The sequence below is a fragment of the Streptomyces akebiae genome (assembly GCF_019599145.1).
Lineage (GTDB): Bacteria > Actinomycetota > Actinomycetes > Streptomycetales > Streptomycetaceae > Streptomyces > Streptomyces akebiae.
The window spans coordinates 8085946-8200701 of record NZ_CP080647.1 but is presented as its reverse complement, the minus strand read 5'-3'; the positions used below and the strand labels follow the sequence as shown (position 1 = coordinate 8200701).

Genomic DNA, 114756 nt, shown 5'->3' with positions numbered 1-114756 from the left:
AGTCCTCGTCCCGCCGGGTGCGGGACGAGGCCGACGAACGCCCCGTCGAGCGCCGGGAAGTGCGAAAGGACATCGCGCGCACCTGGTGGCCGGACGGCTGAGCCCGCGCGCTCCCGCCGCGAGCCCGCACGCACGTACGCGCGTCCACCCACTCCAGCAACCCCGCCCCGACGCCCCGACCAGGGGCGTCGGGGCGGACGGCCCCGTGGGCGTCGACGGGCCCGGTCAGGCCCCTGAGCGCAGGGTGCGGTCCAGCAGGTCCAGCAGGGCCGTCCAGTGGCGTTCCGTCGCCTCGGCGTCGTACGCGGCGGTGTCGGCCTGGGTGTAGCCGTGCGAGGCGCCCGTGTAGACCTCGGTACGGTGGCGGACCCCGGCCTCGGTGAGCGTCTTGTCGAGCAGGTCGATCTGCTCCGGGGGCAGGGACGGGTCCTCGTCCGCGTGACCCAAGTACACCTCGCCGGTGATCCGGTCCACCGCCAGATGCGGGCTGTCCGGCTCGTCGGTCGCCAGACGTCCCCCGTGGAAGCCGGCCGCGGCGGCGACCCGTTCGGGAAAGGCACCGGCGGTGTGCAGGGCCAGCCGGGCGCCCATGCAGTACCCGGTGATCCCTACGGGCCCCTCGGCTGCCCGCGGGTCGTCGGCGAGCCATCCCAGATACGCCGCCGCGTCCCGTAGCGCGAGGTCCGGCGTCAGCGCCAGCATGACCGGCAGGATCTGGTCCCATATCTCCGGGCGCGCGGCCGGATCGATGAACTCGGGCAGGTCGAACACCGGGGTCCGCCCCGACCGGTGGAAGACGTTGGGCACGAGGACCGCGTACCCGGCGCCGGCCAGCCGGTCGGCCATCGCCCTCAGATGCGGCCGCAGCCCGAACGCGTCCATGTAGAACAGGACCGCCGGATGCGCGGCGTCGTCGTCGGGGTGGACGAAGTAGGCGTCGACGGTGCCGTCCTCGGTGGCGATGTCCACGGATGTTCCACGTACGGCGCTCATGCGCGGGTTCCCTTCTCTACGACTCTCCACGACGGATACGAACGGCCCCAGTGTCACGCACCGAGGTAAGAACCGGATCTTCGAACAGGATTCCCGACAGGCTTCCCAACAGCCTTTCCTGAGCCCTCGGTTAGCCCATCCTTAACGCCACCATAAGGATCCTCCGCACCCGCCCTCAGCAGGCGATTCCGCCGTTCCTCGGGGCTAGTTTGCTGATCGCCCCCGGCGCTCGGGACCCACCCGGGAACCGTTCAGGACCGTCGCGAGGAGTGTTTCGCCATGCCCGCTGCCCGCCGCAGGACCACCGCGTCCGCCACCGCACGTGTCGTCGGTGCGATGAGCGCGGTCGGTGCGCTGGGGGCGATCGGTGTCGCCCCGCTCGCCCTGACGGTGTCCGCCGCCGGGCCGGCCGTGGCGCACGGTTCGCTGGGCGACCCGGTGAGCCGGGTGGCGCAGTGCTACGCGGAGGGCCCCGAGAACCCGAGGTCGGCGGCCTGTGGGGCGGCGGTCGCGGCCGGCGGCACCCAGGCGCTCTACGACTGGAACGGCGTACGGATCGGCGACGCGGCCGGCCGTCACCGGGAGCTGATCCCGGACGGCGAGCTGTGCAGCGCGGGCGACGAGACGTTCCAGGGCCTCGATCTGGCCCGCGCCGACTGGCCGGCGACGAGCGTGCGCGCCGGGTCGTACGCCTTCGCGTACCGGGTGACGGCCCCGCACAAGGGGACGTTCCGGGTGTACGTCACCAAGAGCGGCTACGACCCGTCCCGGCCGCTCGCCTGGGACGACCTCGACCTGGCGGACCCGGTGGCGACGGCCACCGACGCGGCCGCGTCCGGCGGCTTCTACAGGTTCTCCGGCACGCTCCCGCAGCGCTCCGGCAGGCATCTGCTGTACGCGGTCTGGCAGCGCTCGGACAGCCCGGAGGCGTTCTACTCCTGCTCGGACGTCTCGTTCGGAAGCGGCGGTGCCGACGGGGACAGCGCGTCCGCGCCCTCCGAGGAGCAGATCGAGGAGGGCGCGGATGAGTCGACCGTCGAGCACGGCGGCCACGGCGACGACGACGCGAGCACGACGACGGACCCGACGCCCAGGGCCTCGGCGCAGGCGACGGAGAAGCCGTCGGCCCAGGGGGCCGCGAAGGCCGTCTCCGACGACGCGTCACCGACCGCCAAGTCGACGACCGACGACGGGGCGGCCGCGGAAGCCGCCTCCGCCGGTCTCGCGGAACCCGCCGGCGGCAAGGACGGCCTCGCCGACACCGGTGGCGACGGCATGACCCCGTATCTGGCCCTCGGCGGCGCGGCCGTCCTGGCGCTCGGTTCCTCCCTCCTCTTCGCCGCGGCCCGCCGCCGCGCGACGACGGGTGGCCGGCACGGCCGCTGACGACTTCCGGGGCCTGTCGGGCGGCTCAGGCCGGACAGGCCCCGGCGGAACGCACCGGCACGTGTCAGCCGACGACCGAGAGGCAGGTCGTCGGGGTGGCGTGGGCCGGGTCCAGGGCGTTGACGACCTCGTGGAACGCGATCCGGTCGAGGAGCCCGATCGCCGCGTGCTCGGAGAGGTCGAGCGCGCAGAGGTCCTGGATGACGATGTTGCGTACGTTCGGCCCGTCGAGGAACTGGGACCGGTAGGGCGTGACCACCTCGTCGTACCGGGTGGCGAGGACCGTGTAGGTCACGCCGGGGACGGTGTCGCCGCCCGCGTTGAGCTTGGTCATGAAGGGGGATCCGACCACCTGGTCGGCGAGGGCCGGGGTGGCGCTGGAGAGGAGGTCACCGGCGCCGGGGAAGTGGTCGAGGAGCTGGGTGAGGCCGTTCAGGGTGGTGCCGTGGTTGGAGGGCGCGATGCCGACGAGTGCGTTCACCTCGGCGGCTCCGCCGAGGAACTTGAGGTAGTAGCGGGGCATCATGCCGCCCTGCGAGTGGCCGACGAGGTCGGCCTCGGCGGCGCCGGTCGCGGCGAGCACCCGGTCGACGAAGGCGTCGAGTTGCTCCGCCGACTTCTCGATGGGGCCCAGCCCGTGGAAGAACGCGACGCCGGGGAGCTGGCCGTAGTCGAGGGAGTAGACGCAGTAGCCGCGGTTCACGAGGTACGGCGCGAGGCCCAGCCAGTTGTCGACGGAGTTCGCGAACGTCCCGTGGACGAGGACGACGGGGCGCGGGTGGGCGCTGGAGGGTTTGCAGGTGTAGTCGTTCCAGCCACGGCTGGTCGCGGCGGCCGAGTCGGCGGCCTCCGCGGCGGTGACGGGCACGAGGGTCGCCGCGGCGGCCAGGCACAGGGCGGCCAACGGTCTGATCAGGCGATTCCAGGGCAGCATCGGGTGATCTCCTTGCGGCTCAAGGGACGTGCGACGACGTTCGCCCTGTGATCCGGATCACGAGGATGCTGTTCTTATTCGCCAAGTTACGGGCGAGTAGAAAAAGTGGGAAGTTACGCGTCAGTAAAAACTTCAAGTGATGATCGGGGCCACTGACACGTGACGTCGGACCGTCACCGGACGGGACCGACGGGGGCGGCTCACGCGGCCAGCGTCCCCGGGATCACCGCGTGCGGGCCGAACTTGGCGCGGGCGCGGTCGGCGACCTCCTCGATGCGGCGGAGCTTCTCGTCGACGGGGTCGAAGGCAAGCTGGTGCGAGGCCTGGTCGGCGGGGGTGAGGCCCTCGGCGCGCAGGGCGACCGCGCGGACGCGGGCGCGCTGGAGGCCGAGGGCGTCGTACAGGGCGTAGGCGGTCGCGGTCAGCGCCGGGGAGTGGGCGGTCGGCTCCACGAGCGTGCGGGTGCGGGTCGTCGAAGAGCGGTCGGCGTAGCGGACGGTGAGGGTCAGGGTGCGGCAGACCTTCTCCAGGGCGCGCAGTCGGGAGCCCAGTTCCTCGGTGCCGGCGAGCAGGGCGCGGCGGTGCCGGTCGGGGTTCAACTCGTCGTACGGGAAGGTCTGTTCGGCGGCGAGAGAGCGGGCGACGGCGTTCGGTACGACCCGTCCCCGGTCGATGCCGTTGGCCTTCTCGTGCAGGTCACGTCCGGTTCGCGCGCCGACCAGCCGCTGCAGCGTGGACAGGGGCGCGCAGGCGACCCCGCCGATGGTCTCGAGGCCGTACTCGCGCAGGGTGCGGGCGGTCGCGGTGCCGATGCCGGGCAGCGCGCCGACGGGCAGTTCGGCGAGGAAGTCCACGACGAGGTCCTCGGGCACCGCGCACGGCGACCCGGGCGCCGCCGCCCCCAGCGCCAGCCGTGCCGTCAGCGGTCCGGGCCCGGCGCCGATCAGGCAGTCGACGCCGTACAGCGCGAGGGCGCGGACCCGGATCAGCCGGGCCAGTTCCTCGGAGTCCCGGCCGAAGTACCGTTCGGCGCCGCGCAGATCGGCCAGCGCGCCGTCCGGCGGCAGCGCCTCCACGACCGGGGTGAAGTCCTCGACCAGGCCGAGGAGACCGGGCAGAGCGGCCTCGTACCCCGACGGCAGCTGGAAACGTACACAGAGGATGGTCATCCCGCACTCCCTGGGCTCTGGTGCCACAACTTCCGTATCCGAGCAGGACCTTGTGAGGGCTCTTCGCCCGCGGGCCGCAGATCGGCCCATGGATGCATCTCGTATCCGGTGGGCATCCGGATCCGCCGCCCGGTGTCGCCGCGTGGCCCCTCGCCGTCCCCGGTCGCACGGTCGCCGTCGCGGTCGCCGCGGTCGCCGTCCGGCTCGCCCCCGGTGTTCCCGGTGTCCACCGGCTCCGCCAGCCGCGGTGCCACCGCGTCGAGCCCGCCCTCGCGCCGCAGCTCCACCAGTTCGGCGAGGTTCCAGGCGGCGGAGCCCACCACGCTGAGGCTGCGCGGCCCACGCCGCTGCACCACTCCGCGCACCAGCAGCAGCCAGGAGTGGAAGACGGTGTGGGCGCAGGTGTCGTGGGAGTCGTCGAAGAAGGCGAGGTCGACCAGGCCGGTGCCGTCGTCGAGGGTGGTGAAGACGACCCGCTTGCCGGAGCGGATCGGCGGGGTCTGGGTGGCCGCCTTGGCCCCCGCGACCAGCACTGTCTCACCGTGCCGCGCCTCGCGCAGCCGCCGGGCCGACACCACGCCCAGCTCGTCGAGGAACACCTGGTGGTCGTCCATCAGATTGCGCGAGACGTCCATCGACAGCACGCCCAGTTCGGCGCTGAGCCGCTCGGCGGAGGACAGGTCCGGCAGACCGGCCGAGGCGGTCCGTCGCCCGCCGGACAACGGGAGTTGTCCTCCGCCCGCGCCCCGGCCCGCCCGGTGCAGTTCGGTCAGGTGCAGTTGCAGATCACGCCGGTTGGCGCCGAACGCGTCCAACGCGCCGACCTGGGCGAGCCTTTGGGCAAGCGGCCTGCTCGGCCGCGCCCGATCCCAGAAGTCCAGCAGCGAGGCGTACGGCTGCCCGTCCGCGATCCGCGCCGCCTCGGCCTCACTGATCCCGTGCACATCGGAGAGCGCGAGCCGGATCCCCCACACCTTCTCCTCGCCCGACCCCCTCGGCCTCCTTGCCTCCCTCGCCTTCCCCGACCCCTTTGATTCAGACACCAGTTCGATACGGTGAGCGACCGCGGACCGGTTCACGTCCACCGGCAGGATCGGCACCCCGCGCCGCCGCGCGTCCGCCAGCAGCAGGCGCTTCGGGTACATCCCGGGATCGTGCGTGAGCAGCCCGGCGTAGAAGGCCGCCGGATGATGCGTCTTCAGCCACGCCGACTGGTACGTCGGCACCGCGAAGGCCACCGCGTGCGCCTTGCAGAAGCCGTACGACCCGAAGGCCTCGACGATCTCCCAGGTCCGTGCGACCGTCTCGGCGTCGTACCCCTTCGCCGCCGCGTGCTGCGCGAACCAGACCCGGATCCGCCCCTGCGACTCGGGGTCGGACAGCCCGCGCCGCACCCGGTCGGCCTCGTCCCGGCCGCAGCCGGTCATGCGGTGCACGATGTCGATGATCTGCTCGTGGAAGACGACCACGCCGTACGTCTCCCGCAGCGGCTCCGCCAGATCCTCGTGCGGGTAGCGCACCGGCGCCCGCCCGTGCCGGGCGGCGATGAACGGCCGCACCATGTCGGCGGCGACCGGACCGGGCCGGAACAGCGAGATGTCCACCACGAGGTCGTGGAAGGTGGCCGGCTGGAGCCGCCCCACCAGGTCCCGCTGCCCCGGCGACTCGATCTGGAAGCAGCCCAGCGTCTCGGTGGAGCGGATGAGTTCGTACGTCGCCGGATCGCCCTCGCCCCGCTCGAAGTCGAGCGCGTCCAGGTCGACCCGCTCCCCCGTCGCCCGCGCCACCTCCGCCACCGCGTGCGCCATCGCCGACTGCATCCGCACACCCAGCACGTCGAGCTTGAGCAGCCCGAGGTCCTCGACGTCGTCCTTGTCGAACTGGGACATGGGCAGCCCCTCGCCGCTGGTCGGCATCACCGGCGTACGGCTCAGCAGGGACGCGTCGGAGAGGAGCACCCCGCACGGGTGCATGGCGACCCCGCGCGGGAGGGCGTCCAGCGCCTCGACCAGCTCCCACAGCCGGCCGTACCTCTGCTTCTCCCCCGCCAACTGCCGCAGCTCGGGCAGCTCTTCGAGCGCCGCCCGCGCGTCCCTCGCCCTGATGTGCGGGAAGGACTTGGCGATCCGGTCGATGTCAGCGGGGTCCAGGGAGAGGGCCGCGCCCACGTCCCGGACGGCGTGGCGGACGCGGTACGTCTCGGGCATCGCGACGGTCGCGACCCGCTCGGTGCCGAAGCGGTCGATGATCGCGCGGTAGACCTCCAGCCGCCGCGCGGACTCCACGTCGATGTCGATGTCGGGCAGCGCGACCCGCCGTTTGGACAGGAACCGCTCCATCAGCAGACCGTGTTCGACGGGGTCGGCGTGCGCGATGTCCAGGAGGTGGTTCACCAGGGAGCCGGCGCCGGAGCCGCGCGCGGCGACCCGGATCCCCATCTTCCGTACGTCGTCGACGACCTGGGCGACCGTCAGGAAGTAGGAGGCGAAGCCGTGGTGGGCGATGACGTCCAGCTCCCGGTGCATCCGCTCCCAGTACGCGCGCCGGGCGGCGTAGCCGTGCCGCATCATCCCGGCCGCCGCCCGTGAGGCCAGCACCCGCTGGGCGGTGCGGCGGTCCGCGCCGACGAGACGCGGCTCGGGGAAGTGGACGGTGCCGAGGCCGAGGTCGTCCTCCGGGTCGACCAGACACTCGGCGGCCGTGGCCCGGGTCTGCTCCAGCAGCCGGTGGGCGGTGTCACGGCGGTACCCGGCGGCCTCGACGACCCGCTCGGCGACGCCCAGCATGGCGTCCGCGCCCTTGAGCCAGGCCTCCCCGGAGTCCAGTTCCCCCCGGGGGTCGACGGGGACGAGCCGCCGGGCCGCGTCCAGGACGTCGGCGACCGGGCCCATGCCGGGGTCGGCGTACCGGACGGCGTTGCTGAGCACGGGCCGTATCCGCTGCTCGGCGGCGAAGCCGACGGTCCGGGCGGCCAGCCGCAGCGAACCGGGGCCGGTGCCCTCACGGCCGTGCCACATCGCTTCGAGGCGCAGGGCGTCGCCGTACCTCTCCCGCCAGGGCAGCAGCAGCTTCGCGGCCCGGTCGGGGCGCCCGGCGGCCAGGGCGCGCCCGACGTCGGAGGCGGGGCCGAGGAGCACGGTCAGCCCCTCGGCGGCACACTCCGACCAGGGCAGCAGCGGCGGAACCTCGCTCCTGTTCCTGTCCGGGCCGCCACCCGCATGCGCCGCCGAAACGATTCTGCACAGCTCGGCCCAGCCCTTGGCGCCTTCCCGGGCGAGGAACGTCACCCGAGGGGTCGACTCGTCGAGGAAGGCGCCACCGCGCACGGGAGCGCGCCGCCGCGCCTGCCGTACGGAAGGCTCGGGCGCCCCCACCGCCAGCTCCACCCCGAACAGCGGGCGGACCCCGGCCCCGGCACACGCCTTGGCGAACCGGACGGCGCCCGCGAGGGTGTCCCGATCGGTGAGCGCGAGGGCGTCCATGCCCCGCTCGGAGGCGCGCTCGGCCAGCCGCTCCGGGTGCGAGGCCCCGTACCGCAAGGAGAACCCGGAGACGGTGTGCAGATGCGTGAACCCCGGCACACGCACCTCCCGCACTCGACCCACCAGTCGCTCAGTCACTCGATCAGTCACTCGTTCAGTCACTCGTTCAGCCACCCGGCTCGAACATCAGTTCACAGCCTCCTCGCCTCCACCATAGACCACTTTTCGAACTTCTGTACGACAACCATTCGGCCCCGTCCCACCTGCGCAAACGCCACCCGACTCCGACCGTGGGGACATGACACAGACGGCCGGGCCCGCCCCCAGGTCCCTCCTCGACGAGCTCAAGGACGGGGTCACCCCACGGGCCACCCTGCTCGTCGTCGGGGTGCTCGCCCTGCAGCTGCTCTTCATCGCCTCGTACGTGGGGGCGCTGCACCACCCGAAGCTCAGGGACGTGGCGTTCGGTGTGGTCGCGCCGCGGCCCGCGGCGGCCGAGCAGGCGGTGACCCGACTGGAGGGCCTGCCGGGCGAGCCGCTGGACCCGCGCACGGTGACCGACCGGGCGGCGGCGCGCGAGCAGATCATGGACCGGGAGATCGACGGCGCCCTGCTGATCGACCCGGCCGGTACCACCGACACCCTGCTGGTCGCCTCCGGCGGCGGTCGCACCCTGGCCAACGCGCTCACCACCCTCGTCAGCGCGCTGGAGCGGTCCGAGGGGCGCACGGTGCGGACGGTGGACGTGGCCCCGGCCGACATCGGGGACGCCAACGGGCTCACGTCCTTCTATCTGGTCGTGGGCTGGTGCGTGGGCGGCTATCTGTGCGCGTCGGCGCTGGCGATGAGCGCGGGGGCGCGGCCCACCAACATCCGGCGCGGGATCATCCGCCTCGGCGCCCTCGCGCTGTTCGCGATCCTCGGCGGACTCGGCGGCGCGGTCATCGCCGGCCCTGTCCTGGGCGCCCTGCCGGGCGGCGTGGCGGCGCTGTGGGGGCTGGGGGCGCTGGTCGTCTTCGCGGTGGGCGCGGCCACGCTGGCGCTCCAGTGCGTCTTCGGGATCGCCGGCATCGGCGTGGCCGTCCTGCTGGTGGTGATCGCGGGCAATCCGAGCGCGGGCGGGGCGCTGCCGCCGCCGCTGCTCCCGCCGTTCTGGGCGGCGATCGGCCCGGCACTGCCACCGGGCGCGGGCGTCTGGGTGGCCCGCTCCCTCGCCTACTTCGAGGGCAACGACATCACCGGCCCGCTGCTCGTGCTCTCCGCCTGGGCAGTGGCGGGGCCGCCATCACCGTGGTGATGGCGGCCCTGAGGAAGAAGCCGGCGGAGCGGCCGGCCGGCTGACCGGCTGTCAGCCGATCTGCGTGCCGGTCGCCGACAGCGCCTCGGTGACGGGCTGGAAGAACGTCTCACCACCCGAGGTGCAGTCGCCGCTGCCGCCGGAGGTGAGGCCGATGGCCTTGTCACCCGAGAAGAGCGAGCCGCCGCTGTCGCCCGGCTCGGCGCAGACGTCGGTCTGGACGAGGCCGTTGACGATGTCGCCGTTGCCGTAGTTCACGGTGGCGTCGAGGCCGGTGACCGTGCCGCTGTGGACCTGGGTGGTCGAACCGCTGCGGGTGACCTTCATGCCCACGGTCGCCTCGGCGGCCCCGGAGATGGCCTGCGTGGAGCCGTTGTAGAGGTTGACCTCGCTGGGGTGGTCGACGTCGGCGGTGTACTTCACCAGGCCGTAGTCGTCGCCGGGGAAGCTGGAGTCCGCGTTCTCGCCGATGACCTGGCCGCCGGCCGACCACGTGGAGATGCCCTCGGTGCAGTGACCGGCCGTCAGGAAGAACGGCTCGCCGCCCTTGACCACGTTGAAGCCGAGGGAGCAGCGGCCGCTGCCGCCGGTGATGGCGTCTCCGCCCGCGACGAAGGGCTTGTACTCGCCCTTGGTGCGCTTGAGTTCGGCCTTGGCCCCGAGGCCGTCCACGACCTTGGTGAGTCTCGCCAGCTCGGCCTCGGAGACGGTGCGGTCCGCGGTGACGACGACCTTGTTGGTGGTCGGGTCGGTGGCCCAGGCGGTACCGGGGATGGTGGCGTCCGCCTTGAGGGTCGTCCGGGCGCTCTTCAGCTCGGCGAGGGAGTTCTCCACGATGCGGGCCTTGGCGCCGGCCGCCTCGACGGTCTCGGCGGCGGCCTCGTCCAGCACGTTCACGACGAGGAGCTTGCTCTTCGCGTCGTAGTACGTTCCCGCCGCGTCGGCGCCGAGGTCGGCGTCGAGGGTCAGGGCGAGCTTTCCGGCCGCCGTGATGGAGAGCGCTTTCGGCTCGGGGGCCGGCGCGGTCTCACTCGCGTTCGCAGTCTGGAAGGTCACTCCCGCGGCGACCAGTGCGGCGATGCCCGCACCCGTCACGACGGCACGGCGCCCGGGTATGCGTCGATGCTTCAACTCGCGTCCTCCTGTGGGGGGGTTGGCCGAGAGGGCGTGGGGGCCCCGTTCGACCGGAAGGCGTTCGGGCAAGGAGGCGACAGGCTGTAAAAACGCCGCGTCCATGCCAACTGTGCGGCGACAACTATTCCTAGGCGCACAGGGAGCACACAAGGTCGACTTCAGGCCGAGCACACAACGAGGGTGCGCGCCCCCTATGTCATTACCGTCTGGTAACGCCCCACCTGACGGTCACAGGAATTCGCACTGCAAACACGGGAAGCAATGACCTCGTCAGCAACGGGTGAGGTCTAGTCCTGTCTGAAAAACGCTCTAGACGGTCCGGATACAAACGGGCCTCGCGGGGCTGGAGTTGCTTCCGCATCGACTCTCGGGCCCGCACCCCTTCGACCCTCAGCCCGGGTCCGCGAGGCCGGTGGGCCGCGAGGCCGGTGAGCCGCGAGGCCGGTGAGCCGGTGAGCCGGTGGGGCTTCTCGCGCAGTTCCCCGCGCCCCTGAAGGCGCCTACGGCCCTTCGTGAACAGGGCCACGGATCGCCCCCCCGTTGACGCCCCTTCGCCGGAACGAGGGCGAGCCCCCGCACACATGGTGTGCGGGGGCTCGCCTGTCGCCTGCTGCGGCCGGGTGGTGAGTCGGCCCCGGGGGAAGTACGCCGACTCCCACTCGACCTGTCGATCTGTAGATCTGCAGATCGGCCGACCTGTAGATCCGCCGGCCTGTCGATCCGCCGACCTAGTAGACCGAGACGCCGTACGCGCTCAGGGCCTCGGTGACCGGCTGGAAGAAGGTCGTGCCACCGGAGGTGCAGTTGCCGCTGCCGCCGGAGGTGAGACCGTACGCGACGCCGTTGCTGCCGTAGAGCGGGCCGCCGGAGTCGCCGGGCTCGGCGCAGACCGTGGTCTGGATCATGCCGTAGACGATGTCGCCGCCACCGTAGTTCACGGTCGCGTTGAGAGCGGTCACACGTCCGGTACGGGTACCGGTGGTGGAGCCGGTGCGGATGACGTTGGTGCCCACGCTCGGGGTGGCCGCGCTGGTGATGTCCACGCTGCCCGCGGTGCCGTCCTTGGCGATGGACGTGTTGCTGTAGCGCACGAGGCCGTAGTCGTTGGTCGGGAAGCTCGACCCGGCGGTCGGGCCGAGGACCGTGGTGCGGCCGGAGTTGGAGTACCAGGTGCCCGCGCCGTCGGTGCAGTGACCGGCCGTCACGAAGTAGTACGTGCTCCCGCTGCGGACGTTGAAGCCCAGGGAACAGCGCCAGCTACTCGCATAGATGGCGTCGCCGCCCTTGATCAGCTTGTTGAACTTGCCCGGGGTCCGCTTGATCGTCAGGGCGCCGGCGTTCTCGCCCGCCGCCTCCTTGATCTGCGCGAGCTCGCCCTGGGAGACGGTGCTGTCGATGGTGACGACAACCTTGTCCGTCGCCGGGTCGATCGCCCAGGCGGTACCCGGGATGTCAGCCTTGAGCACCGATGAGCTGGCGCTCTTGAGCTCGGAGGCGCTGAACGTCTGGGTGCCTGCCGCGTTGGCGGTGGGGACCGTGACGGCGGCTGCGGCCGCGAGTCCGGCGGTCACGGCGATCAGCCGGGTCCGTCTCGCTATGCCGCTGCGGGGGGTGGTGCGCTTGATCCTCACTGTTCGTTCCCTCCAAAGGGAAGTCGGGGGCCCGCGTGGGGTCGGGGCCCGTGAGGCGCAGATCAGGGGCGTCGGTCCGGATTCCGGACACGCCGTGTCCCTGACAAGGCGCTGGGGGGAAGTATTCGGCCGTACCGCCGACCCACGCAAGGGTGCCTTTCGGCCTCTCGGAATCCAACTGGCGCGCCCTCCATGCCAGTTGATCCCACCAGGCCATATGTGCGGGTTCTGTGTGAATCCTTATCGGCTCCCGGAGGGATCGGCTGACGGGTCGTCGGAGCAGGCCGCAGGGCCCGGAAGCTACGATCACCACTATCGTCGGCCGCGGTGGAGGCCACCGCCCGAGGCGCCCGGTCGGAGTACCAGGGTCCACCGCCCGGGGGTGTCCGGAAATGATGCGTTGGGCCGTTCGGCCGTTCGGTTCCGCCACCCGGGGTCTTGGAAGGCCTCGAGCACGGCCCGTACTTGGCAAGCCGCTCCCGTGCGGCGGTGTGTCATGACGCTCCCCCTGTCACGACGGGCCGGTGGGCGGGCCGGTCGAGGCCCAGGTGCTCGCGGAGCGTGCTGCCCGGGTAGAAGGTGCGGAACAGTCCCCGGTGCTGGAGCAGCGCCACCGTCCCGTTGACGAGTCGCTCCAGGTCACGGCGCGGCTCGACGGGGACTCGAGTTCGGCGTCAAGATGGCCGAGCGCGAAGACGACGAGGTCCGCGTCCAGCGGACGGGGGCGCCCCTCCAGCCACACCTGCTGACGCCCTTCGGGCAGACCGGTCACCCGTAGCGCCCGCCGCGGATGATGGTGGACGGTGACCTCCTCGGGCAGGTCGGCCACCGCGCTCTCGTGCACCCAGCGCAGATACTCGCCCTGGGTCCGCCGGTCCGGGAAGACCCGCCCGTCGAGGCCCGCCCACTCATGCAGGGTGGACCCCTCCCGTACGGGCCCCGCCATGCTCACCGTCTCGTCGGTGAACATCGTGACGTCCTCGGCCCACGAGTTCATCCACGGCAACGGCGACTGCTCCGCACGCCAGATACGCCCGGCGCCCGGCGGATGGGGATCGACGAGATGGATGCCGAAGCCCGCGCCCGCGTAGAGCGCACCGGCGTTGGCGGCGATCCGCTCGACCAGCCCGGTGCCGCGGGGCCCGGCCCCGACGATCACCAGGGACGGGCGCAAGAAGGACAGGGAGGGATGAGAGGGGTGAGAGGGGTGGGAGGAAGAGGCAGACGGCATGCGAAAGGCTCCGTGAATCCGAGTCGAACACGGGTGCCTTCACACGAGCGCGTCCGGTGACACGGACGCGGGCGACCGAGCCCCTCAGCAGCGGTCTGCGCCGAGAGTACGGCGGCCTTTCCCCTTCACTGTCAAGGGTGTCCGAACTATGAGCCCCACGTCTCAAGTCGGTTGACGCGTCTTCGGATGCCTGTTCCACTTGGCCCATGCATCCGCAGCAGTGGCTGGTCAAGCGCTCCCACATCGACTTCGGTCGAGTGTGGTCCTCCTCCTGTTGAGCTGAGCCCCACTGCGCGCCCCGGTTCCGAGGGGCGCCGTTCGCGTTTTTCCCTCGGCCTTCGCACACGCGCCCCTCCCCTCGCGTTCCCCTGTTGCCCGGTCCCGCGCGGCTGTCCTCTCAGCAGTCACAGCCACAGCACTCGCATGCGTCGCAGCAGTCGCAGTCCCGGCAGATGCCCTCGCGCTTCTTCCGGGACCAGGGGCCCTCGTACTCCTTCGCGCAACACATCTGACAGGTGCAGCACAGCAGCGTGAACATCCCGCACCCCGCCCAGAACCCGCGCCGCCGCGGCGGCTGCGGCGCGGGCGCCCCACCGAAACCACCGCCCCCGCCACCGCCGTAGCCCGCGCCACCACCACCGAACGGATTCCCTCCACCGCCGACGTACGGATTCCCCCCGCCCCCGGCGTACGGGTCACCGGCGCCGCCCGCGTACGGATTGCCCGGCATCGGCGCCCCGCCCTGCTGATGCGCCCCGCCCTGCTGATGCGCCGAGCACACCGGCACGGTTCCGAACGCGCGCTCCACCGACCTGCGCAGTTCGTGGACGAGAAGCAGATGGGCCAGCTTGCCGTCCACGAAATCGGCCTCGCGCAGGGCGAGGCGGATGCCGTGCAGGGCGTCGTCGGCAAGCCGTCGGGCCTCGGTGAGGGAGGTGCCCGTGGCGGTCAGCGGGTTCCACGCGCCGGCGGCGGCGTCGGCGGCCCGGTCCTCCACCGCGTCCAGCAGATGGGCGAGCCGCCCGAAGAGGCGTCCCGCCTCGGCGAGCGGTTCGGCGTTGCCCGGCCGACCGGCCAGGATCGCGGTGTGCGCGAACGCCGCCGCGGTCGCCGTCTCGGTCGGTTCGGTGACCGTCAGCAGCGGGGTGCCGGGACCGGCGAGCGCCTCGATACCGAGCTGGCGGTCCACGGCGTCGACCAGCACCGCCGTGTCGAACCCGATGTCCGATCCCGTACGCGCCCCCGCGCGCCCCCAGTTCGTCGCGATCCGGCGCGCGGCGTGCGCCACCGGCTTGCGCGCGAGCAGTCCATCCCCATCGGCGACATGGTCACGCACCTTGGCAGAGGCGAGCACCAGGGAGACGGCGGCGGCGAGCCGCGCGCCCTCGCCCTGTGCGACGGAGGCGGTACGCATCCCGCGCAGCGGACAGGGCCCGGCGGTACGCCGCCAGTCGGTGCCGCGCTCGGCCTGAGCCTCCGTCAGAACCGAGACCAGCAAACCGTCATAATTGGTGACGATTCGAGCGAACTGCCCGTGATCTCCGCGCAGCGCGAGACAGAGCCCGCACAGATGCGCCATCCACTGCGTCCGCAGCCCCTCGCCCAGCCGATGGCTACAGGGCCTCACTATTCCGAACACGACACTCCCCCGTGTCTCCCGGTGCCTCCGCACGCCTGTCGGCGTCGCCGCATCGTAGCTGCCGGAACGTTCACCCGGACGCAGTAGGACTCACCCAAACGCCGTGAACAATATTATTTCACTCCCTGTCAGCGAGTGTGTACAGCGGAGCCCTTGGGGCACATGGACTCTCGACGAATTCGTTCTGCACCAGTACCGTCACGAAACCCCCGTGCGGCGTCTATCCACTTGGCGAGACATCCGCATCATGGACGACGATAGGGATGCGGAAAGCACGAAAGACCGCTGCGAGAGGAGGCGTCCATGGGATCGGTGCGCAAGGCGAGTGCCTGGCTTGGCCTCGTCGACGACAACGATGACGAGCGTTACTACGACGACGACTACGCCGATGAGCGGGAGTCCGGCTCCGGCGAGGCCTGGGTCACCGACCCTCGTGTCAAGGTCGCGTCCGAGTCTGCGCATGAGCACGGCCGCCGGATCGGCACGGTCACGCCGGACAGCTTCCGTGACGCCCGGCACATCGGCGAGCTCTTCCGGGACGGCGTCCCGGTGATCATGAACCTCACGAACATGGAGCCCGCCGACGCCAAGCGTGTCGTCGACTTCGCGGCCGGTCTGATCTTCGGTCTGCGCGGATCGATCGAGCGCGTGTCGAACCGCGTGTTCCTGCTGACCCCCGCCGACACGGAGATCGTCAGCGGCGAGGTCGCGAGCCGTCCGGTGGACGGCTTCTTCAACCAGAGCTGAGGCAGGGCCGCTCGCCGGCCCGTCCTTGCGGTGTCCGGGTCACCCGACGCGGCTCACCGGAAGGCGTCAAGACCGGTGAGCGCCTTGCCCAGCACCAGTTGGTGCATCTCGACGGTGCCCTCGTAGGTGAGCACGGACTCCAGGTTCGTCGCGTGCCGCATCACCGGGTACTCCAGGGAGATCCCGTTCGCGCCGAGAATCGTGCGGGCGGTACGGCAGATCTCGATCGCCTCACGGACGTTGTTCAGCTTGCCGAAGCTGATCTGCTCGGGACGGAGCCGTCCCGCGTCCATCCGCCGCCCCAGATGGTGGGCGAGCAGAATCCCCTTGTGCAACTCGACCGCCATGTCGGCGAGTTTGGCCTGGGTGAGCTGGAATGCCCCGATCGGCTTCCCGAACTGCTCCCGTGTCTTCGCGTATTCGACGGCCGCCTCGAAACAGGTCCGCGCGGCACCCATCGAGCCCCACACGATTCCGTAGCGGGCGTGCGAAAGACAACTCAGCGGGCCTTTCAGCCCGGTTACGTCCGGCAGTACGGCGTCGGCGGGCAACCGCACGTCGTCCAGGACGAGTTCACTGGTGACGGAGGCACGCAGGGACCACTTGTGCTTGATCTCCGGCGCGGAGAAACCGTCCGTGTCGGTGGGCACGACGAAGCCCCGCACCCCCTCCTCGGTCTGCGCCCACACCACGGCGACCCCGGCGACGGACCCGTTGGTGATCCACATCTTCCGCCCGGTGAGGACCCAGTCGGAGCCGTCCCTCTTGGCGAACGTACGCATCGACGCCGGGTCGGACCCGTGGTCGGGTTCGGTCAGCCCGAAGCATCCGATGACCTCACCGGAGGCCATGCGCGGCAGCCAGGTCTGCCGCTGCTCCTCGCTGCCGAACCGGTGGATCGCGTACATCGCGAGCGACCCCTGCACGGACACGAGCGACCGGATCCCCGAGTCCGCGGCCTCCAGCTCCAGACAGGCGAGCCCGTACTGCACCGCGCCGGCACCCGCGCACCCGTATCCCCGCAGCGACATCCCGAGGGCCCCGATCGCCCCCAACTCGCGCGCCAGCTCACGGATCTGGGACAGTTCCCCCCGCTCGTACCATTCGGCCACATACGGCAGCACCCGGTCCCTCGCCCAACTGCGCACGGTGTCCCGCACGGCGAGATCCTCGGGGTCGAGCAGATCGTCGAGACCGAGGAGATCGGTGGGGTCGAAGCTCATGGGGTGCACCTCCGGCTCACAAAACTAGCGACGCTAACCACCGTACCCACTCGTCGCACGGGGCCCAGCCCCTCGGCACAGCCGAGCGCGGCTCAGCGCAGCGACTCCGCGCGCGCCGGCGTCGCCCCGGAAGCCTCCCGCGGTCCCGGCACCTCCGCCGGGCCCGAGCACTCCATGCCCCGGGGCAGCCGCAGGGCCATCACCGCGCCGAGGACGAGCAGCGCCGCGCTCACCAGCAGCGTCACGTGCAGCCCGTGGACGAAGGAGTCGCGGGCGGCCTGCCGCAGGGCCTCACCCGAGGAGCCACCCAACCGGTCGGCGACCTCGTACGCCTCGCCCAGCGAGTGCCCTGCGGCCTGGGAGGCCGAACCGGGCACCCCCGGCACCGACGACAACCCGGGCGCGTACGCCGCGTTCATCACACTGCCGAGGAGCGCGATCCCGATGCCGGCGCCGAGCTGGTAGGAGGTCTCACCGATCGCCGCCGCCCCGCCCGCCGACGACGCGGGCGCCTCGCTCAGCATCGACTCGTACGCCCCGAACAGGGTCGTCTCCAGGCCGAAGCCCAGCAGCACGAACCCGGCGAGCAGCAGCCCCGCGTTGTCGTGGCGTCCCATCGCGGTCAGCAGCACGACCGCGAAGGCGGTGAGGCAGAAGCCGAGGGACACCATGCGGCGCGGCCCGAAGCGGTGCAGCAGGTGGGAGCCGACGAGTCCGGCGGCCATCGCGGCGACGGTCAGCGGCAGCAGTCGCAGCCCCGTCTCCAGCGGGGACAGACCGAGGACCAGTTGCAGATACTGCGCGGCGATCAGTTCGAGCCCCACCAGCGCGAGCATCGCGAGGACGATGCAGCCGACGGAGGTGCTGAAGGCGGGCCGCGCGAACATCCGCAGGTCGACCAGTGGATGCTTCCGGCGCCGCTGGCGTCGTACGAACGCGATCAGCAGGGCGCCGCCGCCGAGGAGCGCGAGCGCGGTGCCCGGGTCGAGCGGCGGGTGGCCGCCGCCGAGCCGCTTGACACCGAAGACGACGCCGAAGAGACCGACCGCGGCCATCAGGGCACCCACCACGTCCCAGGGGCCGTCGCGGTCGCCCGTCGACTCGGGGAGCAGCAGACGTCCGATCGGCAGGCTGACCAGCATCAGCGGGATGTTGACGAGGAAGACCGAGCCCCACCAGAAGTGCTCCAGCAGGAACCCGCCGAGGAGGGGTCCGACGGCCGCGCCCACGGCGGCGACCGCGCTCCAGATGCCGATGGCGAGCGCCCGTTCGCGGCGGTCGGGAAAGACCTGCCGCAGGATCGACAGCGTGGCGGGCATGATCATCGCGCCGCCGACGCCGAGCAGGGCGCGGGCGGCGATCAGCACCTGGGGACTGTCGGCGCAGGCGGCGAGGGCGGAGGCGACGCCGAAGAGGGCGTAGCCGAGGAGGAGGATCCGTCTGCGGCCGACCCGGTCGCCGAGCGTGCCGAAGAGGATCAGCAGGGAGGCGCAGACCAGCGGGTAGACGTCGACGATCCAGAGCAGCTCCATGGCGCTCGGCTTGATGTCCTCGGTGACGGCGGGCACCGCCACGTGCAGCACGGTGGCGTCGACGGCGACGAGCAGCAGGCTGACGCAGAGGACCACGAGGACGACCCAGCGGTGTGCACCGGCCCCGGCGTCCCGACGGCGCGGTGCGGCGGCCGTGGGCGTCCCGGACATGTACGTACCTCCCAGAATTCTCTCGCGTCCGGCGGAACCGGCGGGATGGGGAGTCCCCGGCGGTCACGGCCCGGGAGGAGCGGTGTCCCGGGCCCGCGCAACGAAAGGCGAGCGAGCCGTCAGCGTACGCGAGTTCCCGCCAGTGGAACGTGGTGGGTGTCTCATGGAACCCTCATGTGACGTGTGGCATACGCCACGCGCCGGGCCGTCCACCGGTCCTTCATGGCTCCTTCATCACTCGTCCGTGGTTCCTCGGTCACGGTCCATCACGGAGCACCACGTGATGGCGTCCCGGCCGGTTCCTGGCGCCGTCGATAATCGAGCGCGTGACCGATCTCGCCACGCGCCCGGCGGCGCCCCTCCTGAGGCGGGCCGCCCCCGCGCTCCTCGGGTACGCGGCCGTGCGCGTCCTCGGCCTCGTCGTCCTCGCCGTGTGGAGCGCGGCGCGCGACACGAGTGCCCTGACGCTGCTGTCGGCCCGCTGGGACTCGCTCTGGTACACCCGGGTCGCCGAGCTCGGCTACGGCTACGAGGTGCGGCTGCCGAACGGCGACATCCACTCGAACCTGGCCTTCTTCCCGCTGCTGCCCTGGTTGGAGCGGGCGGTGTCCGCGGTGACCCCGCTGTCGTACGCCCACGCCGGTCTCGTCGTCGGCACCCTCGCCTCGCTCGCGGCGGCCTGGGGGATCTTCGCGGTCGCGGACCGGGTGTACGGGCGCCGGGTCGGGGTGTGCGCGGTGCTGTTGTGGGCCGTGCTGCCGGTCGGGGTCGTGCAGTCGATGGCGTACACGGAGTCCCTGTTCACCGCGCTGGCCGCGTGGTCGCTGTACGCCGTCCTCACCGGCCGCTGGGTGGCCGCGGGCCTCCTCGCGGCGCTCGCCGGGCTGACCCGGCCCGTGGGGCTCGCGGTGGTGGCGGCGGTGTGGGCGGCGGCGATCGTGTCGTACGTACGGGAGCGGCGGTCCGCCCTCCCGCGCACCGGAGTCGCCACCCCCCGTCCCCCGTTCGTACGAAACCGGAGTGCGGAGTCATGGGGCGGCGCTCGTTCGTGGCCGCGCGCGCTCGGGATGCTCCTCGCGCCTCTGGGTGCCGTCGGCTATGTCCTGTGGGTCGGCGGTCGCACGGGCAGGGGCCCGCTCGGCTATCTCGACGTCCAGGCGGGGTGGCGCAACGGCTTCGACGGCGGCTACGCCTTCGCGCGATTCGTCGCCGACAAGTTCACGTCGTTCCCGTCGGCCCTGGCGGGTGTCGGGCTGATCATCGCAGTGGCGTCGATCATTTGGCTGTACGCGGTCTGTCTACGTCAGGGACAGCCGCTCCCGCTGCTGGTCTACGCGGGGGTCGTCACCGCGCTGGCGCTGTGCGCGTCGAGCTACTTCGGCTCGAAGCCCCGGCTGCTGATGCCGGCCTTCCCCCTGCTGCTGCCTCTCGCGCGCACTCTCGCCGACACGCGTACGCCCAGGTCAGCCACGGTTCTCGGCGGTGTCGCGGTGGTGTCGGCGGTCTACGGGGCGTTCTGGCTGAATGGTTCCGGTCCGCCGTGACCGGCGGCGACGGACAGCGAGCGGCGGGGCAATTCCGTGCGAGCAATGGGTGAACGAATTCAAAAGGGCCACAAAACGACTGCTCAGTATTGGGCCATGGAATTGAAGGCCGAGTGGCGCAACGATTCATCATTCAGCAGAAATAAACATCATTCTGAGATGAATCCCACATCACGGCGTCATCACAAAGCCGGTGATTCACGCCGCGTCGGAGCTCACTCGCTGTAACGTCGATTGAGTGCGTACCGAACTAAAGCCGACCCGTCTGGACCGGGTCTTCTCAAGGCTGGACCGTGAGCCGGAACGGCCGACCCACATCGATGTACCGGTGATGACCCGCCACCGGGTGGTGCTGTTCGCCTCCACCCTGGCCTTCTACGTCGCCATCGTGTGGGCCGTCGTCATCACGTCCTGGCTGGTCCGGCTCGACTGGCAGATCATGTTCTTCCGGCCGTACCAGCAGTGGCAGCAGATCCACGCCTTCCTGGACTACTACGTCGTCCTGGGCCAGCGCGGCCCCACCGCCGTGATGGTCGCCGCCTGGCTGGGCTGGCGCTCCTGGAGACAGCACACCCTGCGACCGATGCTCGCCCTCGGCGTGTCGCTGCTGCTGCTGAACATCACCGTCGGCGCCGCCAAGCTCGGCATGGGCCGGCTCGGTCCCCACTACGCCACCGAGATCGGCTCCAACGAGATGTGGCTGGGCGGCGACATATTCCCTTCGGGACACACCGCCAACGCCGTGGTGACCTGGGGCATCCTGGCCTATCTGGCGTCGACGCCGAGGGCCAGGCGCTGGCTGTCCGCACTGTCCGCCGTGATCTCGCTCGGCGTCGGTCTCACCACGGTCTACCTCGGTACGCACTGGTTGAGCGACGTCCTGCTGGGCTGGGCCGCCGGCCTGCTGATCATGCTGGCGCTGCCCTGGTTCGAGCCGCTGATCGCCCGCGCGGAGGTCGGGCTGTTCTCGCTGCGGGACGCCTGGCGCGACCGTCGTACGGCGCCCACGCCGGTATCCGCGCCGACGCCCGCCGTGGGCACGGCCCCGCTGCGCGCGCCCGACGAGGAGCCCGCGAGCGCCCGGGAGACCGGCATCGCGGCCCGCGCCGCCCACCCCCCGATCGTGCCGCTGCACCTGGCCCCCGGCCCGCATCTGACCAGGTCGGAGCGGACCCCGGTGACCCCGCTCGGCACCCGTAGGCCGCCCCACGCGGACCGGGTGGCGCGCAACGCGACCTCGGCCCGACCGGTCGGAGGCGGCTGACACGAGACAGCGGGGCCCGGTACGCACAGCCCATGCCCCGCACGGCGAAGGCCCGGCTCCCTTCGGAGCCGGGCCTTCGCCGTCCTCGACCGCCGGCGCTCGGGTTCAGCCCTTCCAGGCTCGTTTCACCCGGCCGTCCTCGACCTCCAGATTCAGCCGGCCGAAGCGGTACTCCATGGTGATGATCGCGCCCGGCGGCAGCTTTCTGACCGTGGACCAGCCGCGTTCCGCGGCGCGGCGCTCGGCCTGCTGCGCCTCCAGACCGACGTAGGCGTCGGGGTCGTCCCGGGGCTCTTCGGAAGGGGTGGGAAAGGGTGCCATGACCGCCACGGTAGGCGGACGGAGGCCCCGCTGTCCCCCCGCAGTCACGCTTCTGTCACAGAACCACGACACCCGTTTCGGCCCAACCCAGTCACACGTACGAGCGGTTCCTTACGCCTTCCGCGTGCTGGTGAACGTAATTCCCGACCGCTTCGACACCATCGCGAATAGCCCGTCGGAAAGCATGTCCGGGGCCGTGTGCGTCCGGCGCGTGTCCGGCCTTTTCCCACCGATTCCCGGACGGCTCCCGGAAGCCCCGACTCATGGGAAATGCACGGTTCCCACACACTTCCCCCGTACGCCCCCTGTCGGAGCGAGCCGGGGACACGAGCATCATGGCGTGCGTGCATCACGGGCCCAGGACGCGGCAGCGAAGGGGCGAGCGATGGGGACCGAGGCCGTACAGGCACCGGCACGACCCGTACGGACCAGGAAACCGGGACGCGTGGTGGTCGACTGGCTGACCACGACCGACCACAAGAAGATCGGCCATCTGTACCTGGTCACGTCCTTCCTGTTCTTCCTGGCCGCCGGTCTGATGGCGCTGGTGATGCGCGCCGAGCTGGCCCGACCTGGCACCCAGATCGTGGACAACACGCAGTTCAACCAGTTGTTCACCCTGCACGGCACGATCATGCTGCTGCTCTTCGCGACACCGACCTTCGCCGGGTTCGCCAACGAGATCATGCCGCTCCAGATCGGCGCGCCCGATGTCGCCTTCCCCCGGCTGAACATGCTGTCGTACTGGCTGTTCCTGTTCGGCGGACTGATCGTGATGGGCTCGCTGCTGGTGCCTTCGGGGCCCGCCGACTTCGGGTGGTTCGCCTACGCGCCGCTGAACAGTCTGGAACGGTCGCCGGGGATCGGAGCCGACATGTGGATCATGGGCCTGGCGCTGGCCGGGTTCGGCACGATCCTCGGCGCGGTGAACTTCCTGACCACCATCATCGGGATGCGTGCCCCCGGCATGACGATGTTCCGGATGCCGATCTTCACCTGGAACACGCTGTTCACGTCGATCCTGATCCTGATGGCGTTCCCGGTGCTCGCCGCGGCGCTGCTGGTCCTGGAGGCGGACCGACGGTTCGGCTCGCAGGTCTTCGACGCGGCCAACGGCGGCGCGCTGCTGTGGCAGCACCTGTTCTGGTTCTTCGGCCACCCGGAGGTCTACATCATCGCCCTGCCCTTCTTCGGGATCATCACGGAGATCATCCCGGTCTTCAGCCGCAAGCCGATCTTCGGCTATCTGACACTGGTCGGGGCCACGATGGCGATCACCGGGCTCTCGGTCGTGGTGTGGGCGCACCACATGTTCGCCACAGGCGCGGTGCTGCTGCCGTTCTTCTCGTTCATGAGCTTCCTGATCGCCGTGCCGACGGGGGTGAAGTTCTTCAACTGGACCGGGACGATGCTGAAGGGCTCACTGTCGTTCGAGACACCGATGCTGTGGGCGACCGGCTTCCTGGTGTCGTTCCTCCTCGGCGGGCTCACCGGGGTCATCCTGGCCTCGCCGCCCATGGACTTCCACGTCACCGACTCCTACTTCGTGGTCGCGCACTTCCACTACGTCGTCTTCGGCACGGTCGTCTTCGCGACCTTCGCCGGGTTCTCCTTCTGGTGGCCGAAGTTCACCGGGAAGATGCTCGACGAACGGCTCGGCAAGATCCACTTCTGGACGCTCTTCGTCGGGTTCCACACCACGTTCCTGGTGCAGCACTGGCTGGGCGCCGAGGGCATGCCCCGGCGGTACGCGGACTATCTGGCCGCCGACGGGTTCACCGCCCTCAACACGGTCTCGACGATCGGCTCCTTCCTGCTGGGGTTGTCCACGCTGCCGTTCCTCTACAACGTCTGGAAGACCTCCCGGTACGGCGTGCGGGTCGACGTCGACGACCCGTGGGGCTACGGCCGGTCGCTGGAGTGGGCGACCTCGTGCCCGCCGCCGCGCCACAACTTCGTGACGCTGCCCCGGGTGCGCTCGGAGTCCCCGGCCTTCGACCTGCACCACCCGAGGTTCGCGGCGATCACACCGCCGCAGACCCGGAAGGGCCAGGAGCGGACACCGCACCCACGGTTCGGTCAGGAGCGGCCGACAGGCGGTCCCGAAGGGTCCTGATCGTCCCGGTCAGCCCCTCCGGTTCGACCCGACTCGACCCGCGCGGCGTCCCGGCGGGCGTTCGCGGGCGCGGCGGGCAGCGGCGGTCGAGGACAGGGTGTGTCCTCGACCGCCGAGGAGGGCGGCGACCGAAGGCGTTCGGTGTCCGGCGTCTGGTGGCCGGTGTCCGGCTTTCGGCGTCCGGGTCCGCCGTCCGGCTCAGTCGACGGCGACCACCGTGACGGACAGGTCGTTGTGGGCCGTGTAGTACGGCTCACCCTCCACCGGGCCGTGCCCGGACTCGGCCCGGCTCCGGGGGTAGACGAAGACCGGGTGCTTGTCGACGACGTCGTCGAGCAGCCGAGCGATCCGCACCTGCGGGCCGCTCTCGCCCCGGGGCCGCAGCCACAGGTCCCAGTGGCCGGGCCGCAGCTCGCCGTAGGCCACGGTGAAGCGGACCTCGCCCCCGTCGTCGTGCGCGGTGAGGTCGGTCCGTACGGCGTTCAGCACCCCGTTCTGGTCGGTGAGTTCGACGTAGGCGCCGGACGTGGGCTCGGTGCCGTACAGCCGGGCGGTCACCTCCAGCCGGCCGTCGCCGATGTGGAGTTCGCCGGCCTCGGCGTGCGGGGAGCGCTCCCAACTGCGGATGGTGAGGTTGCCGTGCTTGGTGCCGTACGGGATGCGGACGACGATCCGCTCGGAGGACGCGGCGGGGACACGGTCGACGAGGGAGCGCAGGTCGTTGACGCCCGGGGACAGGCGTCGCGGCTCGCCCTCGGCCGTCTGGAGGTACACGTCCCAGAAGCCCTCGGGGACGTCCACGCTGCTCGGCAGCGCGGCCCTCAGAAGGCCGTCGCCGGCCGGGGTGAGCGGCAGACGCACCTTCTGGTCGCCGTCGCGGAGGACGAGGAGCAGGTGGGCGGGGCCGGACTCGCCGCGGTCGGGCACCTCGAAGGTCAGGCCGCCCGCGAAGTCGGCGACGCAGTCGGTGCGGGGAGTCGTGGTCCTGTCCTCCTGGTCGTCGCGGTGCGTGGGCTGCCGCGGAGCCAGCGTCATCATGCGGTGCGCCCCTTCTTGAAGGCGGAACGTCCGGCATCCCGAACGGCGTACGCGCTGCCGAGCAGGGCGCCACGGGTGCGGTGCAGTGAGCCGCGCATCCGGCCCACCGAGGAGGCGCCGCCGCGGGCGACCAGGTCGCCGAAGAGCGTCTCGTAGCGCTCGGCGATGCGGGACGGGTCGAAGCGCTCGGAGTCCTTGAGCGCGGCCGCCGCCATCTGCTGACGCCTGTCGTCGTCGTTGATGAGTTCCAGGAGACCGTCGGCGATCGCCTTGACGCTGCCGACCTTGACCAGGCGGCCGTCGACGCCGTCGTCGATGATCTCGCCGGGGCCGTGCGGGCAGTTGGTGGAGACCACGGGAAGACCGCAGCGCATGGCCTCGACGATCGTCATGCCGAACGACTCCAGGCTGGAGGTGACGGCGGCGAGGGAGCCCTTGGCCCACTCGGGCTCGATGGGGTTGGCGGGGCCCATCAGATAGACGTGGTTGTAGAGACCCAACTTGTCGACGAGGGCGCGGAGTTTGTCCTTCTGTTTGCCGCCGCCGTAGATCCGCAGGCGCCAGTCGGGCCGCTCCTCGCGCACCTTGTCGAAGGCCTTGATGAGCAGGTCGTACCGCTTGACGGGGGCGAGTCGCCCGGCGGCGACGACCCATTTGCCGGTGCCGTCCGCCGGGTCGATGCCCGGGGCGGGCACCGGGTTCGGCACGGCCTGGAGGTGGACGCCGGGCAACCGCATCTTCGAGCCGTACGCGCGCGCGTCGGCCTCGGTGGTCGTGGTGAGGGCGTCGAGCCTCGGGTAGACGCCGCGCAGGGTGGCGCGCAGGGCCGGGGAGTGGCTGTCGAGCGTGAGGTGCTCCTGGCCGACGCGGATCGGGCCGCGGCGGGTCTGCCGGGCCATGTGCACGTTCAGTCCGGGCCGGGTGCCGACCAGGACGTCGGCGTCGACCGAGGCGAGGTGCTCGGCGATGCGCCGGTCGGTCATGACGCTGTACTGACCGTAGCGGCCCTCGGCGCGCGGGAAGACCTTGGCGGGGCGCTCCAGGTCGGCGTGACCCTTGTCGGCGCCGCCCTCCCGGATGTCGACGAGGCCGCGCAGCCGGACCCTCGGATCGATGTGGAAGACCGGCTCGTCACGGTGGCGGAAGACGGAGACGATCTCCACGTCGTGCTGTTCGGCCAGAGCGTTCGCAAGGTTGTACGTCGTCCGGATCGTTCCCCCGATCCCGTACGCGTTGTGTATGAGGAATGAAATCTGCATGCGTCCCCCGAGCCCTCTGGTTTTTCCTGGTCATCCGTCAATGGCGCTGCTGGTCCAGCGCCATACGGTGAGACCCGGCATCCCGGGGAATGGTTGGACTTCATCATCAACTTGTTTTTGAACGGTTGTCCGATCGATAGCCGGACGAGGCAACCTGTTCGCCTCGCGACGCATCAGGGCCTGTAGGGCAGTTGCGGAACGTGGAAGCAGGTGTCGTTCATGTCGCCCTGGCTCACCCACCCCTTCCCGTCCCGCCAACGGGCCACCGACACACAGGTCCGGCGCGTCTTCGGCGGCTCGGCGAGTCGCTCGAAGCGGACGGGGACGAGCAGTCCGTCGGCGCTGTAGGGCTCGTCGCGGTTCATGAACCGGTCGACGCACGCGCGCGTGACGCCCTCCGCGCTCCCCACGCACGATCTCGCCGCGTCCGTGAACCACATCGCGGCCGCCCAGCCCTCCAACTGCCACTGGGAGTGCGTCTTCAGGCTCTTCGTCGCGTCCCGGAACTCCCGTACGGCCGCGTCGCCGACGTCCGCGTGGTTGCGGCTGGAGCCGGTGGCCCACAGGGCGTTGCGGCAGCGTGGGGCGTCCTCGTAGTCCTCGGCGACCGTGGAGCTCCAGTTCTGGACGTTGGTGACCTTGGCGGTGACGTCGGCGCCCACGTCGTCCATCGCCTGGCAGAGCCGGGCGTTGCCGTGGCCGTCGATGGCGTCGAAGACCAGATCGGCGCCCTGCTCCTTGATGTCGGCGGCGGCCGCGCGGAAGTTGGGCAGCGCGAAGTCGACCTGCTCGGTGACCACTTCGTATCCCTCGGCCCTCAACCCCTGGACCACCAGGCGGGCGTACGCGGCCGACGCCGACTGGTTGTACGAGACCACGGCGGCGGTACGGGCTCCATGCTCGCGCTTGAAGTAGCGGTAGACCTCGGTGCCGCCGTACTGCTTCCCGTCCCAGCCTGTCGTGCCGTCCCGGGGCGCGAGGCTGCCGTAGACGCTGTACAGATACGGGTACGTGTCGTACGCCGGACCGATGGGCTGGCCCCCGATGTCGGGCACGCGCGCGCGTGCGACCCGGGCGGCGCCCGCGTAGTCGAGGGCGGTGGTGGCGACCAGCGCCACCACGCCGTCCTCCTCGACGAGCCGGTGCACGCACTCGTTGTTGCCGACACCGCTGCCCCCGTCGTCGCACTCCCGCACCTCGACGCGACGGCCGTCGACGCCGCCACGGGCGTTGAGCGCGGCGAAGTAGGCCTTCGCGCCGTCGCGCGGCCCGGTGAACGCCGTGCCGCCGACCGGGCTGGTGACGCTGGTGATGATCCCGACGCGCAGCGGCTCACGGCTCGGCGGGGCGGGCGTGGCACCGCCCCGCTCGAAGTCGCTCTCCGGGAGCCGGCTGCCGCAGGCCGTGACCAGCAGGAGCAGCAGGCCCGCGGCGGCCGTCTCAGCAGCCCGGGCCCGGTGTCGCATCGCCGCTCAGCGCGACCAGCCCGCACAGGGTCTTGACGGACACCTTCCAGGTGCCGTCCTGCTCGACGGCCGTGCCCGCCGCGTCCGGCAGTGCCGTGGCGCCCTCCAGGAGCAGGGTGTACGTGACGTCGGCGCCGGTCGCGGAGGTGAACTCGACCTTCCGGACCTCCGCCTCGACCTGCCCGCCGCGCTCGTCACCGCTGAACGCCGCGAGGACCGGTCCCATCTCGTCGCCGTTCTCCAGAACGGCCTGTTTCTCCTCGGTGGAGGTGGCCGGGTCGAAGAACGCCTTCCAGTTCTTCTTGATCTCCTCCTCGGCCGCCGCCGTGTCCGCGGGCGCGCTCGCGGTGTCCTCGGCGGGTTCGCTCGTCGTCCGTTCCACGGAGGGGGTGGGCGGGGGGCTGTCGCCGCCGCCACCGCTGTCGTCGCTGCACGCCGCGAGGGCCGGGGCGAGGAGGAGGACCAGGGCGGCCGCCAGGGCCGTTCCCCGTCCCGCCGCCCCGGACCCGCGTCCGTTCGCCCGCCTGAGGTCGCTCCCGAGAACCATCTGGCTCACCACCGGGTGTCGGTCCGGGCGGCATGCGCCCGGTTCTTTCAGGGTCAGCTTGCAGAAGGCATAGTGCAAGCCATCGGCTGTGATGGACAGACACACGACGTGTGGGGAGCCCCGGATGCCCCGGATGCGGACAGCCCGACCGCGGACCGCGCACCCCGTCCTCTGGGCCGGCTGGGCCGCGCTCGCCGGCGGCGCGGTGCTGTGCGTCGTCGGCTGGTACGGCGTCTCCGGCGAGCGCTTCGCCGAACGACAGCTCCCCTACCTGGCCTCCTGCACGATCCCCGGTGCCGCGCTGATCGTCGCGGGCGCGGTCCTCCTCGCCCACGGCAGGAACGCCCTGGCCGCCTCGCGGGTCGAGGCGTTGTACGGCCTCCTGGTCGCCGCCGAGCCCGCCGACGACGCGGCGTCCGCGCAGGCGCCGGCCGGACCCCTCGCCACCAGCGGCACCCTGCTGATGGTGCCCGGCGGCACCCTCTGGCACCGCGCCGACTGTCCGCTGGTGGCCGGGAAGGCGGAAGCGGTGCCGGTGGACTCCCGGGTGCTCGACAGCGGCGAACTGCGACCGTGCCCGATCTGTGAGGCCCCCTCCCGAGGCGACCTCACGGAGGGCTGATGGCGTCGCTGACGTACGACCTCACGCTGGCCGGGCTGTCGGTCGGCAGCGCGGCGGCCCTCACCGGAATCGGCCTGATCGTGACCTACCGCGCGACCGGCGTGCTGAACTTCGCACACGGGGCGATCGCCGTGGTGTGCGCGTATCTGCTGCGCCAGTTCACCGTGGAGTGGGGGTGGCCCCTCTGGCCGGGTGCGGTGGTGACCCTGCTGGTGGTGGCCCCCTCGATCGGCCTGGTCCTGGAACGCTTCGTCTTCCGCCCGCTCGCCGTGCTCGGCGGTGACCCGGCACAGACCCTCGTCGCCTCCATCGGCGTCTTCGTCCTCCTCGTCGGCGGGACCGCGCTGCTGTGGGGGCAGGGGGCGCGGGACGACGCCCCGACACTGCTCGCCGCCGATCCGTGGGGCCAGCTGGCCGTGGTCGTGGCCGTCGCGGTCGCCGTGGGCGCGGTCACGCGCTGGACGCGCTTCGGCCGGGAGCTGCGCGCCGTCGTCGACGACCGCTCCCTCGCCGTGCTCGGCGGCATCGACGCGGACCGGGTCGCCGCCGCGGGCTGGGCGTTCGGCTCGTTCACGGCGGGCCTCACCGGCGTCCTGCTGGCCCCGTACGTACGCCTCGACCCGTACGGCATGCCGCTGCTGGTGATGGAGGTCGTGGCCGTGGCGGTCGCCGCCCGGATGCGGAGCCTTCCGGTGGCCGTGCTGGTCGCCCTGGGCGTCGCGGTCGCGCAGAGTCAGCTGACCCGGCTCCACCCGTCGGGCTGGGCGGAACCGTTGCTCCAGGCCGTGGGCGCCAACCTCTTCGTGGTCGCCCTTCTCGTGGCGGCCCTGGTCCTGCCGGGTGTGGGCGACCGCGACGCGCTGCCCCGCACGGCGACCGCGCGGGTCGGCACACCCGCCGGCGCGTGGACCGTGGCCCTCCTGCTGTTCCTGATCCCGCTGGGCTTCGCGGGCCAGGACCTGCACACGGCCGTGCAGGTGCCGGCGCTGGGCGTGGTCCTGCTCTCCCTGGTGGTGGTGACGGGCAGAGGCGGGCAGATCTCCCTGGGCCAGGCCGCCTACGCGGGTCTGGGCGCCCTGTTCACGGCCCTCCTGGCGGCGGGCCGCTTCCCGCTCCTCCCCGACCTCCCCGCCCCGGCCGCCCTCCTGGTGGCCGTCCTCCTGGTGGCCCCCCTCGGCCTGCTCACCGGCTGGCCCGCCATCCACCGCCACGGCCTGGCACTGGCGCTGGCCACGTTCGCCGTGGGTGTCGGCGTGAGCCGATTCGTCTTCGCCCAGCCGTACGCGACCTCCGGCCTCAGCCTCTCGCGTCCGCCGGGCTTCGAGGGCGACCGGGCGTACTACATCCTGGAGTTGGGACTGCTGTGCCTGGCGCTCCTGGCCACCCACGCACTGCGCCGGGGCCGCACGGGCAGAGCGCTCGCCGCCGTGCGGGACCACGAGTCGGGGGCGTCGGCGGCGGGCGTGCGGGTCCCGTCGCTGAAACTCGCGGCGTTCGTCACGGGTGCCGCCCTCGCCGCGCTCGGCGGCGGCATGCTCGCGATGGGTGTCCGCGCCTTCGATCCCGCCGCCTACGACCCCGTCCGCAGCCTCCTCTGGTTCGCCGCGATCGTCGTCCTCGGCGCCGACAGCTCCCTCGGCGCCCTCGCGGCGGCCGCCCTGCTGGTGGGCCTGGACGCGGGTACCGAGGGCGGCGTGGCCACCGTGGTCGTCGGCGTCCTGGCGGTCCTGGTCGGCCGCTTCCCCGGCGGCCCCTACGAGGCGGTGCGGACGGGGTTCGCACGGCTGCTGCACGGGGCCCGACACGAGCTGACACCGGCGGGGGCACGCGCCCGGGAACGGGTGCGGGCGGGGGCGTCGGCCGACGTGGGGCGGAGGGGGCCGGTGGGTGCGCGCGGAGGGGCCCGGAAGCCGGGGACAAGGGTCGGGACGAGCGTGCGGGAGGTACCGGGCAGGGGAACCACGAGAACCCAAACGGGCGGACACGAGCCGGACGCCGGGAGGGGCACGCCCGCGAAGGCCACGCCCCAGCCGCTCGGGCCCGACACGGACGCCCACGTCGCCGGCGACACCGATGCCCGCACCGGCACGGGCACGGGCACGGGCACGGGCACGGGCACCGGCACCGCTACCGGCACAGGCACAGGCACAGGCACAGGCACAGGCACAGGCAAAGGCGTCACCGTCGGCACCGCCACCGCCACCGCCCCCTCCCTCCGAGCCCGCCGCCTCCGGCTCCGCTACGGCGAGTTCACCGCCCTCGACGATGTCGACCTCGACGTCCTGCCGGGACGGGTCAGCGCGGTCGTGGGCCCCAACGGCGCCGGGAAGAGCACCCTCTTCCACTGTCTCGCCGGAACGCTGCGGCCCGACGCCGGGCAGGTGCGCCTCGGCGAGCGGGACATCACCCGGTTGCCCGCGCACGCCCGTACCCGGCTCGGCATCGCACGGACGTTCCAACAGCTGGCGGTCTTCCCGTCGATGAGCGTGGCGGACAACGTGCGCGTCGGCGCCGAGCAGGGACGGGTCGCCGATCCCGGGGCCGTGGAGCGGGCATTGCGGCTGTTCGCGCTGGACGGGGCCGTGCGGAGCGCACCGGCGGCCGGGCTGCCGACCGGGACGCTGCGGCGGGTCGAGCTGGCGCGGGCGCTCGCGGGCAGCCCCCGCGTACTGCTGCTCGACGAGCCCTCCGCCGGTCTCGACTCGGCCGAGGTGGCCGCCCTCACCCGCGTGTTGCGCGCACTCGCCGACGACGGCACGGCCCTGCTCGTCGTCGAGCACGACCTCGACCTCGTCGCGGAACTCGCCGACGTCGTCCACGTCATGGCCGCGGGCCGCATCGTCACCTCCGGCCCTGCCGACCACGTCCTCGGCCCGGAGGCCGGACGATGACTCTCATCTCCCTGCGCCGCGCCCGCGTCCGCTACGGCCCCCTGGAGGCCCTGCACGGCCTCACCCTCGCGGCCCCCGGCCCCGGCCTCACCGTGCTGCTGGGCCGCAACGGCTCCGGTCGCACGACCGCGCTGCGGGCCCTCGCCGGCACGGTCCCGCTCCACGGGGGCGCCGTGGTGTGGGACGGGGCGGACATCACCAGGACGCCCGCGTACGAGCGCGCCCGGCGGGGCCTGGTCCTCGTACCGGAACGACGGGCCGTCTTCGGCGCCCTCACCGTGCGCGAGAACCTCGAACTCGCCACCTCCGACCTCTCCCGCGCCCTGGACGCCTATCCGGCGCTCGAACCCCTGCTCCCCCGCCGCGCGGGCACCCTCTCCGGCGGCGAGCAGCGGATGCTCGCCCTGTCCAGGGTCCTGTCGGCCCGGTCGCGTGTCGTGCTCGTCGACGAACCCGCCCAGGGCATGTCGCCCGCGGTCGCGGCCCGCACGTACGAACTGCTGGGCGGCCTCGACGCCTGCGTGGTCGTCGCCGAGCAGCGCCTGCCGCCGGGGTTGCGCGGGGTACCGGGTGTCCTCGTGTACGAACTCCGGCGCGGGGCACTGGTGTTCGGCGGGGAGGCGGTCGAGCTCGCCTGACGCCGCACGGCGCGGGTCCCACCCGGCCGATGTGCCGGGTGGGACCTCGCCGCCGGAGCCGCGGGCACGGCGGTCAGCGGGCAGGGCGCACGGGTCAGAGGTCGAGACGCTGCCCGGGGACGATCAGGTCGGGGTCGCCGCCGATCACGTCCTTGTTGGCGGCGTAGACCTGACGCCAGGTGGTCCCGTGCCGGGCGGCGATGCCACTCAGGGAGTCACCCTGCCGGACGGTGTAGTCGCCGCGGGAGGCGCTGCGGTCCGGGTGACCGGCGGAGCGCGACGGCGCCTTCGGGGGCGCCGACTTGGCGGACTTCCCGGCCCCGGAAGCCGTGGCAGATCCGGTGGACCCGGCGGACCCGGCGGAGGCCGATCCGGTGGAGGGCGCGGCGGGCGCGCTGCCGGACGCTCCGGCGCGTCCGGAGCAGATGGGCCACGCTCCCCAGCCCTGGGCGCGCTGGACCTTCGTGGCGATCGCGATCTGCTGGGCCCTGGAGGCCTTGTCGGCGGTGGCCGCGTAGGCGGTGCCACCGTAGGCACGCCAGGTCGAGGCGGCGAACTGCAGACCGCCGTAGTAGCCGTTGCCGGTGTTGATGTGCCAGTTGCCGCCGCTCTCGCACTTGGCGATGCGGTCCCACACTCCGCTGTCGGCCGCCGAGGCGCTACCGGTGACGGCCAGGAGCCCGAGCGGGGCGAGCAGTGCCGCCCCGGCGAGAACCGCCGTCGTACGCGTCTTCAGGGCGCTGCCGCGCGTGGTATCGGCACATTCGGACATGAAGATCCCTCTCCACGGACCCGGGGTCCCCCCGAGCGGGGCGCTTCCCGCGCATGGACGCGGGTGTCGCGCTCCGCCCCGTCCGTCGGAGTGGTGCTGCGCGCTGTCTGGCTCTGCGCGGCCGGCGGACGTACCCGAGCGGTGCTCGTTGCACACGGCCGGGAATGTAGGGAGGTTGACGGGGTGTCAGCAAGCAATCGCCTGTCGTGCGAGGCCAGTTCACCGTTACCCGGGGTAGCAACCAATTCAGGCCACCCATTTCATTCCCTGATTTCCTGATATGTCGGCCGGTGACCTCGACGGCCTGTGACCCACTTCACCGGGCCAACTTCGCCGGACCCTCGGGAAGTTGGCGCGGAGTAACCGATTCCGCCCAGGGATTCACCCTGCGCTTCGGTTGGTTCGATTCCGTTCGTCCTCGGGCGTGACTCCGGCCACAGATCCTCCGTTGTCTTCTGCATGAGCCGGAACCTCCGTGCTCATGGGCCGGGCGCCACCCGGCACCGACACGCACCGCATCCCGAGGAGCCACCCGTGCCGCGCATGCTCGAGGTCAGCGACGAGGTACGCGCCGAGATCGGCGACGAAGAGGCCGACCGGCTGCTCGCCGGAGAGAACGCCCCCGGCGGCTACGACTGCACGTCGTGCCGCACCCCCGGCGACTCCGAGCAGGAGCGCACCAGCACCGTCCTCTTCGTCGGCGACGAGACAGCCGTACTCGCCTTCGCCCACGCCACCTGTCTGCCCTCCCAGGTCGTCCAGGTCACCGAGGAGCAACTGCAGGGCGCCGCCCGTTCCATCGCCGGGGACAGCCAGGCCCAGGCCGCGCCCGAGCAGGCCGTGCTCGGGGTCACCAGCGGACTGATCCTGCTCAGCGGCGAGCTGCACCCGGCGCTGGTCGTCGAACCGACCGCCCCCATCGCACGCCCGGGCACGACCGGCGCGGGCGACGACTTCCTGCCGCTGCTCATCGAGCAGGGCTTCATGCCGCTCCCCCAGATCGACTCCGTGCCTCCCGTGCTGCACGGGTGGTCCGTGCTGCTCGCCATGGGGCAGCTGCACGCCATCCTGCAGCCGGGCACCTCCGGTGGTTCGCCGGTCGCGTGGTGGCAGGCCCATCAGGCGCTGCAGGTCGCCGACGCCTGGCGGGCGGCCGCGAACAAGCATCAGCAGGTGCTGATGTTCGCGGCCCCGGTGGGCTCGATCGGGCGGCAGCCGCGGGAGGATCTGCTGCGGGACGCGCTCGACAAGGCGGCGGCGAACGGGAAGTTGGTGGCGGCCACGCTGCCGCTGGCCGGCACCTGATCGCTCCGGTCGGCGAGCCGTGCCAACCCGGGCCGGAGGCTGAATGGTTGAGGGAGCGCATCTCTTCCGCTGTGGGGTCGTTGGCACAGACGTGCACGCATACGACGCTCCTCGCCGCCAGTCCTATCAGCCGATCCCGTCCATGCGGCCGAATCAGGATCCGTCGGGCGGGCCATCGGCCACGCCCATCTACGACTCGCTCTACGCGGAGTGGGTCAGGACCTATCGCACCCTGCCGGGCGACCGGCACGGGGAGGAGGACCTGGGGTTCACAGGTTTCGGGAGCCTGTCGCACGGCGCCGGCGGACAGCGCGCCACCGGGTCGTTCGCCACCGGGTCGTTCGCCACCGGGTCGTTCGCATCCGGCTCGTACGGCTCCCGGCACGCGGCGGGACACCTGGCCACCCAGCGCGAGAGCCAGCCCGGTCACACGACCACGACGACGGCCGTGTGGCAGCCGGTGGGGCGGATCCCCACCGGGCACACGGGGATGCACCACATCCCGTCCCCGCTGCCCCCGGGTCCACGCAGAGGTCATTGAAGCGGAGCGCAGCACACGAGGAGGCGGCCACCCGGAACCGGGTGGCCGCCTCCTCGTGTCGTGGGAGCGTCGCCTACTTCTTCTTGCCGCGCTTCTCGCGCACCCGCACCGAGATGTGGATCGGGGTGCCCTCGAAACCGAACTCCTCGCGCAGCCGGCGCTCGATGAAGCGGCGGTAGCCCGCCTCGATGAAGCCGGAGGCGAAGAGGACGAAACGCGGCGGCTTGGTGCCGGCCTGGGTGCCGAAGAGGATGCGGGGCTGCTTGCCGCCCCGGATCGGGTGCGGGTGGGCGGCGACCAGCTCACCGAGGAAGGCGTTCAGCCTGCCGGTCGGAACCCGGGTCTCCCAGCCCGCGAGGGCCGTCTCGATCGCGGGGACCAGCTTCTCCATGTGGCGGCCGGTGCGTGCCGAGACATTGACCCGGGGCGCCCAGGCCACCTGACCGAACTCGGTCTCGATCTCCCGCTCCAGGTAGTAGCGGCGCTCCTCGTCGAGGGTGTCCCACTTGTTGTAGGCGATGACCATCGCACGGCCGGCCTCCACGGCCATCGTCACGATGCGCTGGTCCTGCACGGAGATGGACTCGGAGGCGTCGATGAGGATGACCGCCACCTCCGCCTTCTCGACGGCCGCCGCGGTGCGCAGCGAGGCGTAGTAGTCGGCGCCCTGCTGGAGGTGGACGCGCTTGCGGATGCCCGCCGTGTCGACGAACTTCCAGACGACACCGCCGAGTTCGATCAGCTCGTCGACCGGGTCACGGGTGGTGCCCGCGAGTTCGTTGACGACGACGCGCTCCTCGTTCGCCACCTTGTTCAGGAGGGAGGACTTGCCGACGTTCGGGCGGCCGATCAGGGCGATACGGCGCGGGCCGCCGACCGCCGTGCCGAAGGTCTGCTCGGGCGCCTCCGGAAGGGCCTCCAGTACGGCGTCCAGCATGTCGCCGGTGCCGCGGCCGTGCAGGGAGGAGACCGGGTGCGGCTCGCCGATGCCGAGGGACCACAGAGCGGTCGCGTCGGCCTCGCCGCTCGGGCCGTCGACCTTGTTGGCGCAGAGCACCACGGGCTTGTTGGCCTTGCGGAGCAGCCGGACGACCGCCTCGTCGGTGTCGGTGACGCCGACCTTGGCGTCGACGACGAAGACGACGGCGTCGGCGGCCTCGATGGCGTACTCGGCCTGGGCGGCGACGGAGGCGTCGATGCCGAGGACGTCCTGCTCCCAGCCGCCGGTGTCGACGACCTTGAAACGGCGGCCCGCCCACTCGGCCTCGTAGGTGACACGGTCGCGGGTGACGCCGGGCTTGTCCTCGACGACCGCCTCGCGGCGGCCGATGATGCGGTTCACGAGGGTCGACTTGCCCACGTTCGGGCGGCCGACGACGGCGAGGACGGGCAGCGGGCCGTGGCCCGCCTCCTCGATCGCGCCCTCGACGTCCTCGATGTCGAAGCCCTCTTCCGCGGCGAGCTCCATGAACTCCGCGTACTCGGCGTCGCCAAGCTCTCCGTGCTCGTGCTCGGAGGGAAACTGGTCGTTCATGAAGTCCGTACCTCGTAGTTCATCGTGGTGATCGGTGGAGCGTCCGGCTCGTCGGCCGGCTGGTCCACTACTCAGTGTCGCCCAGCGCCCGATCGGACGCCCGGCGTTTTACCGACGGCCGGTGAGCCGCCGGGCATGCTCCAGGTGTGCGCCGAGTTGCTGCTGGATGCGCACGGTCGCCTCGTCCAGCGCTTTGCGGGTCCGCCGCCCGCTGCCGTCGCCCGCCTCGAACGGGTCGCCGAAGACGACGTCGACGCGGGAGCGCAGCGGGGGCAGCCCTTTGATCAACCGTCCGCGCCGCTCGGTGCTTCCCAGTACGGCGACCGGGACGATCGGCGCTCCGCTGCGCACGGCGAAGTAGGAGAGCCCGGCGCGCAGCGAGGCGAAGTCGCCCTCGCCCCGGGTGCCCTCCGGGAAGATGCCGAGCACTCCGCCGTTCGCCAGGACGGCGAGTGCGCGGGTGATGGCGGTGCGGTCGGCGGTCGAGCGGTCGACCTCGACCTGGCCGACGGCGCGCATGAACGGGCCGAGCGGACCGACGAACGCCTCCTTCTTGACCAGGAAGTGCGAGGGCCGGGGCGCCACGCCGATGACCATGGGGCCGTCGACGATGTGGGAGTGGTTGGGGGCGAGGATCACCGGGCCGGTCGCGGGGACCCGCCAGGCACCCAGCACGCGCGGCTTCCACAGCCCGTACATCAGGCCGACACCGATACGCCGGCCCACGTCGGCACCGAGCGCCGAAGGAGCCTCGACCGAGGTCGTCCCGGCCGAGGTCGCCCGGTCCGCCGATGCCTCGCTCACTTCCCCGCCCGCTTCTCCTCGACGAGGGTGACCACGCACTCGATGACCTGCTGGAGGGTGAGGTCGGAGGTGTCCACCTCGACCGCGTCGTCGGCCTTGGCGAGCGGGGAGGTCTTGCGGCTGGAGTCGGCCGCGTCCCGCTTGAGGAGCGCCTCGCGGGTCGCCTGCACGTCGGAGCCCTTCAGCTCGCCGCTGCGCCGGGCGGCGCGTGCCTCCGGGGAGGCGGTGAGGAAGATCTTGAGGTCGGCGTCCGGCAGGACGGTCGTGCCGATGTCCCGGCCCTCGACGACGATGCCGTTCTCGGCGCCCGACGCGATGGAGCGCTGCAGCTCGGTGATCCGGGCCCGCACCTCGGGGACGGCGCTCACCGCGCTGACCTTGGAGGTGACCTCCTGGGTGCGGATCGGCCCGGCGACGTCCGTGCCGTCGACGGTGATGGTCGGCCCGGACGGGTCGGTCCCCGAGACGATCTCCGGCTTGCCCGCCACGGCGGCGATCGCCGAGGGGTCTTCTATGTCGATGCCGTTGCTGACCATCCACCAGGTGATCGCCCGGTACTGGGCGCCCGTGTCCAGGTAGCTCAGCCCGAGCTGCGCGGCCACGGCCTTCGAGGTGCTCGACTTGCCCGTGCCGGAGGGGCCGTCGATGGCAACGATCACTGTGGCGCGTTCCACTGGGGAGCACCTTTCCTGGTCCGAGAGGGTGGGGCGGGACGGAAGACGCCCCGGACAAGGGTACTGGGTACGCGTACCCCGTCCGGCCCTGCCCGGGGCCACGCACCCGGCCCTCGTCGGCCTGCGACCCCGCCCCGGCGCCGTACGGGCCGATCCCTCCCTACTGCCGGATCGCCCAACCCCGCTCCCGCAACGCCCCCGTCGACACCACCGCCGCCTTCGGCTCCACCATCAACCGCACCAGACCCGCCCGCTGCCCGGTGGCGTGCTCGACGCGGACGACCCACCCTCGACGCCGCCCGCGCACCACTCGGCACCCAGACGCCTCCCGGGCACCGGAACAGCCGCGGCGGCCTCCGACCCGAACACCCGCCCCTACTGCCGGATCGCCCAACCCCGCTCCCGCAACGCCCCCGTCAACACCACCGCCGCCTTCGGCTCCACCATCAACCGCACCAGACCCGCCCGCTGCCCGGTGGCGTGCTCGACGCGGACGACCCACCCTCGACGCCGCCCGCGCACCACTCGGCACCCAGACGCCTCCCGGGCACCGGAACAGCCGCGGCGGCCTCCGACCCGAACACCCGCCCCTACTGCCGGATCGCCCAACCCCGCTCCCGCAACGCCCCCGTCAACACCACCGCCGCCTTCGGCTCCACCATCAACTGCACCAGACCCGCCTGCTGCCCGGTGGCGTGCTCGATGCGGACGTCCTCGATGTTGACGCCGGCGGCCCCCGCGTCGGCGAAGATGCGGGCCAGCTGGCCCGGCTGGTCGTCGATCAGTACCGCCACGACCTCGTAGCTCCGCGGAGCGGACCCGTGCTTGCCGGGGACGCGGATCTGGCCGGCGTTGCCGCGGCGCAGGACGTCCTCGATGCCGGTGACGCCCTCGCGGCGCTTGGCCTCGTCGGAGGCTTGGAGGGCGCGCAGGGCCTGGACGGTCTCGTCGAGGTCGGCGGAGACATCGGTGAGGAGGTCGGCGACCGGGCCGGGGTTGGCGGAGAGGATGTCGATCCACATGCCGGGGTCGGAGGCCGCGATCCGGGTCACGTCCCGGATGCCCTGCCCGCACAGCCGTACGGCAGCCTCCTCGGCGTGCTCCAGCCGCGCGGCGACCAGGCTGGAGACGAGGTGCGGCATGTGCGAGACCAGGGCGACGGCCCGGTCGTGGGCGTCGGCGTCCATGACCACCGGGACGGCCCGGCAGTGCGAGACCAGCTCCAGGGCGAGGTTCAGGACCTCGGTGTCGGTGTCCCGGGTCGGGGTGAGCACCCAGGGGCGGCCCTCGAAGAGGTCACCGGTCGCGGCCAACGGCCCCGACTTCTCGCGGCCCGACATGGGGTGGGAGCCGATGTAGGAGGAGAGGTCGAGGCCCAGCGCCTCCAGCTCCCGGCGGGGGCCGCCCTTCACGGACGCCACGTCGAGGTAGCCACGCGCGAGACCCCGGCGCATGGCGTCGGCGAGGGTCGCGGCCACGTGCGCGGGCGGGGCGGCGACGATCGCGAGGTCCACCGGGCCCTCGGGCGCCTCGTCGGTGCCGGCGCCGAGCGCGGCGGCCGTACGGGCCTGCTCGGGGTCGTGGTCGGTGAGGTGGACGATCACCCCGCGCTGGGCGAGAGCGAGGGCGGCTGAGGTGCCGATCAGCCCGGTGCCGATGACGAGTGCGGTTCTCACTGGGCGATGTCCTTGCGGAGCGCGGCCGCGGCGCCCAGGTACACGTGCGCGATCTCGGAGCGCGGCCGGTCGGACTCGATGTGCGCGAGGATCCGTACGACCCGGGGCATGGCGCCCTCGATGTCCAGCTCCTGCGCGCAGATCAGGGGGACGTCGACGATGCCGAGCTTGCGGGCCGCGGCGGCCGGGAAGTCGCTATGCAGGTCGGGGGTGGCCGTGAACCAGATGCTGATCAGGTCGTCCGGGCCGAGCCCGTTGCGCTCCAGGACCGCGGTGAGCAGCTCGCCCACCTGCTCGTCCATGTGCCCCGCCTCGTCCCGTTCGAGCTGGACGGCGCCCCGGACCGCTCGTACCGCCACGACTCTGCTCCTCGCTGGTGTGCATGCCGACTCATGCCGACTCGTTGTACGTCCAGCCTAGTCAGCCCGCCCCGGGCCGGTGCGCGGCGCCCGCCTGCCGAGACGCCCGCCGGGAGGTCGGCGGTGGTGCACCGCCTGCGCACCCCCTGGGGGGTCCGGACGTACGAATCGCACTTTTTGTGGCAATCTCTCCAGGGTTGGGTTCTTCCGCACGTTCGGAGTGACGACATGACGGTGGGTTCGACGCGGCGCACGGTGCTGGCGACCGGCGCGGCGGGCACGGCGGGGCTGCTGGTGGGGTGCGGCGGCGACAACGGCGGCGACTCCCAGGAGGAGACCTCGCCCGGGGACGCCGACACGGGCGGTGCCGGTGAGGAACTGGCCAGGACGGCCGACATCCCGGTGGGCGGCGGCAGGATCTTCAAGGATCAGAAGGTCGTCGTGACACAGCCGCAGGAGGGTGATTTCAAGGCCTTCTCGGCGGCCTGCACGCACCAGGGCTGCATCGTCAGCAGCGTCTCGGACGAGACGATCGACTGCGCCTGCCACGGCAGCAAGTTCAAGATCACGGATGGTGCGGTGGTACGGGGCCCGGCCACGGAGCCGCTGCCCGCCGAGGAGATCAAGGTCTCGGGAAATTCGATTCAGCTGGCCTGAGGCACCACGTACGCTCCCGGGCATGCAGCCCCCGCATCCCCACACCCTGGTCCGCGACCACACGATCTACGCCTGTGTGATGGGGTCGCGGGCCTTCGGTCTCGCGACGGACGACAGCGACACCGACCGGCGGGGCGTCTTCCTGGCCCCCACCGAACTGTTCTGGCGCTTCGAGAAGCCGCCGACCCATGTGGAGGGTCCGGCGGAGGAGCAGTTCGGCTGGGAGCTGGAGCGCTTCTGCAATCTGGCCCTGCGCGCCAACCCGAACATCCTGGAGTGCCTGCACTCCCCCTTGGTGGAGCACGTCGACGCCACCGGCCGGGAACTGCTCGCGCTGCGCGGGGCGTTCCTCTCCCGGCAGGCCCACGAGACGTTCGCCCGCTACGCCCTCGGCCAGTGCAAGAAGCTCGACGCGGACGTCCGTACGCACGGCGCCCCGCGCTGGAAGCACGCCATGCATCTCCTCCGCCTCCTGATGAGCTGCCGTGACCTGCTGCGCACGGGCACGCTCACCGTCGACGTGGGCGACCAGCGCGAGCCCCTGCTGGCGGTGAAGCGGGGCGAGGTGGCGTGGGCCGGGGTCGAGTCCTGGATGGCCCGGCTGGCGACGGAGGCCGAGGAGGCGGTGCACCGCAGCCCGCTGCCGCCGGAGCCGGACCGGGCCCGGATCGAGGACTTCGTCGTACGCACCCGGCACGCGTCCGCCCTGCGAGCGCGCCCGGACCCCGGGACCGACACAGACCTCGGGACCGACACAGACCTCGGGACCGGCTCAGACCCTCGCGGCGTCGAGGCGGACCCGGACGACGAAATCGTGCAGGGCGTCGTACGCGGAGGGGCCCTCCGGGAGCGCTGACAGCGCCTGCTCCTGGTCCAGGACCCCCTGGAGCCGCTCCACGTCCTCCGCGACGCGCTCCTGGTCGACCTCGGCCTTGCCGTGCTCCAACGCCGCCTTCGCCGCGACGAGGTCCGGCAGGTACCCGGGCGCCTCGTCCACCTGCGGCACCAGCGTGGGCAGATGCGCCTGCACCTCGCCGGTGCGCATGAGGTGGATGCCGGTGAGCAGCACACGGAACGTGTAGAGCAGCGGCTTGAGTTCGCCGGTCTTCTCGAAGAGCCGCCACTGGGTGATGGCGAACCCCCGGTAGTGGTGGGCGTGGTGACGGGTGAGGACCCCGGGGGCGAGCGCGACCAGTTCGCGATGCGCCTCACCGGTGTGCACGACGAGCGGGGAGAGCAACTGCTCCAGCACATAGCCGTTGCGGCGCAGCAGCAGCCGGGCGAACTTGCGCAGGTCGTGCGTGACGAGGTCCATCTCGACACCGTCCCGGTCCCACATCCGCGACCGGGTCTCCTCCGGCTCGCGCAGCCCGACCAGTTCGGCCGTGGGCAGCAGATGCACACCGCGCAGGTCCACGTCCGAGTCGCGCGACGGGAAGCCGTACAGGTGGGCGCCGGAGACGGTCGCGAACAGCAGCCGGTCGGGCTGTTCGGCGACCACGGGTGCCAGATCGAGGTCGAGGGCGTCGGTGAGGGCGTCGGTCATCCCTCAAGCGTCCCAGAGGGCTCCCAGCGAGACGAGGTCGCCCTGGTACTCGATCCGGTCGGCCCACTCGGCGGGCCAGGCGTCCGGCCCGTGGTAGGCGCCCGCGAAGGCACCGGTGAGGCAGGCGATGGAGTCGGAGTCGCCCGAGGTGCAGGCGGCGCGGCGCAGCGCGGTGACGGGCTCGTCGACGAAGAGCAGGAAGCACAACAGCCCGGTGGCGAGGGCCTCCTCGGCGATCCAGCCCTCCCCCGTGGCCAGGCAGGGGTCCGTCTCGGGCGACGGGAGCCGCAGGGCGCTCTGCACCCGGTCCAGGGCCTCCAGGCACTCGTCCCAGCCCCGGGCGATGTAGTGCTCGGGCGAGGGGTCCTGGCTGTAGGTCCACAGGTCGCCGAGCCAGCGCGCGTGGTACCGGGAGCGGTTCTCGTACGCGTACGAACGCAGCCGGCCGATCAGACCCATGGGTTCGGCGCCCTGGGCGAGCAGCCGTATCGCGTGGGCGGTGAGGTCCGAGGCGGCGAGCGCGGTGGGGTGGCCATGGGTGAGGGCGGCCTGCAACTGGGCGGCGCCCGCGCGCTGTTCATCGCTGAGCGGGCCGATCAGGCCGAGCGGCGCGACCCGCATGTTGGCGCCGCAGCCCTTGGAGTGGATCTGGCTGGCGAACTGCCAGGGGTGGCGCTCGACCGCGAGGAGGTCGCAGGCGACCAGGCAGGTGTTGCCGGGGGCTCGGTTGTTCTCCGGGGAGCGGGACCACTCCACGAACTCCTTGCGGACGGCCCGCTCCAGCGCCTCGGCGCCGAGTGATCCGCGGTCCATGGCCGTCCGCAGCCCGTGCGCCAGCGCCAGCGTCATCTGGGTGTCGTCCGTGACGATCGCGGGCTTCGGCAGCTCCATCTTCCGCCAGGGGCCGCACTTGGCGAGGATCGACGGAACGTCGTTGAACTCCGTCGGGAAGCCGAGGGCGTCTCCGAGGGCGAGTCCGAGCAGGGAGCCGGTGGCGGAGCGCTTCGTACGGAGCGTCATGGTCATCAGTGCCGTCCTTCCGTGGTGGGTCGCAGCAGCGGCGGGTGCAGGGCGGTGGCCCCACCCGCGCGGTACAGCGCGGCGGGCTTGCCGCGACCGCCGGTCAGGCGGGCGGCGCCGGGCACCTGTTCGACGAAGCCCGGCGTGGCCAGCACCTTGCGCCGGAAGTTGGGCCGGTCGAGCGGAGTGCCCCACACGGTCTCGTAGACCTGCCGCAACTCGCCGAGGGTGAACTCGGGCGGGCAGAAGGAGGTGGCGAGACAGGTGTATTCGAGCTTGGCGCCGACGCGTTCATGGGCGTCGGCGAGGATGCGGTCGTGGTCGAAGGCGAGCGGGCCGATGGCGTTGAAGCGCAGCCACTGGGCCTGCGCGGCGTCACCTCCGCCGTGCGGGACGGGCGGGTCCGGGAGCAGAGCGGCGAACGCGACGGTGACGATCCGCATCCGGGGGTCTCTGCCGGGCTCGCTGTAGGTGCGCAGCTGCTCCAGGTGGAGTCCGGAGTCGTCCTTGAGGCCGGTCTCCTCCGCGAGTTCGCGCCAGGCGGCCTCCTCCGCGGACTCGTCCGGCAGCACGAACCCGCCGGGCAGCGCCCAGCGGCCCGCGTACGGTTCCTGTCCGCGCTCGACGAGCAGCACCTGCAGGGTGCCCGCGCGGACAGTGAAGACGGCCAGGTCCACGGTGACGGCGAAGGGTTCGAAGGCGTACTTGTCGTAGCCCTCGGGTGAGGTCATACCCATCGCCCCCTTTTTATGGTCACCATGACTAATAGTCACCACGACTATAAAGGGATGGGTGCCGGGCCCACAAGCCCTTTACGAGGAAAGGAACGCCAAGAACGGCGTCACGAGCGGCGTCGGGAACGGCAAAGAGCCGGCCCCGACGGCAAAGCGGGGACCGGCTCCTGCTCGAACGCGCCGCGCGCCGCGGCGAGACCCGAGACCTCCGAAGGCCTAGAGGTCGACCTCCTGCATCAGCATCCCGACCTCCGTGTTCGACAGGCGGCGCAGCCAGCCCGACTTCTGGTCGCCGAGGGTGATCGGCCCGAAGGCGGTGCGGACGAGGTTGTCGACGGGGAAGCCGGCCTCGGCCAGCATCCGGCGCACGATGTGCTTGCGCCCCTCGTGGAGGGTGACCTCCACGAGGTAATTCTTGCCGGTCTGCTGCACCACACGGAAGTGGTCCGCGCGCGCGTACCCGTCCTCCAGCTGGATGCCGTCCTTGAGCTGCTTGCCCAGGTCGCGCGGGATCGGGCCCACGATGTGCGCGACGTACGTCTTCTTGACGCCGTACTTGGGGTGGGTCAGCCGGTGCGCCAACTCGCCGTGGTTGGTGAGCAGGATGATGCCCTCGGTCTCGGTGTCGAGCCGTCCGACGTGGAACAGCCGCGTCTCGCGGTTGGTCACGTAGTCGCCGAGGCACTGCCGGCCCTCGGGGTCCTCCATGGTGGAGACGACACCGGCGGGCTTGTTCAGCGCGAAGAACTGGTACGACTGCGTGGCGACGGTCAGACCGTCGACCTTGACCTCGTCCTTCTCCGGGTCGACGCGCTTGCCCTGCTCCAGCACGATCTCGCCGTTGACCTCGACCCGCGCCTGCTCGATCAGCTCCTCACAGGCCCGCCGCGAGCCGTAGCCCGCGCGCGCGAGGACCTTCTGCAGCCGCTCGCCCTCCTGCTCGGCACCCGGGAAGGTCTTGGGCAGCTTGATGTCCTTCTTGCCCGCGTAACGCTCCCGGTTGCGCTCCTCGGCCCGCGCGTCGTACTCGCGCGAGGTCGCCGGGGCCGACCGGCCGCGCTGCTGCTGGGACTGCTTCGGACCGCCCTTGGCCCCGCCGCGCGCCGAGGCGCCGCGCCCGGACTTGGGACCCTCCGGGGAGCCGCCGGGGCCCACGTCGTAACGGCGCTCCTCGGGGCGGGGCTTCTTCGGCCGACCGCCCTGCCTGTCGTCGCGGTCGTTCCCGGCGCCGCGGTAGTTGCCGCGGCCACCACCGCTCCCGCCGCGTCCACCACCGCTCCCGCCGCGTCCACCACTGCTCCCGCCGCGGCCGCCGCTGTTGCCACCACGGCTCCCGCCGTTGTTTCCGCCGCTGTTCCTGCCGCTGCTGCTTCGCATCAAAGTTCCGTCTTGTCGTCTGTGTCCTCGGAATCCGGAGCGTCCGGATCGAACGACGGTACGGCTTCCTGGGTCTCGGCCTCGATCGCCTCCGCCTCCGGGAGGAAGGGCGCGAGCTCCGGGAGCTCGTCCAGGCCGCGCAGGCCCATCCGCTCCAGGAAGTAGTTCGTCGTCCTGTACAGGATCGCACCTGTTTCGGGTTCCGCGCCCGCCTCCTCGACCAGGCCCCGCTGAAGCAGGGTGCGCATGACCCCGTCGCAGTTGACTCCTCGTACGGCCGAGACCCTGCTCCGGCTCACCGGCTGCCGGTACGCGACCACGGCCAGCGTCTCCAGCGCGGCCTGGGTCAGCCGGGCCTGCTGCCCGTCGAGCACGAACCGCTCGACGGCGGCGGCGTACTCGGGCCTGGTGTAGAACCGCCAGCCCCCGGCGATCAGCCGCAGCTCGAAGCCGCGCCCCTGGGTCGCGTACTCGTCGGCGAGCTCCCTGAGCGCCTTGGAGATCTGCCGCTTCGGCCGCTCCAGGATCTTGCTCAGATGCTCCGCCGTCGCGGGCTCGTCCACGACCATGAGGACGGCCTCCAGGGCGGGCTTGAGGTCGAGGTCGGCGACGGTACGCGACCCCGCGGGCGCCTCGGTCGTCTCATCGCTCATGCCTTCGTCTCCTCCTTCGGCGGTTCGGGCGGCCGGTCGAACTCGTCCGTGACCACGGGCTCGGCGTTCCCTTCGCCGCCGGTCCAGCGCACGATGAGGTCCCCGAGGGCCGTCTCCTGGTCCAGCGCCACGGCCTTCTCCCGGTAGAGCTCCAGCAGCGCGAGGAAGCGGGCGACGACGGTCAGGGTGTCGTCGGTGTCCTCGACGAGCACACGGAAGGACGCCTCCCCCAGCTCCCGCAGCCGCGCGACCACGATCCCGGCCTGCTCCTGCACACTCACCAGGGGCGCGTGGATGTGATCGACGTACACCTGCGGCTTCGGCTTCGGCTGCATCGCCTTCACCGCGAGCCTGGCGAATCCTTCCGCCCCGATGCTGATGACCACCTCGGGCAGCAGCTCGGCATGGTGCGGCTCCAGCCCGACGGTCCGGGGATAGCGCCGGGCCTCCTCGTCGAGCCGATGGTTGAAGATGTCCGCGATCCGTTTGTAGGCGCGGTACTGGAGCAGCCGGGCGAACAGCAGGTCCCGGGCTTCGAGGAGCGCGAGGTCGGCCTCGTCCTCGACCTCGGCGGCGGGCAGCAGCCGCGCCGCCTTCAGATCCAGCAGCGTCGCCGCCACGACGAGGAACTCGGTCGTCTCGTCGAGGTCCCAGTCCGGCCCCATGGCCCGGATGTGCGCCATGAACTCGTCGGTGACCTTGGACAGCGCCACCTCGGTGACATCCATCTTGTGCTTCGAGATCAACTGAAGCAACAGATCGAACGGCCCCTCGAAGTTCGCGAGCCGAACCTTGAACCCACCGCCACCGCCGCCTTCGGACCCGCCTGCGGTGCCGGGCTCGGGCTCGGGCTCGGGCTCGGGCTCGGGCTCGGGCTCGGGCTCGGCTGCAGGATCGGCCTCGGCGGGGGCGGCAGCCGTCGGCTCCTCGTCACCCCCGCCTGCGTCGTGGGCAGGCGTTCCGCAGGGCGGAACGGGTGGGCACAACGCCCCACCGGCCTCAGTCGAAGAACTCTCCGCGACCGACGACCCACTCGAAACGGGCTCGACCGGCGGAGCCGTCGGCCCCCTCCCCAGCGCACGCCGACGACCACCGGAACCACCGGAAGCCGAGCCAGAGGAGTCATACGAGGTCATAGCCCCCGCAGGCTACCTCTACCGCCCCCGCAGCCGTCGTACGAGGATGCTCGCGTCCCCACGGGACTCCAGATCCGCCAGCACCACGGCGACGGCCTCCCGGACGATCCGCCCCCGGTCGACGGCCAGCCCATGCTCCCCTCGCAGCACCAGCCGCGCGTGTTCGAGGTCCATGAGCTCCTCGGCGGAGACATACACGGTGATCTTCTCGTCGTGCCGCTCCCGTCCGCTGGGCCGGCGCCCGGAGGCGCGTCCCCGTTTCCGGGGAGCGGCAGAACCTTCCTGCGGCTTCGGCTGCCGCCCGGCGGCGGCCCGCTCGGCCCCCGCCGCGGCGTTACGGCTGCGCGGCTGCTCGCCGTCGGACTCGGCGTCCGCGGCCACATGCTCGGACCCCTCGCCGTCACCGCCCTGCACGGGCACGGACGGCGGCGCGTCCTCCGCGCCGGCGGACCCGTCGCTCTCCCCGGCGGGACCGGGCACACGGGCTTCTCCGCCTGGCCCCCGCCGGGGAGCTGACGGCTGCAGCGCCATTCCCCCTGTCGTACGGAAGAGTTCGTCGGCCCCCGGCAGACTCACTCGGCGTGACACCGGGCGAGCACCTCCCTGGCGAGCTGACGGTAGGCGGCGGCGCCGACGGAGTTGGAGGCGTACGTGGTGATCGGCTCACCGGCGACCGTGGTCTCCGGGAAGCGGACCGTTCGCCCGATGACCGTGTGGTAGACGTGCTCGTCGAACGCCTCGACGACACGCGCGAGGACCTCACGGCTGTGCACGGTGCGCGAGTCGTACATCGTGGCGAGGATGCCGTCGAGCTCCAGCTCGGGGTTGAGCCGCTCCTGGACCTTCTCGATGGTCTCGGTCAGCAGTGCGACACCACGGAGAGCGAAGAACTCACACTCCAGGGGCACTATCACCTTGTGCGCGGCCGTCAGGGCGTTGACCGTGAGCAGACCGAGCGAGGGCTGGCAGTCGATCACGATGTAGTCGTAGTCGGCCATGAGCGGCTTCAGGGCGCGCTGGAGCGTCGACTCGCGCGCGACCTCGGAGACCAGCTGGACCTCGGCCGCGGACAGGTCGATGTTGCTCGGCAGCAGGTCCATGTTGGGGACCGCGGTCTTCAGCAGGACCTCGTCGGCCGACATGCCCCGCTCCATGAGCAGGTTGTAGACCGTGAGGTCGAGCTCCATCGGGTTCACCCCGAGGCCGACCGAGAGGGCGCCCTGCGGGTCGAAGTCGACGAGCAGGACCCGGCGGCCGTACTCCGCGAGCGCGGCACCCAGGTTGATGGTCGACGTCGTCTTGCCGACGCCGCCCTTCTGGTTGCACATCGCGATGATCTTCGCGGGACCGTGGTCGGTCAGCGGGCCCGGGATCGGGAAGTAGGGCAGCGGGCGACCGGTGGGACCGATGCGCTCGCGGCGCTGGCGGGCCGCGTCGGGCGCGAGCGTGGCCGCGTACTCCGGATCGGGCTCGTACTCGGCGTCGGGGTCGTAGAAGTGCCCGTCGGGCAGCTCGTCGTAGTCGGCGAAGTGGTTGTGGACCCCGCCACTTCCGTCGCCGGCCATGGCGTTCACGTGTTGGCCATCCATGCTCTGGAGTGCTGTCGGAGTTAGCCCGGCTGGCTGCTGACTCTGGTGGGCTGCGAAGGTGCGGACAGCGACGGAGCCGACAGCCGCGAACCCCGTGGGGCCCGAGACCGGCGCAGGCATTCCTGGTTGACCACCCCCGGGAGTAAATGTCGACTCATTCACAAGTCGTCTTACCTCCTTGGTGACCAGGAAACTTCTAGATAGGTCAGCGTGGCACCATGCCGACGGTTGGCGACTCTATGGCGTGTCGGCGGTCCGCAGCAACACAATCCGCCGGACCCGGCCCGATGTGTCGGCAATGAAACATGCGGCTGTCAAGGGCGTAGGGCCGTCGCACGGCAGGTTTCACCGGTGCGCGAAACATCCGAACGGTTATGTTCGAGGCGAGTTGCGCGAGTGTCGCAAAGTGACCATACACACATCCGGCCGGACCTTGTCGGGCAAGATCCGGCCGGGAAGGTGCTGTTGACGACCTGTGTTGACGTATCGCCTTTTACCGAAAGGTGACTTAAAGCAGCCGGTCAGCGGGCCGTCGACACCCCGAAGGCGAGTTCGTCGCCGGCGGATCAGCCGAGCAGCGACGCCAACTCGACGTGCTCCAGGCCGTGCGCGTCGGCCACCTCGCGGTAAACGACCCTGCCGTCATGGGTGTTGAGCCCCCTGGCCAGCGCCGGGTCGCGGCGCGACGCCTCGGCCCAGCCGTGGTCGGCGAGTTCGACGATGTACGGCAGCGTGGCGTTGGTCAGCGCGTAGGTGGAGGTGTTGGGCACCGCGCCGGGCATGTTGGCGACGCAGTAGAAGACCGACTCGTGGACCGGGAAGGTCGGCTCGGCGTGAGTGGTGGGCCGGGAGTCCTCGAAGCAGCCGCCCTGGTCGATCGCGATGTCGACAAGGACACTTCCCGGCTTCATCCGCGACACCAGCTCGTTGGTGACCAGCTTCGGGGCCTTCGCCCCCGGGATGAGGACGGCGCCGATGACGAGGTCGGCCTCCAGGCAGGCCTTCTCCAGCTCGAAGGCGTTGGAGACGACGGTCTGGATCTTGGTGCCGAAGACCTTGTCGGCCTCCTTGAGCTTGTTGATGTCCTTGTCGAGCAGGGTCACGTGGAAGCCCATGCCGATGGCGATCTGCGCCGCGTTCCAGCCCGACACACCACCACCGATGACGACGGCCCGCCCGGCCAGCACCCCCGGCACACCGCCGGGCAGCACCCCGCGCCCGCCGTTGGCCCGCATCAGGTGGTACGCGCCGACCTGGGGGGCGAGCCGGCCCGCGACCTCCGACATCGGCGCGAGCAGCGGCAGCGCGCGGTTCGGCAGCTCGACGGTCTCGTATGCGATCGCGGTCGTGCCCGACTCGACGAGGGCGTCCGTGCACTCCTTGGAGGCGGCCAGGTGCAGGTAGGTGAAGAGCGTCTGGTCCTTGCGGAGGCGGTGGTACTCCTCGGCGATGGGCTCCTTGACCTTGAGCAGCAGGTCGGCGACGGCCCAGACCTCGTCGGCCGTGGCCAGGATCTCGGCGCCGGCGGCGACGTACTCCAGGTCCGGGATCGACGAGCCGACTCCGGCGCCCTGCTCGATGACGACCTGGTGGCCGTGGCGCACGAGCTCGTGCACGCCGGCGGGGGTGATGGCCACCCGGAACTCGTTGTTCTTGACCTCGCGGGGGATGCCGACCTTCACGTCGATCACGGTCCTTGGCTCGGAGGGGTGTGGGGGCTCGCACGCACAGGCGGAACATGCCCACGCAATGCAGGACATACCCGTACGCATCTGAGCGCACCGGGAGACACCGCAGGAGAACCGGCGGCGCAGCCAGTCTAATGAAGGTGTCCCCGCTGTCTAGCCTTTCAATGCATCAATCTTTCGCGGATGCACTACGGATTTCGCAGGCGTTAGCACCCTGTTCCGGCTCGATCTCGTTGGTTTGGGGGGCGGGAGCCTCGTCGCCGAGCAGCCGATCGGCCGCCGCGCGGTGCAGCCGGGCCGCCGCCGGGTCGCCGAGCCGCTCCAGGGTGTCGGCGATCCGCAGCTGGATCGCGGCCTGCAGCCGGACGTCGTCGGCGCGCCGGGCCCACTCCGCGGCCTCCTGGCACGTCCGCAGCGCCTCCTCGGGCCGGCCGGCGTACTCCTGGACGCGGGCCATCTCGCTCAACACCCTTGCCTGGCCCGCCACATCGCCGAGCCGACGGTGGCCGGTGAGCGCGGAGCTCCAGTTGCGCAGCGCCTCGCCGTACCGGCCCGCGTAGGTGTGCGCGGCGGCGATCCGGCCGTACAGCCGGGCGGCGTCCTCGCGCTCGTCGCGGGCGAGCCGCTGGGCGAGCGCCCTGCCGTACCAGTCGGCGGCCCGTTCGTAGTCCTCCAGCTCCTGATGGGCACCGCCTACGGATTCCATCGCGCGGCCGGTCGCGTACGGGTCGTTCGCCCGGCGTCCGGCGTCGAGCGCGGCCCGGTAGCGGGCCAGCGCCGACGTCGTACGGCCGGTCCGGGCGTCCAAATCGCCGAGGTTCAGCAGGGCGGCCGCCTGCTCGCGGGGCAGTTCACGGCGCTCGGCGACATCGAGGACGAGCCCGTGCAGGTCGTACAGGTCGCAGGCGGCGGCCCGGGTGCCGAAGTGCGCCACCAAGGCCCGGACCAGCTGCGACATCAGGCGCCGGGCGAGGGTGTCCAGCTCACCGTCGGCGACCGCGAGCCGGGCCGCGGCCAGCAGGGCGGGGCGACTCGCCCGCAGCCACTCCTCGGCGGCCCGGGGGGTCGGGAACCGCAGCGCCTTGGGCATCGCGAGGAGCTTCTCGCGGGCCAGCGGGCTGTCGGTCTCGGTGATGGCGCGGCAGGACTGCAGCAGCCGCACGGTCCGCTCCAGCATCCGCGCGCGAGCCAGCTGCAGCTCGCCCGGCCGCTCCTGGCTCTCGGCGAGGGACCGCAACAGCGGCTGGAGACAGCCGGGAACCTCGTACTGCGGCAGCGACGAGTCGACCTCGTGCAGGAAGCCCAGAGCCACGAAGTCGTCCAGTGTGCCGCGGGCCGTGTCGACCGAGCAGCCGGCCAGGCCGGAGGCGATGTGCGGGTCGACCAGGCCGGCGGGGGCCAGGGCGAGCAGGGGCAGCATCCGCGCGGCGGTGGTCGGCAACGAGCCGTACGACAGTCTGAAGATCTTGGCGAGCGGCGGGCGGTCGTCCTCGTCGGCACGCAGCTGTTTGGCCAGGTCGGAGACGGCGACGGAGGGACGGGCGGCCAGCCAGCCCCCGGCGAGCCGCAGCGCGGCGGGCTGGGCCCCGCACACCTCGGCGAGCCCCTCGGCCGAGCGTGGGTCCACGGTGATGCGCACCGAGCCGCTGAAGCGTTCCAGCAACTCCACGGCGGACTTGGTGTCCAGACCGCCCAGGGTGCACGGCCGGACGTCGGAGATGCCTGTCAGCGGGCCTCCGGAGACCGCCACGACCAGGGAGTCGGGGGTGTCCGGCAGTAGCGCGTCGACCTGCTCGGCGTCGGCCGCGTCGTCCAGCAGGAGCACCACCCGGCGGTCGGCCAGCGCCTCGCGCAACGCCTCGCTGAGATCGTCCTCGTCGGCCCCGGCCGGCGCCGGCAGCCCGAGCCCCTCGAGCAGTTCCCGCGCCGCGCGCTCGACCGGTACCCGGGTGCCGTCGGGCTCGGTGAGCCGGGTCCGCAGCACCCCATCGGGGTAACCGTCGGTAACCTGCCGCACGAGTTCCTCGGCGAGCGCGGTGCGCCCGAAACCGGGCCGGCCGGCGATGAGCAGCACCCGCGCGTGGGGCGCCTTGCGGCCCGCGAGGGTGTTGAGCCCGGCCCGGCCGATGTCGGCCCGTAGTTCCTTCAACTCTCTTGTGCGGCCCAGGAACTGACTGTCCGTGGGGGCGGCCTCGACAGCCGGGGGCCGCCCCGTACCGGACACCCGGGCACCCCCGAGGTCCACCGCCTGATCCGCCACGGGCCACTCTCCCGTCCCACCGCACGAGCAAGCCCGCCGGGACTCCGGTTCGGGCGTTTCCCGAGCCTAGTTCACGCTCTGCGACGATCTGGGCGGAGCGTCGCGGGCAGGTCACCTGATCGGATCAAGCGATCGTAGGACTGATGGTGTGAGGCCGGCATCAGCGCCCCGTCAGGGGCGCGGAGAACTGCGCGACCGGCCACATACGGCCCGCAGCTCATCCACGACCTCGAACACCCCTAGATCTCGAACGGCCGCGCAGGCCACGGCGCCTCGGCCGCCCGCAGCGACTCCACCCCGCCCGCACTCCGCGCGGCCACCAGCGAAAGGACCCCCACCACAAGGCAGTTGTTGTGCAGCTCCCCCGCGAGCACCCCCCGCACCAGCTCGTCCAGCGGCACCCGGGCCAACTCCATGTCGGCCTCCTCGTCCTCCACCTCGAACCGCTGCCCCTCGGCCTCGGAGAGATCCCGGGCCAGGAAGATCCGCACCGCCTCGTCGCAGCCGCCGGGCGTGGTGTAGACGTCGGTGAGCACCCGCCACTCCTCCGCCTTGACGTGCGCCTCCTCGTACAGCTCGCGCTGCGCGGCGTGCAGCGGGTTCTCGCCGGGCACGTCCAGCAGGCCCGCCGGGATCTCCCAGAGCTTCTCGCGGACCGGGTGACGGTACTGCCGGATGACCAGCACCCGGTCCTGGTCGTCGACGGCGAGGACGGCGACGGACCCGGGGTGCACCTGGTAGTCACGGCGGACGACCGACCCGTCGGGCATGACCACGTCGTCCGTGCGCACGGAGGTCTTCTTGCCGACGAACGGAGTCTCGCTCGCCCGGACCTCCCACGCCTCGGCGGTGTCCTTGATCGTCATGTCGACTCGTCCTCCCACACATGCAAAAAGAAACCGGGGCACACGTCCCGAAAGACGCGCACCCCGGTCACCGTACAGCTCTCGCGCCGCTCGGATTTACTTGCCGGTCTTCCGCTCCACGGCGGCCTTCACCAGCCCCGCGAACAGCGGGTGCGGGCGGGTCGGACGGGAGCGCAGCTCGGGGTGCGCCTGGGTCGCGACCAGGTACGGGTGGACCTCGCGCGGGTACTCGACGTACTCGACGAGCTTGCCGTCGGGTGAGGTGCCGGTGAACTGCAGACCGGCCTTCTTCTCCAGTTCCGCGCGGTAGGCGTTGTTCACCTCGTAGCGGTGGCGGTGGCGCTCCTCGACGTACTCCTTGCCGTCGTACACCTCGCGCACGATCGAGCCCTCGGCGAGCTTGGCCGGGTACATGCCCAGCCGCATCGTGCCGCCCATGTCCCCCTCGCCTGCGACGATGTCGAGCTGCTCGGCCATGGTGGAGATGACCGGGTGCGCGGTGGCGGCGTCGAACTCGGTGGAGTTGGCGTCCGGGATGTCGGCCAGGTTGCGCGCGGCCTCGATCACGATGCACTGCAGGCCCAGACAGAGACCGAGCAGCGGGATCTTGTTCTCGCGGGCGTACCGGATGGCGCCGACCTTGCCGGAGACGCCCCGGTCGCCGAAGCCGCCGGGGATGCAGATGGCGTCGACGTCGGCGAGCTGGGCCGCGGCGCCGGCCGGGGTCCTGCAGTCGTCCGAGGTGACCCACTTGATCTTCACACGGGCCTTGTTGGCGAAGCCGCCCGCGCGGAGCGCCTCGGTGACCGAGAGGTAGGCGTCGGGCAGGTCGATGTACTTGCCGACGAGCGCCAGGTTGATCTCGTGGAGCGGGTTGTGGACGCGGTCGAGCAGATCGTCCCAGGTCGTCCAGTCCACGTCCCGGAACGGCAGGTCCAGCTTGCGGACCACATAGGCGTCCAGGCCCTCGCCGTGCACCGTCTTCGGGATGTCGTAGATCGAGCGGGCGTCGGGACACGCGACCACGGCGGCCTCGTCGACGTCGCACATCAGGGAGATCTTGCGCTTGATCGCGGCGGGAACCTCACGATCACAGCGCAGCACGATCGCATCTGGCTGAATACCGATGTTGCGCAGAGCCGCAACCGAGTGCTGTGTCGGCTTCGTCTTCAGCTCCCCGGAGGGTCCGATGTACGGCAGGAGCGAGATGTGGACGACGAAGACGTTGTCGCGGCCGACCTCGTGACGGACCTGGCGGACGGTCTCCAGGAACGGCAGCGACTCGATGTCGCCGACGGTGCCGCCGACCTCGGTGATGACGACGTCGACCTCGTCGGAGGCCATGCGCCGGATGCGGTGCTTGATCTCGTTGGTGATGTGCGGGATGACCTGCACGGTGTCGCCGAGGTACTCGCCGCGCCGTTCCTTGGCGATGACGGTGTTGTAGACCTGGCCCGTGGTGACGTTGGCCGAGCCGTCCAGGTCGCGGTCGAGGAAGCGCTCGTAGTGGCCGATGTCCAGGTCGGTCTCGGCGCCGTCGTTGGTGACGAACACCTCACCGTGCTGGAAGGGGTTCATCGTGCCCGGGTCGACGTTCAGGTAGGGGTCGAGCTTCTGCATCACGACACGCAGGCCACGGGCCTTGAGCAGCATGCCGAGGCTGGAGGCGGTCAGACCCTTGCCGAGCGAGGAGGCGACACCCCCGGTGACGAAGATGTGCTTTGTCGTCGTGTTTCGAAAAGCAGCGGGCGGCATGGCCAAGAGGGGGCTCCCGTGGTCGCGGTTCGGTGTGCGGGTCGGCCGCCGCCCGAACTCATCCTTCGGGGGTGCCTTCGCTGCGGTTCGGGGGTCCCTCTTGCCGAGTTTTTCGACTGGGGCGCCCACCGGTCCACGGGCTACCAGGGTATCAGCGACAGGACACGATCGCTTCCGGCCACGCTCCGCGCACGGGCCGACACGGACCTCGTACGACCATCGGCGAATCTCGGTCGACCTTCACCATTAGCTCACCCGTTCGGCTCACTCGTGTTGCCTCGAGCGGCACGCGGAGCCCTCCGGTGCGTCGTATCCTCTTCGGACACTCGCTGCCGAGCGCGGCCGCCGCGACGGCAACACCCCCGCCCGTCTCCGGTAATCATGAGAGCTCGTCAGTCCGTTGAGCAACGATCGCCTCATATGCGTTGAGGATCGTTGAGCGACATCGCATGACACCGTCCCTTGGATCACTCTGGAAGCATGGTTCCTTTGCCGATCCCTTGGGTCCCTTGACCGCACACCGCACAGCGACCGCCCCTCGGGGGGCGACGACGTGGCCGTTCGACTGGAGTTGCACGTGGCCGGGCGCATCGAAGACTACGCACTCATCGGAGACATGCAGACCGCCGCGCTGGTCTGCCGGGACGGCACGGTCGATTGGCTGTGCCTGCCCCGCTTCGACTCCCACGCCGTCTTCGCGGGACTGCTCGGCACCGAGGAACACGGGTTCTGGAGACTGGGTCCCGCGCACGCGGCCGACGCAGAGCCGCCCACGGCCTCCCGCCGCAGGTACCGGGGCGACTCGCTGATCCTGGAATCCGAGTGGGACACCCCGCGCGGCACGGTCCGTGTGACGGATTTCATGCCGCCGCGTGACGGCGCCCCACAGCTGATCCGGATCGTGGAGGGCGTCAGCGGCCGGGTGCCGATGCGCTCGGCGCTGCGGATGCGCTTCTCGTACGGCCGGGTGGTGCCCTGGGTGCACAAGCACGAGGGGCGCACGGTCGCCGTCGCCGGGCCGGACTCCGTGTGGTTCGACACGGAGTGCGAGACCTACGGCAAGGCGCTGACCACCTACGCCGACTTCACCGTGACGCCGGGGGACCGGATCGCGTTCACGATCTCCTGGGAGCCCTCGCACAAGCAGCCCCCGCCGCTGCCGGAGCCCGAGCCGTCGCTCCAGGCCACGGAGGAGTTCTGGCGTGACTGGGTGGAGCAGTGCACGTACCACGGCCCGTACCGCGAGGCCGTGATCCGCTCCCTGATCACGCTGAAGGCCCTGACGTACGCCCCGACCGGCGGCATCGTCGCCGCTCCGACGACGTCCCTCCCGGAGCACATCGGCGGCGTCCGCAACTGGGACTACCGCTACACCTGGCTGCGCGACGCGGCCATCACCCTCTCCTCGCTGTTGCGCACCGGCTACCGCGACGAGGCCCGCGCCTGGCGCGAGTGGCTGCTCCGCGCCGTCGCCGGCGACCCGGAGAACCTGCAGATCATGTACGGGATCGCCGGTGAGCGGGAGCTGGGCGAGGCCGAGCTGGAGTGGCTGCCCGGGTACGAGGACTCCGCGCCCGTCCGGGTCGGCAACGGCGCCGCGCACCAGCTCCAGCTGGACGTGTACGGCGAGGTCACCGAGGCCCTGCACCTGGCCCACATGACGGGCCTGGCACGCAACGACTACGCCTCGCTCCTCCAGCTGAAGCTGATCCGCTACCTGGAGGACCACTGGGACGAGCCGGACGAGGGCATCTGGGAGGTGCGCGGGCCGCGCCGCCACTTCGTGCACTCCAAGGTCATGGCGTGGGTCGCGGTGGACCGCACGATCAAGCTCATCGAGTCCGGTGACGCGGACGGCCCGCTGGAGAAGTGGCGCGAGTTGCGCGACGACATCCACCGGGACGTGTGCGAGAAGGGGTACGACAAGGAGCGCAACACCTTCACACAGTCGTACGGCTCCAAGGAGCTGGACGCGTCTCTGCTGCTGATCCCGCAGATGGGGTTCCTGCCGCCGGACGACAAGCGGGTCATCGGCACCATCGAGGCGATCCAGCGCGAGCTGTCGACCCCGGACGGCTTCATCCTGCGCTACCCGACCTCCGGCGAGGACGAGGGCGTGGACGGGCTGCCGGGCGACGAGGGCGCGTTCCTCGCCTGCTCGTTCTGGATGGCCGACGACCTGGCGATGATCGGCCGGGTCGACGAGGCCCGCAAGCTCTTCGAGAAGCTGCTCTCCCTCCGCAACGACCTGGGCCTCCTCGCCGAGGAGTGGGACCCGGTGCTCAAGCGCCAGGTCGGCAACTTCCCGCAGGCGTTCAGCCACGTCCCCCTCATCGACACGGCCCTGCGGCTTACCGCCTCGGGAGCGTACGGAGGCTGAGCGCGCGCCCTCCGGTCCGGCGCGCACGGCGGCGGACCGGGGCGCGCGCAGGCGCGCACGGCAAGCGCTTGCGCTCCCTGGTACGGGTGCTTGCACCGGCCCGGCCGACTGAGGGCAGTCGTGCCGCCGGAGCGGCACGGTGGGCACAGCGGCACCTCGTGACCGCCGAGCGGCGGAGCCTCCCCGGTCGGCAGCCACCGGTTGCCGGGCAACCGGCCGAACAGGCCCGATCCGTCCGCCCCACCTAGCCTGGAAGGAGCCCTGTCCCCTGACCGAAAGGGGGCGGCTCACCATGGCTCCCCTCTCGAAGGCGCGGGCGGCCCTCGCCGCACTGCGCGAGGATCTGGCCGGCGAGGTGTTCGCGCCGGGCGACCCTGGGTACGACGACGCCCGCACGGTGTTCAACGCCATGATCGACCGACGCCCGGCCGTGATCGCGCAGTGCACCGACGAGACCGATGTCGTCCGTTCGGTGCGCTTCGCCCGTGACCTCGACCTGCCGATCGCGGTACGCGGCGGCGGCCACAGCGTGGCCGGAATGGCACTGAACGACAACGGACTCGTCATCGACCTCCGCCGCATGCACGGGGTCACGGTCGACCCCGCCTCCAGGACCGCCCGGGTCGGGGGCGGCGCCACCATGAGCCACCTCGACCGCGCCACCGAGCCCCACCGACTGGTGACCACCGGTGGCCGGGCGTCGACCACGGGTGTGGGCGGCTTCGTGCTCGGCGGCGGCAGCGGCTGGCTGGACCGCACCTTCGGGCTCGCCGTCGACAACCTGCTAGGCGTCGAACTGGTGACTGCCGACGGGCACACCGTCCGCGCGAGCGCCGAGGAGAACCCGGACCTGTTCTGGGCGCTCCACGGCGGCGGCGGGAACTTCGGTGTGGCCACCGCGCTCACCCTCCGGCTGCACGATCTGCCCGCCTTCGCCGTCGCCCTGCTGTTCTACCGCCCGGAACACGGTCCCGAGGTGATCCGCGTGTACCGCGACGTCATCGAGACCGGCCCGCGGGAGGCGAGCGGCGGTGTCCTCTATCTCACCGCCCCGCCCGAGGAGTTCGTCCCCGGGCATCTGGTGGGCGGGCTCACCTGCGCCGCGCTCCTGACGTACGCGGGCACCGAGGACGACATGCGCAAGGTCGCCCAGCCGCTCCTGGCGATGCCGCACGAGGCCGAGATGGTCGGCGCGATGCCGTACGCGGACGTGCAGTGCATGATCGACGACCCGCCGGGGATGCGGAACTACTGGTCGGCGGAGTACCTGACCGGTCTGCCGGACGAGTTGGTGGACGTCCTCGCCACCCGCGCCTGGTCGATGCCCGTGCCGACCGGCACCCAGCATGTGCTCTTCCCGCTCGGCGGCGCGATACCGGAAGGCCCCGCCCACTACCCCGTGCCCTACCGGGACTCCCCCTGGGTCGTCCACCCCTTCGGCGTCTGGGAGAGCCCCGAGGACGACGACCGGTGCGTCCGGTGGGTACGGGACGTGCGCGCCGACGTACGGCCGTGGAGCACCGGCGACGTCTATCTCAACTTCGTCGGCGACGAGGGCGCCGACCGGGTCGTCGCCGGTCTCGGCGTCGACAACTACCGGCGGCTGACGGCGGTGAAGAGCGCGTACGACCCCGACAACGTCTTCCGCTTCAACCACAACATCCCGCCGGCCTGACGACCGGGTACCGTCCGCTCCATGGACACCCGTGGAGGCCGCGAACCAGGTGACGGCCGCGAGGCGCAGGGCGGCATCACCGTGCGGCGGGCGCTGGAGCTGCCCGGACTGCGTGGCGGGCTGCCGGAGGTCCTGGCGGGCGGCGACCGGCTGCACCGCACCGTGCGCTGGGTGCACGCGGGCGAGGTCCCGAACATCGCCTCGCTCCTCAAGGGCGGCGAGCTGCTGCTGACCACCGGCTACGGGCTCGGCACCCGCCCCGCCGACCAGCGTGCGTTCGTCCGGACCCTCGCCGAGCGCGGGATCTCGGCCCTGGTCGTCGAACTGGGCCCGCGCTTCGCCCGGCTCCCGGCGGCCCTCGTCGAGACGGCGCGCTCGGCCGGGCTCCCGCTCGTCCAACTGCACCGCGAGGTGGCCTTCGTGACGGTCACCGAGGAGATCCACACCGAGATCGTCAACGGCCACTACGCACTCCTCCAGCAGGCCGAGGAGGTCCACCGTCGCTGCACCGAGGCCCTGCTCGGTGGCGGCGGAGTCCCGCAGGTCCTCGGCATCCTGGCCGACTTCAGCGGCAACCCGGTCTTCCTGGAGACCCCCGACGGACAGCTCCTGTACGCCGCCGGGACCGGTCCGGCCGACACCGATCCGCTCCAGGTGTGGGAGGGGCTGCGCGACCGGCACCAGGACGAGCCGCCCGCCGGGTCGACCCTCGTCGACGTACCGGGTGGCGGCCCCGGTACCGGCTCGGTGCGGGCCCGTCTGGTCCTCCTGCCCGTCGTGGCCCCGCTGGCGCCCGTCCACCGGATGGCTGCCGAACGCGCGGCCGGCATCCTCGCCGTCGTCCTGATGCAGGCCCGGCAGGAGGAGGAACTGGCGGCGCGCGGACGCGGCGATTTCCTCACCGACCTCGCCGAGGGCCGTGTCCGGGCCGAGGACGCGCCCGCACAGGCCCGCGTCCTCGGCTTCAAGCCGGGCGCCGGCCCCCTGCTGCCCGTCGTGATGCGGCTCGCCGACGGCCTCTCCCCCGGTGGGGGCTGGGCCGTCCTGGCCCGCGCGGTGGCCGAGGAGCTGGCCTCCGTGGGCGTACCCGTACTGCTCGGCGTGCGCCCCGTCGAGGGCCGCGTACCCCTGCTGCTGGGCCTGCGGGCGGAGCCGGAGCGCCAGGCGGTGGCCGACAAGGTCGCGTCGGCGCTCCGGGCCGGCGTGGAGCGGGCCGGGATGCAGCGGCCGGGCGGACGACCGCCCGTGGTGGTCGTCGGGGTGCCCGGCGGCTGGGCGGCCGCCTCGGCGGGCCTCCGGCACGCGGCGGAGACGGCGACGGCCGCGCAGGGCCTCGCCGACCGCCCCTGGTACGACGCCCGGCGCCTCGACATCGACCTGCTGCTGTGGCGGCTGCGCGACCACCCCGACCTGGCCGCCTTCGTGGACCGCGCGATCGGTCCCCTGCGCGACCACGACGACCGGGCCAAGCCCCCGCTGCTGCCGACGCTGGAGACCTATCTGGCGCACGCCGGCCGCAAGGCGGAGACCGCCCGTGAGCTGCATCTCAACCGCCAGACCCTCTACAACCGCCTCGCCCGCATCGGCGAACTGCTCGGCACCGACCTGGACGACCCGCAGGCGGTCCTGGCCCTGAGCCTGGCCCTGCGGGCACGCAGACACGTCGGCTGAGGCCGGGCCCTTCGCGTGAGGGTCAGGTCAGCGGCCTGAGCTGCGTCAACTCGTCGTAGACGCTGAGCACCTGGGCCACCGTCTCGTCCTCGGTCGGCCAGGCGGCCGCCTGCCGGGTGCCCCGCTCCCGCAACGTCTCACAGCGGGCGGGGTCCCCGAGGAGGCGTACGACCGCCCCGGCGAGCGCCCCGGCGTCGCCGTACGGGACGAGTTCGGCGCCGTCGCCGACCAGGTCGGGCAGCGATCCGACAGCGGCGGCGACGAGCGGCACGCGCGCGTGGAGCGCCTGCTGCGCGAGGACCGAGCGGGCCTCGGGTCCGCCGGGCAGCAGCGCGAGGTCGGCGGCCGCGATCAGTTCGGAGACGTCGTCGCGCCGCCCGACGAGCCGTACGGGCAGTTCCTCGTCCTTGATGCGCCGCTGCAGCGTCCCCCGCAACGGTCCCTCGCCCGCGACCACGAGCAGCGGGGCCGGGTCGAGACCGCGCCACTCCCGGGCGGCGTCGAGGAGGGTGTCGTAGCCCCGCCGGCGGTCGAGTGTGCCGACGGTCATGAGCAACGGGCGTTCCGTGGCGCCCAGTTCGGCCCTGACCTTGGACGCGGGCCGGTCCGGGTCCTCACCGGACACGGCCCGGCGCGGCACGGGCAGCGCGACGGCGGCGAGCCGGGCGTCGCGCGCGCCCCGGCTGCGGGCCTGGTCGACCAGGTCGGAGGAGGTGCCGAGGACCACGGCGGCGGCCTTGGCGACCCGGCGCTCCAGCAGCCGCAGCAGATGCGCCCGCGCCCCCTCGGCGTACGACCGTGTGTGCAGGGTGACGACGAGCGGGGTGGTGCGCCGGCCGAGCGCGAGGGTGGCGCGGAAGCCGGCGTGCAGTCCGTGCGCGTGCACCAGGTCGGCGTCCGCGAAGACGCTGCGGAGGCTGGCCACCGAGGCCGGATCGCTGCTGCGGGGCACATGGACGTGGTGCGCGCCGACTCCGGTGAAGTCGTACAGGCCGTCCGCCTCACTGGGAGCGCAGACGGTGACCCGCACGCCCCTGGCGACCAGCCCCGAGGCCAGCGATCGCACATGCGTGCTACTCACTGCGCTGCCGCCGCCGAGCACTTGCACGGTCCGCAGCGGCGCCTGGCCGTGCGGTGAGTGGCTGCTCACGTGACTCACGTGGCCGGGGCTCCTGGTTCGGGGTCGGACGGTCACGAAGGAACGCACAGAAGGATTCCGCCGTGGGGGTGGACCGTACGAGGTGCTTCCGCACGATCCACGCAGCACGTCCCGCTACGTCGTTCCCGTCCAAGGATGCCAGGCCGCAAGGGTGTTCCGGGACAGCCGGACGGGGGCGAGCCGGAGGTCCGGGCAACCCCGGACTCAGGGTCACCCACACGAGTGAACTCCCGCACGAGGTTGCCCCGCCGCACCACTTGCGTCCCACCTGCGCGTCGGCACGTCCCGCTCTAGGCGTCCGCCCGAGCCGCCGCCAGCAGTTCCTCCGCGTGAGCCCGGGCCGTCTCCGAGTCCTCCTGGCCGGCGAGCATGCGCGACAGCTCACGCACCCGGTCCTCGCCTTCCAGGACCTTCACACCCGACCGGGTCACGGAACCGTCGTTGGTCTTCTCCACCAGCAACTGCCGGTCGGCGAAGGCCGCCACCTGGGGCAGATGCGTGACCACCACGACCTGCGCCGATCTGGCGAGACGAGCGAGCCGCCTGCCGATCTCGACCGCCGCCTTGCCGCCGACACCGGCGTCGACCTCGTCGAACAGGTACGTCGGCACGGGGTCCGTCCCCGCGAAGACCACCTCGACGGCCAGCATCACCCGCGACAGCTCACCGCCGGACGCGCCCTTGGCGATGGGCCTCGGCGGCGCCCCCGGGTGCGGCGCGAGCAACAGCTCGACCTCGTCCGCGCCGAAGGGCCCGTACGCGACCGTGCGCCCGCCCACCTCGACGCCCTCCGGGTCGTCGGTCTGGCGGATCTCGAACGACACGCGCGCGTGCGGCATGGCCAGGGAGGCCAGCTCGGCGGTGACGGCTGCGGCGAACCGCTCGGCGGCCTCGGCGCGGGCGTCCGTCAGAGCCTGGGCCAGGCCGCCCAGCTCGACTCTCAGCGCGTCCCGCTCGGCGGTCAGCTCGCCGATGCGTTCGTCGTCGCCGTCGAGTTCGGTGAGCCGCTGGGCGCCCTCCTCGGCCCACGACAGCACCGAGGCGATGTCCTGGCCGTACTTCCGCGTCAGGCCGGTCAGCGCCGCCCGCCGCTCCTCGACGGCCGCAAGCCGCAGCGGGTCCGCGTCCAGGTCGTCGGCGTATCCCGCGAGTTCCCCGGCCACATCGCCCAGCAGGATCCCGACCTCCCCGATCCGCTCGGCGAGCACGGCCAGCGCCGGGTCGTGCGACCGCACGGCCTCCAGCGCGCGGTGGGCGCCCGCGACGAGGGTGGCGGCGTCCACGCCCTCCGGGTCCTCGGGATTGCCCGCGAGCGCGGCGTGCGCGGCCGTCGCCGCCGAGGCCAGCGCCTCCGCGTGCCCGAGCCGCTCGGCCTCCTCGGCCAGCTCCACGTCCTCGCCGGCCCGGGGATCGACGCCGGCGATCTCGTCCAGGCCGTACCGCAGCATGTCGGCTTCCTGGGCCCGCTCACGCGCGCGGGTGACGATCTCGTCGAGTTCACCGGCCACGGCCCGCAGCCGCCGGTAGGCCTCGCCGTACTTGGTGAGCGGTACGGCCACCGCGTCGCCCGCGTACCGGTCGAGTGCCGCCCGCTGCCGGGACAGCTTCAGCAGCCCCTGCTGGTCGGTCTGCCCGTGCACGGCGACGAGTTCGTCGGCCAGTTCGGCGAGCACGCCCACGGGGACGGAACGCCCGCCCAGATGTGCCCGGGACCGTCCCTCGGCGGAGACGGTACGGCTGATCAGCAGCGCCCCGTCGTCGAGTTCGGCCCCGGCCTCCTCGGCCCGGACCACCGCCGCCGCGCCCTCGGGCACGGCGATCCGGCCCTCCACGACGGCGTTCTTCGCACCGATCCGCACGAGCGCCGGGTCCGCCCGCCCGCCGAGCAGCAGGCCGAGGCTGGTGACCACCATGGTCTTGCCCGCACCCGTCTCACCCGTCACGGCGGTGAAGCCGGGTGACAACTCGACGACAGCGTCGTCGATGACTCCGAGCGACCGTATCCGCATCTCCTCCAACACGGACACGACCTTACGAGGTCCGGGGAGGGAAGTGCGACGCCCCCCGTCCCCAATGTCACCCCGCCGAGCTACAGCGCGCCCTTCAGGGGCGCGGGGAACTGCGCGAGCACCTACGACGAACCCACGGCCGCCGACGAGTCCCCGCCATCCCCCACATCGCGCTAGTGCCGAGCCCCCCGCCACCCGGAAACGGGCAGAGCGAACTTGGCCACCAGCCGGTCGGTGAACGACGCGTGGTGCAACCGAGCCAACCGCACCGGCACCGCCCCCCGCCGCACCTCGACCCGCGCCCCCGGCGGCAGCTCGACGGTCCGCCGCCCGTCGCACCACAGCACCCCCGGCGGAATGTGCGGCAGGACCTCCACCGCCAGCACGGAGTTCGGCGACGTCACCAACGGCTTGGCGAACAGCGCGTGCGCGGAGATCGGCACCATCAGCAGCGCCTCGACCTCGGGCCACACCACGGGCCCTCCGGCCGAGAACGCGTACGCCGTCGACCCGGTCGGAGTCGACAGCACGATCCCGTCGCACCCGAACCCGGTCACCGGCCGCCCGTCGATCTCCAGGACGACTTCGAGCAGCTTCTCGGCGCCCGCCTTCTGCACGGCCGCCTCGTTCAGCGCCCAGTCCGTGTGGACGATGTCCCCGTTCTGATGAACGACGACATCGACGGTCATCCGCTCCTCGACCTCGTAGGACTTGGTCACCACGCGGTCGACGACCTTGTCGAGGTCGTCCCGCTCGGCCTCCGCGAGGAAGCCGACGCTGCCGAGGTTGACGCCTAGCATCGGCACCCCGGACGCGCGGGCGAACTCGGCGCCGCGCAGCAGCGTGCCGTCACCACCGAGGACGATGAGCAGCTCGCACCCGTCGAGGCACTGCGGGGTGGCCTCCTTGACGAGTTCCACCTCCTCCGGCAGCGGAATGTCCTCGGCCTCGTACTCAAGGACGCGCACGACGATGCCGTGGTGCAGCAGCCCCTTGACCACGAGTTCGGCACTGCGGATCGCCGCAGGCCGCCCGGTGTGGGTGAGGAGGAAGACAGTTCGAGATCGGTCCTGAGTCACCGCGGCCCCTCCGCCACTGCTCGGTCGACGTCGGCCGGGTCCAGCGCGGGTGCCCCGGCACGCAGCCACAGAAAGTACTCGACATTGCCCGAGGGTCCGGGCAGCGGACTGGCCGTCACACCCTGTACCCCGAGCCCCAGCTCCCCCGCCCGCCGGGCCACCCCGCGCACCGCCTCGGCGCGCAGCTCCGGACTCCGTACGACTCCCCCACTGCCCAGCCGCTCCTTACCCACCTCGAACTGCGGCTTGACCATCATCACCAGATCGGCGTCCGGCTTCACGCACCGCACCAGGGCGGGCAGTACCAGGCCGAGCGGGATGAAGGACAGATCCCCCACGACAAGATCCACAGGCTCCCCATCGATCGCTTCGAGCGTCAACTCGCGTACGTTCGTACGGTCCTTGACGGTGACGCGTTCATCACTGCGCAGAGTCCAAGCGAGTTGTCCGTATCCGACGTCCACGGCGACGACGTGCGCGGCGCCGGCCCGGAGCAGTACGTCGGTGAAGCCGCCGGTGGAGGCTCCGGCGTCCAGCGCCCGGCGCCCCTCGACGGCCAGCCCTCGCGGGACGAAGACCTTCAGGGCTCCTGCGAGCTTGTGGCCGCCTCTGGACACGTACTCGGGGTCGCTGTCGTCGCTCACGACCACGATGGCGGCCGCGGTCTCCACCTGTGTGGCGGACTTGGTCGCGACGGTCTTGCCGACGGTGACCCGGCCGGCGGCGATCAGCTGGCTCGCGTGCTCGCGCGACCGCGCGAGCTTCCGCCGGACCAGTTCGGCGTCCAGACGGCGGCGTGCGACTCCTGCCACGGTGGGTTCAGCTCCTGCTCTCGTACGGCGATCGATGGGTACGACCCAAAGGGTCTCACCCAGGGGTGCTGGTCGGGTGACGGGTGGGAGCCGGAGGTCCCGGGCGGGCGTCGAGCGCGGTGAGCGCGTCACGCAGCCCCCGGTGCACATCCTCGTACACCTCCACGTGGCCGTCGGTGGCGAGGTGGTCGGTGTCGGCCAGCCGGTCGAGGGCGGCGTCGACCTCAAGGTGGCCGGTGGCGGTGCGGGGCACGTCCAGCGGGGCCGGGGCGGCGGGGTCGTACTCGGGTTCGGCCTCGGCCGGCATCTCCGCGACCGCCGCGTCCACCTCCGCCACGACCTCGGGCAAAGAGTCGCTCATGCCCAGACGCTACCGCGAAGCTCTGGGGTACCGTCGATCGCGATGGCAACGACTGAGGAGTGCCGCGCCGCGCTCGAAAAGCTCTCGGACAACATGGCAGGCGCCGACGGACACGTGCGCGAGGCGACGGCCCTCGACCGTTCGGTGAGCTGCCACATCAAGGATCTCGACATCACCTTCGTGGGCCGGATGCGGGACGGCCGCATCGAGGTGCACGACACCCTCGCGGGACCGCCCGCCGAGAAGGCGCAGATCCGGCTCGCGATGACGGGCGACGACCTGGTGGCCCTGGTCGACGGCGAACTGAACTTCGCCAAGGCCTGGGGGTCGGGCCGGGTGAAGCTGGAGGCGGGCTTCCGGGACCTGCTCCAGCTCAGGAAGCTTCTGTAGCTCCGACCTTCTCGAGCCTCGCCACCCCGGTCCGTGCCCTGCGCGCCGCCGGGACCACCAGTGGCGTACCCGTCTCCGGGTCGTCGATGACCTGGCAGCGCAGCCCGAACACCTCCTCGACCAGATCGGCCGTCACGATCTCGGAGGGGGCGCCCTCGGCGATCACCGAGCCGTCGCGCAGGGCGATGAGGTGGGTGGCGTAGCGGGCGGCGTGGTTGAGGTCGTGCAGCACGGCGACCAGTGTGCGGCCCTGCTGCTCATGGAGTTCGGCGCACAGGTCGAGTACGTCGATCTGGTGCTGGATGTCGAGGAAGGTGGTCGGCTCGTCGAGCAGCAGCAGCGGGGTCTGCTGGGCGAGCGCCATGGCGATCCAGACCCGCTGGCGCTGACCGCCGGACAACTCGTCGACGTAACGGTCGGCCAGCTCGGCGACCCCGGTCGACTCCATCGACTCCCGGACGATCCGCTCGTCCTCGGCCGACCACTGCCGCAGCAGCCCCTGGTGCGGGTACCGGCCGCGGCCCACGAGATCGCCGACGGTGATCCCGTCGGGCGCGATCGACGACTGCGGCAGCAGTCCGAGCGTCCGGGCGACCTTCTTGGCGGGCATCGACTGGATGACGTGCCCATCGAGCAGCACCCGCCCCTGAGCCGGCTTCAGCATCCGCGAAAGGGCACGCAACAGCGTGGACTTGCCGCAGGCGTTGGGACCGACGATCACGGTGAACGAGTTGTCGGGTATCTCCACCGACAGCCGCTCGGCGATGACCCGCTGGTCGTAGGCGAGGGTGACGTTCTCGGCGGACAGGCGGTTCACAGTACTCCCTTGGTCTTTCGCGTGCGCCGACGCGTCGTCATTCGCCCACACCGACACGTCGTCATTCGCCCACGCCGACGCGTAGCCGTTCTCGTGCGCCGGCGCGCTCATATCCGCCCGGCCTTCCGCTCGGTGACCAGCAGCCACAGCAGATAGACGCCACCGAGCACTCCGGTGACCACGCCGACCGGCAACTGGTCGGCCCCGAAGGCCCGCTGCGAGGCCCAGTCGGCGACGATCAGCAGGGTCGCGCCCATGCACATCGCGGGCACCAGGTTCGGGCCCGGGGAGCGGGTCAGCCGCTTGGCGAGCTGGGGCGCGGTGAGGGCGACGAAACTGACCGGCCCGGCGGCGGCCGTGGCCCCGGCGGTGAGCAGCACGGCCGACACCATCAGCAGGAGCCGTACACGCTCGACGCTCACCCCGAGGGCGTACGACACGTCGTCGCCCATCTCCATCATCCGCAGCCCGCGCGCGTTGCCGAGCACCAGCGGCACGAGGAGTGCGCACATGATCAGCAACGGCCAGACCTGGGCCCAGTCACGGCCGTTGAGGGAGCCGGTCATCCACACGACCGCGCGGGCCGCGTCGACGAGGTCCGCCTTGGTGATCAGATAGCCGTTGACCGCTGTGACGATCGCGGAGACACCGATGCCGACCAGCACGAGCCGATAGCCGTGCACGCCCCGCTTCCACGCCAGCACGTAGATCGCGAAGCCGGTGACCAGACCGCCGACGAGCGCGCCGAGGGCCACCTGGTTCGCGCTGCCGGAGAACAGCACGATGACGACCAGCGCGCCGGCGGTGGCGCCCTGGGAGAGGCCGAGCACGTCCGGACTGCCCAGCGGATTGCGGGAGATGGACTGGAACAGCGCCCCACCGAGCCCGAGCGAGGCCCCGACGAGGAGTCCGACCAGAACCCTGGGCAGCCGCAGCTCGTTGACGATGAACTCCTGGCCCGCGTCGCCGTCGCCCAGCAGCGTCTTCAGTACGTCGCCGGCCGGGATCGGGAAGTCGCCGGTGCCGATCAGCACCACGCTCGCGGTCAGCGCCGCCAACAGCAGCAGGACGACGACGGTGAACGCCCGCACGTCCAGCCGGACGGACAGGCCGCCGGGCGAGCGGAGCGCACGGTCGCGCCCGGCGGGCCTGCTCATGGTGGGTGTCTCCCTCGTGGCCTGCGTCTTCACAGCTGGGCCGTCCTCCGCCGTCGTACGAGAAAGATGAAGGCCGGACCGCCCAGGATCGCGGTGACGATGCCGACCTGAAGCTCCGCGGGCCGCGCCACCATGCGCCCGAGCACGTCGGCGCCGAGCAGCAGCACGGGCGACAGGACGGTCGCGTACGGCAGGATCCAGCGCAGGTCGGGCCCGGTGAAGGACCGCACCACGTGCGGGACCATCAGCCCGACGAAGACGATCGGCCCGCAGGCGGCGGTCGCGGCGCCGCACAGCACGGTGGCGGCGGCCATGGAGAGCGCACGGGTGCGGTTGAGGTTGGCGCCGAGGGCGCGGGCGGTGTCGTCGCCCATGGCCATCGCGTTCAGCGGTCGGGCGAGCAGCAGCGCGACGACCGTACCGACGGCCAGGAACGGCAGCACCTGGGTGATGGTCTCGTCGTTCGCCGAGGCCAGCGAACCGACCGTCCAGAAACGCATCTTGGAGAGCGCCGCGTCGTCCATGATCATCACGGCCTGGAGATAGCCGTAGAGCGCGGCACTGATCGCCGTACCCGCGAGTGCCAGCCGCACCGGCGTCGCACCCCGACTGCCGCCGAGGAACCAGACCAGCGCCCCGACCATGGCCGCGCCGGCGAACGCGAACCACACGTAGCCGCTCAGCGAGGTGACGCCGAAGTAGGTGATGGCGGTGACCACGGCCGCGGACGCGCCCGCGTTGATGCCGAGCAGGCCCGGGTCGGCCAGCGGGTTCCGGGTGAGCGCCTGGAGGACGGCACCGGCGAGCCCGAGCGCGGCCCCCGCGAGCAGTCCGAGGAGCGTGCGCGAGATCCGCTCCCCGACGACGGCGTCGCCGTACGTCCCCGTGTCCTCGAACAAGCCGTGCCAGACCTGCCCCGAAGAGAGCTCTTTCGCACCGATCGCGATACTCGCCAAGGCGACCAGGACAAGGAGTACGAGGGCCACGAGGAGCCCGACGGCTCGCACCGCCCGGCGGTTCGGGGGCGCGGGGGCGGTCTCCGCGCTCGGTTCAGGAGGACTGTCGACCAACACCCGGTTAGGTTAGCCTATCCTGTCCTTTCGGCTCGAACGCGTCCACGACGACCGCACGGAGCGGTACGGATGGCGGCCGAGAGCCTCAGCCCCTCAGAGCCCCAGCCGGGCCAGCGCCTTCCCCCCGTCCAACGCGCACGAGCCCTCACCGGCCGCCGTCCAGGCCGCCGCGCACAGCGCCCGCAGCCCGTCCAGGGCCTCGCCCTCGCCGTCGAGTTCGAGCCGATCCGCCCCCGCCGTGGCTGTCCAGCCACCGCACCGGAAACCCGCGCCCGCCTCCACGACCTCCGGCTGCCCGGTGAGCATGCCCCGCAGATCGGCGTCGACGTACGTGGGCCGGTGCTGTGGGGGCGCGGCCAGCAACTGCGCGCCGTCGGTCACACCGGTCAGCACCAGCAGCGAGTCGACCGCGCCGTTGAACGCCCCCTCGATGTCCGTGTCCAGCCGGTCCCCGACCACCAACGGCCGCTCGGCGCCGGTCCGCAGGATCGTCTCGCGGTGCATCGGCGGCAGGGGCTTGCCCGCCACCTGCGGCTCGGCGCCGGTCGCGATCCGGACGACCTGCACCGCCGCCCCGTTGCCCGGCGCGATCCCGCGCGCGCTCGGGATCGTCAGGTCGGTGTTGGACGCGAACCACGGCACCCCGCGCGCGATGGCGTAGCAGGCCTCCGCGAACCGCCCCCAGGGCAGCTCGGGACCGCCGTACCCCTGCACCACCGCCGCCGGATCGTCGTCCGCCGACTCGACCGGCTCGAGACCCCGCTCCCGCAGCGCCACCCGCAGCCCCTCACCACCGATGACCAGCACCCGCGCGCCGGAGGGCAACTGCTCGCTGATCAGCCGGGACACGGCCTGCGCCGAGGTGATGACGTCACCGGCCTCGGTCGGTATGCCGAGGGCCGTCAGATGCGCGGCCACCGTGTCGGGCGTCCGCAGCGCGTTGTTGGTGACGTACGCGAGGTGCATACCACCGGCGCGCGCCGTACTCAGGGACTCCACGGCGTACGCGATCGCGCTCCCTCCCGCGTACACCACCCCGTCCAGATCGAGCAGAGCCGTGTCGTACGCCTCGCTCAGGGCCTGCCCACTGCCGTCGGGCCGCGTCCTGACTGCCTGGCTCATCGTGCTCCGCTCCTCGCTCGTCCGACGGTCGCCCGACCGGCCGGATCGGACTCCGGTCCGTCAACAATCGGTCAGGTCGCTTTCCCCGATCATCCCTCACGGCACCGACACCCATACGATGCATCAATGAACTACGCAGGTCCCGCGGAGGAGATCCCGGCGCGCAGCGGCCTCGAACTGACCCCGTTCCGGGGGCTTCGCTACGACCCCGACCGGGTCGGCAGTCTGGCCGCCGTGACATCACCGCCGTACGACGTCGTCGTACGGCCGGACGGTCTGCTTCATCTCGAATCCGCCGATCCGTACAACATCGTCCGCCTGATACTCCCCCAGGCCGGCAGCCCCGCCGCCCGGAACGAACAGGCGGCCGACACGCTGCGCCGCTGGCTGGCCGACGGCGTCCTCGCCGCCGACGCCGAGCCCGGTCTCTACGTCTACGAGCAGGCGGACGGCAGCATCCTCCAGCGCGGTCTCATAGGCGCCCTGCGCCTCTCCGAGCCCTCCGCCGGCGTCGTCCTCCCCCACGAGGACGTCATCCCCCACGTCATCACGGACCGCGCGGCCCTGATGCGCGCCACCGCCACCAACATGGAGCCCCTGCTCCTCACCTACCGGGGCGACGGCGCCACGGCCGGGGCGACAGCCGTGGTCGAGCGCACCACGGAGCGCGCCCCGCTCCTCGCCACGACGACGGAGGACGGCTTCAGCCATCGCCTCTGGGCCGTCACCGACCCCGCCGACCTCGCCGAGATCCAGTCGGACCTGGCCCGCCACCAGGCTCTGATAGCCGACGGCCACCACCGCTGGGCGACCTACCTCCGGCTCCGCACGGAGCATCCGTCCCCCAGCCCCTGGGACTACGGCCTGGTCCTGCTCGTGGACACCGCCCGATACCCCCTGCGCGTGCGCGCGATCCACCGTCTCCTCCATCAACTCCCCCTCCCCGACGCCCTCACCGCCCTGCACGGCCTGTTCCGCGTGCGCCGTCTGGACGTCCCGCTTCCCGAGGCCCTTGAGGCCCTGGCGGACGCGTCCCTCACCGGCAACGCCTTCGTCCTCGCCGGTGACGGCGCCTTCCACCTCGTCGACCGCCCGGACCCGGACCTCCTCGCCCGTACGATCCCCGCCGACCGCCCGCCGGCGTGGCGCACCCTCGATGCGACAGTCCTGCACGCCACACTCCTCGACCACGTCTGGCGCATCCCCGAGGACTCCCCGGCGCATGTCGCCTACATCCACGACACGGCCGCCACCGTCGAGAAGGCCGAACGCGACGGCGGCACGGCCGTCCTCATGCACCCGGTCCGCGAGGAGGTCGTACGCGACCTGGCCCGCCAGGGCGTCACCATGCCCCGCAAGTCCACGTCGTTCGGCCCCAAGCCGGCCTCGGGGCTGGTACTGCGCGCGCTGGAGTTCTGAATCAGCGGCTTCCCCGGAGGCCGGGCATACGAAAGGGCGGGCTCCCCGTAGGGATCCCGCCCTTCACCACTTCTTCCGGACGTCAGCCCTTGTCGTCCACGACGGCATCCGTCTCGTCCACGGCGTCGTCGGCATCAACGTCGTCATCAACGAGGTCGACGTGGTGGTCCTCGTCGACGTCGATGCTCTTGTCGGCCTCGACCGGCGTGACCTGCGCGTCCCGCGGCGCCTCGGCACCCTCGTGTCCGCTCTCGCCGTCTTCGTCCTCGTCCTCGACGAGGGCGTCCATGAACTCGACCCCGTCCATCTCGGCCAGCCGGTCCGACGCGTCCGTGCTGCCGTCCTTGTCGGCTTCCACGGCCTTGGCGAACCACTCCCGCGCCTCGTCCTCACGCCCGGCCGCAAGCAACGCGTCGGCATAGGCGTACCGCAGGCGCGCGGTCCACGGCTGTACGGAGTTGGAGGCCAGCTCGGGGCTCTGCAGCGTCACAATGGCCGCGTCCAGCTGGTCCATGTCACGCCGAGCACCGGCCGCGACGAGCCGCATCTCGACCTGACCGGCCTTGTCCAGCTTGTGCACCTCGGGAGCCCCGGCCATGTCGAGCGCCTTCTCGGGCCGCCCGAGTCCACGCTCGCAGTCCGCCATGACGGGCCACAGATCGACGTTGCCGGTCATCCGCCGGGCCGCGCGGAACTCCGCGAGCGCCTCGCTGTACTTCTGGTTCGCGTACGCGGCGAAGCCGGCCGCTTCCCGCACGGCCGCGACCCGTGACGCCAACCGCAGAGCGACCCTGGAGTAGCCGTACGCCCCCTCGGGGTCCTCGTCGATGAGCCGCGCGACCATCACCAGGTTCTTGGCGACGTCCTCCGCGAGCGTCTTCGGCAGGCTCTGCAGCTCCTGCCGTACGTCCTTGTCGATCTCCTCGCCGGTGACGTCCTCCGGGATCGGCAGCCGCTTGATCGGCTCCCGCTCCCGGTCCCGCTCGTCGCGGAAACGCCCACCGCCACGCCTGTCGTCGCCGCCGCGCCGGTCGTCCCGGCCACGGAAGCCACCGGGTCGACCCCCACGGTCGTCCCGACGGGGGCCACGGCCCCGATCGTCCCGGCCTCGGTCGTCCCTGCCCCGATCGTCACGCCCACGGAACCCGCCGGGCCGCTCACCGCCACGGCTGTCGTCCCGCCGGAACCCGCCGCCGCGCTGCTCACCACGGTTGTCGTCACGACGGAAACCACCGCGGTCGTCGTCACGACGGTACGCCGGACGGTCACCCTCACGACGCTCGGGACGAGCGGGACGGTCGTCCCGACGGTCATCCCGCCGATCGTCACGACGGTCATCCCGACGGAAGGCCGGTCGGTCACCGTCCCGGCGCTCGTCACGACGGAAGTCGTCCCGACGGTCGTCACGACGGTCGTCACGGCGGAAGGGGGGACGTCCACCGCGGTCGTCTCCGCGACGCTCGTCGCGGCCGCGGTCATCGCGCCGGAACCCGCCGCCGCGCTGCTCACCACGGTTGTCGTCACGACGGAAACCACCGCGGTCGTCGTCACGACGGTACGCCGGACGGTCACCCTCACGACGCTCGGGACGTGCGGGACGGTCGTCCCGACGGAACCCACGGTCCCGGTCGTCTCGACGGAATCCGCCACGATCGCCACGGTCCCCGCTGTCGCGCCGGTCGTCCCTGCGGTCGTCTCGTCGGTCGTCCCGGCGGAACGCGGGGCGGTCGTCACGTCGGTCATCGCGACGGAACGGGGGGCGGTCGTCCCTCCGGTCGTCCCGCCGTTCGTCGCGGCGGTCATCCCGACGGAAGGCCGGCCGATCACCTTCCCGACGGAAGCCACGGTCGCGATCCCGATCGTCACGACGAGGGGCCCCTGGGCGGTCGTCCCGGCGAAACGCGGGGCGAGGCCCACGGTCGCCTTCACGGCGGTCGTCGCGGCCCCGGAATCCTCCACCACCACGGTTGTCGTCACGACGGAAACCACCACGGTCATCGCGGCGGTCGTCGCGACGGACCCCCCCTCGGTCATCACCCCGACGGTCATCACCACGTCGATCGTCACGACGGCCGTTGCCACCGCGGTCGTTGTCACGCCGTTCGTTGTCTCGGCGCGGTCCACCGCGATAGCCGCCACGGTCACCACTGTCCCGTCGCCGCTGGTCGCGCTCCGGTCGATCGTCGGGAGAGTTGGTGGACATGGTGACTCCTGTCTTCGGTACTGCAAGCATTCTAGAAACAAAAGGACCCCTGGTCCCAGCTGAACGCTGGGACCAGGGGTCCTTTCCAAAGATTGTTCGGCGGCGTCCTACTCTCCCACAGGGTCCCCCCTGCAGTACCATCGGCGCTGTAAGGCTTAGCTTCCGGGTTCGGAATGTAACCGGGCGTTTCCCTCACGCTATGACCACCGAAACCCTAATGGTTTCGAGCGAACAAGCACACTCTTCTGTTATGCGTTCTGCTCAAAGCCGACAACGGTCGTTGTCTCAGAACTAACACAGTGGACGCGAGCAACTGAGGACAAGCCCTCGGCCTATTAGTACCAGTCAACTCCACCCGTTACCAGGCTTCCATATCTGGCCTATCAACCCAGTCGTCTACTGGGAGCCTTACCCCATCAAGTGGGTGGGAATACTCATCTCGAAGCAGGCTTCCCGCTTAGATGCTTTCAGCGGTTATCCCTCCCGAACGTAGCCAACCAGCCATGCCCTTGGCAGAACAACTGGCACACCAGAGGTTCGTCCGTCCCGGTCCTCTCGTACTAGGGACAGCCCTTCTCAATATTCCTGCGCGCGCAGCGGATAGGGACCGAACTGTCTCACGACGTTCTAAACCCAGCTCGCGTACCGCTTTAATGGGCGAACAGCCCAACCCTTGGGACCGACTCCAGCCCCAGGATGCGACGAGCCGACATCGAGGTGCCAAACCATCCCGTCGATATGGACTCTTGGGGAAGATCAGCCTGTTATCCCCGGGGTACCTTTTATCCGTTGAGCGACGGCGCTTCCACAAGCCACCGCCGGATCACTAGTCCCGACTTTCGTCCCTGCTCGACCCGTCGGTCTCACAGTCAAGCTCCCTTGTGCACTTACACTCACCACCTGATTGCCAACCAGGCTGAGGGAACCTTTGGGCGCCTCCGTTACCCTTTGGGAGGCAACCGCCCCAGTTAAACTACCCATCAGACACTGTCCCCGATCCGGATCACGGACCCGGGTTAGACATCCAGCACGACCAGACTGGTATTTCAACGACGACTCCACCCGAACTGGCGTCCGAGCTTCACAGTCTCCCAGCTATCCTACACAAGCCGAACCGAACACCAATATCAAACTGTAGTAAAGGTCCCGGGGTCTTTCCGTCCTGCTGCGCGAAACGAGCATCTTTACTCGTAGTGCAATTTCACCGGGCCTATGGTTGAGACAGTCGAGAAGTCGTTACGCCATTCGTGCAGGTCGGAACTTACCCGACAAGGAATTTCGCTACCTTAGGATGGTTATAGTTACCACCGCCGTTTACTGGCGCTTAAGTTCTCAGCTTCGCCCACCCGAAAGTGAGCTAACCGGTCCCCTTAACGTTCCAGCACCGGGCAGGCGTCAGTCCGTATACATCGCCTTACGGCTTCGCACGGACCTGTGTTTTTAGTAAACAGTCGCTTCTCGCTGGTCTCTGCGGCCACCCCCAGCTCACCGAGTAAATCGGATCACCAGTGATGGCCCCCCTTCTCCCGAAGTTACGGGGGCATTTTGCCGAGTTCCTTAACCATAGTTCACCCGAACGCCTCGGTATTCTCTACCAGACCACCTGAGTCGGTTTAGGGTACGGGCCGCCATGAAACTCGCTAGAGGCTTTTCTCGACAGCATAGGATCATCCACTTCACCACAATCGGCTCGGCATCAGGTCTCAGACTATTGCCAGGCGGATTTACCTACCTGACGTCCTACACCCTTACCCCGGGACAACCACCGCCCGGGATGGACTACCTTCCTGCGTCACCCCATCACTCACCTACTGCAAGTCTGGTTCGTCGGCTCCACCACTCCCCTTTGCCCGAAGGCTCCGGGGCGGCTTCACGGACTTAGCATCGCCTGGTTCAATGTTTGACGCTTCACAGCGGGTACCGGAATATCAACCGGTTATCCATCGACTACGCCTGTCGGCCTCGCCTTAGGTCCCGACTTACCCTGGGCAGATCAGCTTGACCCAGGAACCCTTGGTCAATCGGCGCAAACGTTTCTCACGTTTGTATCGCTACTCATGCCTGCATTCTCACTCGTGAACCGTCCACAACTCGCTTCCGCGGCTGCTTCACCCGGCACACGACGCTCCCCTACCCATCCCAGCGGGCGTTGGCCCTCATGCTGGAATGACACGACTTCGGCGGTACGCTTGAGCCCCGCTACATTGTCGGCGCGGAATCACTAGACCAGTGAGCTATTACGCACTCTTTCAAGGGTGGCTGCTTCTAAGCCAACCTCCTGGTTGTCTGTGCGACTCCACATCCTTTCCCACTTAGCGTACGCTTAGGGGCCTTAGTCGATGCTCTGGGCTGTTTCCCTCTCGACCATGGAGCTTATCCCCCACAGTCTCACTGCCGCGCTCTCACTTACCGGCATTCGGAGTTTGGCTAAGGTCAGTAACCCGGTAGGGCCCATCGCCTATCCAGTGCTCTACCTCCGGCAAGAAACACACGACGCTGCACCTAAATGCATTTCGGGGAGAACCAGCTATCACGGAGTTTGATTGGCCTTTCACCCCTAACCACAGGTCATCCCCCAGGTTTTCAACCCTGGTGGGTTCGGTCCTCCACGAAGTCTTACCTCCGCTTCAACCTGCCCATGGCTAGATCACTCCGCTTCGGGTCTTGAGCGCGCTACTGAATCGCCCTGTTCGGACTCGCTTTCGCTACGGCTTCCCCACACGGGTTAACCTCGCAACACACCGCAAACTCGCAGGCTCATTCTTCAAAAGGCACGCAGTCACGACGTTGAGCACAAGTACTCAACGCGACGCTCCCACGGCTTGTAGGCACACGGTTTCAGGTACTATTTCACTCCCCTCCCGGGGTACTTTTCACCATTCCCTCACGGTACTATCCGCTATCGGTCACCAGGGAATATTTAGGCTTAGCGGGTGGTCCCGCCAGATTCACACGGGATTTCTCGGGCCCCGTGCTACTTGGGTGTCTCTCAAACGAGCCGCTGACGTTTCGACTACGGGGGTCTTACCCTCTACGCCGGACCTTTCGCATGTCCTTCGTCTACATCAACGGTTTCTGACTCGTCCTGTTGCCGGCAGACAACAGAAGAGAGATCCCACAACCCCGCATACGCAACCCCTGCCGGGTCTCACACGTATACGGTTTAGCCTCATCCGGTTTCGCTCGCCACTACTCCCGGAATCACGGTTGTTTTCTCTTCCTGCGGGTACTGAGATGTTTCACTTCCCCGCGTTCCCTCCACATACCCTATGTGTTCAGGTATGGGTGACAGCCCATGACGACTGCCGGGTTTCCCCATTCGGAAACCCCCGGATCAAAGCCTGGTTGACGACTCCCCGGGGACTATCGTGGCCTCCCACGTCCTTCATCGGTTCCTGGTGCCAAGGCATCCACCGTGCGCCCTTAAAAACTTGGCCACAGATGCTCGCGTCCACTGTGCAGTTCTCAAACAACGACCAACCACCCGCCACCCCGCCGGCAAAGCCAGCGAGTACACCGGGGTCGGCACTGAAGGAAAGTTCATTCCCTCAGACACCCAACAGCGTGCCCGGCCGGCTCCCGCCCGGAGATCATGCTTTCCACACTCTTGCGAGCAGTACTAACAGCCTCCGACCCGTGAAAACCAGCCGAATAATCAACGTTCCACCCATGAGCAACCACCGCAGAACACTCGCCTGCGTTATGGCCCTGGATCCCTTGACGGGACCTAGATGCTCCTTAGAAAGGAGGTGATCCAGCCGCACCTTCCGGTACGGCTACCTTGTTACGACTTCGTCCCAATCGCCAGTCCCACCTTCGACAGCTCCCTCCCACAAGGGGTTGGGCCACCGGCTTCGGGTGTTACCGACTTTCGTGACGTGACGGGCGGTGTGTACAAGGCCCGGGAACGTATTCACCGCAGCAATGCTGATCTGCGATTACTAGCAACTCCGACTTCATGGGGTCGAGTTGCAGACCCCAATCCGAACTGAGACAGGCTTTTTGAGATTCGCTCCGCCTCACGGCTTCGCAGCTCATTGTACCTGCCATTGTAGCACGTGTGCAGCCCAAGACATAAGGGGCATGATGACTTGACGTCGTCCCCACCTTCCTCCGAGTTGACCCCGGCAGTCTCCTGTGAGTCCCCATCACCCCGAAGGGCATGCTGGCAACACAGAACAAGGGTTGCGCTCGTTGCGGGACTTAACCCAACATCTCACGACACGAGCTGACGACAGCCATGCACCACCTGTACACCGACCACAAGGGGGCGACCATCTCTGGCCGTTTCCGGTGTATGTCAAGCCTTGGTAAGGTTCTTCGCGTTGCGTCGAATTAAGCCACATGCTCCGCTGCTTGTGCGGGCCCCCGTCAATTCCTTTGAGTTTTAGCCTTGCGGCCGTACTCCCCAGGCGGGGAACTTAATGCGTTAGCTGCGGCACCGACGACGTGGAATGTCGCCAACACCTAGTTCCCACCGTTTACGGCGTGGACTACCAGGGTATCTAATCCTGTTCGCTCCCCACGCTTTCGCTCCTCAGCGTCAGTAATGGCCCAGAGATCCGCCTTCGCCACCGGTGTTCCTCCTGATATCTGCGCATTTCACCGCTACACCAGGAATTCCGATCTCCCCTACCACACTCTAGTCTGCCCGTATCGAATGCAGACCCGGGGTTAAGCCCCGGGCTTTCACATCCGACGCGACAGACCGCCTACGAGCTCTTTACGCCCAATAATTCCGGACAACGCTCGCGCCCTACGTATTACCGCGGCTGCTGGCACGTAGTTAGCCGGCGCTTCTTCTGCAGGTACCGTCACTTTCGCTTCTTCCCTGCTGAAAGAGGTTTACAACCCGAAGGCCGTCATCCCTCACGCGGCGTCGCTGCATCAGGCTTTCGCCCATTGTGCAATATTCCCCACTGCTGCCTCCCGTAGGAGTCTGGGCCGTGTCTCAGTCCCAGTGTGGCCGGTCGCCCTCTCAGGCCGGCTACCCGTCGTCGCCTTGGTGAGCCGTTACCTCACCAACAAGCTGATAGGCCGCGGGCTCATCCTTCACCGCCGGAGCTTTCCACCACCAACAGATGCCTGCAGTGGTTGTATCCGGTATTAGACCCCGTTTCCAGGGCTTGTCCCAGAGTGAAGGGCAGATTGCCCACGTGTTACTCACCCGTTCGCCACTAATCCCCACCGAAGTGGTTCATCGTTCGACTTGCATGTGTTAAGCACGCCGCCAGCGTTCGTCCTGAGCCAGGATCAAACTCTCCGTGAATGTGTACCCGTAATCGGGTGCAAACCACGAGAGCGGAACCACCGGAGGAATGATCCGATGGTTCACAGCGTCCTCGCTGTGTTTGTTTCAAAGGAACCTCGCCCCAACCGATGACCGGCCGGGAACGGGGTATCAACATATCTGGCGTTGATTTTTGGCACGCTGTTGAGTTCTCAAGGAACGGACGCTTCCTTTGTACTCACCCAAGTAATTCCCTGGGCTTTCCTCCGGTGCAGTTTCCCTTCGGTCTTGCGTTTCCGACTCTATCAGATCGTTTTCCGATCCGATTCCCTGTCGGCGGGATTTGCCTTTCGGCCGCCTTTCGGCCTCGCGGTTTCCCTTGCGGCCTTTCGACATTCACTACGTTAGCCGATTCCCTCGGCAACTCATAATTGAGTAGTGCGGGCTGGAATCAGGGCATGCCTAATTCGCCCCCGCCGAGGGGATGTCGTAGGTAGTGGGTTGGCCGCTCTCGGCTGCTGGCTGATCGCCGTAACCGGTTCAAGCGGCTCGGGCTACGTTACGGATCGCCCAGGGGCGAGTCAAGTTGAGCGCCGACGGGGGACATGGGCCCGATAGGGGCTGACCGTCGGGTCGTCGGCGATCCAGAAGCGCCAGGGGTGGACACCGCCATCGCCGGAGACTCCGGTGCGGGGGCCGTTGAGTACCTGGTCAGGGCTGACGGGGGTACCGGTCAGGACCGTCAGGGGCGGGGCCCCGGAGGCGCAGGCGTCCGTGCCGTCGAGGGCTCGGTCCACATCCAGGGCCGTGGCCAGGCGGGCCGGTCCTTTGGCCAGTTCTTTGTCGTTTCGGGCTGAGATTCGACGTTTGCGAGCGAGGTCGACCCCCTCGGTGACCTCGCCGGCGCGCAGCAGGACCGCACTCGCCCGGCCCTCCGGACCGCACACGAGGTTCATGCAGTGCCACATGCCGTAGGTGAAGTAGACGTACACATGTCCGGGCGGACCGAACATCACACCGTTGCGGGCCGTGTGTCCGCGATAGGCGTGGGAGCCCGGGTCGTTCTCACCGTCATAGGCCTCGACCTCCGTGAGACGGAGTCCGATCGGGCCCTCGGGGGTGGTACGGACGAGGACACGCCCGAGGAGATCCGGTGCCACCTCCAGTACGGGGCGGTCGAAGAACTCGCGGGCGAGGGGCGTACGGTCGGGGCTCGCGATCATGGCGTACGAGCGTAGTCCAGACGGGTGCGTGCCGACGGGTGGCGTGGGGGCGTCCTCCTTGGAAGGGTGGGGACGCGGAACCGGGCGTCGTCGGTTTGCGTTTGTAGGGATCAAGGCTCCGCGCCACGCAGAGCGATCCACACCACAGAGAACACAGAACCACGCAGATGCGCAGGCTTTCGCCTGACGGGAGGAACAGACATGGGGTTCAAGCGGCTGCTCGCGAGCCTGGGAGCCGGTGGCGCTTCGGTCGAGACGGTGTTGACCGAGATCAACGTCGTCCCGGGCGGTGTCGTCCAGGGTGAGGTGCGGATCCAGGGCGGCTCCGTGGACCAGCAGATCGAGGCGCTGTCCGTCGGGCTTCAGGCCAAGGTCGAGGTCGAGGGTCAGGACGCGGAGTACAAGCAGGACATGGAGTTCACCAAGCAGCGGCTCGGTGGCGCCTTCGAGCTGAAGGCCGAAGCCGTCCACGTGGTGCCGTTCGGGCTGGAGATCCCGTGGGAGACGCCGATCACCACCATCCAGGGGCAGCCGCTGCCCGGGATGCACATCGGTGTGACCACCGAGCTGGAGATCGCGCGTGCGGTCGACTCCGGTGACCTGGACCCCATCAACGTGCACCCGCTGCCCGCGCAGCAGGCTCTCCTGGACGCCTTTATCCAGCTGGGCTTCCGGTTCAAGAACGCGGACATGGAGCGCGGGCACATCCGGGGGACCCGGCAGAAGCTGCCGTTCTACCAGGAGATCGAGTTCTACCCGCCGCAGCAGTACCACGGCCTGAACCAGGTCGAGTTGAGCTTCGTCGCCGACGAGCGCGAGATGGACGTCGTGCTGGAGATGGACAAGAAGCCGGGTCTGTTCAGCGAGGGCAGCGACTCGTTCCGTTCCTTCAAGGTGGGTCTGCACGACTACCAGGGCACGGACTGGGCGGCGTACCTCAACCAGTGGCTGTCGGAGGTCGGCAGCAAGCGCAGCTGGTTCTAGGCTCGGTACGACTGGAACCACACCTACCCCGGATCCATCAGGAGGTACCGAGGTGACCGAGCCGAAGAGGCCGCCGCTCCCCCACGATTTCCACCCGGTCGTGCCGTCCTTCACGGTCGCGAGCGAGGACGTCGAGGCGGGTTCCACGCTCAAGGACGCCCAGGTCTACGCGGAGGGGAACACCTCGCCGCAACTGCGCTGGGAGGGCTTCCCACCGGAGACCAAGAGCTTCGCCGTGACGTGCTACGACCCGGACGCCCCCACGGGCAGCGGGTTCTGGCACTGGGTCGTGTTCGACATCCCGGCGTCGGTGACGGAGTTGCCGACGGGTGCCGGCTCGGGGAAGTTCGAGGGACTGCCCGAGGGTGCCGTCCAGGCGCGCAACGACTACGGGACGAAGGACTTCGGCGGGGCCGCGCCGCCGCCCGGCGATCCGGCGCACCGATACGTGTTCACGGTGTACGCCGTGGACCAGGAGAAGCTCGGTCCGGATTCGGACGCTTCTCCCGCCGTGGTCGGATTCAACCTGCGGTTCCACACGCTGGCCCGCGCGCAACTCATCGGTGAGTACGCCGCTGTGGCGGAAAAGTAACGAAGCCGGACGTTCATTGAACGTTTGCCCGTCTCTGGTCTTGGAAGTGATCAGAGACGGGCATTTTTTATTGCGTTGTCCATCTCGGCGTGCCCGGCCAGAGTTGATCCAAGCCCGCCGGGGGGTGGGCTGGCACAGGAGGTGGGCTGGAATGCGGGACACGCTGGTACTGAACGCGAGCTTCGAGCCGCTGTCGACGGTGACGCTCAACCGAGCCGTCGTGCTGGTACTGCAGGACAAGGCCGTCGTCGAGCAGACCCACCCCGAACTGCGCATGCGGGGAGCCGCGGTCGACATACCGGCGCCCCGGGTGATCAGGCTCTGCCGCTATGTGAGGGTGCCGTTCCGAAGACAAGCCCCGTGGTCGAGGCGGGGTGTGCTGGTACGGGACAGGCACAGGTGCGCGTACTGCGGCAGGCGGGCCACGACCGTCGACCATGTGGTGCCGCGGTCGCGGGGCGGTGGTGACACCTGGCTGAACACGGTGGCTTCCTGCGCCGAGGACAACCACCGTAAGGCTGACCGGACTCCGGAGCAGGCGGGTATGCCGTTGCTGCGGCAGCCGTTCGAGCCGACGCCGGCGGATGCCATGCTGCTCTCGCTGGGGCACGACGACTTCGACGCGCTGCCGGCCTGGCTTTCCCAGGGGGCCGCGTAACGCCGTCGGGGTCGGTGTGGTTCGCGGACTGCGGGTGTGGGGTGGCTGATCACGTGGTTCCGCTCGTCCCTCGAAAGCAAGAAATGGGCCCGCCCTCTTCGCCGAGGGAGGGCCCATTGCCGTGTGCTCTAGTCGATCGCCGGCTTCTCGCGGCGCTCGCCGTTGCCGTCCGTGGGCCTGGGGACCGTCGGGCCGCCTCCCAGATTGCCGAAGTTGCCCATGGCGCCGGAGAGGCCCTTGAGGGCGTCGCCGATCTCGCTGGGGACGATCCAGAGCTTGTTGGCGTCGCCCTCGGCGATCTTCGGGAGCATCTGGAGGTACTGGTAGGACAGCAGCTTCTGGTCCGGGTCACCGGCGTGGATGGCTTCGAAGACCGTACGGACGGCCTGGGCCTCGCCCTCGGCGCGCAGGGCGGCTGCCTTGGCCTCACCCTCGGCGCGCAGGATCTGGGACTGCTTCTCGCCCTCGGCGGTGAGGATGGCCGCCTGGCGCGTACCTTCGGCGGTGAGGATCGCGGCGCGCTTGTCCCGGTCGGCGCGCATCTGCTTCTCCATCGAGTCCTGGATGGAGGTGGGCGGCTCGATCGCCTTCAGCTCGACGCGGTTGACGCGGATGCCCCACTTGCCGGTGGCCTCGTCGAGGACGCCGCGCAGGGCCGCGTTGATCTCCTCGCGGGAGGTCAGGGTCCGCTCCAGGTCCATGCCACCGATGATGTTGCGCAGTGTGGTGACGGTGAGCTGCTCGATCGCCTGGATGTAGCTGGCGACCTCGTAGGTCGCGGCGCGGGCGTCGGTGACCTGGTAGTAGATGACCGTGTCGATGTTCACGACCAGGTTGTCCTGGGTGATCACCGGCTGGGGCGGGAACGGCACGACCTGTTCGCGCAGGTCGATGCGGTTGCGGATGGAGTCGATGAACGGGACGACGATGTTGAGGCCCGCGTTGAGTGTGCGCGTGTAGCGGCCGAACCGCTCGACGATGGCCGCGCTGGCCTGTGGAATCACCTGGATGGTCTTGATCAGGGCGATGAAGACCAACACCACCAGAATGATCAGGACGATGATGATCGGTTCCATCGTTTGCTCCCCGTGCCCTTCTCCGCCGTGGCGCTTCTGGAAGATCTTATGCCTGTCGGGACCGTTGAAGATCTTGCTGGTCGAGTCTGGCAGAACACCGCCTGCCCGGTGGGGCGTTCAGGCCATTGCGTCATCGCCTCGTGACCACGTCGTCGTACGAGGTCACATGACGATCGCCGTGGCTCCCTCGATCTCCACCACGTCCACTTCCTGACCCACCTCGAAGGCCTGACCGGTGTCGAGCGCCCGGGCGGACCAGACCTCGCCGCCCAGCTTGATACGACCGCCCGCGCCGTCGACCCGTTCCAGGACGACGGCGTGCTTGCCCTTCAACGCGTCGATACCGGTGGCGAGTTGCGGTCGCTGCGATCTGTGCCGGGCCGCGATCGGCCGTACGACGGCGAGGAGCGCGACGGAGACGATCGCGAAGACGACGACCTGGAGTACGACACCACCGCCCAGCCCCGCGACCACGGCGCCGGCGACCGCGCCCAGGGCGAGCATGCCCAACTCGGGCATCGCGGTCACGACGAGGGCGATCCCGAGCCCGGTCGCGCCTATCAGCCACCACACCCATGCGTCGATGCTGTCCACATCGGCCATGGTAGAACCGCGATCGGGTCGCCGAACAGAGCGCACGGTCAAAGATCGCGTACAGAGGGCTTCCAAGTCGGTTGCGCCTGGGCCGGGTTGTGGCCCGGACGCGCCCGACCGGCGGAAGATCGGTGGGAGTTGCGGTCAGGTGAGCGGCAGGCCGTGGGCGGTCCAGCGCTCGCCGAGCTGGTCGACGACGAGCGGGAGGCCGAAGCAGAGGGAGAGGTTGCGGGAGGTGAGCTCCAGCTCCAGCGGGCCCGCGGCGAGAACCTTGCCCTGACGGATCATCAGGACGTGGGTGAAGCCCGGGGGGATCTCCTCGACGTGGTGCGTGACCATGATCATGGAGGGTGCGATCGGGTCGCGGGCGAGACGGCCGAGGCGGCGTACGAGGTCTTCGCGGCCGCCGAGGTCAAGGCCGGCGGCGGGCTCGTCGAGGAGCAGCAGCTCGGGGTCGGCCATCAGGGCGCGGGCGATGAGGGTGCGCTTGCGCTCGCCCTCGGAGAGGGTGCCGAACTTGCGGTCGACGTACTCGGTCATGCCGAGGCGGTCGAGGAAGGCGCGGGCGCGCAGCTCGTCGACCTCCTCGTAGTCCTCGTTCCAGGTGGCGGTCATGCCGTACGCGGCGGTCAGCACGGTCTGCAGGACGGTCTGCCGCCGGGGGAGCTTCTCCGCCATGGCGATGCCGGCCATGCCGATGCGGGGGCGCAGTTCGAAGACATCGACCTTGCCGAGGGTGTCGCCGAGGATCGTGGCGGTGCCCTTGCTGGGGTAGAGGTAGCTGGACGCGATGTTCAGGAGGGTGGTCTTGCCCGCGCCGTTCGGGCCGAGGATGGCCCAGCGCTCGCCCTCCTTGACCGACCAGTTGACCTGGTCGACCAGAGCCCGGCCCTCGCGGACCACGGATACGTCCTCCAGCTCCAGAACATCGCTCATGAGCGCGCTGTCTCCCCTTGCAGTGTCGGCCTGTCTCGGCTGTCGCGTACGCCTGTGGTTGGAGCCACCGCCGGGTGGGCGCAGCCCATGGGGAAATCTACGCCACTGGTCGGGCCACCCATCGCCTCGGTCGTCTTTAGGGTGGGGGCATGCTCTCCGAACCACGCTCAGGGCGCCTCGCCTCATGGGGAAATGCCCTTCTTGCCGGACTTGTCTCGCCGGATGACGCGGTGCTCGCGATCGTCGGGGAGGACGCGGTGCACCGGGTGGAGGGGTTGCCCGGCGAGTCGGGGCCCGTCGGGCTGACGCTCGGGCTGGGGCGGCTGCGGGCGCTCGGGGTGACCGGGTTGCGCGTCGCGCTTCCGGCCCCGGGGCATCCGCTGGGACTGAGCGGGCCGCCGGAGTTCAACAAGCGGGCGCTGGAGGCGGAGGAGGCGGTCGTCTGCCACGGGGGTGCGCTGGGGCTGGTACCGGAGGTGTTCTCGGCCGGTCCGGCAGGCGATGAGCATGTCGAGGTCGTCTGGCACTGCCTGGAGGTACGAGAGGCGCCGCCCGCCGATGTGCCGTCGCTCGGGGAGGCCGAACGGGAGCTGGCGGAGGCGCTCCGGGAGGCGACGGCGGTGTTGTCGCGGCTGGACGTGGCGGCCTCGGGGCCGGTGGCCGAGGCGGCGATCGACGCGTATCGGGCTCGGGCCGAGCAGGGGCGGGACGTGTTGGCGCCCGGGTATCCGCCGCGTGCGGTACGTGTGCTGGAGCTGGCACAGCGTGTCGGGCTGCTGACGTCCGTCGCGTTCGAGAACGGGCACGGCGGGGCCGTGAGCGCCTCCGAGATGGCCTCGCGGACGGCCGCGCTGCGGCCGGTGGAGCGGACGGCTCGGCGGGCGCAGGTGGCGGCGTACAACGCGTTCGTGGAGGAGCGGGAGCGGGGGCGGTAGTTCGGCGAGGAGCCGGCCCTTGGCCGTGCGTTGCCCGGCGGCTGCGGCTGGACGGGGGCGGGGTTTCGCTCACCGGCGCTTGCCGGGCGCCGCCGCGCCCATCCACCCGCCCCAGCGGCAGGACTGGCCGCACCTGGGGCGGGTGGATGGGCGCGGAGCGGAGCGTCAGTGGTTGGCCGTGACGTTGCCGAACGTCGGGTTGAGCGCGGCGATGAGGTTGGCGCTGAGGCCCGTGACCGTGACGGGGACGTCGACGGGGACCTGGACGTCGAGGCCGGAGGCGACGCCCGGAGAGCCCACTGCGGCGCTGTCGGCGACCGAGTCGGCGACGGCGGCACCGGACGAGGCGCCTACGGCGAGACCGGCGGCGGTGACGGTCAGGGCGGCCTTCTTGGCGACGTTCATGAGCTGCGTTCCTCCGGCGTCGCGCGTGTCCGGCCCGCCCGCGGGCCGTGCGTTGATCAACGCAGGGCCGGTCCGCCGTGGCAGGCGCGAACGACGGGAACGGCCCCTTCGGCGCTTTGAGGCGATGGAACGACCAAGGGAACGATCACAGGACGAAACCTGACCGGCCTTCCAGGGGGCGCCTGGAAGGCCGGTGGTCACTGGTGCTCCGGGGCGGGAACGTCAGTGGTTGACACCCAGGTTGCCGAAGGCCGGGTTCAGGATGCCGACGACGTTCACGCTGTTGCCGACCGCGTTCACGGGGATGTGGACCGGGGCCTGGATGACGTTGCCCGAGACGACGCCCGGCGAACCGATGGCCTTGCCGTCGGCGTGCGCCCCGCCGTCGGTGGCGGAGGCCATACCGGCACCGGCGGCGACGAGGCCACCGGCCACCATCGTGACAGCGGCGGCCTTCTTCAGGTTCTTCACTTTGAGCCCTTCCTTGCGATCACTGCGGCGGTCGCACGCAGCACGCACTGAAGAACGCCGGAGGGCCCGGCAGGATGCGCCACCCGAGGGACATACACCCGACAGTATGAATCTCAGTCCGGAGTGGAACCCTCCGTATTGCCGGACAACCCGCACATCATCCGGTCACACCATGGCGTACCGCCCACAGCGCGGCCTGGGTCCGGTCCGCCAGGTCGAGCTTCATGAGGATGTTCGAGACGTGGGTCTTCACCGTCTTCTCGGACAGCACCAACGCACGGGCTATCTCGCGGTTGGAGCGGCCGTCGGCGATCAGGCCGAGCACCTCGCGCTCCCGCTCGGTCAGCGAACCTCCTCTCCCCTGGCCGGAGTTGGCCCCCTCCTGGGACAACAGCGCGTCCGCGACCTCCTGCTGCAGGAGGATGTGTCCGGCGTGCACCGAACGGATGGCGGCGGCCAGGGCCTCGGGGTCCACGTCCTTGTACACGTATCCGGCGGCGCCGGCGCGCAGGGCCGGGACGACCGTGCGCTGCTCGGTGAAGCTGGTGACGATGAGCACGCGCGCGGGGTTGGCCAGTTCGCGGAGCTTGCGGAGGGCCTCGACACCGTCCATGCCGGGCATCTTGACGTCCATGAGGACGACGTCGGGCCGCAGTTCCTCGGCGCGGGCCACTCCCTCGGCGCCGTCGGCGGCCTCTCCCACGACCTCTATGTCGTCCTGCACCTCCAGGAAGGTGCGCAGGCCGCGGCGGACCACCTGGTGGTCGTCGACGAGCAGCACCTTGATCGCGTCAGCCACCGGGGACCTCCATCTCGATGGTCGTGCCTTTTCCGGGCACCGATTCCACGGCCAGTCGGCCCCCGACCCCGCTCGCCCGGTCGCGCATGGAGACCAGGCCGAGGTGGCGTCCCGCGCGGCGTACCGCCTGGGGGTCGAAGCCGCTGCCGTCGTCGGTTACCCGCAGGACGGCTCCGCCGCCGTGCCGGTCCAGCGTGACGTCGACCCGCTCGGCCCCCGAGTGCCGCAGCGCGTTGTGCAGGGCCTCCTGGGCGACGCGCAGCATGGCCTCCTCCTGGGCGGCGGGCAGCGCGCGGGCGCCGCGGCCGGAGAAGGTGACGCGGGCGCTGTGGGCGCGGTCCAGGACGTGGACCTGGGTACGCAGGGTGGCGACCAGGCCGTCCTCGTCGAGTCCGGCGGGGCGCAGTTCGACCACGGCGGCGCGCAGTTCGTCCGCGGCTTCGGCGGCGAGGGCGGCGACCTGCTGGAGTTCGCCCTTGGCGCGGGAGGGGTCGCGGTCGACGAGGGCGGCGGCGGCCTGGGCGGTCAGGCGCAGGGAGAACAGCTTCTGGCTGACCGCGTCGTGGAGTTCGTGGGCGAGCCGGGAGCGCTCCTCGGCGATGGTCAGTTCGCGGCTGCGCTCGTAGAGGCGGGCGTTGGTGAGGGCGATGGCGGCGTGCTGGGCGAGGATCGACAGCAGGTCCTCGTCCTCCTCGGTGAAGCCGCAGCCGCCGTCGGGCTTGGGGCAGCGCTTGTTGGCGAGGAAGAGGGCGCCGATGACCTCGTCGCCGTCGCGGATGGGCAGGCCCAGGAAGTCGATCAGGTCGGGGTGGGCGCTGGGCCAGCCCTCGAAGCGGGGGTCCTTGCGGACGTCGGCCAGGCGCTCGGGGGTGGCCTGGTGGAGCATCGCGGCGAGGATGCCGTGCTGGCGTGGGAGCGGACCGATGGCCTTCCACTGGGCGTCGCTGACGCCGTCGACGACGAACTGGGCGAAGCCACCGTGGTCGTCGGGCACGCCGAGCGCGGCGTACTCCGCGTCCAGCAGCTCACGCGCGGAGGCGACGATCGTCTTGAGGACGTCGCGCACCTCCAGGTGCCTGCTCATGGCCAGCAGGGCGCTGCTCACCGCGGCGAGGCCGGACCGTGGACCTTGACTCATGACCTCACCGTACCGGCGGGGTCCGACACCGCGGATCGGACCGCCGGAGGCCTCACCGGGTGCCTCGGACCTAGGACCGAGGCTTAGGACCGGGCCTGGACCTCAGGGGGCGGTCCTAGGCCTCGGGGGGCCGGTGCGGCGGCGTACGGCCGGGCCGGGCCCCGGGGCCCGGCCCGGTGGCCTAGGGCGAAGGGCCCCGGCGGTCTGCGGCTCGCGTACGAGGCGGTGGGGGCGGTGCGGTTCCTACGTTGGGATCACCGCCGCCGGGTTCGGAGGCGGTCGAGGACGAGGGGACGGATGTCATGCCGGTAGCGATCATCACGGGGGCGTCGAAGGGGCTGGGCCGGGCACTCGGCGCGGCGCTGGCGGAGCGCGGGTGGGATCTGGTGCTCGACGCCAGGACCGCCGGGGCGCTGAAGGAGGCGGCGGCGGAGTTGTCGGCGTACGGGACGCGGGTGGAGGCCCTGGCGGGGGACGTCACGGACGCCGTGCACCGGGCGGAGCTGGTGGCGGCCGCGCGGGGGCTGGGCGGGGTGGACCTGCTGGTGAACAACGCGAGCGCGCTGGGGGCGGAGCCGCTCGTACGGCTGGAGGGGCTGCCGCTGGAAGGGCTGAGGCGGGCCCTGGAGGTCAATGTGGTCGCGCCGCTGGGGCTGGTCCAGGAGGCGCTGCCGCTGCTGCGGGCGTCGGGCGTGGGCACGGTGATCGACGTCAGCTCGGACGCGGCGGCCGAGGCGTACGGGACGTGGGGCGGGTACGGGGCCTCGAAGGCGGCGCTGGACCAGCTGTCGGCGGTGCTGGCGGTGGAGGAGCCGGGGCTGCGGGTGTGGGCCGTCGATCCGGGGGACATGGGCACGGACCTGTACGCGGCGGCCGTACCGGACGACGACGATCCGCGGCCGACGCCGGCCGGTGTGGTGCCCGCCTTCCTGCGACTGCTCGACGAGCGGCCGGCCAGTGGCCGCTACGGGGCGCCGTCCCTGCTGGAGGGGCGATGACGACGGCGACGGTGCGGGTGCCGGAGGAGCTGCACGCGCGTGTGCCCGCCGAGCAGCGCGGGCCGGGTCGCGACCGGGACGGCGTACGGCTGCTGCTCTCGCGGGGGACGGAGGTGTCGCACCACGCGTTCGTGGCGCTGCCGGGGTTGCTGACGGCGGGCGATCTGCTGGTGGTCAACACCTCGCCGACGCTGGCGGCGGCGGTGGACGGGAGGATCGGGCACGCGCGCGTGGTGGTGCATTTCTCCACGCGGGGCGACGACGGGCGGTGGGCGGTCGAGCTGCGGGATCCCGACGGGCGCGGCACCACGCGCGCGCGTGCGGGCGGTCCGGCGGGGGTGCGGGTACGGCTGCCCGGTGACGTACGGCTGGTCCTGGAGGAACCCCTGAGCGAGCGGGGGGACCGGCTGTGGTGGGCCCGGGTGTCCTCGTCGGCCGTCGCCGGGTTGCTGCGGGAGCACGGTCGGCCCATCCGTTACTCCTACACCGAGCGGGACCAGCCGCTGTCCGTCTACCAGACGGTGTTCGCGCTGCCGTCGCGGGAGGGGACGGGAAGTGCGGAGATGCCGAGCGCCGGGCGGCCGTTCACGGCTCGGCTGGTGGCGGAGCTGGTGAGCCGGGGGGTGCAGTTCGCGCCGATCTCGTTGCACACCGGGGTCGCTTCGGTGGAGGCGCACGAGCCGCCGTATCCGGAGCGGTTCGCGGTGCCCGAGGCCTCGGCACGGCTGATCAACGCGGCGCGGGCGGGTGGCAGCCGGGTCGTCGCGGTGGGGACGACGGCGGTGCGGGCCGTGGAGTCGGCGACCGGGGCGGACGGCGTCGTAGGGGCCCGGGAGGGCTGGACGGATCTGGTGGTGACGCCCGAGCGCGGGGTGCGGGTGGTCGACGGGCTGCTGACCGGGCTGCACGAGCCGGAGGCCTCGCATCTGCTGATGCTGGAGGCGGTCGCGGGGCGGGCGGCGATCGACCGTGCGTACGAGGCCGCGATCGGGGGGCGCTATCTGTGGCACGAGTTCGGGGACGTGCACCTGATCCTGCCGGAGAGGCAGCTCACGTAGAGCATTGCTGCAGCAACTGGCAGTGAACAAACCGGCAGGGCCGTGTGAGGCCCCCCATAGGGCGCACATCACGTACGAAGGCGCCTAGGAGATACATACGGGCGGTATGAGCGGGAAGGACGGGGTGGTCTGTTCTATTTTGCCGGTTCCGCTCCAACTAAGCGGCATCGTACGTCACACCTTTGCCACGCGATTTTGCGGCCGCTAAGAATGGCAACCGTCGCTCGGCGCCGTGGGTCATTCCGCGGCGTTTGTGCTGGAAGAGCTGTGTCCCCCACCTGGCACGCAGAGCGACCTCCGCGCTATTCGAAGAGGTCCATCACTCATGCTCAAGAACGCCAAGATCCCCGGCCGCAGTCTCGCGCTGACCAAGACCCACAAGCTCTCGTTCGCCGGAGTGGCCGCCTTCGGCGCCGCCGCCGTCGCGTTCTCGCTGGTGCCGGCCGAGGCTCAGACCGCCACGCAGACGGTGTCCGCGGCTCCGGCGGCGTTCAGCCAGAACCCGGCCCAGGCCGCGAAGGTCAGCGTGACGAACCAGGCCGCCGACGCCGACAAGAAGGCCGCCGCCGCTGCCGCGAAGAAGAAGGCCGAGGAGGAGCGCGCGAAGAAGGAGGCCGCGAGCCGGTCCGCCAAGCGCGCCGCCCAGGTCAAGGCCGCCGCCGCGAAGTCGTACCCGAACAACCTCGACGGCTGGATCCGCGAGGCGCTCGACATCATGAAGAAGCACAAGATCCCGGGCACCTACCACGGCCTGCACAAGAACATCATGCGGGAGTCCTCGGGCAACCCGAACGCCATCAACGACTGGGACATCAACGCCAAGAACGGCGTCCCGTCGATCGGTCTGCTGCAGGTCATCAAGCCGACCTTCGACGCGTACCACGTCCCGGGCACGGCCAAGAGCCAGTACGACCCGGTCGCCAACCTGACGGCCGCCGCGAACTACGCCGCCGACCGCTACGGCTCGATCGACAACGTCAACAGCGCGTACTGAGGCCCGCGCGGGACCTCTGAGAACGCGGAAGGGCGGCACCCGATGCGGGTGCCGCCCTTCGTGCGTCGGTACCCGTGGGCTACTTCCGCATGACCTCGGGCTCGTGGCGGCGCAGGAAGCGGGCCACGAGGAAGCCGCAGATCACACCCAGCACGATGAGGGCGATCATGTCGAGGCTGTAGGCGCCGGCCGTGTGGTCCCACAGCGGGTCGGTGTCGCCGGCCTCCTTGGGCGGGCTGATGTTGTTGAAGTCCAGCGTGGCACCGGCGGCGGCGACCGCCCAGCGCGACGGCATCAGGTACGAGAACTCGTTGACCCCGGGGCTGCCGTGCAGGGCGAAGAGGCAGCCGGTGAAGACGACCTGGACGATCGCGAACATCACCAGCAGCGGCATCGTCTTCTCGGCGGTCTTCACCAGCGAGGAGATGACCAGGCCGAACATCATGGACGTGAAGCCGAGCCCCATGATCGGGATGGAGAGTTCGAGCATGACGGCGACCTTGCCCTCGCCGAAGATCAGCGCCTCGTCCGGGATCGTCCGGCTGGAGAAGCCGATCGCGCCGACCATCGCGCCCTGGAACACGGTCACCGCGCCGAGCACGATCACCTTGGACATCAGGTACGCCGAGCGCGACAGACCGGTGGCCCGCTCCCGCTCGTAGATCACCCGTTCCTTGATCAGCTCTCGGACGGAGTTGGCGGCGCCCGCGAAGCACGCGCCGACCGCGAGGATCAGCAGCACCGTGGTGGCCGTGCCGTTCGGGATGGGCAGGTTGGTCGCCGGGTTGATCTTCCGGACCAGCAGGTCCTTGTCCGGGTCGATGAGCAGGCTCACCGCGCCGAGAACGGCCGGCAGGATCACCGTCAGCGCCAGGAAGCCCTTGTCGGACGCGATGACGGAGACATAGCGCCGGACCAGGGTGCCGAGCTGGGAGAACCAGCCCTGCGGCTTCGGCGGGCGCATCGACTGCGGCGGCGGCATGTGCACCGACTGCGGGGCGACGGCGTCGATGTCCGCGGCGTACATCTGGTAGTGCTGCGAGCCCTTCCAGCGGCCCGCCCAGTCGTAGTCGCGGTAGTTCTCGAAGGCGGAGAAGACGTCGGCCCAGGTCTCGTAGCCGAAGAAGTTCAGGGCCTCCTCGGGCGGACCGAAGTACGCCACCGCGCCGCCCGGGGCCATCACCAGCAGCTTGTCGCAGATCGCCAGCTCGGCCACGGAGTGGGTGACCACCAGGACCGTACGGCCGTCGTCGGCGAGGCCGCGCAGCAGCTGCATGACGTCGCGGTCCATGCCCGGGTCGAGGCCGGAGGTCGGCTCGTCCAGGAAGATCAGCGACGGCTTGGTCAGCAGCTCCAGGGCGACCGAGACGCGCTTGCGCTGGCCGCCGGAGAGCGAGGTGACCTTCTTGTCCTTGTGGATGTCGAGCTTGAGCTCGCGCAGCACCTCGTCGATGCGGGCGTCGCGCTCGGCGGCCGTGGTGTCGGCCGGGAAGCGCAGCTTGGCCGCGTACTTGAGGGCCTTCTTGACGGTCAGCTCCTTGTGCAGGATGTCGTCCTGCGGGACCAGACCGATGCGCTGACGCAGCTCCGCGAACTGCTTGTACAGGTTCCGGTTGTCGTAGAGGACGTCACCCTGGTTGGCGGGGCGGTAGCCCGTCAGCGCCTTCAGCAGGGTCGACTTGCCGGAGCCGGAGGGGCCGATCACCGCGATGAGCGACTTCTCCGGGACGCCGAAGGAGACGTCCTTGAGGATCTGCTTGCCGCCGTCGACGGTGACCGTCAGGTGACGTGCGGAGAAGGAGACCTCACCGGTGTCGACGAACTCCTCGAGCCGGTCGCCGATGATGCGGAACGTCGAGTGGCCGACGCCGACGATGTCGTTCGGACCGAGGAGCGCCGTGCCGCCCTTGGCGATCGGCATACCGTTGACGAACGTGCCGTTGTGCGAGCCGAGGTCGCGGATCTCGAAGCGCCCGTCGGGCGTCGCGTGGAACTCGGCGTGGTGGCGCGAGACCTGGAGGTCGGAGACCACCAGTTCGTTCTCCAGCGCACGACCGATCCGCATCACCCGGCCGAGGGCCAGCTGGTGGAACGTGGTCGGGCTGCGGTCGCCGTAGACCGGCGGCGCCCCCGCGCCACCACCGGGGCCCTGCTGCGGGAAGCCCTGCTGCTGCGGGACCTGTGCCGCCTGTGGCTGCTGCCAGCCCGCCTGCGGCGCCTGCTGCTGCGGGGGCTGCTGGCCGGCGTATCCGGCACTCGCGCCCTGCGCCGCGTACGGCTGCTGCTGGGGCTGTGCGACGGACGCGGCGGTGCCGGAGAGGCTGAGTCTCGGCCCGTCGGTCGCGTTGCCGAGGTGCACGGCCGAGCCGGGGCCGATCTCCAGTTGATGGATCCGCTGCCCCTGCACGAAGGTGCCGTTGGTGCTGCCGTGGTCCTCGATCACCCAACTACGGCCGCCGAAGCTGATCGTGGCGTGACGCCAGGAGACCCTGGCGTCGTCGAACACGATGTCCCCCTGCGGATCACGTCCGAGGGTATATGCCCTGGACGGATCGAGCGTCCAGGTTTGTCCGTTCAATTCCAGTACGAGTTCCGGCACTCCATGCCCCACTGAGTTGTCCCCCGAATTACCCCCATCACAGGGAGTCTAGGGATGTCGAACATCGGGGGGAACTATTTCAGGCTCGACCCCCTGACCGAAAGTCGGGCCTTGTGAAGGGAACGTACGGGGCCATCCACCCGTCCCGTTGACGGGGTTGAAACCGGGCCGGAGAGTGGTAATCCCACGCGATGGGGACATCGACGGTGCAACGCCGCGATGTGGATCGGGGGGTCCGACCATGAGCGACCGGAATGTTGACCATGGCAGGCGCGTGCCGTGGGGGGATGTGGTGTTCTCCGCGATCGCCGCCGTGAGCTGGGCGTTGATCGGTATGGCAGGTGCGGCGGCGCTCGGTCTGCATCTGCTGGAGGCGGACGCGGCGGGCGAACTCGGTCCCATGACAGCGGCGGTTGTGGCGCTCGGGGCCGGTGGGTCGGTGTCGCCGTCCGGCGATGTGTCCTTGTTGGGCCTGGAGGGGGCTCAGGCGACCACCGCCATCGAGATCACGCCACTGGGTGTCAGCCTCGTGGGTGCGCTCCTGCTGTCCTGGTTCTTCCTGCGTTCCTTGCGTGGCGCGGGAGTTGTCGTCCGGGCCGGGGAACTCCTCGCACGCGCGGGCACGGTGCTCGTGCTGTTCATGGCGTCGATGGGCGGGCTGGCCTGGGCCGGGAACGCCGTCATCACCCTCGACGGCAGCCGACTCGGCATCGACGAACAGCTGCCGGACGGCGGCGACCTCGACAACGTCGAGATCCCCGGGCTCGGTGACCTCGGCGACCTCGGCGGCGGTCTGCTGCCGGACCGGCTGGGCGACCTCGCCGACGCCGACGCCGAGGTCGGCTTCACGGTCGACGCCGTGCCGACCGTGCTCGGCGGGCTGACCTGGTGCCTCGGAGTGCTGCTCATCGCCCTGCTGGCCTCGCGCCGCACTCCCCTGCCGCCCGGACTCGACGCCGTGCACCGCGTCGTACGGCCGGCCGTGTCCGCGGTGGTCGGTGTGCTCCTGATGGCGGTCCTGGCCGGACTCGCGGCGGCCGGGTACGCGGCGGTCGGCGACCCGCACCCCCGGCGGATCGTCGGCGCGGCCCTCCTCGGCGCGCCGAACGGGGTCTGGCTGGGCGTCCCGCTCGGTCTCCTCGTCCCCTGGGACGGCAGGGCGACGGGAGCGCTGGCCGGCCTCCTGCCCGACCCGCTGGACGAACTGCTGCGCGTCGACGCGGGCGAACCCGTCACCCTCGGCCGTCTCGCCGAACTGGACGGACGGGTCTGGCTGCTGGGCCTCGCGGCGGCGCTGATGATGTTGTACGCGGGGGTCCTGACCGCCGTACGTACGCCGTTCGTACGGGGGGCGGCTGCCGCCGCTGCCGGGGGTGCGCCCGGTGCGGATGTACGGGGCGGGAGCGCGCTCGGTTTCCTGGGGCGCTGCGCGCTTCGGCTCGGGCTCGCGACGGCGGTGGCACTGCCGCTGCTGGTGTGGGCGACGGAGGTGTCGGTGGACGCCTCGTTGGCCGTGTTCGGCATCGACGCGTTCGACGCCGGAGTGGAACTGCGTGGGCGGGCGGGGACGGCGTTGGTGCTGGGCGCGCTGTGGGGCGCCGGGGCGGGCGCCGCCGGAGCGCTGCTGGCCTGCGCGACACGGGCGGCGGGGCTACGGGCCTCGCCTTTGGCGCTGGGGGACGGGGGTGGCGGCGGGGCGACGACCGCCGAGCCCTACGAGGCCGACTCCGCCCACGGACCGTACACGCCGGGGACGCCGTACCGGCCGCCGAACCCGGACACCAATCCGTACCTGCGGCTGCCGGACGAGCTACGGGGGCCGCAGGGGGTGCCTGGGGCTGGTGGCTCCCGGGAGCCCGGGCGGGGATCGGTGGGGCGGGGCGGGGACGGGCGAGGGACCGGAGGATCGGGGGCCTCCGGGGCCTCCGGGGGCTCCCCGGGCTCCGGAGCCGCCGGTGGCTCCGGCGGCCCGGGGGTACACGGGCCACCCGATGTGTACGGCGCGCCCACGGTGGTACGGCGGTTCACGCCGCCGCCCCGGCGACCGGGACAGCGGCCGGGCTCGGGGTCGGGCTCCGGATCGGGGGCAGCGTCGGGGTCGGGGTCGGGCGGCTGGCCCGCACCGCCGCCGCCACCGGAGGAGAGGCCACCGCCACCACCGCCTCCTCCTCCCCCGCCGCGGGGGCCACGAGGGCGGTGAGAGCCCCGAGGGGGTGACGCGGGGCCTGGCTGTCTGGGAGGAGGTGGGGCACGCGGGGGCGGCGACCCGGGTGCCGACTCCCCAGCCCGAGGGCGGGGCCGCCACAGCCAGGCCCTCCGCGTCAGAGACTGGGCCACCCGGGGCAAGCCCTCACACCAGCAGCGGCAACCCACCAGACGGCTTCTCCGATCCGGGGGGGCAGGGCCACCCGGGCGCGGACTCCCCAGCCCGAAAGCAGGGCCACCACAGCCATGCCCTCCGAGTCACAGGCCGCGCCACCCGGGTGCGAGCCCTCCGTGTCAGGAGTGGGCCCGCCGGGCGGGCTCTCCGAGGTGTCGTGCGTGATCTCGGTGCGCTTCAATCGCCGGTAACCCAGTGTTCTCCGTCCGCTGGGCGGACCTCAGGGGCAAAAGGCACGGGGCGCCGGATACGGTTGGCACATCATGAGCGCTTCGCAGACCTCCTCTGACATCCCCACCCTCCTCGTCAAGATCTTCGGCAAGGACCGGCCGGGAATCACCGCCGGGCTGTTCGACACCCTCGCCGCGTACTCCGTCGACGTGGTCGACATCGAGCAGGTCGTCACCCGTGGCCGGATCGTCCTGTGCGCGCTCGTGACCGAGCCGCCCGCCGGGCAGGAGGGCGACCTGCGGGCGACCGTCCACAGCTGGGCGGAGTCGATGAAGATGCAGGCGGAGATCATCTCCGGCCTGGGCGACAACCGGCCCCGCGGTCTCGGCCGCTCGCACGTCACCGTGCTGGGCCACCCGCTGACCGCCGAGTCCACCGCCCGCATCGCCGCCCGGATCACGGCCACCGGCGGCAACATCGACCGAATCTTCCGGCTCGCCAAGTACCCGGTGACGGCCGTCGAGTTCGCGGTGTCCGGCGCGGAGCCGGAGACACTGCGGACCGCGCTGGTCACCGAGTCGGTGGCACTCGGCGTGGACGTGGCCGTCGTCGCGGCGGGGCTGCACCGCCGGGCCCAGCGGCTGGTGGTGATGGACGTGGACTCCACGCTCATCCAGGACGAGGTGATCGAGCTCTTCGCCGCGCACGCCGGGTGCGAGAAGGAGGTCGCCGAGGTCACGGAGGCCGCCATGCGCGGCGAGTTGGACTTCGAGCAGTCGCTGCACGCACGCGTGGCGCTGCTGGCGGGGCTGGACGCCTCGGTGGTGGAGAAGGTGCGCAGCGAGGTCCGGCTCACGCCGGGGGCGCGCACTCTGATCCGTACGCTGAAGCGACTCGGCTTCCAAGTCGGTGTCGTCTCCGGCGGGTTCACCCAGGTCACGGACGACCTGAAGGAGCGGCTGGGCCTCGACTTCGCGCAGGCCAACACCTTGGAGATCGTCGACGGCAAGCTCACCGGCAGGGTCGAGGGCGAGATCGTGGACCGGGCGGGCAAGGCACGGCTGCTGCGCCGGTTCGCCGCCGAGGCGGGGGTCCCGCTGGCGCAGACCGTGGCGATCGGCGACGGCGCGAACGATCTCGACATGCTCAACGCGGCCGGTCTGGGCGTCGCCTTCAACGCCAAGCCGGTCGTGCGCGAGGCCGCCCACACCGCGGTGAACTTCCCCTTCCTCGACACCGTGCTGTATCTCCTCGGGGTGACCCGCGAAGAGGTCGAGGCGGCGGACACGCACGACGAGTGACGGGGCGAGACACACGGGAGGGCCCGGCACCAGGTGGTGCCGGGCCCTTGTCGTGCGGGGTGCGGGGTGCCGGGGCGGCTACGCGGCGGAGTTACTCGGTCGGCGCCCAGTAGTCGGCCAGGGTGCCCACGCCCGGCTCCAGGCTCTTCCAGGCGCCATCGAAGGTGAGCACGGCGAAGGCGGCGGCCGGGAAGCCGAGGCGGTTCATGCGCTCGCGGGCGTCGCCCTCGGCACTGCCGGCGAGGATGTCGGCGAGGCCCTGGATTCCGGGGTTGTGACCGACCAGCACGACGTTCTGCGCGTCGTCCGGGGTTTCGTTGAGCAGGGCGATCAACTCGCCGGGCGAGGCCTCGTAGATCCGCTCCTCGTAGACCGTTTTCGGTCGCTCGGGCAGTTCGTGCACGGCCAGCTTCCAGGTCTCGCGGGTCCTGACGGCGGTGGAGCAGAGGGCAAGGTCGAGGGGGATTCCGGAGTCGGCCAGCTTGCGCCCGGCGACGGCGGCGTCCATGCGGCCCCGGTCGGCGAGCGGCCGCTCGTGGTCGGAAACCTGGGGCCAGTCGGCCTTCGCATGCCGGAAAAGGACGATCCTGCGGGATTCTGCGACGCTCATGCGTCCCAGCTTCGCACGAAACAGGCCACGAGGCGCAGGGAGTTGAAGTGCGGATACCCGACACCGGTACATGTGATTCCGGTGGGCTGGACGCTCGTCACGGTGTGTGGCTCGACAGGGCGTGCTGTATGCGCTCCACGATGTCGGGGATCACGGGGTCGCCGCTCGCCGCCTGGGCCTGCGCGGGGTTCGAGATCAGCAGCAGGAGCGTGACGAAGCCGAGGGCCGGCAGGGCCACCGCCCACCAGGGCAGCCGGACGCCGACGCCGCTCGTGGTCGCCGGGTGGGGCCGGGGGTGCGTACGGGCCGACATGCCGCCTCCGTGGGTCTGCGAGTCCTCGTGGCCCGGTCCTCCGTGGGCCCTCGCGGGTCCCCGGCGGCCACATCTCGACGTTACGGAACGCGGGCGGTCCGACCCATCCGGTGATCCACCCACTTCCCCCTGAGACTCGCCCCCTAGGGGATGGGGGGTTGTCCCCACCCCTGGGCGGTCACGGTGACGCGATGGCCGCGATGATCCCGATGACGACGAAGATGGCGAGGAACGAGCCGAAGACCAGGAGCATCTTCTTCTGGCCGTTCTGAGGGTTCGGGTCGAGCACTGGCATGCGCTCAGTCTCGCACCCCCGACCCCCGCTGGGGCCGCCGGGGTCCGCCCCGGCGGGCCGCCTCGTCCTCCACGGTCCGGTCGCGGCCCGCCAGGACGCCCGCGGCGATCTGCGGGAGCATCAGCGCGGCCATGAGGGCGAGGGGCAGGCCCCAGCCGCCGCTGTGCTGGTAGAGGACGCCGACGAGGAGCGGGCCGGGGATCGAGATCAGGTAGCCCGCGCTCTGCGCGAAGGCGGACAGCTGGACCACGCCCGCGCCGGTCCTGGCCCGCATGCCGACCATCGTGAGCGCGAGCGGGAAGGAGCAGTTGGCGACGCCGATCAGCAGCGCCCACGCCCAGGCGCCCTCCGCCGGGGCGAGGTGGAGGCCGCCGTACCCGAGGAGGCCGCAGACGCCCAGGGCGACCACGATCGGCCCCTGGTGGGGCAGGCGGGTGGCGAGCCGGGGGATCACGAAGGCCAGCGGCACGCCCATCACCATGGTGACGGCCAGCAGCAGCCCGGCCGTGCCGGCGGGGACCCCGGCGTCCCGGAAGATCTGCGCCATCCAGCCCATGGTGATGTAGGCGGCGGTCGCCTGGAGACCGAAGAACACGGCGAGCGCCCAGGCGGTACGGCTCCGCGTGATCCGCAGGGTGGGCGCCGCCTCGCGCGCGGAGCCCGACGCTCCCCCGGGGTTCTCCGCCGAGCGCGTGCCCCGGTCGCGGTCCCGGAGCAACGCGAGCCACGGCACCACGGCCGCCGCCGCGAGCAGCGCCCACACGGCCAGCCCGGTCCGCCAACTCCCGCCCAGCGCCTCGGTCATGGGCACGGTGACGGCAGCCGCGGAGGAGGTGCCGAGGGCCAGGGCCATGGAGTAGAGGCCCGTCATGGACCCGACCCGGTCCGGGAACCAGCGCTTGACGATGACCGGCATCAGGACGTTGCTGACGGCGATGCCCATCAGGGCGAGGGCACTCGCGGCCACGAATCCGGCCGTACCGCCGGCGTACGGCCGTATCAGCAGGCCGCCGGCGATGGCGGCCATGCCCGCGCAGACGACGGCGGCCGGACCGAACCGGCGGGCGAGCCGGGGCGCCATGACGCCGAAGAGGGCGAAGCAGAGCGGCGGCACGGACGTGAGGAGCCCGGCGACGCTGCCGCTCATGCCGAGCCCGGTGCGCACCTCTTCGAGCAGGGCGCCGAGGCTGGTGATGGCGGGACGGAGGTTCAGGGCCGTCAGGACGATACCGACGACGACCAGGCGGGTCGTCCACGCGCGCGTGGCGGGCGTCGGGGGTTCGTCTGCGGCCCGGTCCGACGCGGACGTTTCGGACGGGGCCCGGCCCTGTGTGGAGGTGGATGTGGATGTGGATGTCGCCGTCAAGGTCTCCTCGCTCACCATGAACCCCATCATAGAATCATGGGATGATTGGTTGTCCATGGCCCGGCTGCTCCCGGTCGGCCACTGCGTGCGAAGGTGTGCCATGCCGCTGAGCCATCCCCGCCGATCGGCGCTGTCCGAACAGGTCATCGCCGCGCTGCGGAACCAGATCACCTCGGGCGAGTGGCCGGTCGGCTCCCGCATCCCCACCGAGCCGGAACTGGTCGAGGAGCTGGGCGTCGCCCGGAACACGGTCCGTGAGGCCGTCCGCGCGCTCGCGCACAACGGCCTGCTGGACATCCGCCAGGGCTCCGGCACCTACGTCGTCGCGACCAGCGAGCTCGCGGGCGTGATGCACCGCCGCTTCGCGGACGCCGACCCGCGCCACATCGCCGAGCTGCGCTCCGCCCTGGAGTCGAGCGCCGCGAAGCTGGCGGCCGAGCGGCGCACCGAGAAGGACCTCAAACAGTTGGACGCGCTCCTGGCGCGCCGCGAGGAGGCATGGGCCTCGGGCGAGACGGAGGCCTTCGTGACGGCCGACGCGACCTTCCACATGGCGGTCGTGGCCGCGTCGCACAACGACGTCGTGACGACGGTCTACGCGGACCTGGGTGAGGTCCTGCGGGACTGGTTGCGCGGTGGCGTGGGCGAGGAGCTGACCCCGGAGACGTACATGGACCACGCCCGGCTGGTGGACGCCATCCGCGCGGGCGACGCGCAGACCGCCGCGGCGGAGGCGGCCGGCTATCCGTTCCACTGCCGTCCCGGCCGGGTCAGCCCTGACCCCGCTGGTGGCTGAACCACACCGAGCGGACTTCCTTCCAGCAGCGCCCGGTGAGCCGTACCGTCCGCGCGGGCCCCGTCTCGACCGCGGCGCTGTCGCTGTCGAGGTCCCACCACCGCGCGCACTCGATGTGCAGACGGACGTGGTCGACGACCGAGTGGGGGTTGAAGCAGTACCCGACCACCTGGGAACCCGTGACGGTGCTGTAGCAGGCCGCCCCGAACGACGGATCGGGCTCCTCGGGTTTGTCGTCCACCACTACGCGCGCGTGCCGCTCCCCGGTCTCCACGCGCGCGTGCGGTGCCGATTCGGACGGGAGGGTGAGGACGAGAGCCAGGGCGACGACAGCTGGGGCGATGCTGTGGGAGATGCGCACAAGGGTGACCTCCTCGGCCGAGTGGCTGAGCGGTGCACGTCCAGCGTGCGCGGCACCCGGCTCCGGCGGCCCGCCGGATGAGCCGAACGAGTGATGATCCCGGCGGACAGGAGTACGGCGAGGGCGCGCACCCGAATGGATGCGCGCCCTCGAACAGAGCCCGGAGCGGTGGTGCTCACGCGCCGATCGCGTGCAGCCCGCCGTCCACGTGGATGATCTCGCCGGTGGTCTTGGGGAACCAGTCGCTGAGCAGCGCGACGACGCCGCGGCCGGCCGGCTCGGGGTCCTTGAGGTCCCACTCCAGCGGCGAACGGTCGTCCCACACGGCGGCCAGCTCGCCGAAGCCCGGGATGGACTTGGCGGCCATGGAGGCGAGAGGGCCGGCGGAGACCAGGTTGCAGCGGATGTTCTGCTTGCCCAGGTCCCGGGCGACGTAACGGCTGGTGGCCTCCAGAGCGGCCTTGGCCGGCCCCATCCAGTCGTACTGCGGCCACGCGAACTTCGCGTCGAAGGTGAGGCCGACGACCGAGCCGCCGTTCTGCATCAGCGGCAGGCAGGCCATGGTCAGCGACTTCAGGGAGTACGCCGAGACGTGCATCGCGGTGGCGACGGACTCGAAGGGCGTGTTCAGGAAGTTGCCGCCGAGGGCGTCCTGCGGGGCGAAGCCGATGGAGTGGACGACGCCGTCGAGACCGCCCAGTTCCTCGCCGACGATGTCGGCCAGGCGCCCGAGGTGCTCGTCGTTGGTGACGTCGAGCTCGATGACCTTGGTGGGCTTGGGGAGCTTCTTGGCGATGCGCTCGGTCAGCGTCGGCCGCGGGAAGGCCGTGAGGATGATCTCGGCGCCCTGCTCCTGGGCCAGCTTGGCGGTGTGGAAGGCGATGGAGGACTCCATCAGCACACCGGTGATCAGGACGCGCTTGCCCTCGAGGATTCCGCTCATGGTGATCAGTGACCCATTCCCAGTCCGCCGTCTACGGGGATGACGGCTCCAGTGATGTACGAGGCGTCGTCCGAGGCGAGGAACCGCACCGTCGCGGCGATCTCCTCGGGCTGCGCGTAACGGCCGAGCGGCACCTGCTTCACGATGCCCGCGCGCTGTTCGTCGGTGAGCACCTTGGTCATGTCGGTGTCCACGAAGCCGGGGGCGACGACGTTGAAGGTGATGTTGCGCGAGCCCAGCTCACGGGCGAGGGAACGCGCGAAGCCGACCAGGGCGGCCTTGGAGGCGGCGTAGTTGGCCTGGCCGGGCGAGCCGTAGAGGCCCACGACCGAGGAGATGAGGACGACGCGGCCCTTCTTGGCGCGCAGCATGCCTCGGTTGGCGCGCTTGACGACACGGAAGGTGCCGGTGAGGTTGGTGTCGATGACCGAGGTGAAGTCCTCCTCGGACATGCGCATCAGGAGCTGGTCCTTGGTGACGCCGGCGTTGGCGATCAGGACCTCGACCGGGCCGTGCTCGGCCTCGATCTCCTTGTAGGCCTGCTCCACCTGCTCGGGGTCGGTGATGTCGCACCGGACGGCGAGGAAGCCGGCCGGCGGCTCCCCCGAGCGGTAGGTGACGGCGACCTTGTCGCCGGCGTCGGCGAACGCGCGGGCGATGGCGAGGCCGATGCCCCGGTTGCCTCCGGTGACGAGAACCGAGCGGCTCAACGGATCACCCTTTCCTTAGCGGTCTGAACGCCTGCCCGAATGCCTGGACGGCTGGCGCCTTCCCTCGAAACCTATCGGTCCGCTTCGCCCGGCGGGCATTCGAGCTGTGACAGTGGCTCGGGGGAGTCGCTGTGGGGTCCCTACAGAAAGCCCGCCGACCCCAGCCGGAAAGATGTGGTCCCGCCGCCCGCGGGCGCGACATGATCGGACCCGACAGGCCACGACAACCGTTCGGCAACAGGGAGACCTCGGTGCCTCATTCCATCGACGAAGCCTTCACGGCACTACCGCTGAGGGCGTTGGCCGACGCGGCCCTGGCCCGCGCCCGTGCTCTCGGCGCCGACCACGCCGACTTCCGGTTCGAGCGGGTGCGCAGCGCGTCCTGGCGGATCAGGGACGCGAAGCCCGCCGGGTCGTCGGACACGACCGACCTCGGGTACGCGGTGCGGGTGGTGCACGGCGGGACCTGGGGGTTCGCGTCGGGGGTGGACCTGACGATGGACGCCGCCGCGAAGGTCGCCTCGCAGGCCGTGGCCATGGCCAAGCTGTCCGCGCAGGTCATCAAGGCCGCCGGGTCCGACGAGCGGGTCGAGCTGGCGGACGAGCCCGTGCATGCCGACAAGACCTGGATCTCCTCCTACGAGATCGACCCGTTCACGGTCCCCGACGAGGAGAAGACCGCGCTGCTCACGGAGTGGAGCACGCGGCTGCTGGCGGCCGACGGGATCAACCATGTCGACGCCTCGCTGCTCACGGTCCACGAGAACAAGTTCTACGCCGACACCGCGGGGACCGTGACCACGCAGCAGCGCGTACGGCTGCATCCGTCGCTGACCGCCGTGTCCGTCGACGAGTCCAGTGGTGAGTTCGACTCGATGCGGACGCTGGCACCGCCGGTCGGGCGCGGCTGGGAGTACGTGACGGGCACCGGCTGGGACTGGGACGACGAGCTGGCGCGCATCCCGGACCTGCTCGCGGAGAAGATGCGGGCACCGAGTGTCGAGGCGGGCATCTACGACCTGGTCGTCGACCCGTCCAACCTGTGGCTGACCATCCACGAGTCCATCGGCCACGCCACCGAGCTGGACCGCGCGCTCGGCTACGAGGCCGCGTACGCCGGCACGTCCTTCGCCACCTTCGACAAGCTCCACAAGCTCAAGTACGGCTCCGAGCTGATGAACGTCACCGGTGACCGCACCGCCGAGCACGGTCTGGCGACCATCGGGTACGACGACGAGGGCGTGGCGGGCCAGAGCTGGGACCTCGTCCGCGACGGCACCCTCGTCGGCTATCAACTCGACCGCCGCATCGCGAAGTTGACCGGCCTCGGCCGCTCCAACGGCTGTGCGTACGCCGACTCCCCCGGGCATGTGCCGGTGCAACGCATGGCCAATGTGTCGCTGCGGCCGGATCCGGCCGGGATGTCGACGGAGGATCTGATCGGCGGGGTCGACCGGGGCGTGTACGTCGTCGGGGACCGGTCCTGGTCCATCGACATGCAGCGGTACAACTTCCAGTTCACCGGGCAGCGGTTCTTCAAGATCGAGAACGGGCGGATCACCGGGCAGCTGCGGGACGTCGCCTACCAGGCGACGACGACCGACTTCTGGGGGTCCATGGCGGCCGTGGGCGGGCCGCAGACCTATGTCCTGGGCGGCGCGTTCAACTGCGGCAAGGCCCAGCCGGGTCAGGTCGCCGCGGTGTCGCACGGCTGCCCGTCGGCCCTCTTCAAGGGCGTCAACATTCTGAACACCACGCAGGAGGCCGGTCGATGAGCGCGCACCACGGGATCTGCTGGGGGTCCGGGGGTCGTCCCCCGGGCGAGCACAGCCTGAACACCACGCAGGAGGCCGGTCGATGAGCGCGCGGAACAACAAGGCGCACAAGCCGCACGAGATCGTCGAGCGGGCCCTCGCGCTCTCCCGGGCCGACGGCTGCGTGGTGATCGCCGACGAGTACTCGACGGCGAACCTGCGCTGGGCGGGCAACGCGCTGACCACGAACGGGGTCACCCGGGGCCGGTCGGTGACCGTCGTCGCCACCGTCGACGGCAAGGAGGGCACCGCCTCCGGGGTAGTGTCGCGGGCCGCCGTCACCGCCGAGGAGCTGGAGCCGCTGGTGCGGGCCGCCGAGGCCGCCGCGCGCGGCGCCGGGCCGGCCGAGGACGCCCAGCCGCTGGTCACGGGGGTGGAGCACTCCCCCGACTTCACGGACGCGCCCGCCGAGACCTCCTCCGCCGTGTTCGCCGACTTCGCGCCGGCCCTCGGCGAATCCTTCGCACGCGCGCGTGCGGGCGGCCGTGAGCTGTACGGCTTCGCCAACCACGAGCTGGTGTCGAGCTATCTCGGTACGTCCACCGGGCTGCGGCTGCGCCACGACCAGCCGAACGGGACGCTGGAGCTGAACGCCAAGTCCCCGGACCGCAAGCGCTCGGCCTGGGCGGGGCGCTCCACGCGGGACTTCAAGGACGTCGACCCGGCGGCCCTGGACGCGGAGCTGGCCGTACGCCTCGGCTGGGCCGAGCGGCGGGTGCCGCTGCCCGCCGGACGGTACGAGACGCTGCTGCCCCCGACGGCCGTGGCCGACCTGCTGATCTACCAGATGTGGTCGGCGTCGGCGCGGGACGCCGCCGAGGGGCGGACGGTGTTCAGCAAGCCCGGCGGCGGCACCCGGATCGGCGAGCGGCTGACCGAGCTGCCGCTGACCCTGCGCAGCGACCCGAACGAGCCGGGCCTGGAGTCCGCGCCCTTCGTGCTGGCCCACTCCTCCGGCGGCGACAGCTCGGTGTTCGACAACGGGCTGCCGCTGAAGGCGACCGAGTGGATCAGCGGGGGCGAGATCGCGCATCTGCCGACCACCCGGCACAGCGCGGGCCTGACGGGGCTGCCGGTGGTGCCGACGATCGGCAACCTGATCCTGGACGGCGGGGCGGACCGCTCCCTGGCGGAGATGGTCGCGAACACCGAGCGCGGGCTGTTGCTGACCTGCCTCTGGTACATCCGCGAGGTCGACCCGGCGACGCTGCTGCTGACCGGCCTGACCCGCGACGGCGTCTACCTCGTGGAGAACGGCGAGGTCACGGGCGAGGTCAACAACTTCCGGTTCAACGAGTCGCCGGTGGACCTGCTGGGCAGGGCCACGGAGGCGGGGCGCACGGAGAAGACGCTGCCGCGCGAGTGGAGCGACTACTTCACCAGGGCCGCGATGCCCGCGCTGCGGGTGCCGGATTTCAATATGAGTTCTGTCAGCCAGGGCGTATAACCTCGTACCTGGTTACGCCCTAATCGAGGAGACACGAGAACCGTGACGGACATCGTCGACGAGCTGAAGTGGCGGGGGTTGTTCGCCCTGTCCACCGACGAGGACGCTTTGCGCAAGGCGCTCGCGGACGGTCCCGTCACGTTCTATTGCGGTTTCGATCCGACCGCGCCGTCCCTGCACGTCGGACATCTGGTGCAGGTGCTCACCGTGCGCCGGCTCCAGCAGGCCGGTCACCGGCCGCTGGCGCTGGTCGGCGGTGCGACGGGCCTGATCGGCGACCCCCGCCCCACGGCGGAGCGCACGCTGAACGATCCGGAGACCGTCGCCGGCTGGGTCGGCAAGCTGCGCGGTCAGATCGAGCCGTTCCTGTCCTTCGAGGGCGAGAACGCGGCCGTCATGGTCAACAACCTCGACTGGACCGAGGGCCTGTCCGCCATCGAGTTCCTGCGGGACATCGGCAAGCACTTCCGCGTCAACAAGATGCTGACGAAGGACTCCGTCGCCCGTCGTCTGGAGTCCGACCAGGGCATCAGTTACACCGAGTTCAGCTACCAGATCCTCCAGGGCATGGACTTCCTCCAGCTCTACCGGAGGTACGGCTGCACCCTCCAGCAGGGCGGCAGCGACCAGTGGGGCAACCTCACGGCCGGTCTGGACCTGATCCACCGGCTGGAGCCCGGCGTGGAGGCGCACGCGCTGGCCACCCCGCTGATGACCAAGGCGGACGGCACCAAGTTCGGCAAGACCGAGGGCGGCGCCGTCTGGCTCGACCCGGAGATGACCACGCCGTACGCGTTCTACCAGTTCTGGCTGAACGTGGACGATCGGGACATCACCCGGTACATGCGGATCCTCTCCTTCAAGTCCCGTGCGGAGCTTGAGGAGTTGGAAAAGCAGACGGAGGAGCGGCCGCAGGCGCGGGCAGCGCAGCGGGCGCTGGCCGAGGAGCTGACGACGCTGGTGCACGGCGCGCAGCAGACGGCCGCCGTGATCGCCGCGTCGCGCGCCCTCTTCGGTCAGGGCGAGCTGACGGAGCTGGACGAGAAGACGCTGGCCGCGGCGCTGTCCGAGCTGCCGCACGCGAAGGTGGCCGAGCTGGCGCCGGTCGTGGACCTCCTCGCGGAGGTCGGGCTGGTGCCGAGCAAGTCCGCGGGACGGCGGACCGTGAAGGAGGGCGGGGCCTACGTGAACAACGTGAAGGTCACCGCGGAGGACGCCGTGCCGGCGTCGGAGGACCTCATTCACGGGCGGTGGCTGGTGTTGCGGCGGGGGAAGAAGAACCTGGCCGCGGTCGAGGTGACCGGCGCCTAGGCGCCGTCAGGGCGTGGTGGATCCGGCGAGCGCCGCTTCGGTGTGGTCGCTCGCGCGGTTCCCCGCGCCCCTCGGGGTTCAGCGCTGCTGTTTCCTCTTGCCCAGGGTCGCCATGTACGCCATGTCGCCCAGAGCCACGATGGCGATCGCGGCGACGAGCTGGAAGATGTGGCGGCTCCAGTCGATGCCGGACGTCTCCTCGACACCGAAGCCGCGTGCGATCGCGTTGCCGACGACGGCGCCCAGCATGCCGAAGATCGTCGTCAGCCAGAGCGGGCTGTGCTGCTTGCCCGGGAGGATCGCCTTGGCCAGCAGGCCCAGTACGAATCCCACGATGATCGCCCACAACCAGCCCATGGCTGCCTCCTCGTACGGCTCGACGTGAGCATTACGCCCAGTGTCGGCCCGCCTGCGGTACGCCGCATGTCGGGCACGGCTGTACGCGCTACGGCGCATTTCGCGCACTCCTGGTGGAAGGTGACCCGGTCTCGTAGGCGGCGCAGACGCGGCGTAACGTGGGGCTTGTCCGGACCGCGTTCCCTGTAGCGGACACGGGCGGGGCACGGGCCGGTGAGCGTCCGATACAGGCGGGTGGTGGAACGCGATGCGGAAGCAGAGCAACGTCGAGGTCTTCCGGATCACAGGTGCCCGGCAGGGCCTCGCCGACGACGTCCGCGGCCGGCAGCGCCGCTACATCATCTCGATGTCCGTGCGCACTCTCGCGGTGATCGCCGCCGCGGTCCTCTGGAACGTCGAACGGCACGTCGCGGTCGTCGCGCTGGTCCTCGGCGCGGTGCTGCCGTACATCGCCGTGGTGATCGCCAACGCGGGCCGGGAGAACGCGCCCTCACTGCCGTCCACGTTCGTGAGGGCCCCCATGCGACCGATGATCGCGCCGTCCGCGGAATCCGTCCCGGAGGACTCCGCGGCCGATCCCGCGGAGGGCCGGCGGAGCGAGCCGCGCGAGCGGGCCTGAGCACCGGCCCTCGGGCCGCGCGTACGAAACGGAATCCGGCCACCCGCCAAGCTCAAGAAAAGCTCAGATCAATCATGTAGTTCCTGTGCCGGGCAGAGGCCTACCCGTGACATACTTCGTACGCGCTCCGCATCCCCCGTCGGAGCGACAGACCGACGCCGGGCAGCTCCCCCCGTGGCTGCTCGGCGTCGCCTTTTCTGCGGCTAGGGTCGACGTGTGAACATCCTCAACGTCCCCGGCTCCGATCCTTCCTCCCCCGTCTGTTCGGCCAAGGGGTGTCGTGCCGACGCGGTCTGGGTGCTCGCCTGGAACAACCCGAAGCTGCACACGCCGGAGCGGCGCAAGACGTGGCTCGCGTGCGACGAGCATCGGGAGCATCTGTCGCAGTTCCTGGGTGTGCGGGGCTTTCTGAAGGATGTCGTCCGGCTCTCCGAGTGGGCTGACCAGGCGCCGTAGAGCGCTCGCCCGGTCAGCCCCCGATCGCCGACATCGGCCTGTCCGGCTGGACGAACGACGGGTCGTCCAGGCCCGCGCCCGCCTTCTTGCCCCACATCGCCAGGCGCCAGATGCGGGCTATCTCCTCGTCGGGTGCGCCGGAGCGCAGGGCGGCGCGGAGGTCGGTCTCCTCGCGGGCGAACAGGCAGGTGCGGACCTGGCCGTCGGCGGTGAGGCGGGTGCGGTCGCAGGCGGAGCAGAAGGGGCGGGTCACGGAGGCGATGACGCCCACACGGTGCGGGCCGCCGTCGACGAGCCAGCGCTCCGCCGGGGCCGAGCCGCGTTCGTCCTGGCCCTCGGGGGTCAGCTCGAAACGGGTGCGCAGGGAGGTCAGGATGTCGCCGGCGGTCACCATGCCGTCGCGCTTCCAGCCGTGCTGGGCGTCCAGGGGCATCTGCTCGATGAAGCGCAGCTCGTAGTCGTGCTCGACGGCCCAGGCGAGGAGGTCCGGGGCCTCGTTCTCGTTCAGGCCCGGCATCAGGACCGAGTTGACCTTGACGGGGGTCAGGCCGGCGTCACGGGCGGCTTCGAGGCCTTCGAGGACGTCCTTGTGGCGGTCCCGGCGGGTGAGGGTCTTGAAGACGTCGGGGCGCAGGGTGTCCAGGGAGACGTTCACCCGGTCCAGACCGGCCGCCTTCAGGGCCGGCGCCGTGCGCCTGAGGCCGATGCCGTTGGTGGTGAGGGACATCTGGGGGCGGGGGGCGAGGGCCGCCACGCGCTCCACGATGCCGACCAGGCCGGGGCGCAGGAGCGGCTCACCGCCGGTGAAGCGGACCTCCGTGACGCCCAGGGTGCGGACGGCTATGTCGATGAGGCGGACGATCTCGTCGTCGGTGAGCAGGTCGGGCTTGGCCAGCCACTGCAGGCCCTCCTCGGGCATGCAGTACGTGCAGCGCAGATTGCACCGGTCGGTCAGCGAGACCCTCAGGTCGGTGGCCACTCGGCCGTAGGTGTCGATGAGCACGTGGGCCCCCTCCCTCGCGGCGGATCACAATCGTTCGACATCTGCGAGCCTACGTGACCGCGCTGACAACATCACCGGCCCGATCGCACGAGACGCGGCGAGGAATCGCCGTAGATCCCTACGACCCGGACAGCACGCGGGGCCGCCGTAGGGATCTACGGCGGCCCCGTGCGCGGTGGCCGGGATCAGTGCGCGCCGGTGCCCGTGAGGGAGCGGACCTCCAGCTCGGCGTACTTGGCCTCGTCGGCCTTCTCCTTGGACAGGACCGTGCCGAGGAAGCCCATGAGGAAGCCGAACGGGATGGAGATGATGCCCGGGTTCTTCAGCGGGAACCAGGCGAAGTCGGCGTCCGGGAACATCGCCTTCGGGTCGCCGGAGACCACGGGCGAGAACAGCACCAGTCCGACGGCGACGATCAGACCGCCGTAGATCGACCACAGCGCGCCCTGGGTGGTGAACTTCTTCCAGAAGAGGCTGTAGAGGATGGTCGGCAGGTTGGCGGAGGCCGCGACCGCGAAGGCGAGGGCGACCAGGCCGGCCACGTTCAGGTCGCGGGCGAGGGCGCCCAGGCCGATGGAGACGATGCCGATGAAGACGGTCGCCCAGCGGGCCGCGCGGACCTCCTCGGCGCCGGAGGCCTGCCCCTTGCGGATGACGTTGGCGTAGATGTCGTGCGCGAAGGAGGACGACGAGGCGAGGGTGAGGCCGGCGACCACGGCGAGGATCGTGGCGAAGGCCACCGCCGAGATGGTGGCGAGCAGGATCGCGCCCCAGGCCGAGTCGACGCCGCCCAGGTGCAGGGCGAGCAGCGGAGCGGCCGTGTTGCCCGATGGGTTGGAGGCGATGATCTCGTCCTGGGAGATCAGCGCGGCGGCGCCGAAGCCGAGAGCGATGGTCATCAGGTAGAAGCCGCCGATGATGCCGATCGCCCAGTTCACGGACTTACGGGCGGCCTTGGCGTTGGGCACCGTGTAGAAGCGGATCAGGATGTGCGGCAGGCCGGCGGTGCCGAGGACCAGGGCGATGCCGAGGGAGATGAAGTCCAGCTTGGAGGTGCCGGTGGCGCCGTACTGGAGGCCGGGCTCCAGGAAGGCCGCGCCCTTGCCGCTGTTCTCGGCGGCGGTGCCGAGCAGATCGGAGATGTTGAAGTTGAACTTCAGCAGCACCAGGAACGTAATGAGGAGCGTGCCGCCGATGAGCAGCACGGCCTTCACCATCTGGACCCAGGTGGTGCCCTTCATACCGCCGATGGAGACGTAGACGATCATCAGGATGCCGACGAGGGCGACGATGAGGATCTTGCCCGCGTCGGAGGTGATGCCGAGGAGCAGCGAGACGAGGACGCCCGCGCCCGCCATCTGGGCCAGCAGGTAGAAGATCGACACGACGATCGTGGAGGTGCCGGCGGCGGTGCGCACGGGGCGCTGGCGCATGCGGTACGCGAGGACGTCGCCCATGGTGTAGCGGCCGGAGTTCCTGAGCGGCTCGGCGACCAGGAGCAGGGCGACCAGCCAGGCGACCAGGAAGCCGATGGAGTAGAGGAAGCCGTCGTAGCCGAAGAGGGCGATCGCGCCGGCGATGCCGAGGAACGACGCGGCGGACATGTAGTCGCCGGAGACGGCCAGGCCGTTCTGGAAGGCGCTGAACTGGCGGCCGCCCGCGTAGAAGTCGGCGGCGTCCTTGGTCTGGCGGCCGGCCCAGATGGTGATGCCGAGGGTCGCCAGGACGAACAGCGCGAACAGGGTGATGATGAGCGGCCGGTGCTCGCTGGCCTCGTTGGCCGCGAGGAACGTCTGCTGTACGGGGCTCATGCGTCGCCCTCCATCCGGGACTTGATCGCCTCGGCCTTGGGGTCGAGCTTCGCGGCGGCGTGCTTCGAGTACCACCAGGCGATGAGGAACGTGGTGACGAACTGTGCGACGCCCAGGACGAAGGCGACGTTGATGTTGCCGAAGAGCTTGGTGCCCATGAAGTCGCCCGCGTAGTTGGAGAGCAGGACGTACAGCAGGTACCAGGCGATGAAGCCCACGGTCAGCGGGAAGGCGAACGAGCGGTAGGAGCGCCGCAGTTCGGCGAACTCGGCGCTCTCATGGACCGCGGCGAACTCCTCGGGTGAGGGGAGGTGATGCTCTGCCTTCGCTGGGGGCGGTGCGTCGGTTGCCACGGAGTCTCCTCGCGTCTGAGCCGCGGTCGCGACGGTGGATGGTGATGTGTTCGCCGTCGGATCGGGGGACGGACTGGGTTCGGACATGGGGTCGGCTCTGTTCCTTCGATGACGGGTGCACGATCGTGCTCGGGCTCCCTGCTCAACGTCACGGCGGCGCACGAGGACCGGTTCAACCGCGCGGGTTTCTTTCGAGAACCGATGCGAGGCCGAAGCGCGGCCGACTCGGAAAGCGCCCTCAGGCGCGGCGACTTCGAGGGTTACCCCTCTACTTCGGCCTCCCGCCCGTGAAGTCATTGCTGGCCGGCGACGACCAGGGATAGCTTCGGGCTGCACCACCAACGTCATGTACCTGCCCGGGCACCCGTGTGTCTCGGGCCGGTTTCTTTGAGGATGATGTGGAGATCACATGGCTCATCTGCGCTCCAGACGACAGCTCGCGCTCGCGGTGCCGGTCGTCCTGTCGCTGACCGCCTCGCTCGGTTTCCTGCCGGCTGTCGCCTCGGCGGCCCCGGTAACGGAGTCCACCGCCGCGACCGCGGAGGGCCCGAACCTGTCGTACGTCGTGAACACCAAGACGGACAAGCGCACGATCGCCTCCGTGCAGAAGGCGATAGCCCAGGCCGGCGGCAAGATAGTGATCACCTACGCCAAGATCGGCGTGATCGTGGTCCACTCGACCGACCCGGCCTTCGGTGCGACGATCCGCGCGGTGCGTGGAGTGCAGTCCGCCGGTGCCACCCGGACCTCGCCGCTGACCCCCGCCGGTACGACGGACCTGGGTGCCGTCGACATGCTGACGGACGCGGAGGCCGCGAAGGTGAAGGCCGCCTCCGCGGACATCCCCGACGCCGAGCCCCTCGAGGCCGACCAGTGGGACCTGCGGGCGATCGGCGCCGACCAGGCCGCGAAGATCGACGACGGCAGCAAGAAGGTCACGGTCGCCGTGATCGACACGGGCGTCGACGACACCCACCCGGACCTCGCGCCGAACTTCTCCGCCGCCCAGTCCGCCAACTGCAACGGCGGCGTCGCGGACACCAGCGAGGGCTCCTGGCGGCCGTACACCCCGCAGGACTACCACGGCACCCACGTGGCCGG

At 70.7% G+C, this 114756-nt stretch carries 97 protein-coding genes, 3 rRNA genes and 5 pseudogenes (2 of these 105 cut by a window edge); 35 read left to right on the top strand and 70 right to left on the bottom strand.

The window, feature by feature from the left end:
• Nucleotides 1-101 carry the 3' portion of a hypothetical protein gene (locus tag K1J60_RS46300; protein ID WP_086785113.1) on the top strand. It extends 34 nt beyond the left edge of the window, so only the last 101 of its 135 coding nucleotides appear in the window; the start codon falls outside the window, past its left edge; the stop codon is at nt 99-101.
• Between the two features lie 124 nt (nt 102-225).
• Here the strand turns inward: K1J60_RS46300 and K1J60_RS35525 are convergent, their stop codons facing one another.
• Entirely contained in the window at nt 226-993 is a 768-nt protein-coding gene (locus K1J60_RS35525; protein ID WP_220649785.1) for a dienelactone hydrolase family protein, read from the bottom strand.
• Nucleotides 994-1272: 279 nt separating this feature from the next.
• Here K1J60_RS35525 and K1J60_RS35520 point away from each other — a divergent pair, with 279 nt between their 5' ends.
• Nucleotides 1273-2379 carry a lytic polysaccharide monooxygenase gene (locus tag K1J60_RS35520; RefSeq protein WP_317619733.1) on the top strand — a complete coding sequence of 369 codons (1107 nt, stop codon included), beginning with the start codon at nt 1273-1275 and terminating at the stop codon, nt 2377-2379.
• 64 nt (nt 2380-2443) lie between these two features.
• Here K1J60_RS35520 and K1J60_RS35515 read toward each other — a convergent pair whose 3' ends face one another.
• The 3 genes from K1J60_RS35515 to K1J60_RS35505 all read right to left on the bottom strand — a co-directional run bounded on the left by K1J60_RS35515 (nt 2444) and on the right by K1J60_RS35505 (nt 8063).
• On the bottom strand, nt 2444-3313 hold the full coding sequence (locus tag K1J60_RS35515) for an esterase/lipase family protein (RefSeq protein ID WP_220649784.1): 870 nt from the start codon (nt 3311-3313) through the stop codon (nt 2444-2446).
• Between the two features lie 200 nt (nt 3314-3513).
• Entirely contained in the window at nt 3514-4482 is a 969-nt protein-coding gene (locus K1J60_RS35510; RefSeq protein ID WP_220649783.1) for a DNA polymerase Y family protein, read from the bottom strand.
• Nucleotides 4479-8063: a DNA polymerase III subunit alpha gene (locus K1J60_RS35505; protein WP_220649782.1), complete on the bottom strand. Its 3585-nt coding sequence runs from the start codon at nt 8061-8063 to the stop codon at nt 4479-4481. The genes K1J60_RS35510 and K1J60_RS35505 overlap by 4 nt, the downstream gene beginning before the upstream one ends.
• Nucleotides 8064-8262: 199 nt before the next feature.
• Here K1J60_RS35505 and K1J60_RS35500 point away from each other — a divergent pair.
• Nucleotides 8263-9305 (top strand): annotated as a pseudogene (locus K1J60_RS35500) (DUF3533 domain-containing protein).
• 7 nt (nt 9306-9312) lie between these two features.
• Here K1J60_RS35500 and K1J60_RS35495 read toward each other — a convergent pair.
• The 5 genes and pseudogenes from K1J60_RS35495 to K1J60_RS35480 all read right to left on the bottom strand — a co-directional run bounded on the left by K1J60_RS35495 (nt 9313) and on the right by K1J60_RS35480 (nt 14896).
• Nucleotides 9313-10392, bottom strand: coding sequence for a S1 family peptidase (locus tag K1J60_RS35495; RefSeq protein WP_220649780.1), 1080 nt, complete (start codon nt 10390-10392; stop codon nt 9313-9315).
• Between the two features lie 731 nt (nt 10393-11123).
• Entirely contained in the window at nt 11124-12026 is a 903-nt protein-coding gene (locus K1J60_RS35490; RefSeq protein ID WP_220649779.1) for a S1 family peptidase, read from the bottom strand.
• Nucleotides 12027-12520: 494 nt separating this feature from the next.
• Nucleotides 12521-12688, bottom strand: a pseudogene (locus K1J60_RS46295) (LLM class flavin-dependent oxidoreductase); the annotation flags it as partial.
• Nucleotides 12688-13257: pseudogene (locus K1J60_RS35485) on the bottom strand (FAD/NAD(P)-binding protein); the annotation flags it as partial. The pseudogenes K1J60_RS46295 and K1J60_RS35485, both read right to left, overlap by 1 nt.
• A 397-nt stretch (nt 13258-13654) precedes the next feature.
• Nucleotides 13655-14896, bottom strand: coding sequence for a DUF5685 family protein (locus K1J60_RS35480; protein WP_220649778.1), 1242 nt, complete (start codon nt 14894-14896; stop codon nt 13655-13657).
• Nucleotides 14897-15199: 303 nt separating this feature from the next.
• Between K1J60_RS35480 and K1J60_RS35475 the strand changes: the two genes are divergently transcribed.
• Nucleotides 15200-15643 (top strand): cell division protein SepF, encoded by a 444-nt coding sequence (locus K1J60_RS35475; protein ID WP_220649777.1) that lies wholly within the window; start codon nt 15200-15202, stop codon nt 15641-15643.
• Between the two features lie 53 nt (nt 15644-15696).
• Here the strand turns inward: K1J60_RS35475 and K1J60_RS35470 are convergent, their stop codons facing one another.
• Nucleotides 15697-16866, bottom strand: a complete 1170-nt coding sequence (locus tag K1J60_RS35470; RefSeq protein ID WP_220649776.1) for an acyl-CoA dehydrogenase family protein — start codon at nt 16864-16866, stop codon at nt 15697-15699.
• A 92-nt stretch (nt 16867-16958) separates the two neighbouring features.
• On the bottom strand, nt 16959-18569 hold the full coding sequence (locus tag K1J60_RS35465) for an MFS transporter (RefSeq protein ID WP_220649775.1): 1611 nt from the start codon (nt 18567-18569) through the stop codon (nt 16959-16961).
• Nucleotides 18570-18895: 326 nt separating this feature from the next.
• On the opposite strand from K1J60_RS35465, the gene K1J60_RS35460 reads away from it, so the two are divergent.
• Nucleotides 18896-20113 carry a glycosyltransferase family 39 protein gene (locus K1J60_RS35460; RefSeq protein WP_220649774.1) on the top strand — a complete coding sequence of 406 codons (1218 nt, stop codon included), beginning with the start codon at nt 18896-18898 and terminating at the stop codon, nt 20111-20113.
• Between the two features lie 238 nt (nt 20114-20351).
• Entirely contained in the window at nt 20352-21377 is a 1026-nt protein-coding gene (locus tag K1J60_RS35455; RefSeq protein WP_220649773.1) for a phosphatase PAP2 family protein, read from the top strand.
• Between the two features lie 105 nt (nt 21378-21482).
• Here K1J60_RS35455 and K1J60_RS35450 read toward each other — a convergent pair whose 3' ends face one another.
• A complete protein-coding gene (locus K1J60_RS35450; protein WP_220649772.1) occupies nt 21483-21698 on the bottom strand; it encodes an I78 family peptidase inhibitor in 216 nt (71 codons plus the stop codon).
• Between the two features lie 385 nt (nt 21699-22083).
• On the opposite strand from K1J60_RS35450, the gene ctaD reads away from it, so the two are divergent.
• Complete coding sequence (gene ctaD / locus K1J60_RS35445; protein ID WP_220651854.1) at nt 22084-23814, top strand: aa3-type cytochrome oxidase subunit I; 1731 nt, start codon at nt 22084-22086, stop codon at nt 23812-23814.
• Between the two features lie 198 nt (nt 23815-24012).
• On the opposite strand, the gene K1J60_RS35440 is transcribed toward ctaD, so the two are convergent.
• The 4 genes from K1J60_RS35440 to K1J60_RS35425 all read right to left on the bottom strand — a co-directional run bounded on the left by K1J60_RS35440 (nt 24013) and on the right by K1J60_RS35425 (nt 28124).
• Entirely contained in the window at nt 24013-24849 is an 837-nt protein-coding gene (locus tag K1J60_RS35440; RefSeq protein WP_220651853.1) for a hypothetical protein, read from the bottom strand.
• Nucleotides 24849-26111: a glycosyltransferase family 4 protein gene (locus K1J60_RS35435; RefSeq protein ID WP_220649771.1), complete on the bottom strand. Its 1263-nt coding sequence runs from the start codon at nt 26109-26111 to the stop codon at nt 24849-24851. The genes K1J60_RS35440 and K1J60_RS35435 overlap by 1 nt, the downstream gene beginning before the upstream one ends.
• Before the next feature lie 173 nt (nt 26112-26284).
• A complete protein-coding gene (locus K1J60_RS35430; protein WP_220649770.1) occupies nt 26285-27577 on the bottom strand; it encodes an ABC transporter substrate-binding protein in 1293 nt (430 codons plus the stop codon).
• Nucleotides 27552-28124, bottom strand: coding sequence for a hypothetical protein (locus tag K1J60_RS35425; protein ID WP_220649769.1), 573 nt, complete (start codon nt 28122-28124; stop codon nt 27552-27554). The genes K1J60_RS35430 and K1J60_RS35425 overlap by 26 nt, the downstream gene beginning before the upstream one ends.
• Before the next feature lie 133 nt (nt 28125-28257).
• On the opposite strand from K1J60_RS35425, the gene K1J60_RS35420 reads away from it, so the two are divergent.
• Genes K1J60_RS35420 through K1J60_RS35410 form a run of 3 tightly spaced genes read left to right on the top strand, consistent with a single transcriptional unit; the run spans nt 28258 to nt 32275 of the window.
• On the top strand, nt 28258-28746 hold the full coding sequence (locus tag K1J60_RS35420) for a hypothetical protein (protein WP_220649768.1): 489 nt from the start codon (nt 28258-28260) through the stop codon (nt 28744-28746).
• The gene (locus K1J60_RS35415) at nt 28746-31637 is read left to right on the top strand and encodes an ABC transporter permease subunit (protein WP_220649767.1); all 2892 of its coding nucleotides are present in this window, start codon (nt 28746-28748) and stop codon (nt 31635-31637) included. The genes K1J60_RS35420 and K1J60_RS35415 overlap by 1 nt, the downstream gene beginning before the upstream one ends.
• Nucleotides 31634-32275: an ATP-binding cassette domain-containing protein gene (locus K1J60_RS35410; RefSeq protein ID WP_220649766.1), complete on the top strand. Its 642-nt coding sequence runs from the start codon at nt 31634-31636 to the stop codon at nt 32273-32275. Before K1J60_RS35415 ends, K1J60_RS35410 begins: the two co-directional genes overlap by 4 nt.
• A gap of 94 nt (nt 32276-32369) precedes the next feature.
• Here K1J60_RS35410 and K1J60_RS35405 read toward each other — a convergent pair whose 3' ends face one another.
• Entirely contained in the window at nt 32370-33047 is a 678-nt protein-coding gene (locus K1J60_RS35405) for a LysM peptidoglycan-binding domain-containing protein (protein WP_220649765.1), read from the bottom strand.
• Between the two features lie 534 nt (nt 33048-33581).
• Between K1J60_RS35405 and K1J60_RS35400 the strand changes: the two genes are divergently transcribed.
• Nucleotides 33582-34352, top strand: a complete 771-nt coding sequence (locus K1J60_RS35400) for a hypothetical protein (protein WP_220649764.1) — start codon at nt 33582-33584, stop codon at nt 34350-34352.
• Nucleotides 34353-34494: 142 nt separating this feature from the next.
• Nucleotides 34495-34893, top strand: coding sequence for a hypothetical protein (locus tag K1J60_RS35395; protein WP_220649763.1), 399 nt, complete (start codon nt 34495-34497; stop codon nt 34891-34893).
• A 73-nt stretch (nt 34894-34966) separates the two neighbouring features.
• Here the strand turns inward: K1J60_RS35395 and der are convergent, their stop codons facing one another.
• From der to aroH, 7 genes and pseudogenes are all read right to left on the bottom strand, one after another.
• Nucleotides 34967-36427 (bottom strand): ribosome biogenesis GTPase Der, encoded by a 1461-nt coding sequence (der, locus tag K1J60_RS35390; RefSeq protein WP_220649762.1) that lies wholly within the window; start codon nt 36425-36427, stop codon nt 34967-34969.
• 108 nt (nt 36428-36535) lie between these two features.
• Complete coding sequence (locus tag K1J60_RS35385) at nt 36536-37231, bottom strand: lysophospholipid acyltransferase family protein (protein WP_220649761.1); 696 nt, start codon at nt 37229-37231, stop codon at nt 36536-36538.
• On the bottom strand, nt 37228-37905 hold the full coding sequence (cmk, locus tag K1J60_RS35380; RefSeq protein WP_220649760.1) for a (d)CMP kinase: 678 nt from the start codon (nt 37903-37905) through the stop codon (nt 37228-37230). The genes K1J60_RS35385 and cmk overlap by 4 nt, the downstream gene beginning before the upstream one ends.
• Nucleotides 37906-38065: 160 nt before the next feature.
• Nucleotides 38066-38185, bottom strand: a pseudogene (locus K1J60_RS35375) (prephenate dehydrogenase); the annotation flags it as partial.
• Between the two features lie 95 nt (nt 38186-38280).
• A pseudogene (locus K1J60_RS35370) lies at nt 38281-38400 on the bottom strand (prephenate dehydrogenase); the annotation flags it as partial.
• A gap of 95 nt (nt 38401-38495) precedes the next feature.
• Nucleotides 38496-39581, bottom strand: a complete 1086-nt coding sequence (locus K1J60_RS35365; protein WP_220649759.1) for a prephenate dehydrogenase — start codon at nt 39579-39581, stop codon at nt 38496-38498.
• Complete coding sequence (aroH, locus tag K1J60_RS35360) at nt 39578-39940, bottom strand: chorismate mutase (protein ID WP_033528887.1); 363 nt, start codon at nt 39938-39940, stop codon at nt 39578-39580. The genes K1J60_RS35365 and aroH overlap by 4 nt, the downstream gene beginning before the upstream one ends.
• A 228-nt stretch (nt 39941-40168) precedes the next feature.
• Between aroH and K1J60_RS35355 the strand changes: the two genes are divergently transcribed.
• Together K1J60_RS35355 and K1J60_RS35350 are read left to right on the top strand one after the other, a co-directional pair.
• Entirely contained in the window at nt 40169-40597 is a 429-nt protein-coding gene (locus tag K1J60_RS35355; RefSeq protein WP_220649758.1) for a Rieske (2Fe-2S) protein, read from the top strand.
• A gap of 22 nt (nt 40598-40619) precedes the next feature.
• Nucleotides 40620-41453: a nucleotidyltransferase domain-containing protein gene (locus K1J60_RS35350; protein ID WP_259408063.1), complete on the top strand. Its 834-nt coding sequence runs from the start codon at nt 40620-40622 to the stop codon at nt 41451-41453.
• Here the strand turns inward: K1J60_RS35350 and K1J60_RS35345 are convergent.
• The 12 genes from K1J60_RS35345 to K1J60_RS35290 all read right to left on the bottom strand — a co-directional run bounded on the left by K1J60_RS35345 (nt 41370) and on the right by K1J60_RS35290 (nt 55221).
• The gene (locus K1J60_RS35345) at nt 41370-42143 is read right to left on the bottom strand and encodes a nucleotidyltransferase domain-containing protein (protein ID WP_220649757.1); all 774 of its coding nucleotides are present in this window, start codon (nt 42141-42143) and stop codon (nt 41370-41372) included. The two genes, K1J60_RS35350 and K1J60_RS35345, sit on opposite strands and share 84 nt — an antisense overlap.
• A gap of 3 nt (nt 42144-42146) precedes the next feature.
• Nucleotides 42147-43169, bottom strand: a complete 1023-nt coding sequence (locus K1J60_RS35340; RefSeq protein ID WP_220649756.1) for an ADP-ribosylglycohydrolase family protein — start codon at nt 43167-43169, stop codon at nt 42147-42149.
• A complete protein-coding gene (locus K1J60_RS35335) occupies nt 43169-43894 on the bottom strand; it encodes an NUDIX hydrolase (protein WP_220649755.1) in 726 nt (241 codons plus the stop codon). Before K1J60_RS35335 ends, K1J60_RS35340 begins: the two co-directional genes overlap by 1 nt.
• A gap of 219 nt (nt 43895-44113) precedes the next feature.
• Nucleotides 44114-45274 (bottom strand): pseudouridine synthase, encoded by a 1161-nt coding sequence (locus K1J60_RS35330; RefSeq protein ID WP_220649754.1) that lies wholly within the window; start codon nt 45272-45274, stop codon nt 44114-44116.
• On the bottom strand, nt 45274-45927 hold the full coding sequence (gene scpB / locus K1J60_RS35325; RefSeq protein ID WP_220649753.1) for an SMC-Scp complex subunit ScpB: 654 nt from the start codon (nt 45925-45927) through the stop codon (nt 45274-45276). Before scpB ends, K1J60_RS35330 begins: the two co-directional genes overlap by 1 nt.
• Nucleotides 45924-47063 (bottom strand): segregation and condensation protein A, encoded by a 1140-nt coding sequence (locus tag K1J60_RS35320; RefSeq protein WP_220649752.1) that lies wholly within the window; start codon nt 47061-47063, stop codon nt 45924-45926. Before K1J60_RS35320 ends, scpB begins: the two co-directional genes overlap by 4 nt.
• 18 nt (nt 47064-47081) lie before the next feature.
• Entirely contained in the window at nt 47082-47651 is a 570-nt protein-coding gene (locus K1J60_RS35315; protein ID WP_220649751.1) for a hypothetical protein, read from the bottom strand.
• Complete coding sequence (locus tag K1J60_RS35310; protein ID WP_220649750.1) at nt 47636-48772, bottom strand: ParA family protein; 1137 nt, start codon at nt 48770-48772, stop codon at nt 47636-47638. Before K1J60_RS35310 ends, K1J60_RS35315 begins: the two co-directional genes overlap by 16 nt.
• A 446-nt stretch (nt 48773-49218) precedes the next feature.
• Nucleotides 49219-50343, bottom strand: a complete 1125-nt coding sequence (gene ald / locus K1J60_RS35305; RefSeq protein WP_220649749.1) for an alanine dehydrogenase — start codon at nt 50341-50343, stop codon at nt 49219-49221.
• A gap of 166 nt (nt 50344-50509) precedes the next feature.
• Entirely contained in the window at nt 50510-52600 is a 2091-nt protein-coding gene (locus K1J60_RS35300; protein WP_220649748.1) for a tetratricopeptide repeat protein, read from the bottom strand.
• A 239-nt stretch (nt 52601-52839) separates the two neighbouring features.
• Nucleotides 52840-53466: an NUDIX domain-containing protein gene (locus tag K1J60_RS35295; RefSeq protein ID WP_220649747.1), complete on the bottom strand. Its 627-nt coding sequence runs from the start codon at nt 53464-53466 to the stop codon at nt 52840-52842.
• A 96-nt stretch (nt 53467-53562) separates the two neighbouring features.
• The gene (locus K1J60_RS35290) at nt 53563-55221 is read right to left on the bottom strand and encodes a CTP synthase (protein ID WP_033528897.1); all 1659 of its coding nucleotides are present in this window, start codon (nt 55219-55221) and stop codon (nt 53563-53565) included.
• 577 nt (nt 55222-55798) lie between these two features.
• On the opposite strand from K1J60_RS35290, the gene K1J60_RS35285 reads away from it, so the two are divergent.
• The 3 genes from K1J60_RS35285 to K1J60_RS35275 all read left to right on the top strand — a co-directional run bounded on the left by K1J60_RS35285 (nt 55799) and on the right by K1J60_RS35275 (nt 60947).
• Nucleotides 55799-57601: a glycoside hydrolase family 15 protein gene (locus tag K1J60_RS35285; protein ID WP_220651852.1), complete on the top strand. Its 1803-nt coding sequence runs from the start codon at nt 55799-55801 to the stop codon at nt 57599-57601.
• Between the two features lie 292 nt (nt 57602-57893).
• Complete coding sequence (locus K1J60_RS35280; protein ID WP_220649746.1) at nt 57894-59276, top strand: FAD-binding oxidoreductase; 1383 nt, start codon at nt 57894-57896, stop codon at nt 59274-59276.
• A 21-nt stretch (nt 59277-59297) separates the two neighbouring features.
• Nucleotides 59298-60947 (top strand): PucR family transcriptional regulator, encoded by a 1650-nt coding sequence (locus tag K1J60_RS35275; RefSeq protein ID WP_220649745.1) that lies wholly within the window; start codon nt 59298-59300, stop codon nt 60945-60947.
• Between the two features lie 22 nt (nt 60948-60969).
• Here K1J60_RS35275 and K1J60_RS35270 read toward each other — a convergent pair whose 3' ends face one another.
• The 5 genes from K1J60_RS35270 to K1J60_RS35250 all read right to left on the bottom strand — a co-directional run bounded on the left by K1J60_RS35270 (nt 60970) and on the right by K1J60_RS35250 (nt 66367).
• Nucleotides 60970-62106: a glycosyltransferase family 4 protein gene (locus K1J60_RS35270; protein WP_220649744.1), complete on the bottom strand. Its 1137-nt coding sequence runs from the start codon at nt 62104-62106 to the stop codon at nt 60970-60972.
• Between the two features lie 290 nt (nt 62107-62396).
• The gene (gene recN, locus K1J60_RS35265) at nt 62397-64115 is read right to left on the bottom strand and encodes a DNA repair protein RecN (protein WP_220651851.1); all 1719 of its coding nucleotides are present in this window, start codon (nt 64113-64115) and stop codon (nt 62397-62399) included.
• A gap of 173 nt (nt 64116-64288) precedes the next feature.
• Nucleotides 64289-65194 carry an NAD kinase gene (locus tag K1J60_RS35260; RefSeq protein WP_033528902.1) on the bottom strand — a complete coding sequence of 302 codons (906 nt, stop codon included), beginning with the start codon at nt 65192-65194 and terminating at the stop codon, nt 64289-64291.
• On the bottom strand, nt 65191-66006 hold the full coding sequence (locus K1J60_RS35255) for a TlyA family RNA methyltransferase (RefSeq protein WP_220649743.1): 816 nt from the start codon (nt 66004-66006) through the stop codon (nt 65191-65193). Before K1J60_RS35255 ends, K1J60_RS35260 begins: the two co-directional genes overlap by 4 nt.
• Before the next feature lie 55 nt (nt 66007-66061).
• A complete protein-coding gene (locus K1J60_RS35250) occupies nt 66062-66367 on the bottom strand; it encodes a hypothetical protein (protein WP_220649742.1) in 306 nt (101 codons plus the stop codon).
• Nucleotides 66368-66409: 42 nt separating this feature from the next.
• Here K1J60_RS35250 and K1J60_RS35245 point away from each other — a divergent pair, with 42 nt between their 5' ends.
• Nucleotides 66410-66757, top strand: coding sequence for an SCP2 sterol-binding domain-containing protein (locus K1J60_RS35245; protein ID WP_220649741.1), 348 nt, complete (start codon nt 66410-66412; stop codon nt 66755-66757).
• Here the strand turns inward: K1J60_RS35245 and K1J60_RS35240 are convergent.
• The 4 genes from K1J60_RS35240 to K1J60_RS35225 form a co-directional block, all read right to left on the bottom strand.
• Entirely contained in the window at nt 66741-67574 is an 834-nt protein-coding gene (locus K1J60_RS35240) for an ABC transporter ATP-binding protein (protein ID WP_259408062.1), read from the bottom strand. The genes K1J60_RS35245 and K1J60_RS35240 overlap by 17 nt on opposite strands.
• A 107-nt stretch (nt 67575-67681) precedes the next feature.
• The gene (locus K1J60_RS35235; protein ID WP_220649740.1) at nt 67682-68731 is read right to left on the bottom strand and encodes a FecCD family ABC transporter permease; all 1050 of its coding nucleotides are present in this window, start codon (nt 68729-68731) and stop codon (nt 67682-67684) included.
• 29 nt (nt 68732-68760) lie between these two features.
• Nucleotides 68761-69804 carry a FecCD family ABC transporter permease gene (locus tag K1J60_RS35230; RefSeq protein WP_220649739.1) on the bottom strand — a complete coding sequence of 348 codons (1044 nt, stop codon included), beginning with the start codon at nt 69802-69804 and terminating at the stop codon, nt 68761-68763.
• A gap of 93 nt (nt 69805-69897) precedes the next feature.
• Nucleotides 69898-70926, bottom strand: a complete 1029-nt coding sequence (locus tag K1J60_RS35225; protein WP_220649738.1) for an HAD hydrolase-like protein — start codon at nt 70924-70926, stop codon at nt 69898-69900.
• 126 nt (nt 70927-71052) lie between these two features.
• Between K1J60_RS35225 and K1J60_RS35220 the strand changes: the two genes are divergently transcribed.
• Complete coding sequence (locus K1J60_RS35220) at nt 71053-72345, top strand: DUF1015 family protein (protein ID WP_220649737.1); 1293 nt, start codon at nt 71053-71055, stop codon at nt 72343-72345.
• Nucleotides 72346-72427: 82 nt separating this feature from the next.
• Here K1J60_RS35220 and K1J60_RS35215 read toward each other — a convergent pair whose 3' ends face one another.
• From K1J60_RS35215 to K1J60_RS35190, 6 genes are all read right to left on the bottom strand, one after another.
• Entirely contained in the window at nt 72428-73297 is an 870-nt protein-coding gene (locus tag K1J60_RS35215) for a tetratricopeptide repeat protein (protein WP_220651849.1), read from the bottom strand.
• Nucleotides 73189-74637 carry a hypothetical protein gene (locus K1J60_RS35210; protein ID WP_220652006.1) on the bottom strand — a complete coding sequence of 483 codons (1449 nt, stop codon included), beginning with the start codon at nt 74635-74637 and terminating at the stop codon, nt 73189-73191. The genes K1J60_RS35215 and K1J60_RS35210 overlap by 109 nt, the downstream gene beginning before the upstream one ends.
• Before the next feature lie 5 nt (nt 74638-74642).
• Nucleotides 74643-74759: ribosomal RNA gene (gene rrf, locus K1J60_RS35205) — 5S ribosomal RNA — on the bottom strand.
• A gap of 104 nt (nt 74760-74863) precedes the next feature.
• Nucleotides 74864-77985, bottom strand: a 23S ribosomal RNA gene (locus tag K1J60_RS35200).
• 305 nt (nt 77986-78290) lie between these two features.
• Nucleotides 78291-79817 (bottom strand): 16S ribosomal RNA (locus K1J60_RS35195).
• The 16S, 23S and 5S rRNA genes sit together here, the layout of an rRNA operon.
• A gap of 542 nt (nt 79818-80359) precedes the next feature.
• On the bottom strand, nt 80360-81001 hold the full coding sequence (locus K1J60_RS35190; protein WP_220649736.1) for a DNA-3-methyladenine glycosylase: 642 nt from the start codon (nt 80999-81001) through the stop codon (nt 80360-80362).
• Between the two features lie 201 nt (nt 81002-81202).
• Between K1J60_RS35190 and K1J60_RS35185 the strand changes: the two genes are divergently transcribed.
• The 3 genes from K1J60_RS35185 (at nt 81203) to K1J60_RS35175 (ending at nt 83235) form a co-directional block, all read left to right on the top strand.
• Entirely contained in the window at nt 81203-81985 is a 783-nt protein-coding gene (locus K1J60_RS35185; protein ID WP_220649735.1) for a sporulation protein, read from the top strand.
• A 52-nt stretch (nt 81986-82037) separates the two neighbouring features.
• Nucleotides 82038-82577: a YbhB/YbcL family Raf kinase inhibitor-like protein gene (locus K1J60_RS35180; protein WP_217177205.1), complete on the top strand. Its 540-nt coding sequence runs from the start codon at nt 82038-82040 to the stop codon at nt 82575-82577.
• A 151-nt stretch (nt 82578-82728) separates the two neighbouring features.
• A complete protein-coding gene (locus tag K1J60_RS35175) occupies nt 82729-83235 on the top strand; it encodes an HNH endonuclease (protein ID WP_033529234.1) in 507 nt (168 codons plus the stop codon).
• A 128-nt stretch (nt 83236-83363) separates the two neighbouring features.
• On the opposite strand, the gene K1J60_RS35170 is transcribed toward K1J60_RS35175, so the two are convergent.
• The 3 genes from K1J60_RS35170 to K1J60_RS35160 form a co-directional block, all read right to left on the bottom strand.
• A complete protein-coding gene (locus tag K1J60_RS35170) occupies nt 83364-84311 on the bottom strand; it encodes an SPFH domain-containing protein (protein WP_033529233.1) in 948 nt (315 codons plus the stop codon).
• A gap of 162 nt (nt 84312-84473) precedes the next feature.
• Nucleotides 84474-84905 (bottom strand): NfeD family protein, encoded by a 432-nt coding sequence (locus tag K1J60_RS35165; RefSeq protein WP_220649734.1) that lies wholly within the window; start codon nt 84903-84905, stop codon nt 84474-84476.
• Nucleotides 84906-85049: 144 nt separating this feature from the next.
• Nucleotides 85050-85841 carry an ABC transporter ATP-binding protein gene (locus tag K1J60_RS35160; RefSeq protein ID WP_033529231.1) on the bottom strand — a complete coding sequence of 264 codons (792 nt, stop codon included), beginning with the start codon at nt 85839-85841 and terminating at the stop codon, nt 85050-85052.
• A 149-nt stretch (nt 85842-85990) separates the two neighbouring features.
• Here K1J60_RS35160 and K1J60_RS35155 point away from each other — a divergent pair, with 149 nt between their 5' ends.
• Nucleotides 85991-86776, top strand: coding sequence for a hypothetical protein (locus K1J60_RS35155; RefSeq protein WP_220649733.1), 786 nt, complete (start codon nt 85991-85993; stop codon nt 86774-86776).
• A 165-nt stretch (nt 86777-86941) separates the two neighbouring features.
• Here the strand turns inward: K1J60_RS35155 and K1J60_RS35150 are convergent, their stop codons facing one another.
• The 4 genes from K1J60_RS35150 to K1J60_RS35135 form a co-directional block, all read right to left on the bottom strand.
• The gene (locus K1J60_RS35150; RefSeq protein ID WP_220649732.1) at nt 86942-87181 is read right to left on the bottom strand and encodes a chaplin family protein; all 240 of its coding nucleotides are present in this window, start codon (nt 87179-87181) and stop codon (nt 86942-86944) included.
• A gap of 222 nt (nt 87182-87403) precedes the next feature.
• The gene (gene chpE / locus K1J60_RS35145; protein WP_033529228.1) at nt 87404-87652 is read right to left on the bottom strand and encodes a chaplin ChpE; all 249 of its coding nucleotides are present in this window, start codon (nt 87650-87652) and stop codon (nt 87404-87406) included.
• A gap of 157 nt (nt 87653-87809) precedes the next feature.
• Complete coding sequence (locus K1J60_RS35140; protein ID WP_220649731.1) at nt 87810-88451, bottom strand: response regulator; 642 nt, start codon at nt 88449-88451, stop codon at nt 87810-87812.
• The gene (locus tag K1J60_RS35135) at nt 88444-89589 is read right to left on the bottom strand and encodes a GAF domain-containing sensor histidine kinase (RefSeq protein ID WP_220649730.1); all 1146 of its coding nucleotides are present in this window, start codon (nt 89587-89589) and stop codon (nt 88444-88446) included. Before K1J60_RS35135 ends, K1J60_RS35140 begins: the two co-directional genes overlap by 8 nt.
• A 302-nt stretch (nt 89590-89891) precedes the next feature.
• Between K1J60_RS35135 and K1J60_RS35130 the strand changes: the two genes are divergently transcribed.
• From K1J60_RS35130 to K1J60_RS35120, 3 genes are all read left to right on the top strand, one after another.
• Entirely contained in the window at nt 89892-90587 is a 696-nt protein-coding gene (locus K1J60_RS35130) for an SDR family NAD(P)-dependent oxidoreductase (RefSeq protein WP_220649729.1), read from the top strand.
• The gene (locus K1J60_RS35125) at nt 90584-91645 is read left to right on the top strand and encodes an S-adenosylmethionine:tRNA ribosyltransferase-isomerase (RefSeq protein ID WP_220649728.1); all 1062 of its coding nucleotides are present in this window, start codon (nt 90584-90586) and stop codon (nt 91643-91645) included. The genes K1J60_RS35130 and K1J60_RS35125 overlap by 4 nt, the downstream gene beginning before the upstream one ends.
• A gap of 325 nt (nt 91646-91970) precedes the next feature.
• A complete protein-coding gene (locus tag K1J60_RS35120; protein WP_220649727.1) occupies nt 91971-92639 on the top strand; it encodes a transglycosylase SLT domain-containing protein in 669 nt (222 codons plus the stop codon).
• Between the two features lie 79 nt (nt 92640-92718).
• Here the strand turns inward: K1J60_RS35120 and K1J60_RS35115 are convergent, their stop codons facing one another.
• Entirely contained in the window at nt 92719-95238 is a 2520-nt protein-coding gene (locus tag K1J60_RS35115; protein WP_220649726.1) for an ABC transporter ATP-binding protein/permease, read from the bottom strand.
• Between the two features lie 241 nt (nt 95239-95479).
• Between K1J60_RS35115 and K1J60_RS35110 the strand changes: the two genes are divergently transcribed.
• Entirely contained in the window at nt 95480-97438 is a 1959-nt protein-coding gene (locus K1J60_RS35110) for a streptophobe family protein (RefSeq protein ID WP_220649725.1), read from the top strand.
• Nucleotides 97439-97881: 443 nt separating this feature from the next.
• The gene (serB, locus tag K1J60_RS35105; RefSeq protein ID WP_220649724.1) at nt 97882-99090 is read left to right on the top strand and encodes a phosphoserine phosphatase SerB; all 1209 of its coding nucleotides are present in this window, start codon (nt 97882-97884) and stop codon (nt 99088-99090) included.
• Between the two features lie 91 nt (nt 99091-99181).
• Here the strand turns inward: serB and K1J60_RS35100 are convergent, their stop codons facing one another.
• The 4 genes from K1J60_RS35100 to K1J60_RS35090 all read right to left on the bottom strand — a co-directional run bounded on the left by K1J60_RS35100 (nt 99182) and on the right by K1J60_RS35090 (nt 101731).
• Nucleotides 99182-99700, bottom strand: coding sequence for a SixA phosphatase family protein (locus tag K1J60_RS35100; protein WP_220649723.1), 519 nt, complete (start codon nt 99698-99700; stop codon nt 99182-99184).
• 97 nt (nt 99701-99797) lie between these two features.
• The gene (locus K1J60_RS35095; RefSeq protein WP_220649722.1) at nt 99798-100013 is read right to left on the bottom strand and encodes a hypothetical protein; all 216 of its coding nucleotides are present in this window, start codon (nt 100011-100013) and stop codon (nt 99798-99800) included.
• Nucleotides 100014-100191: 178 nt separating this feature from the next.
• On the bottom strand, nt 100192-100308 hold the full coding sequence (locus K1J60_RS46290) for an SGM_5486 family transporter-associated protein (protein WP_005477623.1): 117 nt from the start codon (nt 100306-100308) through the stop codon (nt 100192-100194).
• 4 nt (nt 100309-100312) lie between these two features.
• Complete coding sequence (locus K1J60_RS35090) at nt 100313-101731, bottom strand: CynX/NimT family MFS transporter (protein ID WP_398683763.1); 1419 nt, start codon at nt 101729-101731, stop codon at nt 100313-100315.
• Between the two features lie 43 nt (nt 101732-101774).
• On the opposite strand from K1J60_RS35090, the gene K1J60_RS35085 reads away from it, so the two are divergent.
• Complete coding sequence (locus tag K1J60_RS35085) at nt 101775-102470, top strand: FadR/GntR family transcriptional regulator (protein WP_220649720.1); 696 nt, start codon at nt 101775-101777, stop codon at nt 102468-102470.
• On the opposite strand, the gene K1J60_RS35080 is transcribed toward K1J60_RS35085, so the two are convergent.
• From K1J60_RS35080 to fabG, 3 genes are all read right to left on the bottom strand, one after another.
• A complete protein-coding gene (locus tag K1J60_RS35080) occupies nt 102445-102831 on the bottom strand; it encodes a hypothetical protein (protein ID WP_220649719.1) in 387 nt (128 codons plus the stop codon). The two genes, K1J60_RS35085 and K1J60_RS35080, sit on opposite strands and share 26 nt — an antisense overlap.
• A gap of 175 nt (nt 102832-103006) precedes the next feature.
• On the bottom strand, nt 103007-103774 hold the full coding sequence (gene fabI / locus K1J60_RS35075) for an enoyl-ACP reductase FabI (RefSeq protein WP_045560796.1): 768 nt from the start codon (nt 103772-103774) through the stop codon (nt 103007-103009).
• Between the two features lie 5 nt (nt 103775-103779).
• On the bottom strand, nt 103780-104484 hold the full coding sequence (fabG, locus tag K1J60_RS35070) for a 3-oxoacyl-[acyl-carrier-protein] reductase (RefSeq protein ID WP_033529213.1): 705 nt from the start codon (nt 104482-104484) through the stop codon (nt 103780-103782).
• A gap of 251 nt (nt 104485-104735) precedes the next feature.
• On the opposite strand from fabG, the gene K1J60_RS35065 reads away from it, so the two are divergent.
• The 3 genes from K1J60_RS35065 to tyrS all read left to right on the top strand — a co-directional run bounded on the left by K1J60_RS35065 (nt 104736) and on the right by tyrS (nt 109056).
• The gene (locus K1J60_RS35065) at nt 104736-106259 is read left to right on the top strand and encodes a TldD/PmbA family protein (protein WP_220649718.1); all 1524 of its coding nucleotides are present in this window, start codon (nt 104736-104738) and stop codon (nt 106257-106259) included.
• An 82-nt stretch (nt 106260-106341) separates the two neighbouring features.
• Nucleotides 106342-107745, top strand: a complete 1404-nt coding sequence (locus tag K1J60_RS35060; RefSeq protein WP_220649717.1) for a metallopeptidase TldD-related protein — start codon at nt 106342-106344, stop codon at nt 107743-107745.
• A gap of 42 nt (nt 107746-107787) precedes the next feature.
• Nucleotides 107788-109056 (top strand): tyrosine--tRNA ligase, encoded by a 1269-nt coding sequence (tyrS, locus tag K1J60_RS35055; RefSeq protein ID WP_220649716.1) that lies wholly within the window; start codon nt 107788-107790, stop codon nt 109054-109056.
• Nucleotides 109057-109134: 78 nt separating this feature from the next.
• On the opposite strand, the gene K1J60_RS35050 is transcribed toward tyrS, so the two are convergent.
• On the bottom strand, nt 109135-109413 hold the full coding sequence (locus K1J60_RS35050) for a GlsB/YeaQ/YmgE family stress response membrane protein (protein ID WP_220649715.1): 279 nt from the start codon (nt 109411-109413) through the stop codon (nt 109135-109137).
• A gap of 247 nt (nt 109414-109660) precedes the next feature.
• Here K1J60_RS35050 and K1J60_RS35045 point away from each other — a divergent pair, with 247 nt between their 5' ends.
• Together K1J60_RS35045 and K1J60_RS35040 are read left to right on the top strand one after the other, a co-directional pair.
• Nucleotides 109661-110032 (top strand): DUF3099 domain-containing protein, encoded by a 372-nt coding sequence (locus K1J60_RS35045; RefSeq protein WP_220649714.1) that lies wholly within the window; start codon nt 109661-109663, stop codon nt 110030-110032.
• A 216-nt stretch (nt 110033-110248) separates the two neighbouring features.
• Nucleotides 110249-110488 (top strand): hypothetical protein, encoded by a 240-nt coding sequence (locus tag K1J60_RS35040; protein WP_220649713.1) that lies wholly within the window; start codon nt 110249-110251, stop codon nt 110486-110488.
• A gap of 13 nt (nt 110489-110501) precedes the next feature.
• Here K1J60_RS35040 and moaA read toward each other — a convergent pair whose 3' ends face one another.
• From moaA to K1J60_RS35025, 3 genes are all read right to left on the bottom strand, one after another.
• A complete protein-coding gene (gene moaA, locus K1J60_RS35035; protein ID WP_220649712.1) occupies nt 110502-111491 on the bottom strand; it encodes a GTP 3',8-cyclase MoaA in 990 nt (329 codons plus the stop codon).
• A gap of 185 nt (nt 111492-111676) precedes the next feature.
• Complete coding sequence (locus tag K1J60_RS35030; protein WP_220649711.1) at nt 111677-113302, bottom strand: solute symporter family protein; 1626 nt, start codon at nt 113300-113302, stop codon at nt 111677-111679.
• Nucleotides 113299-113655, bottom strand: a complete 357-nt coding sequence (locus K1J60_RS35025; protein WP_033529255.1) for a DUF485 domain-containing protein — start codon at nt 113653-113655, stop codon at nt 113299-113301. The genes K1J60_RS35030 and K1J60_RS35025 overlap by 4 nt, the downstream gene beginning before the upstream one ends.
• 409 nt (nt 113656-114064) lie before the next feature.
• Between K1J60_RS35025 and K1J60_RS35020 the strand changes: the two genes are divergently transcribed.
• On the top strand, nt 114065-114756 hold the 5' end (the start) of the coding sequence (locus K1J60_RS35020) for a S8 family serine peptidase (protein WP_220649710.1). It continues 838 nt past the right edge of the window; the window shows 692 of its 1530 coding nt (coding positions 1-692); the start codon lies at nt 114065-114067; its stop codon lies beyond the right edge, outside the window.

Coding starts and splice junctions, on each gene's coding strand:
- K1J60_RS35350 (WP_259408063.1), top strand. CDS start 40,620: ATGCAGCCCCCGCATCCCCACACCCTGGTCCGCGACCACACGATCTAC.
- K1J60_RS35295 (WP_220649747.1), bottom strand. CDS start 53,466: ATGACGATCAAGGACACCGCCGAGGCGTGGGAGGTCCGGGCGAGCGAG.
- K1J60_RS35100 (WP_220649723.1), bottom strand. CDS start 99,700: ATGAGCGTCGCAGAATCCCGCAGGATCGTCCTTTTCCGGCATGCGAAG.
- scpB (WP_220649753.1), bottom strand. CDS start 45,927: ATGAGCGATGAGACGACCGAGGCGCCCGCGGGGTCGCGTACCGTCGCC.
- K1J60_RS35085 (WP_220649720.1), top strand. CDS start 101,775: ATGCCGCTGAGCCATCCCCGCCGATCGGCGCTGTCCGAACAGGTCATC.
- K1J60_RS35510 (WP_220649783.1), bottom strand. CDS start 4,482: ATGACCATCCTCTGTGTACGTTTCCAGCTGCCGTCGGGGTACGAGGCC.
- K1J60_RS35155 (WP_220649733.1), top strand. CDS start 85,991: ATGCTCTCCGAACCACGCTCAGGGCGCCTCGCCTCATGGGGAAATGCC.
- K1J60_RS35245 (WP_220649741.1), top strand. CDS start 66,410: ATGGCAACGACTGAGGAGTGCCGCGCCGCGCTCGAAAAGCTCTCGGAC.
- K1J60_RS35465 (WP_220649775.1), bottom strand. CDS start 18,569: ATGTCCGGGACGCCCACGGCCGCCGCACCGCGCCGTCGGGACGCCGGG.
- K1J60_RS35340 (WP_220649756.1), bottom strand. CDS start 43,169: ATGACCATGACGCTCCGTACGAAGCGCTCCGCCACCGGCTCCCTGCTC.
- K1J60_RS35470 (WP_220649776.1), bottom strand. CDS start 16,866: ATGAGCTTCGACCCCACCGATCTCCTCGGTCTCGACGATCTGCTCGAC.
- K1J60_RS35425 (WP_220649769.1), bottom strand. CDS start 28,124: ATGGTTCTCGGGAGCGACCTCAGGCGGGCGAACGGACGCGGGTCCGGG.
- K1J60_RS35220 (WP_220649737.1), top strand. CDS start 71,053: ATGAACTACGCAGGTCCCGCGGAGGAGATCCCGGCGCGCAGCGGCCTC.
- K1J60_RS35235 (WP_220649740.1), bottom strand. CDS start 68,731: ATGAGCAGGCCCGCCGGGCGCGACCGTGCGCTCCGCTCGCCCGGCGGC.
- K1J60_RS35150 (WP_220649732.1), bottom strand. CDS start 87,181: ATGAACGTCGCCAAGAAGGCCGCCCTGACCGTCACCGCCGCCGGTCTC.
- K1J60_RS35435 (WP_220649771.1), bottom strand. CDS start 26,111: ATGCAGATTTCATTCCTCATACACAACGCGTACGGGATCGGGGGAACG.
- K1J60_RS35030 (WP_220649711.1), bottom strand. CDS start 113,302: ATGAGCCCCGTACAGCAGACGTTCCTCGCGGCCAACGAGGCCAGCGAG.
- K1J60_RS35475 (WP_220649777.1), top strand. CDS start 15,200: ATGGGATCGGTGCGCAAGGCGAGTGCCTGGCTTGGCCTCGTCGACGAC.
- K1J60_RS35310 (WP_220649750.1), bottom strand. CDS start 48,772: ATGCCTGCGCCGGTCTCGGGCCCCACGGGGTTCGCGGCTGTCGGCTCC.
- K1J60_RS35420 (WP_220649768.1), top strand. CDS start 28,258: ATGCGGACAGCCCGACCGCGGACCGCGCACCCCGTCCTCTGGGCCGGC.
- K1J60_RS35190 (WP_220649736.1), bottom strand. CDS start 81,001: ATGATCGCGAGCCCCGACCGTACGCCCCTCGCCCGCGAGTTCTTCGAC.
- K1J60_RS35450 (WP_220649772.1), bottom strand. CDS start 21,698: ATGGCACCCTTTCCCACCCCTTCCGAAGAGCCCCGGGACGACCCCGAC.
- recN (WP_220651851.1), bottom strand. CDS start 64,115: ATGCGGATACGGTCGCTCGGAGTCATCGACGACGCTGTCGTCGAGTTG.
- K1J60_RS35050 (WP_220649715.1), bottom strand. CDS start 109,413: ATGGGCTGGTTGTGGGCGATCATCGTGGGATTCGTACTGGGCCTGCTG.
- K1J60_RS35225 (WP_220649738.1), bottom strand. CDS start 70,926: ATGAGCCAGGCAGTCAGGACGCGGCCCGACGGCAGTGGGCAGGCCCTG.
- K1J60_RS35130 (WP_220649729.1), top strand. CDS start 89,892: ATGCCGGTAGCGATCATCACGGGGGCGTCGAAGGGGCTGGGCCGGGCA.
- K1J60_RS35330 (WP_220649754.1), bottom strand. CDS start 45,274: ATGCGAAGCAGCAGCGGCAGGAACAGCGGCGGAAACAACGGCGGGAGC.
- K1J60_RS35095 (WP_220649722.1), bottom strand. CDS start 100,013: ATGTCGGCCCGTACGCACCCCCGGCCCCACCCGGCGACCACGAGCGGC.
- K1J60_RS35290 (WP_033528897.1), bottom strand. CDS start 55,221: ATGCCGCCCGCTGCTTTTCGAAACACGACGACAAAGCACATCTTCGTC.
- K1J60_RS35415 (WP_220649767.1), top strand. CDS start 28,746: ATGGCGTCGCTGACGTACGACCTCACGCTGGCCGGGCTGTCGGTCGGC.
- K1J60_RS35045 (WP_220649714.1), top strand. CDS start 109,661: ATGCGGAAGCAGAGCAACGTCGAGGTCTTCCGGATCACAGGTGCCCGG.
- K1J60_RS35090 (WP_398683763.1), bottom strand. CDS start 101,731: ATGGACAACCAATCATCCCATGATTCTATGATGGGGTTCATGGTGAGC.
- K1J60_RS35440 (WP_220651853.1), bottom strand. CDS start 24,849: ATGACGCTGGCTCCGCGGCAGCCCACGCACCGCGACGACCAGGAGGAC.
- K1J60_RS35125 (WP_220649728.1), top strand. CDS start 90,584: ATGACGACGGCGACGGTGCGGGTGCCGGAGGAGCTGCACGCGCGTGTG.
- K1J60_RS35345 (WP_220649757.1), bottom strand. CDS start 42,143: ATGACCGACGCCCTCACCGACGCCCTCGACCTCGATCTGGCACCCGTG.
- serB (WP_220649724.1), top strand. CDS start 97,882: ATGAGCGCTTCGCAGACCTCCTCTGACATCCCCACCCTCCTCGTCAAG.
- K1J60_RS35525 (WP_220649785.1), bottom strand. CDS start 993: ATGAGCGCCGTACGTGGAACATCCGTGGACATCGCCACCGAGGACGGC.
- K1J60_RS35515 (WP_220649784.1), bottom strand. CDS start 3,313: ATGCTGCCCTGGAATCGCCTGATCAGACCGTTGGCCGCCCTGTGCCTG.
- K1J60_RS35275 (WP_220649745.1), top strand. CDS start 59,298: ATGGACACCCGTGGAGGCCGCGAACCAGGTGACGGCCGCGAGGCGCAG.
- K1J60_RS35110 (WP_220649725.1), top strand. CDS start 95,480: ATGAGCGACCGGAATGTTGACCATGGCAGGCGCGTGCCGTGGGGGGAT.
- K1J60_RS35320 (WP_220649752.1), bottom strand. CDS start 47,063: ATGACCTCGTATGACTCCTCTGGCTCGGCTTCCGGTGGTTCCGGTGGT.
- K1J60_RS35355 (WP_220649758.1), top strand. CDS start 40,169: ATGACGGTGGGTTCGACGCGGCGCACGGTGCTGGCGACCGGCGCGGCG.
- K1J60_RS35160 (WP_033529231.1), bottom strand. CDS start 85,841: ATGAGCGATGTTCTGGAGCTGGAGGACGTATCCGTGGTCCGCGAGGGC.
- K1J60_RS35395 (WP_220649763.1), top strand. CDS start 34,495: ATGCGGCCGAATCAGGATCCGTCGGGCGGGCCATCGGCCACGCCCATC.
- ctaD (WP_220651854.1), top strand. CDS start 22,084: ATGGGGACCGAGGCCGTACAGGCACCGGCACGACCCGTACGGACCAGG.
- K1J60_RS35280 (WP_220649746.1), top strand. CDS start 57,894: ATGGCTCCCCTCTCGAAGGCGCGGGCGGCCCTCGCCGCACTGCGCGAG.
- K1J60_RS35410 (WP_220649766.1), top strand. CDS start 31,634: ATGACTCTCATCTCCCTGCGCCGCGCCCGCGTCCGCTACGGCCCCCTG.
- der (WP_220649762.1), bottom strand. CDS start 36,427: ATGAACGACCAGTTTCCCTCCGAGCACGAGCACGGAGAGCTTGGCGAC.
- fabI (WP_045560796.1), bottom strand. CDS start 103,774: ATGAGCGGAATCCTCGAGGGCAAGCGCGTCCTGATCACCGGTGTGCTG.
- K1J60_RS35250 (WP_220649742.1), bottom strand. CDS start 66,367: ATGAGCGACTCTTTGCCCGAGGTCGTGGCGGAGGTGGACGCGGCGGTC.
- K1J60_RS35335 (WP_220649755.1), bottom strand. CDS start 43,894: ATGACCTCACCCGAGGGCTACGACAAGTACGCCTTCGAACCCTTCGCC.
- K1J60_RS35430 (WP_220649770.1), bottom strand. CDS start 27,577: ATGCGACACCGGGCCCGGGCTGCTGAGACGGCCGCCGCGGGCCTGCTG.
- K1J60_RS35170 (WP_033529233.1), bottom strand. CDS start 84,311: ATGGAACCGATCATCATCGTCCTGATCATTCTGGTGGTGTTGGTCTTC.
- K1J60_RS35135 (WP_220649730.1), bottom strand. CDS start 89,589: ATGAGTCAAGGTCCACGGTCCGGCCTCGCCGCGGTGAGCAGCGCCCTG.
- K1J60_RS35120 (WP_220649727.1), top strand. CDS start 91,971: ATGCTCAAGAACGCCAAGATCCCCGGCCGCAGTCTCGCGCTGACCAAG.
- K1J60_RS46290 (WP_005477623.1), bottom strand. CDS start 100,308: ATGCCAGTGCTCGACCCGAACCCTCAGAACGGCCAGAAGAAGATGCTC.
- K1J60_RS35520 (WP_317619733.1), top strand. CDS start 1,273: ATGCCCGCTGCCCGCCGCAGGACCACCGCGTCCGCCACCGCACGTGTC.
- K1J60_RS35405 (WP_220649765.1), bottom strand. CDS start 33,047: ATGTCCGAATGTGCCGATACCACGCGCGGCAGCGCCCTGAAGACGCGT.
- K1J60_RS35185 (WP_220649735.1), top strand. CDS start 81,203: ATGGGGTTCAAGCGGCTGCTCGCGAGCCTGGGAGCCGGTGGCGCTTCG.
- K1J60_RS35060 (WP_220649717.1), top strand. CDS start 106,342: ATGAGCGCGCGGAACAACAAGGCGCACAAGCCGCACGAGATCGTCGAG.
- K1J60_RS35175 (WP_033529234.1), top strand. CDS start 82,729: ATGCGGGACACGCTGGTACTGAACGCGAGCTTCGAGCCGCTGTCGACG.